The following is an 83,069-nucleotide window of genomic DNA, read 5'->3' on the forward strand; positions in this document are numbered from 1 at the left end:
GGGGGTGTGGGTGTTGGTGGGGGGGGGTTGGGGGGTGGTGGGGGGGGGTGTTTGTGGGGGCTTGTACGGTTTTGGGTTCGCATTCGCGCCCCCACCGCCTCACCTGACGGTTGATCCATCGGCCGTTGCTCATTGATGACAGTGGCAAGGAGCTCGCAGCGGGGAATTTTCCCGATATTTCCGACAGCCGTTGAGTCTGATCAGGCGATCGGCGCCGGGCCGCCCCGGCACGGCAACGGAGTCGCCGCGCGGATAGACCTCGCCGCTCGCCAAGCCGTCACTGGTGCTGCTCACCAAGACTCCACTGCCGCTCCGCACGCCGGGCGACTGCAAATCAGCACCCCGCGGTGCAGAAAGAGCACACAACCGCCACCACCTACCCGGCGACTCCGAGCCAGCACCCCGCGGTGCGGGGAAGAGCACACAACCGCCAGCGACTCCGCAGTGTGCGGGAAGGAGCAGGCGACCGCCGTGCGACCGAAAGCGGCGCGCCCGCGGCCGGCCACGGCGATCGCGCCCGAGCTGCTTCAGCGCTGGTCGAATGGTGCGGCGCGGCTGGTTAGGTGGCAAGGGCTGGCGTCGAAGCGGAGCCTCTTGACGGGCGGGTTGACATCGGCCGCGCGCGTCGGAGGCGGGGTTGACGTCGGCCCGCGGTCAATGTCGCGTCGGTAAGTACCGGCCGGGTGGTGGCAAGAGCTGGCACCTATGCGGCGATGCCGAAGGGCCGGTTGACCTCGCGGATCACGTTCGCCCTATTTTTCCGATATCGCCGTCCGCTGAGGTCGTTCGCCGGCTGCGCTCAAGATCCTTGCGGTTCTGGGGCCCTTATCGCGCCGGAATAAGGGCCCTCAGGATCGCAAGGATCTTCGATCCCGTCAGGTGGGCGGCGGATTCCGCGATGTAGGCACGTGGAGCGCGTGACCGATACGCCCGAGACGACCCGCGCCCGGAATTCCGCCCAAGACGAACAACACGTAACGCGCAGCAACAGCGGCGATGCCTCTGCCCTGTCACTAGTGGTCCGCGGTCGGATTGAGGATGCCGACAGGCGCCACTGACTTCCCGGTTCAGGTTCAGCCATTTCAGGGGCGTCTATATACCGAAATTTCGGGCGCGGCGCGCCCGACCCGCACCCATTCACTCACAGCCCAATAAATACTGAAATATCGGACACAGGACGGCGGACGGAGGACATAGCCCGCCGGGACCGGAAGGGCCGAGATCGACCGCGAGGTCTACACAGTTCCCGCTCCCGCACCCTCAGGGGATCACAAACCGGGCTTCGCCTGCGGGGCGGCCCGGAGCCGGTTCCGCACAGCGAAGGGGACATTCTCGAATTCATCAACGAGCCGGCTCGGCCCTCAGTAGCCCGCCGTCGCACGCAGGCGGCGGCGGGAGAGCCACTCAACGTGCCGGCTCGGCCCTCAGTAACCCCCCGTCGCACGCAGACGGCGGCGGGAGAGCCACTCGAGGAGGGCCGCGCCCGCGAGTGTGACGACGGTGCCGGCGCCGGCGGCAAGGATGGCGATGCGGCGGCGTGCGGAGCTGTCCTGTTCGACGAGGTCCGCGTCGGTGAGGGGAACGACGGTGATCTTCGCGCCCTCGGAGAGGCCGAGTGACTCCTGCCGGGCCACGACCTCTTCGGTGATCAGGCTGTCCATCACGTCGATGACGCGCCGCGCGTCCGCCTCGGAGTCGGCCAGCACCTCGATCGCGATGATCGCGGCGCCCGTGTTGATCACCGTGACGGTCCACTCGCCGCGGTATCCCTGGGTGAACAGGTCGTCCGCGAGCGCAGGGCTGCCGAGCCGGACCGAGATGACGTCTGCGAGCCGGACGGGACTCCACGGGTTGGTGGTGACGGTGTCGCCGATTCCGGGGCTGTACTGCTCGCGCTGGGGCAGCAGCGTCACGTGGCCTGTCACCTTGGCCTGCTCCGGCACGCCGAACATGGCCCAGATGACCGCCACTACGGTGAGCAACATCAGCGGCGCGGTGATCGGCCACCGCCGCAGGATGATCCGGCCAACATCAGCGAAGTCCATGATTTCCCCTCGTCACGGCGTTGACCCGCGCGCCGGACCGTACCGTGTCAGCCTGAGATCTTGTTGAGTGCCCCCACTCAGAGTGACATCATGGCCTGGCTGTCACGTGGCGGGGAGTACCGCGACCACCTCCCAGGCGTCGCCGGCCGGGCCGTAGGAGAGGCTTCCGCCGTACCCCCGGAGGTCTGTGGCAAGGCTCTGCAGTCCGAAGCCGGTGCCGGTCGTGGGCGCCGGTGCGCGACCACAGTCGCTGACGATGCGGATGGTCAGCCGGTCGCCGGTGCGCTGTGCGGAGACGGTCAGGCGGGCGCCGGGGCCGTCGTGGCGCAGTGCGTTCGTGGCGGTCTCGCCGATCAGCCGGTCGGCCAGGTCGTGGAGCGCGGGCGTGAGGTCCGTGGTCAGCGGGGACGGCAGCGTCTCGGGCAGCCGCAGGCCTGACGCGCGCAGCAGTTCGAGCCGTTCGCGCAGGGAGAAGGACGGCGAGTCGGCGAGCGCGGACCTCACCTCGGTCAGCGCGAAGCGGCCCGCGGCCAGCACCAGGTCGATGCGGCGCTGGTCGGCCGGCCCGAGCGGCGCGGTCGTGCGCAGCGCCTCGGTCTGCAGCAGCATCACGGTGACGGTGTTCGCGAGCGTGTCGTGGACGCGCCGGGCCAGCCGCTCCCGGTCCGCGGAGGCGGCCGCTTCCAGGCGCAGCCGCAGGTGCTCGTCGCGCTCGATGCCGGCCAGCCAGGCGACCACCACCATCACCACTGCCATCAGGAAGCCCTCGACCGGGCCGTGCCGGACCGCGCTCGCGGCGGCCACGGCCAGTCCGGCGAGCGGGCAGAGCACCCAGCGGGTAAGCGTGGTCCGGTGCGCGGCCGCCGTGAAGATCGCGACGGTGACCGGCAGGAATCCGATCGCGCGGGCCATCCCCTCGGTGGTGTGCACTGTGGTCGCGGCGGCCACCACGATCAGCACCGGGGCGGGATGCCGCCGCCGGACCAGCAGCGGCGCCACCTGCGCGACGGCAAGCGGCGCCGAGACCGCGGTGCCGGAGAGCGCGAACAGCAGCGCGGCCGCGCCGGTCAGGGCCACGTCGGCGAGCTGCTGCCCGTACCGTCGGATCGCGGTGAATAGCATGGGCACATGATCCGGGTTGTGGTCGTCGACGACCAGGCGCTGGTCCGTGAGGGCCTGGGCCTGGTGCTTGGCGCGCAGCCGGACCTGGAGGTGATCGCGGAGCTGCCGGACGGGCCCGCGCTCCTCGACTTCCTCGGCACGCACACGGCCGACGTGATCCTGCTCGACCTCTACCTCCCCGGCGAGGACGGCGTGCGGATCCTCGGACGGCTGCCCGCGCACGCTCCCCCGGTGCTGATGCTTACCACTGTCGGCCGGGCCGCGGACGTGCGGCGCGCGCTGACGGCGGGTGCGGCCGGGTTCGTGCTCAAGGACGCGGGCGGCGACGAGCTGGCCGCGGCCGTGCGCGGCGCGCATGCGGGGGTGACAGCGCTCAGCTCGTCCGCGGCCCGGCTGCTGTGGCCTCAGGAACACAATCCAGAGCCGCCGGGGGTACGCCTCACCGCGCGCGAACGGCAGGTGCTGGCCCTGGTCGGGCGCGGCCTGTCCAACCAGGAGATCGCCAGCTCACTGAAGGTCGCGGAGCGCACGGTCAAGGTGCACGTGAGCAGCCTGCTTGCGAAGCTGGCCGTGACCAGCCGCACCCAGGCCGCGCTGCTCGCCCGGGACCTGGCCTGAAGACCTAGTACCTTCGCTCATTCCGCGGGCACGGCCGCGCTGGGACCCTGCCCGGGTGAAACGAAAGCTCCTGATCGCCGTGGTCGTGCTCGTCCTCGCCCTGTTCACCGCGAACAGCTCCTGGCTGTGGGGCAGTGCGGAGGGGAACCCGCCGCTGCTGGCGCACCGCGGCATCGCGCAGACCTACCCGCTGGACGGCGTGCAGAACGACACCTGTACCGCTACCCGCATCCACCCGCCGGACCACGCGTACCTGGAGAACACGCTCGATTCGATGCGCGCGTCGTGGGCGGCCGGCGCGGACATGCTCGAGTTCGACGTGCAGGTGAGCGCGGACGGGCGGCTTGTGGTGTTCCACGACAACACGCTTGAGTGCCGGACGAACGGCAGCGGCCTGGTCAAGGACCACCCGTTCGACTACCTGCGCGGTCTCGACCTGGGCTACGGCTACACCGCGGACGGCGGCGCCACCTTTCCGCTGCGCGGCACCGGCGTGGGCCTGATGCCCACGGTGGAGGAGGTGGTGGCCGCGTTTCCCGGCCGTGAGCTGCTGCTTGACGTCAAGAACGACGCGGAGGGCGACGCGGTGGCCGCCTACCTCACCACCCTCCCGGCGGAGCGGCGCGCGACCATGGCCGCCTACGGCGGGGACACCGCGATGGAGGTGATCCGGGGCGAGGTGCCCGGCTTCCGCGTCGCCTCCCGGGCGATCATGAAGGACTGCATGGTCTCCTACCTGGCGACCGGCTGGACCGGCCTGGTGCCCGGCGCCTGCGAGCACATCGAGCTGCACCTGCCGGCCCGGTACGGCCGCTGGCTCTGGGGCTGGCCACACCTCTTCGTCGACCGGATGACGGCGGTGGACACGCGCGTGGTGCTTGTCGCGGGCGACGGCCCGTGGTCCGAGGGCTTCGACTCCGCGGACTCGCTCGACGGCGTACCGGAGGGGTGGTCGGGGTGGTTGTGGACGAACCGCACCGACGTGGTCGCGCCGCACGTGTGAGGGAGGGCAACCGTCCATTTTGTCCCACTCATAGGTGATGTCATAGGCTGCGCTGCGTGATCACCAGCTCCATGCACCGGATCGCCCTGGCCTGCGCGGCCACGATCGAGGCCACCTGGTTCCACCTGGCCGGTCTCGCGCTGATAACCGTGAACGCGGTAGTGCTCGGCCTGGAGACCTACGACCCGCTGGTCGCGGCCGCCGGGACGTTCCTGAGCGTGGTGGAGGCCGTCTGCCTGGCCGGCTTCATCGTGGAGCTGCTGATCCGGTTCGGCGCCCACCTGCGGGCGCCGGCCGGGTTCTTCCGCGACGGGTGGAACGTCTTCGACCTGCTCATCGTGGCCGCGCCGCTGCTGCCGGGCGTCCGGGAGAACGTGACGCTGCTTCGTCTGCTGCGCATCGCCCGGCTGGTCCGCACGTTCCGGCTCTTCCCGAGTCTGCGGGTCATCCTGATCGGCATCCAGCGCGCACTTCCCGGCCTGGGCAGCTTCCTCTCCGTCACAGTGCTTGTCATCTACGGGTACGCGATGCTCGGCTGGATGATGTTCGCCGACGCGCTCCCGGAGCAGTACGGCACGGTCGGCCAGGCCATGCTCACGCTCTTCCTGCTGCTGTCGCTCGACGGCATCACTGACATGCTGCAGACCGGCCGCGAGGTCACCGAGTGGGCCGTCCTCTACTACGTGTCCTACATGGTCGCCGCCTGCTATCTGCTTACGAACCTGCTTGTCGGCCTGGTGCTCACCGCGTTGCAGGAGGCGCACGAGGAGATGGCCGCGTCGAAGCGGCCGACAGCTGAGGAGACGCAGCGCCTGACCGAGGCGGCGGAGAACGCGGCCGGCGCGGCGAACCGGGCGGCGCTCGCGGCGGGCCAGGCGGCGGTGGCCGCGGCGAACAAGGCGGCCGGCACCCCGTCCGTCCACGATCAGCTCGCCCAGCTGCGGCGGATCCTCGACGACCTGGAGGAGCGTCTGCCCGAGCCGGAGGAGGCCCCGGTGCCGGCCCAGTCGGTGCGCGCAGGCACATGAATCGTTTTCATCCTCGCTTCAAGCCTGCCGATTGCCACTCTCGGCCGAAGGAGACACCTGAAGGTTGACGCTCCCCCGGCGCCCACCGACGCTTGTGATCACCGTGCGTTCCGGCTCACCGATTCGGGGGACACGATGATCGACAGGTACCTGCCAGGCCTCTTCTTCGGCGGCGTCACCGCCACGACGATCCACGGCGTCCCGTTACGCCCGCCCGCGCTCCGTCCCGGCGACGTGGTCCGGATCGTCTCGCCCGCCTACCCCGGCGACGACCGGCTCGACCGCGGGCAGGCGGTGCTCGAGCAGATGGGCCTGACCGTCGAGTACGGCGCGCACGTCTACACCTGCAACGGTTATCTGGCCGGCACGGACGAGCAGCGCCTCGAGGACCTGAACGCGGCGTTCCGTGACCCGGCCGTGCGCGCGGTGATCGCCTCCCGCGGCGGCTACGGCACCCAGCGGATCATCGACCGCGTGGACATCGACGCGATCCGCGCCGACCCGAAGATCTTCCTCGGCTACAGCGACCTGACCGTGCTGCACAGCCGCCTGTGGCGGGAGGCGCGACTGATCAGCTTCTACGGCCCGGTCGCCACCTGGACGGATGCCCGCACCGGCCCGGCCTCGGCCCAGTCGCTGCGGGACGCGTTGATGACCTCGGCCGACATCGTGCTCACCCGCGACCCTACCGAGCCGAGCGCTGTGGTCCGGGTGGACGGGATCGCGTCCGGACCGCTGATCGGCGGCAACCTCACCATGATCGCGTCCGACGTGGGGACCGGCAGCCTCCCCGACCTGGACGGCGCGATCCTGGTCTTCGAGGACGTCAACGAGGCGCCGTACCGCTACGACCGCATGCTCACCCAGCTGATCCGCTCCGGCGCGCTGAACGGCCTGGCCGGCGTCGCGATCGGCCAGCTGACGGACGTAGCAGGCGAGGCCGCGAGCGCCGCGGCGGTCATCGCGGAACGCCTGCACACGCTCGATGTGCCGGTCGTGGGCGGTCTCCGCATCGGCCACGGCAACGGTCATCTCACAGTGCCGATCGGCGCGCACGCCACGATCGACGCGGCCGCCGGCACCCTATCGGTCGAGGCCGGCGTCCGGACCTGAGACGGGCGCGCGCAGCAGGCCCACGATCGCGTCGACGATCGCGGAGGCCGTGTCGTCCCAGGTGCCGGCCTCCGCGCCGGAGGCGAGCGCCCGTTCCTGCTCCGCGCAGGTGTGCAGCACAAGCGTGCGCACCATGTCGAACCGGGACGCGCGGACGGCCGGCGGCAGGTCCGGCAGCATGCGGGTGATGCCGGCCGCGGTCGCGTGCAGCTCGGGCGCGGTGAGCGCGTCCTCGATCATCACGTCGCGGAGCAGCGGGTGGGCGACGATCTGGGCGACACAGCGGGCGTACCAGCCGGGGACGCCGAGCGCGCCGAGATGGTCGGTGAACGGCTTGACCATGCAGGTCACCCAGTCGCGCAGGTCGGCGCCGGCGCCAAGGTCCTCGAGCATCGCGCGGCGGATCTCCTCCACGCCGGACTGGTGCTCGCGGACAAGCGCGCGGACCAGGTCGGTCTTGGTCCCGAAGTGGTAGCCGACCGCGGTGTTGTTGCCCTGCCCCGCGGCCTCGCTGATCTGCCGGTTCGACACGGCCTCGACGCCGCGCTCGGCGAACAGGCGTTCCGCGGCGGCGAGAATGCTCTCCCGGGTCGCGAGCGCGCGCGCGTTGACCTTGAGAGGGGTGGACGTGTCGGTCATCGGGTCACTCCGTGAGGGCGGGTTCCCGCAATTGTGCCTGTGGCGGCGGCCCCGCTGCGAGGCCGCCTCCCGGGCCGCCCGCCCGCGTCACCAGCACGTCGTCGTAGCCGCCGGCCGAGTGCAACACCGACAGAACCGGAAACGAGGTACCCGCTCACGCGGTGGTCCGGCCCGCACGCTCCCGCGGGCCGGCGCTTCCGCAGTGGTCCGGTCAGGGGCGGGACGAGACGATCCGGTGCAGCCACTCGTCGAGGAGCGTGCGTTCGGCAGGGGTGAGGACCGTCGCCTCGGGGAGGGAGGCACGCAGCGCCACGGCCGCGTTCTCCAGGCCGCCGGCCGCGGGCGTGAAGCCGGGCAGCGCGGTGCCGGTGACCGTGGCCAGGACCGACTCACGGGCCATGATGGACAGGCTCATGTCGCGCTGATCGGCGGGCATCGCGATCAGCGTGAGCGTGACGCCCCGGCCCGCCGCGTGCACCAGCTGGGCCGCGCGCTCCTCGCTTACCCGCAGGCGGCCGGCCTTCGCGACGCGCTGCACCTTCTCCGCCAGGACCTCGCCGGCCAGCCGGGCCGCGGTGGGCTCGACGCCGGGACGCGGATCGCCGAAGATCAGCGTGTAGAACGCGGGCTGGGCCAGGCCGAACCCGACGTGCAGGTCCCAGCCGGCGCGCAGGTCGTCGACCGGGTCGTCGCCCGGGCTCATCGAGGACTTCTCCGCCAGGTACGACGCGAGCCCGTAACTACCGGCCGCGTCGAGCAGCCCGTGCATGTCACCGAACGCGCGGTAGATCGCCGGCGCCTGCACACCCGCGGCCGCGCTCACCGCACGGGTGGAGACGGCGTCGCGGCCACCCTGGCTGAGCAGGGCGGCCGCGGCCTCGACTATCCGGTCGCGCGTGCTCTTGGTCTGCGGCACGGGTCCTGGCATGGCGTCAGGGTACCCGCGCGCCGAACCGGTCAGAGCTTGGTGAGCGCCTCACCGAGCATGTCGGTGATCTTCGACGGCTCGGTGATGTCGTGGGCGTAGACGTAGGCGACAGTGAAGCCCGTGTCGCGCGCGTCAGTCGCGTTGCGGAGCACGTCCTCCGTAGTGCTGGTCGGGTCGACGGCGAACATGGCCGTCTTCTCGATCTCGGCGTAGTCGCGGCCGACGTCGTCGCAGTGCCGGCGCAGCACGTCGAGCTTGTGCGCCGCCTCCGGGCCGATGCCGAAGTTGCACGCGTCCGCGTACTTCGCGACGAGCTTGAGCGTCTTCTTCTCGCCCCCGCCGCCGATCAGCAGGTAGGGCCGCGGCGAGCGCACCGGCTGCGGCGAGTTGAGCGTCCGCTCCAGCTGGTAGTGCTTGCCCTGGTAGGCGTCCTCCGAGTCGGACCACATCTGAAGCGTGATCTGGATGGCCTCCTCCAGCCGCTCGAAGCGCTCCGCGGTCGGCGGGAACTGGAAGCCGAGCCCCTTCGACTCGTCCTCGTTCCACGCCGCGCCGATGCCCAGCCCGGCACGGCCGCCGGAGAGCACGTCGAGCGTGGTGACCGCCTTGGCGAGCAGCGCGGGCTCGCGGTAGGTGACGCCCGTGACGAGCGTGTGCAGCAGTGCGGTCTCGGTGGCCGCGGCGAGGAAGCCGAGCGCGGTGTACGCCTCGAGCATCTCGTGCTCGTACGGCCCGACGCCCCGGATCTGCCAGAAGTGGTCCATGACCGTGATCCGGGTGATCCCGGCCTGCTCCGCGTTGCGGGCGTGCCGGGCGAGTGCCGGGCCGAGCGCGGGGGCGCCGCTGTTCCAGGTGAAGTCGGCGATGTGCAGTCCAAGTTCCATGCAAGTGAGAGTAGCCTCCGGATCGCTTTTTCGCCTGCCCCCGGATGATCCCCGCGGCGGCCGTGTCGCGCCGCCGCGGGGTGTGCGGTCACCAGGTGAGGCCGAATCCGTACTGGTAGAGCGGATTTCCGTAGACCGGGGACACCTGCTGACCGGCGTCGATCCGGGCCCGGATCTCGGCGCGCTGCGCGTCTGTCGCGCCGAGGTCGAACGGCAGGTCCCACGCCTCACGCGCGTCCGCCTGCACGTCCTGGCCGCCCGGCCGCAGCACCTGGTCGAGCGTGCGCGGCAGTTGCCAGGGCAGCTTGCCCGTGGGTTTGTAGTCGCCGAAGAGCAGGCTCGCCAGCGCGGGCCCGACCTCCTCGCCGGCCCGGAAGTTGACCACCACCGCGTCCGCGACCTCGTTCCACTCGCTGATCACGTACGGGCGGGCCATGGTCAGCAGCACCACGACCGGTACGCCGCGCGCCTTCCAGCTGCGGATCAGCTCCAGTTGATCGGCGGGCAGGTAGGGCTGTTCCTTCACCCAGCTGGTCGCGTGCGTGTAGTAGGGCTCGCCCACCGAGACGATCGCCAGGCTTGGATTCGCGGCGTTGTCCCGGAAGACGTTCACCCCGGCGGCGGCACCCCTGGCGGCGATGGCGTCGTAGGTGGACTGTGACCCGTACTCCTGGTGGAAGTAGCTGGTCCAGATGCAGCACGAGCCGGTGTCCGCCGCGCGCGGCCCGGTCACCACCACGTTGCTTCCGGCCGGAAGCTTCAGCGGCAGCACGTTCGCGTTGTTGCGCAGCACGGTGAGCGAGCCGCGCGCGGCCTGGTTGGCGAGCGCGGTGTCGGCCGGCGTGTGCACCCGGTAGAGGCCGTTGACCGGGTCGCCGTACGGGTTCTCGAAGAGGCCGAGCTGGAACTTCAGCCGCAGCACGCGCCGCACCGCGTCGTCGATCCGGGCCGCCGGCACCTGCGCGATGAACGTGGCGATGGAGAAGCCGGCCGCGCCCGGGTCGGCGCCGCCCATCACGTCGGAGCCGGCCTTCGCCGCGCCGACCCACGAGCCGGACGGCAGCCAGTCCGTGGTGATCAGCCCGGTGAAGCCGAGGTTCTGCCGCAGGTAGGCCAGGATCGGCGCACTGTCGCCCGCACCGGGACCACCCGGGTCAAGGAACGAGCTGCCCGCGTACCCCGGCATGATGTTCACCGCGCCGGCCTCCATGGCGGCCCGGAACGGGATCATGTGGTACTTGATCGTGACGCCGTCGTAGACGATCAGCGCCTCGCCGCCCGCGCCCTCACCCGGCCAGTGCTTGACTGTGGCCAGCACTGACGACGGGTTCAGCTCCGGCCCGCCCTGCAGCCCGGCGACAAGTGCCCGGACCTGCGCGGCCGCGACATAGGCGTCCTCGCCGTTGCCCTCCTGGATGCGCGGGTAGAGCACCTTCGTGCCGACCTCGGCCAGCGGCCCGAGCACGCCGCGGGTGCCGAGCTCGACCTGCTCCCGCCGCTGCATGTCACCGAGCTTGTACTGCAGCGCGTAGTCGCGCCCGGCCGCGAGCGCGGACTGCGACGGGTAGGTGGTCTTGAAGCCATGGATGGTGTCGCCGGCCGAGACCAGCGGGATGCCGAGCCGGGTGCCTGTCGACGCGAGCAGGTCCCGGTGCAGATCCGGCGCCTCGGAAGGACCGAAATGCCAGCCCGATCGGGGGTACGCCTGCGCGTTGTAGAACATCTGGTAGGCCTTCTCCTCGGCCGTCATCCGCCCGAGCAGGTCGTTCACCCGCGCCTCGACAGGCCGCCGCCAGTCCTCGTAGGCGTCGATCGCGCCGCTGCGGTTCGCGTCCCGGGCGCCGTTGATCACCGGCACGCCGTCCGCGATCGGGGTCAGCGTGGGCACATAGACGCCGAAGGTGCGGATCTGCGAGGTGGTCGCGCCGGCCGTGACGTACCAGCGGTAGGTCCACCGGTCCGGCAGGTCCCAGGTCGGTGTGTAGCTGGTCCCGCTCACCTCCGCGACCCGGGTGTAGACGTCGAGCAGGTTCCCGGACGCGGTGAAGTCGTAGTCGGTGCGGCTGACGTTGATCCACAACTGGTAGCGGGTGGCGCCGGAGACCGCGGCCCAGGAGAACGCGGGCCGCCGGGTGTTGCTGATCAGCGTCGCGTCCGCCGGTGCGGTGAGCGCGAACTGACCGGTGGTCGCGGGCGGCCGGGTCGGGCCGGAGAGCAGCGGCGGCGCGCTTCCGGACGCGTCGACAGTGCCGAGCACCTGCAGCTCCCACAGCGAGTAGCCGTAGCCGGTGGCCCGCGCGGTGCCGACCCACCGCAGGTAGCGGCCGGTGCCGGAGACGGCGAGCGTCTCGATGCCGCCGCGCCCGCTCGTCGTGGTGTAGATCGTCCGCCAGGTGACAGCGTCGTCGGACACCTCGATGCGGTATCCGGTGGCGTACGCGGACTCCCAGTTGAGCACGACGCCGGTAATCGAGGCCGTGCCCCGCAGGTCCACCCGCAGCCACTGGTTGTCGGAGAACTCGCTCGACCAGCGCGTGGTGGTCCGGCCGTCGAGCGCGGCGCCGGGCGCGTTACCGCCCTCGTAGGAGGACGCGGCGACCGGCTTGAACGCGGAGATCGACGTGCCGCCCGGCGTACTGCCGAGCGTGCCGTAGACCTCGAACTCCCAGAGTGAGTAGCCGTAGCCGGTGGCCCGTGCGGTGCCGAGCATCCGCACGTACCGGCCGCTGCCGTTGATCGTGATCGTCTGGACGCCGCCGGTGCCGGTGGTGGTCGTCCAGGCGGTGGTCCAGGCGTTGCCGTCGGCCGAGGTCTGGATCTGGAAGGCGCTCGCGTAGGCGGCCTCCCAGGTGAGCACGACGCGGTCGAGCGTCGCGGTCGCGCCGAGGTCGACGCGCAGCCACTGCGGGTCGGAGAACGTGCTGGACCAGCGCGTTCCGGCGTCGCCGTCGACGGCGGCGGAGGCCGGGCTGCCCTCCCCCTCGGCGGACGACGCGAGCACCGGCTTGCCACGGGACAGGAGGACGGGGGCGGCTTCGGCGGGCGTGGCGACGAGCAGCCCGGCGAGCAGCAGGAGCGCTGCCAGGATTGGTCGCTTATAGGACATAGTCACTCCAGGACGGAGAGCGGTGGGCAGGACGGGAGAGCGCTCTCTCAGCAGAGCCTGATCGATGCACGTCAGTCCGTCAACCCCCCAGCTTCCGCCCCGGCCACCCACCCCCTGTCACGACCTTCAAGACCTTCTCATTGCTCTCCGTCGAACAAGAGAACGCTTCACGCATCGTGGTAGCGTGCCCATCCGTCGAGCCTCACCGCCTCGGAAGGGACCTCTTCTCGTGAACTCGCTGGTCGGCAGGTACGGCGTCAGGTCCGCGGCGGTTGCCATGCTGATGGCCGGGGTCGGCGGCGGCGTCTACCTCAGCCAGGACCGCGCGCACGCGGACGACTCCGCCGCCGCGCAGGCCGCCTGGGAGGCGAACCGCGCCGAGGAGCTGTACCTCAAGGACCGCCACCGGCAGTACGCCGAGCTGACCGCGAGCCTGCACGACTCCTCCCGGGACGCCGCCGCCCGTGCCGCGAAGACCGCGGAGGACGAGGCGAAGCGCGCCCGCACCGCGAACGACGCGGTCACCCGCAAGAAGAAGGCGCAGCAGGCCGAGGCCGCGGCCGCCGCCGAGGAGAAGGACAAGGCGAACGCGGCACTCAAGCCGTACGACGGCCCGGTCCCCAGCTCCTGCGCCTCCTACAGCGGCCACCGCAAGACCGGCTGCTCAGTGATGGTCGGCCAGGGCTTCGCGGTCTCCGAGTTCGGCTGCCTGGACAAGCTCTGGACGCGGGAGAGCGGCTGGAACCCCAAGGCGCAGAACCCCTCCACACCTGCCTACGGCATCCCGCAGGCGAACCCGGGCAGCAAGATGGCGTCGGTCGCGGACGACTGGCAGACCAACCCGGCGACGCAGGTCATCTGGGGCCTCGGCTACATCAAGGGCCGCTACAGCACGCCCTGCGCGGCCCTGACCCACTCCAACAACTCCGGCTGGTACTAACCCTCCAGCCTGCCGTGGAGCAGGTCGCGGGCCTGGTCGGCCGCGCGGGCGATGCTGTCCGAGACGACGTCGACGAAGCGCGCGATGTTCTCCAGGCGGTCGGCGGCCGGCGTGCCGGGGCCGAGCACCTCCGCACCCTGACGGGCGATCTCGCCGAGGTAGGCGGTGGAGCGGGCGCTGGCCATCGTGGACTGGTAGAGGACGTCGTCGTCGACCACATAGCGCTCCCGGCGGCGGTCGTCCCGCTCCCGGCGGACCAGGCCCTGACCCTCCAGGAACGCGATCGCCTTGGAGACCGAGGCCGGGCTGATTTTCAGGCGACCGGCCAGCTCCGCCGCGGTCAGACTGCCGGTGTCAGTGGTGTAGAGCGCGGTCAGCGTGCGCGCGGTCATCACGGGCAGGCCGGACTGCATGAACACGGCGGCGAACAACGCCTCGTACTCGCGCACGGCGTCGGCATCGCGCCCGTGGGGTTGCGGCGGCGCGCCGGGAAGCCTGACGGCCGACGTCCGGCGAGCGCGCGCGCGACGCTCGGTGGCGTGCTGGGCGAGGTCGCCACGGTAGGCGGTGGCGCCGCCGTTGCGCATGATCTCCCGGGTGACCGTCGAGGTGGGGCGCCCGAGGCGCCGGGCGATCTCCGCGTAGGCGAGCCCTTCGGCCAGGCCGAGCGTGATCTGCTGGCGTTCCTGCGGGGTGAGCCTGCCGCCCGGCATCGCGGCCTCCTTCGTGACGGTGGCCCCGACCGTAGCCTTTACATCCAATCTGTTGCAACGAACATACTCGCTTCGTTGCGTTAAATTTCAATTCATTGCAACACTTACACCGGATCTAGCTGGAAAAACAAAGATCTAGAGCAACTTCGCTGTTTCGTGGTACGTGAAAGCAACGTAGCGTTTCGCATGTCAGAAACGAACTGCCGAAGGAGCACCCGACATGAGCACCACGAGTGAGCGCCCGGAACTGCAGGCGGCCGCCGACGCGTTCGTTGACGCCGGATTCGCCGGCCTGCAGCTGCGCGTCAACGACGCCCAGGGCGAGTGGGTGGGCAGCGCGGGAGTGCGCGAGCTCGGCTCGGCCGAAAGACCCCCTGTCGACGGCAGCTTCTGGGGCGGCAGCGTCGCCAAGACCTTCACCTCCACAGTGGTCCTGCAACAGGTGGCCGACGGGCTGCTCGACCTGGACGCCCCGGTCGCGGACCACCTGCCGGAGCTCGGCCTCGACCACCGCATCACCGCCCGGATGCTGCTGCTGCACACAAGTGGCCTGTTCAACTACACAGGCGAGTACTACCCGGACGGCACGGTCGCCGCGGGCATCCCGGCCACCGGCAAGGAGTGGGTGGACACGCGGCTGGACACCTACCGGGCGGAGGACCTGGTGCGGCTCGCGCTGTCCAAGCCGGCGCGCTTCGAGCCCGGCGCCGACTGGAGCTACTCCAACACCAACTACACGCTCGCCACGCTGCTTGTCGCGCAGATCGCCGGCCGCTCCTACGGCGAGGAGGCACACCTGCGGATCCTGGAGCCGCTCGGCCTGCGCGACACACAGCTGGCCGGTGACACCACTGACCTGCCCGGCCCGCACGCCCACGGCTACTACCGCTACCAGGACGGCGAGGAGTGGGTGGTCACCGACGTCACCCGCCAGAACCTCTCGATGATGCCCGGCGCCGGCGCCGCCATCTCCACCACCCGTGACCTGCACACGTTCTTCTCCGCGCTGAACAGCGGACGGCTCCTCCCAGCCCCGCTGCTTGCCGAGATGCGCACCCCGAACGGCCCGATCGACTACGGCCTCGGCATTTTCGCGCAGGACCTGGGCGAGGCCGGCACCGTCTACCACCACAACGGTGGAGCGCCGGGCGGCTTCGGTGCGCTGATGTACAGCTCGCCGGACGGCGGCAGGACGCTTACCGCGGGCATCACCATGGGCGACGCCCCGATCAACCCGGCGGAGGTCTTCCCGGCGGCGCTTGACGCGCTGGTCCGGGCGGTCTTCACGGCGCGCTGAGGCCGGCGGACGCCGAGGGCTGGCGATCGCGGGGTACGGCCGGTCGGCCGCACCCCGCGTCGGCGTCAGATGATGCCGCCGCCGAGCGAGTACCAGTTGCCGAACGCGCTGTCCGGCGTGGACTGCGACTTCGCCCAGAGGCCGTTGTCGGTGCCGCGCCCGAAGACGCTCACCCGCCAGTCGCGCTCCCGGCCGGCCTCGATCTCGCTTGTCAGGACGCCGCCGAGCGAGTACCAGTCGTTCCAGCCGGTGCTGCCGCGGGACTTCTGGGTCCGGCTCCACAGCGCGTTGTCCGCGCCGCGCGCGAAGACGTGCAGCTGCCCGTCCTCGACGATGATCGCGGCCGGGTTACTCGTGATGACGCCGCCCAGGCTGGTCCAGCTGTCCCACGAGTCGCTGTTCGGGCCGGTCTGCCGGATCGTCCACAGCGCCTCGCCGCCCTTCGCGAAGACCTGGATCCGGTTCTCCGCGTCAAGCACCGGCTCGGCGTCGCTGCTGATCGTGCCGCCCAGGCTCTTCCAGGCGGTCCAGTCGTCGCTGTTGGCCTTCGACTGCCGGCGGGTCCACAGCGCGTTGTCGGTGCCGCGGGCGAAGAGGTTGATCCGCTCCGCCCGGTCCCGCACGAGCTGCGTCTCGCTGGTGATCACGCCGCCCAGCGAGGTCCAGCCGGTCCAGCCGTCGCCCGCGTTGTCCTGCTGGCGGGTCTTCCAGACCGCGCCGTCGGTGCCCTCGCCGAAGACCGTCAGCCGGGCGTCCTGGTCGGCGATGACCGACGGGTCGCTGTCGAGCACGCCGCCCAGGCTCTTCCACGCGGACCAGGCCGCGCTGTTCGGGTCGGTCTGACGCTTGGTCCAGATGGCCTTGTCGGTGCCGCGCGCGAAGAGCTGGATGCGGTTGTCCGCGTCGACAGCGACCCGCGGCGCACCTGTGACCACACCGCCGAGGCTTGTCCAGCCGGTCCACGATCCACTGCCCGCGCTGTTCTGGGTCTTCACCCAGATCGCGTTGTCGGTGCCGCGCGCGAAGGCCGAGAGCCGGCCGTTGCGGTTCAGCGCGGTGTCGATCGCGGCGGTGCCGGCCGGTGCGAGCCGGGCCGTGGCCTCATTGCCGGCCGCGGCCTGGGCCGGCGTGGCCGCGGTCAGCCCGCCACCGGCAAGCGCCAGCGCGGTGGCCGCGATGATGCCCCGGCGCACACGCCGGGTCGAGACTCCAGTCGCCATTGACTGTTTCCTTCCGTGTTGAGAGCCCGGTGAAAGAAATCTCCACCTGATCAACACGGAGCGTATGCATAGGGCTACGAGGACGCGTGGCACTTCACGACGCGTTCACTATTGAGAGGACGACGAGGCCCTCCGCCCGCACCGTGCGGAGGGAGGGCCCGCCGACAGCTCAGATGCGGAACCGGCCGACCACCGACTCCAGCTCGCTGACCACGCGGTTCAGGTCCGCGACCGTCTCGCCTGCCTCGGCAAGCGACTCGGTGGTGGCGCGGGCCGCGTTCGCCACGCCGTTGATGTTGTTGGCGATGTCCGACGTGCCGCCGGACGCGTCGCCGACGCTGCGGCTCATCTCACCTGTGGTGGCGGTCTGCTCCTCCACCGCCGACGCGATTGTCAGCTGGTAGTCGTTGATCCGCGCGATGATCCGGCTGATCTCGCCGATCGCCTCGACCGCGTTCTGCGTGTCCACCTGGATCGCCTCGACCCGGCGGGAGATGTCCTCGGTGGCCTTCGCGGTCTCCTGCGCCAGATCCTTGACCTCGCCGGCCACCACCGCGAAGCCCTTGCCCGCGTCGCCGGCCCGGGCCGCCTCGATCGTGGCGTTGAGCGCCAGCAGGTTGGTCTGCTCCGCGATCGAGGTGATCGTCTTGACCACGTTGCCGATCTCCGCGGACGACTCGCCGAGCTTCGAGATGGTCTCGTTCGTGCTGTTCGCGACGCCGACCGCTTCCGCCGCGACCTGGGCCGCGTCGTTCGCGTTCTGGCTGATCTCGCGGATCGACGCACCCATCTCCTCGGAGCCGGCCGCGACAGTTGTCACGTTCGCGGAGACCTCACCGGCCGCGTTCGACACCACGTCGGCCTGGCTGGCGGCCTCGGCCGCGCTCGACGCGATCCGCTCCGTGGACGCGGTGAGCCGGCGGGCGCCGTCCGCGAGCGTGCGGGAACTCTCGTGCAGCGCGCCGATCGTGGTACGCAGTCCCTCGCGGGCCTCGTTCGTGGCGACCGCCATCTCGCCGATCTCGTCGCGGCCCCGGACCTCCGCGGCAGTGGTCAGGTCACCGGCCGCCATCGCGCGCAGCGCGTCACCGACCGTCTTCACCTGCGTGGTGATCGCGCGGGCGACCATCAGGCCGACGCCGAGTCCGACGATCGCGCCAATCAGGACCGCGGCGATCAGCAGGTTACGGGCGGTCTTGTAGGTGGAGAGCGCAGCCTTGGCCGCGTCGTCGGCCTCGGCGGACTCGGTGGCCTGAAGGGTGTTGAGGCCGTCGGTCATCGCCTTCTCGGCCACGCCGTAAGCGCCCAGGGTGTCGGCCGGGAGCGTGTAACCGGCCGGCGCGGCCTCCTGGAAGAAGTTCACATTACGGAGCGCCTTGTAGTCGGTGAAGCCCTTGGTGAAGTCCTCGATCGCCGCGGTCCGCTCCGCGCTGGCGTTGCTGCCCGTGTTCAGCTTCGAGTACTCGGCGAGCGCGTCGTCGACCATCTGGTCGCCGGCCTTGGTCTCCTTGACGGCCTCGGCCGACGGTGAGATTGCGTTCCCGAGACTGAAGAGCAGCATGCCGCGGAACATCCCGCCGATGCCCTGGCGCATCGTGGCGAGATAACTCATGCCCTCGACCTGCTCGTTCTTCATGCTCTCGAGCTGGCCGCTGAGCGTGGACATCCGCTGGACGCAGAGCATCCCGACCAGCACGGTGATGACGATGACCACCACGGACGACGCGAGGATCTTGGTCCGCACGTTGACGTCAGCCACCAGGCGGGCGAAGACATTGCCCGTGCGGCGCTCCGCGTATTGACTCATCAGACAGGCCCCTCACCCGTGAACGACACAGCAAACGCCACATCGGCACGAATCAGGGCGGGGTTAAGTAAAAAGTCTCAATCGTCCGTCGCGGCCGCTCTATGGCGCATCGCGACCACGGCCGGGGCCAGCAGCGCGAGGATCGCCAGGATCCACAGCGTCACTGTCAGCGGTCCGGAGACCAGGATGCCCCAGTCGCCGTCGGAGAGCGCGAGGGCGCGCCGCAGCTGCTGTTCCGCGAGCGGCCCGAGGATCAGCCCCACCACGGCCGGCGCGGCGGGCACACCGGCCCGGCGCATGAGCAGGCCGATCAGGCCCAGTCCGACCAGAATGAGCAGGTCCGTGGTGGTGCCGCCGGCCGCGAACGTGCCGAGCGTGGCGAAGACCAGCACGCCGGCGTAGATACCGTACGCGGGGATGGAGAGCAGGCGCGCCCAGAGTCGTACCAGCGGGAGGTTGAGCACAAGGAGCATCACGTTGCCGATGTAGAGGCTCGCGATCAGCGCCCAGACCAGATCGCCTGATTCGGTGAACAGCTGCGGGCCGGGCTGCAGGCCGTAGGACTGGAACGCGGTGAGGATGACCGCCGCCGTCGCGGACGTGGGCAGCCCGATGGTCAGCAGCGGCACCAGCACGCCGGCCGCGGCCGCGTTGTTCGCCGCCTCCGGGCCGGCCACGCCCTCGATCGCGCCGTGCCCGAACTCGTGGCTGCGCTTCGAGAGCCGCTTCTCAAGCGCGTAACTGAGGAACGTGGGCACGTCCGCACCGCCGGCCGGCAGGCTGCCGATCGGGAAGCCGATCGCGGTGCCGCGCAGCCAGGCCGGCCAGGAGCGGCGCCAGTCCTCGCGGGAGAGCACCGCCTTGCCACGCACCGGCATGACGCGGCTGTCGCCGGTGCCCGCCAGCAGGTGGCCGAACGCCTCGCCGAGCGCGAACAGCGCCACCACCACGATCACCACGTCCACACCATCGAGCAGCGCGGGCAGGCCGAAGTCGAGACGCGGCTGCCCGGTGAGCGTGTCGATGCCGATCAGGCCGATCGCCACGCCGAGGACCAGGCCGGCCGCGCCCTTGATCAGGTTCGGCCCGAGCAGCGCGCTCACTGTCACGAACGCGACGGCCATCAGCGCCACGTACTCCGGCGGGCCGAACCCGACCGCGATGTCCGCGACAAGCGGCGCGGCCACGCTGAGCAGGATCGTGCCGATGGTGCCGGCCACGAAGCTGCCGATCGCGGCAGTGGCGAGCGCGGCCGCGCCCCGGCCGGCCCGCGCCATCCGGTTGCCCTCCAGCGCGGTGACCACCGACGCGCTCTCGCCAGGCGTGTTGAGCAGGATCGACGTGGTGGAGCCGCCGTACATGCCGCCGTAGTAGATGCCGGCGAAGAGGATCAGCGCGGCGGCCGGCTCCAGCCGGAACGTGACCGGCAGCAGCAGCGCGACGGTGAGCGCCGGGCCGATGCCGGGCAGCACGCCGACCGCGGTGCCGATGGTGACGCCGACGAGCGCCCACAGCAGGTTCATCGGGGTGAGCGCGTCCGCGAACCCGGTCAGCAGCTCGTCCACGTCAGAACCCCCACGGTCCGGCCGGAAGGATCAGCCCGATCAGGCCGTCGAAGATCAGGAACACGGTCCCGGCCAGCGCGAACCCGTAAGCGGCGGTCCGCACCGGATTCGGCGCGCCGAGCAGCAGCGCCGCGGCGGTGAAGAGCCCTGTCGCACAGAGCGTCCAGCCGGCGAACGGCAGCAGCACCGCGAACGCGATCAACGCGGCGATCAGCGCCGCCAGGCGACCCCATCTCGCCGGACGTTCCGTAAAAGCCGCCATGGTACGGAGTGCGCCGCGCGACTGGACGGCCAAGGCGATCCCGAGCGTGCCGAGCAGCACGCCGACAAGCGTCGGCGCCGCCGCGGGCCCGACCGGCGCGCTGCCACCCCGCAGGCCCGCGGCATCGACCAACACCACGATCGCGGCCACCACCATCACGCCACTGAGCAGCAGGGTGGCCCGCTCCTCCCCCGCATCGGTCGCCGCCGCGGCGTCATCGGCCTCGTCCGGCGTACCCGCGATTCTTGGTGGGCCTGCTGCTTCCGGGGCCGTCATCCGAGTCCCATCTTCGCCAGCACGTCAGCGACGCGCAGCTGCTCGTCCGCGACGAACTGCTTGAACTCCGGCCCGGCGAGCGTGGCATCGCCCCAGCCGCGGTCCGCGAGCGTCTGCTGCCACGCCTCGCTCGCGGTCATGTCCGTGATCAGGGTCCCGAGCGCGGCCTCGTCCTCCGCGCTGATCCCGGCCGGCGCCACCACGCCGCGCCAGTTGGACAGCTCCACGTCGACGCCCTGTTCGCGAAGCGTGGGCACGTCCGGCAGCGCGGGCAGCCGGGCGGCGCCGGAGACCGCTAGCGGCCGGATCGTGCCGGCCTTGATCTGGGAGATCATTTCGGAGACGCCGGAGACGCCCACCGTGGCGCGGCCGGAGAGCAGCGTGGCCATCGCCTCGCCGCCGCCGGAATGCGCCACAAAGTTGACCTTGCCAGGGTCCGCCCCGACGGCGCCCGCGACCAGCCCAGCCAGGATCTGCTCGGCGCCGCCCGCGGACCCGCCGCTGAACGAGACGGCCGGCAGGTCGGCCCGCATCCGCTCGGTCAGCTGGGCCAGCGTGGTGATCGGCGAGTCCGCCGGGACGACAAGGATCTCGTAGTCGGTGGTCAGCCGCGCGATCGGCGTGGTCCGGTCCAGCCGGACCGGCGCGTCGTCGCTCTCGATCGCGCCGACCATGACGAAGCCCATCACCATCAGCTGGGTCGGGTCGCCGTCGAACCGGACGAACTGGCTGAGCCCGATCGTGCCGCCCGCGCCTGCCACGTTGTAGACCTCCGTGCGGCCCGCGGTCCCGCGCAGCGCGGCCTGCATCTCGCGCGCGGTCTGGTCCCACCCGCCGCCGGGCGCGGCCGGCGCCATCAGCCGCAGCTGACGGCCCTGCAGGAAGCCCGCGTCCGCCTGCTCCCCACGACCGGCAAGCGTGGTCGTGACCAGCAGGACCGCGACGAGCGCGGCGGCCGCGTACGGCCCCGAACTGCGCCAGCGCATCGACCTCACCCGCTTTCCTCTGCCGTGGACTCATCGGCCGATCTCTGTATACGCCCGCAGAGATCGATCTTCAAGGCTCAATGTGCGGGGGCGCCGGATTACTCGACAAGCCCCGGCATATCCCCGCCCACGCCCTCGCCACCAGTCATGATCAGGTGGTGTCGAGGCAGATCCAGCATGCTGAACCGATGACCTACCAACCCCCGTCCGGCCTCAGCGCGCCGGAGGTGGCCGAGCGCCGGCGCCGGCGCGAGACGAACACGGCGGTGCGTGGCGGGTCGCGCGGCTACGCCGAGATCCTCCGGACGAACGTCTTCTCGTTCTTCAACCTGGTGCTGTTCGTCATCGGCGCGGCCCTGCTCGCGCTCGGCCGGTACAGCGACGCGCTGATCAGCGTCGGCCTCGGCCTGATCAACGCGGTGATCAGCGCCGCCCAGGAGATCCGCGCCAAACGCAAGCTCGACCAGCTGCAACTGCTTGACCGGGCCGAGGTCGTGGTGATCCGCGACGGCGTCGAACAGACGATCGGGCCGGAGCAGGTGGTCCGCGACGACGTGCTGCGCATCCGGCCCGGCGACCAGATCGTTGTGGACGGGCCGCTGCTGCCCGGTGGCCGGGTCGAGGCGGACGAGTCGCTTCTCACCGGCGAGTCCGACCCGGTGCCGAAGCAGCCCGGCGACGACCTGCTCTCCGGAAGTCTGTGCGTGGGCGGCGACGGTCACCAGCTCGCCCGGGACGTGGGCGCGCACAGCTACGCCGGCCGGCTCACCGCGGAGGCGCGCCACAGCACGACGGACCGGACGCCGTTGCAGCGGCGGATCGAGTTCGTGGTCCGGCTGGTCATGGTGCTCACCACGCTGATGAGCGCGGCGATCATCGCGCAGGCCGCGCTTGAGGGCTTCACGCTGCTGCGCGTCGTGCAGATCAGCGCGGTGCTGTCCGGCCTCATCCCGTACGGGCTGTTCTTCCTGATCGCGCTCGCCTACACCACAGGCGCGGTACGGATCGCCCGGCGCGGCGCACTGGTCCAGCAGGTCAACGCGGTCGAGTCGGTAAGCAACGTGGACGTGGTCTGCACTGACAAGACCGGCACGCTCACCACCGGGCGGCTGTCGCTCGCGGAGATCGTGCCGCTGGGCGGGTACTCCGCGCCGGCCGCCGCGGAGGCGCTCGGGCGCTTCGTGCACAGCGTCGGCGCGCCGAACCTGACCTCCGCCGCGCTCGCCGCGGCACTGCCGGGACCGGCCGTCGCGGTCCGGGACGAGGTGGCGTTCACGTCGTCGCTGCGCTGGTCCGGGCTCGTCACCGACGACGGCACCTGGGTGCTCGGCGCGCCCACCTCGCCGGATCCGGACGTCGCTGCCCGTACCGCCGCGGGTCTGCGTGTCTTGATCTTCTCCCGTGCGGCGGCCGGCCTGCGTGATCTCGACGGACGCCCGGTCCTGCCCGCCGATGCGGAGCCGGTCGCGCTTGTCGCGCTCGCCGATGAGCTGCGCGACGACGTGGCGGCGACAGTGGCCCGGTTCCGTGCGGACGGGGTCGCGCTCAAGGTGCTGTCCGGCGACGACCCGCGCACTGTCGCCGCGATCGCCGCGCGCGCCGGGATGGACCCGGGGGATCCGGTGCCCGGCGCGGACCTGGACGGCCTGGACGACGCCGCGCTTGATGCGGTCGTGGCCGGGACCACAGTGTTCGGCCGGGTCGCGCCGGAACACAAGGAGCGCATCGTCCGCTCGCTTCGCCGCCAGGGCCGCTACGTCGCCATGATCGGTGACGGCGTGAACGACGCCCGTGCGCTCAAGCAGGCCCAGGTCGGTGTGGCCATGCGCAGCGGCAGCACCGTCACCCGCGACGTGGCCGACATCGTGCTCACCGACGACTCGTTCGCCGTGCTGCCGCCCGCGCAGGAGGAGGGCCGCCGGATCATCAGCGGGATCAGCATCTCGCTCTACGTCTTCCTCGCCCGGGTCGCCAGCCAGGGCCTGGTCATCCTCGCTGTCACAATGCTTGGCCTCGGCTTCCCGTACACGCCGACGCAGGTGGGCCTGACGCTGTTCACAGTGGGCATCCCGACCGCGTTCCTGACGTTCTGGGCCGCGCCCGCACGGCCTGACCCGCACCTGCTTCGCAACCTGATCCGGTTCGTGATGCCGGCCGCGGTCGTCACCGCGGGCTTCGGCACGGCCGTCTACACCACGCTCTACCAGGCGATCAGCGGCGGATTCAGCACCGGGCGCACGCCGGACGAGGTGGTCGCCGAGTTCGAGAAGTACACGGGCCTGGTGTACGGCACCGACACCGACTTCGCGGACGCGGCCGCCACGATCGGCGCGCAGACCGGGTTGTCCACGTTCTTCTGCTGCGCCTCGTTCCTGCTCATCCTGTTCCTGGCGCCGCCGTCCCGCCTCTTCGCCGCCTGGACCCGCCCGACCGGCGACCGGCGACCGGCCCTGCTCGTGGTGGCGCTGTTCCTCGCGTTCGGCGCGGTGCTGCTGGTGCCGGCGCTCTGGTCCTACTTCGGCCTGACCGGACCGGCCGGGCCGGTGTTCCTCGTGGTGCTGCTGTCCCTGGTCCTCTGGTTCGCGGCGCTGACAGTGGCGTACCGCTTCCACGTCCTCGACCGGCTGCTGGGCCTCGACACGATCTCCTAGGCGGGCGGGAGGATCCGCCACTCGCGGAAGCGGCCGGGATCGGCCTGGGCATAGCCGACCACTGGCGGCTCGCCGACGCGCTGGGCACGCAGTGGGTAGCCGGTCACCCGCAGGATGAACGCGGAGTCCCGCCAGAGCGAGGTGGCGGTGAAGTGCTCCTCCGCCGTCCCCTTGCAGAGGCCCAGGTGGGCGGCGTTGACCGGCCGCGAACCGGAGTCCACCCGCACGCACCAGCCGTTGTGGCGGAGCATGATGTCGTCCCCGGCCGACTGGATCAGGAAGACCTGGCGGGGGCCGCCGTCGCAGGGCTCGACCGCGACAGCCGCGTCGCTTACCGCGGTCAGGCAGGCGTTCAGGCCGGCGTTGCGGAGCGTCGACGGGCCGGACGGGACGATCGGCGCCGCGTGCACGACCGCCGGCAGTGCGAGACCGGCCAGCGCCGCGGCTTTGATCATCATGCGCATAGCCAGATGATCCCACCGGCGGCCCGGTACGTCAGTCGTTCGGGCTGATCAGGCCGGTGCGGTAGGCGTACACGACCGCCTGGACCCGGTCGCGCAGGTGCAGCTTGGTGAGGATGCGGGAGACGTAGGTCTTGACGGTCTCCGCGCCGATCACCAGCTCGGCCGCGATCTCCGCGTTCGAGTGGCCGGCCGCGATCAGGCGCAGCACCTCCAACTCGCGCGGCGTGAGCGCGGACCCCGCGGTCACGGCCGGGTTGGCCGGGCGCAGGCGGGCCGCATAGCGCCCGATCAGCCGGCGGGTGACCTCGGGCGCGATCAGCGAGTCGCCGCGCGCGATCGTGCGCATGCCCGCGATCAGCTGCTGCGGGGACGCGTCCTTGAGCAGGAACCCGGCGGCGCCGGCCCGGAGCGCCTCGTAGACGTACTCGTCGAGGTTGAACGTGGTCACGACAAGCACCTTCATCGGCTCCTCGACGCCCGCGCCGGCCAGCCGCCGGGTGGCCTCGATGCCGTCCATCACCGGCATGCGCACGTCCATCACCACCACGTCCGGGCGCAGCCGCTGCGCGGTCTCCGTCGCGGACCTCCCGTCGCTCGCCTCCCCGACCACGGAGATGTCGTCCTGCGAGTCGAGGATCGTCACGAAGCCGGTACGGATCAGCGCCTGATCATCCGCAACCACCACTGTGATCACTGCACTTCTCCTACCGGGATGCGGGCGGTGAGCGTGAAACCCCCGTCGGGACGGGGTCCGGCGTGGAACGTGCCGCCGAACAGCTCGACGCGCTCGCGCAGCCCGGCCAGGCCGCGACCGGAACCGCCGACGCCGGCGCCCAGGAAGGTCGGCACGCCGAACGTGCTGACCTCGATGTCGACCGCGTCCGGGCGGTTGCCGAGCCGGACCACGGTACGGCTGCCGGCCGCGTACTTCAGCGCGTTCGTCAGCCCTTCCTGCACCACCCGGTACCCGGCCAGTTCGCGCCCGGCGCCGAGCTCCGGCTGCGCGCCCTCGGTCAGCAGCTCGACCGGCTGCCCCGCCGCACGGCACTGCTCCACCAGGCCGTCGACCTGGGCGAGCGTGGGCAGCCGGTCCATCGGGGCGCGGCGCTCCGGGTCGAGCACGCCGAGCAGGTCACGCAGCTCGCCGAGCGCGCGACGCCCGGTCTCGCCGATCGCGACCAGGTTCGCTGTCACCCGCTCCTCGGAGGACGCGACGAACTGGGCCGCACCGGCCTGGACGACCATGGCGGTGACGTGGTGGGTGACCACGTCGTGCAGCTCCCGGGCGATGCGCTCGCGTTCAGCCACGAGCGCGGTCTGAGCGGCGAGCCGGCGGCGCTCCACCTCGGAGGCGCGGTAGTCGCGTATCCAGGCGCCGACCAGCCAGGCGGAGGCGAGAGCCACGAAGAACAGGGGGTACGCGTCCGGCGTGGCGGGCGAGCCGGCCGCGACCAGCCCGGCCGCGAGCAGCAGGTAGACGAGCGTCGCCAGCGCCGCGACCGGCCACCGGAATCGCACCAGGTAGGCGCCCGCGCTGTAGAGCGCCACCAGCAGGCCGACGCTCGCGAACGTGGCGTACCCCCGCAGCTCCTGGACGGCGAAGCCGGCCCCGACCACCGCGAGCGTGAGGGCGGGCCGGCGTCGGCGCAGCACAAGCGGCACCGTCATCGCGAGCCCGGAAGTGATGCCGAGCGCGTCCAGCGGCCGGATCGGCAGCTCACCGAGCCGGGTGCCGATCTCGGCGAGCGGCGGCAGGAACCCGAGTGCGACGAGGAGCACCGCTACCGCCCCGTCGCGGACCGAGACGCCGAGGGACCGCCACCGGTCCCGGACCTTCGAGACCAGTGGCAGACGCAGCAGCACCCGGGCAGCGTAGCGAGGCGGAATCATCGACGCCACGACGGTCGAACGATGCGGCCGGCCTTCGCGGCGCGGCGCAGCAGGACCACGCTGACCGCGACGCCGGCGGTCACCGCGACGATGCTCGCCTCCGGGCCGAACGCGCCGCCGGAGATCGCGTCGTGGCCGGTCGCGAGGCCGCGCACCAGGCCGCCGTCCTTGAGCGACGAGCCGGACACCGTGGAGCCGAACAAGCCCAGCTCCGCGAAGTTCCAGCCCAGGTGCAGACCGATCGGCAGCCACAGCGAGCGGGTGGCGACGTAGGCGGCGCCGAGCATGATTCCGGCCTCGGCCGCGATCGCCAGCGCGCCCCAGATCGTGGCGCCGTCGTTGAACAGGTGCAGCGCGCCGAAGATCAGGCCGGAGACGGCGAGCGCGATCGCGGTGCCGGCCCACTGCTCCAGGATCCGGAAGACGATGCCGCGCAGCAGGATCTCCTCGACCACCGCGACGCCGCACATCAGCCCGAACGTGGCGACCATCGCGCCGAACGAACCCCAGCCGCCGATCCGGTAGCCGCCGAGGAGCGCGATGACCACGATGGTGAGCGTGAACAGCCCGATGCCGGCGAGCGTGCCGCGGCCGACGCCCGGCAGCAGCGTGGCCGGCTCCGCCTCGGTGACCGGGCGCTGCTCCAGCCAGCCGACGATCACCCGGTAGGCCAGCAGCGTCAGGCCGCCGGTGACCAGTCCGGTGACCACCGCGAGCGGCGGCAACCCCAGCGCGGCCGTGTTGATCGCGTTGATCACCGCCGAGATCAGCGTGAAGACCACGAACAGGAGCAGCAGCCGTACGCCGGCGATCCGCATCCAGGACGGCGGCGTGGTGATCCGGGACATGCGTGACGCTCCTCGCGACTCCGTGCGCGGCGGGGGTGCCGCGCTGACACCACAGACGCTATGGACGCGGAGGCGCCGAAAAATCCCCGTCAGGGGAACAGTCAGAGGTCCCCCGCGTGGGGGACGCCTAAGATCACTACATGGTGCGACGGGGATCGGCGGACGCGACGCGGGCGGAGATCCGGTCGTCGGCGACCCGGTTGTTCCGCGAGCGGGGTTACGCGCACACGTCGGTGCGGGACATCGCCGCGGACGCACAGGCCAACCCGGCGCTGGTGATCCGCCACTTCGGCACCAAGGAGCTGCTGTTCCTGGCGACCATGCACCTGAGCATCGACGACGAACCCCTCCTTGACGTACCGCTGACGGAGCTGGGCGAGCGCTTCATCACAGTCGTCCTCGGCTCGGAGGAACACATCAAAGGCGTCTACCTCGCGCTGGTACGGGGCAGCGGCGAGCCGTCGATCGAGGAGCGGCTGCGCCAGGTGCACGAGACGTCGTTCGTCGCCCCGCTGCGCGCCCGCCTCACCGGCCCGGACGCGGACCTGCGGGCGCGGATCGCGGGCGCGGTGGTGGGCGGGCTGACGTACTCGCTGTGGGTGGTCGGCGACACCGAACTCCTCGCCGCCGACCCCCGGGACCTGGCGGTCCGGTACGGCGCGCTGCTGCAGGCCGTCCTCTACTGAGCCGTCTCCGTTCGCGCTACTGCACCGACCAGCCGCCGTCCGACGGCAGCACGACACCGTTGAGATTGATGCCGTCGTCGCTGAGCAGGAACGTGATCGACGCGGCCAGGTGCGCGGCAAGCGCCACCGGCGGGATGAGCTGCAGGAACGGTCCGAGACGCGCGCGCCCGAAGTCGGAGGTGCCGGCCGCCATCCCGGTCGCGACGCCGCCGGGCGCGACCGCGTTGACCCGGATGCCGTGCGGGCCGTACATGAACGCGGTGTTCCGGGTGAGGCCGACAACCGCGTGCTTCGCCGCCGTGTAGGCCAGGCCGGCCGCGTTCCCGCGAAGCGAGGCCTCGGACGCCACGTTCACTATCGCGCCGCGCCCCGCGTCCATCATGGCCGGCAGCACCGCGCGGACCAGCTTGAACAGCCCGTCCACGTTGACCGCGAAGACCCGGTCCCAGACCGCGTCCGTGACCAGGTGCGCGGGCGCGAAGTCATCAGGGATGCCTGCCACGTTCGCCAGCCCGTCGATGCGCGTTCCCGCCGCGGCGACGATCCGGTCGACGCCGTCCTGCGCGGTGATGTCCGCGGCCACCGGAACGACGTCGCCACCGAGGCCGTCCAGCCGGTCCTCGGCCAGGTCGACCGCCACCACCCGCCCGCCCTCCCGCAGGATCCGGGACGCGGTGGCCCGGCCGATCCCGGACGCGGCCCCGGTCACGATCACGGTCCTGCCCTCGAAGCGCCCCGGCACGATGCGCTCGACCCACGCACTCTCATCGTCCTCAGGTATCCGCCCCCCGTTCACCGCCGCGACAAGTCCCTCCACAACCGCCCGCGGCACCCTGCCGTCACTGAGCTCCACGAGCGTGGCAAGCGGCACCCCCTTCACCGGCCCCAACATCGACTCGTCGAACCCCCCTTGCCCGAGCAGTCCCCGAAGCGCCGGCCCGCCCGTCTCATGCCCCAGCCAGTCCCCCACCGTGCTGTTCGCCGTCAGCACTTTCTCCCGTTTCTCCACCATTCCCCCTCCGCCACAACAAAGTAAACTTAGTTTACCCACCTCCACTCCAACGCCCCACAGCCCCGCCACCACCGCTTCCCAGCAGACTTGCGCGGCGGCCGAATCAGGACCGCCAGCCGCCCCGCCCGGCAGGGCAGCAGGACGACGCTCCGACGCGCCACGGGCCAACGCGCGGCAGGGCGGCGTGTGGCGAGGGCGCACGGCCGCTGGCGGGCGTGCGGGCGGGCGGCGGGCCGGCGGGCGACGGGGTGTGTGGTGGGGCGGTGGCCCGGCGTGCGGCGGGCCGGCGCGTGGCGGGCCGGCCCGTGGCGGGCCGGCCCGTGGCGGAGCGATGGGCCGGTGTGGTGGAGCTTTGGGCCGGCGTGGTGGGCCGGTGAACACCCACAAACCTCAGCCCACGACGCCCTTCATCTGCAGTTTCCCCCGACCCGCGCGCGTCTGTACCGCCCACGTGAGGCGCGTTCGACCAGAGCTGACGCGGCCACCGGCAGACACGCTCTTCGTCTGCCGGTGGCCGCGTCAGCGCCGGGAGTGGCGCCGAGCCCGGAGGAGCGAAGCGACGACCATAAAGCTAGCCGGGAGTGGCGCCGAGCCCGGAGGAGCGAAGCGACGACCAGAAACTCAAGCCTCGAAGCGGCGGGCCATCGTGGCCTGTTCTTCGAGGATCTCGTTGATGCGGGCCTGGACCACGTCCATCTGGCCGATGGTCTCGCTTGTGGTGTGGATGCCTGCGGAGACGGACTGGGCGCTGGACTGGATGCCGGCGATCTGGTCGGCGACCTTCTGGGTGGCTTCGGCGGTCTCCCGGGCCAGGTCTTTGACCTCGCCGGCCACTACCGCGAAGCCTTTGCCCGCTTCGCCGGCGCGTGCGGCTTCGATTGTGGCGTTCAGGGCGAGCAGGTTGGTCTGTTCCGCGATCGAGGAAATGATCTTGATGACGTCACCGATGGCGGCGGAGGCCTGGCCGAGCGCGGCCACCTCGCCGGTCATCGTGGTGGCGCGGCTGACCGCCTCCTCGGCGACGCGTGTGGCGTCGTCGCTCGCCGAGCGCAGGCGGGCGACAGTGTCAAGCAGCGCCCGTGCATTGTCGGCCGCGCGTTCGGAGTTGCGCAGCACGTCGAGGCGCTGGGAGACCAGCTGCTGCACGTTGCGCAGCGCGGCGGTGCGGGAGTCGGACAGGTCGATGTACTCGGTGGTGAAGAAGTCCATGGTGCCGACGATCCGGTCGCCGCTCATGATCGGGAAGCAGACGCCGGACCGGACGCCCGCGCGCTGGGCCGCGGGCGCACGCACGCAGTCGGTTAGTTCCGCGAGGTCGCGCACGAAGACCAGGTCGCGTGCCCGCCAGGCCCGCCCGGACAGCCCGACGCCCTCGGCGAACGTGGCGGCAAGCGTCACCTTCCGGAACTCGTCGCCCGCGGAGCCGGACTCGACCTGGAAGCGCAGCACGTTGTGCTCCGGGTCGACCTCCCAGTACGACCCGTACGCCCAGCCGAACGCGGTCCGTACCGTGTCGAGCGCCAGCCGCAGCGCGGTCTGGATGTCCTGGGCCTGTCCCATCTTCGCGACCACCTCGGTGACCGCCAGCCGGTCCGCCGCCACCTGTCGCAGCTCGGCCGCGGAGATCGCGCTGGTCCGGGCCTGCTCCGCGATGCGCGCGATCGACATCCACTTGTCGGTGCGCGGGCCGTCCAGGTCAAGCGGCGTGCGGGCGAAGTACTCGAAGACGGCAAGCACCTGGTTGTTCTTCATTACCGGCATGACGACGGCCGCGGCCATTCCCTCGCGTCCGGCCGCCTGGCAGCGCAGGCAGTCGTCGCAGTCGGAGAGGTCCCCGACGTACACCGGCCGCTTGGATTTGTAGGCGCGCCCGACCAGCCCTGCATCGGCCGGGACCGGGCGGCCCGCGATGACGGCGTTCATCTGCGGCACGATCCCGCCGGTTTCGAAGCGGACCTCGACGTTGCCGCGTCCGTCCGGCAGCCACACCGCGCCGTAGCCGAACTCGTAGGAGCGGACCATGCTCTCGACCGTGGCCCGCCAGGCGCTTGCCTCGTCCGTCACGCCCTCCAGCGCCAGGACCAGCGCCTCAAGCGACTCCACGTCACGTGGCACCGGCCGCGGCGCGCCGCTGACCATCGTCGACCGTGTCCGGAACAGCCCCATGCCTGACCTCCCGTGTTGACCCCCAGTAGACCAACATTTGAGGATTCCTCGGGTGACATTCCGGCCATAAGTGGTTTTACAGGGTTTTGTGGAAGACCAGGAAGTCGCAGGGGGTGGCGACGAGCGGGGCGAGACGCGGGTACGACTCCGCGAAGTCCGCCGTGTGGACGAGCCGGTAGCCGATCCGGGTGTACCAGCCGCGCAGGAACGCCTTGACCGGGTGCTCCCACTCCGTGGGGTAGAGCAGTTCCAGCTGCATGACGGCCAGGCCCTGTTCCCGGGCCCAGGACTCGGCGAACGCGACCAGTTCACGGCCGAGGCCGGCGCCGCGGTGCTGCGGGTGCGCGGTGAGCATGCCGAACTCGCCCTCCCCGCCGGGGAGCCGCTGCAGGCGGACCGTGCCGGCCGGCACGGTGCCGAGACGTGCGACCACCAGCTCGCCGGCCCGGATGAACGAGGCGATCTCGGCGGCGTCGGTGCGGGCGGTCTCGTCGCGCCAGATGCCCTTCTCGCCGTCCGCATAGACCTCGTTGACAAGCGCGGTGACCTCGGAGACGAACTCCGCGTCGTCCGCGGCGGAAACGGGGGCGAAGGATATCTCAAGCATGAGGCCGATTATCCCGGAAGCGGGAATCGAGAGCGCCGGCCACCCGAGCGCCGCGGACCGCTGCCACCGGGCGATCTCCGCACTCGTTGAAAAACCATAAATGACAACATATCCGGTACGGCGCTTCCTACGCTCCTCGCATGAGAACCTCCGTGTCCGACGCGTTCATGACGTTCACCGAGCCGATCGAGGGCCGCACTCCGCACCTCTACCTGGACAGCTGGGGCCTGGTCACGGTCGGCGCCGGGTGCAGGCTGGAGTCGTCGGACGAGGCCACGTCGCTGCCGTTCGTGCTGGCCGGGGACCCGGCGCTCGGCGCCACCTCGCGCCAGATCCGGGAGGACTACACGGCCGTCCAGACCCACCCGGAGCGGGCCGGGCGGCCGCACGAGTTCGCCGCGCTCACCTCGGCCCGGCTCACCGAGGACGGCGTGGACGAGCTGGCCGCCCGCCGGCTCGCGGCGCTTGAGGACCGGCTGATCCGCACGCCGGACTTCGCCGGTTTCCCGCGCTGGCCGGCAGATGCCCAGCTGGCGCTGCTGAGCCTCGGCTGGGCGCACGGCCCTGACTTCTCCGGCTGGCCTGACCTGCGCGCGGACTGCGCGGCCGGTGACTGGCGGGCCGCGGCCGACCACGGGCGCATCCAGGGCGCCACCCAGCGGAACGCGGGCGACCGCGCGCTGTTCCGCACTGCCGCGCTGGCCGCGGAGAACCACTGGGATCCGGACACGCTCTGGTACCGGCCGCTCGGGCATCGCGCGGAGCTGCGCGCGCGGGACAGCGGCGCCGAGGTGGTGCTGCTTCAGGAACGCCTGCTGGTGCTCGGCTACCTGCCGGACGTGACAGGCACGCTCGACCTCACCACCGAGCGGGCACTGCGCGAGTTCCAGCGCGCGCACGTGTTGCGCGAGGACGGGATCGTCGGCCCGGCGACCTGGGCGGCGCTCGGAACAGCCGTCCCCGCCACGGTTGCCGCATTGGCCTGAACGGCCGGTTCCGAGAACGATCGACCCTGGCCGATAGTTGGCCGGTGGAGGCCGACCAGCTGCTGCGCCAGCGGCTCAGGCGCGCCGTGCCGCAGCTCATCGGCGGCGGCGTCGCCTGGTCGGTATATCCGCGCGACCTGGACACGCCGATGAACGCTGTGCTGGACATCATCGCCGGGCAGCTCCACGCGGACCCGGCAGTGATCTGGGTGGACGACGGCACACCCGAGGTGCTGGCGCTGCCCGGGCTGCCGCAGCCGGTGGTCGCGTGGAGCCGGCGGTCGCTGCGGTCCGGGCTGCTGCTCCGCACGCTGCTGCTGGCCGACGGGCTTCCGTCCCGTACCCGCCGGATCCTCTGCCGTCAGGCGGTTCTTCACCTGCTCGCGGAGACCGCGCTGCGGCTCGGCAACCCGGATCTCGCCGCCCGGTGCGGCGCGGCCGCGTTCCTGGACCGGGACTGGGCAGCACCGCACGCGGACGCGCTTGAGGGCGCCGCGGACTCGGAGGCGCATCTGGCGCTCTGGTTCTTCGGGCTGGCCCACGAGTTCGGCCACTTCGCGGACTCGCGCGTGCACGCCCGCGGCCCACTCACCGACGCGTCAGTGCGGACCATGCTGCTGGCCGCGCAGCGCCGGGACGGGCACGACGCGGTCGATGACGTGCTGCGCCGGCGGCCGCTGCGCCCGTCTGACGTGCGCGCGGAGACCGTGGCCGACCTGTTCGCCGCGGACGTGCTTGTGGAGGCGTCCGCGCAGCTGCTGCCCGGTGGCGGCCACCCGGTCAGGGTGATCGGTGAGCTGCTGCTCTCGGCAGGTGTACTCGCGGCCGCGGAACGGGTTCGCGCGCTCGGCGTGCTTCTCGGCGGTGACGGGCGGCTCGATCACCTCACCTACCCGGCCGCGGCGACCGTGCGGTCCGCCGTGCTGCGCGCGCACCTGGCCGCCGCGATGGCCGGCAGGTACGCCCCAGGCCGCCCGTCGCCGGTGCCCGCGCTGCACCGCTGGGACCGGATCGTGGCCGGCGTCGCCGCACCGCTGGACCCGGCGCTGGCCCTGCTCGACGCCGCGGTGTCGGACGCGGTCCGGCATGCGCTCGACGACGAGGTGCCGATCGAACACCTGCTGGACCGGCTCCGCGTGCAGGCCGGGCCGGTGCTGCGCGCGGAGGCCCGCGACTTCGTCCACCTGGTCCAGGCCAGCGGCCGGCACGGTCAGTGGCTGGACGAGCTGGTGTTCATCCTGGGCTGAGTACCGGTGCTCAGGTCATCGGCGCCCGGACGCCATAGATTCGGCGACGAACCTGAGGGGGTACGACGATGGCCGTCTACATGCACCGCGAGCGCCGCAGCCGGACGCCGTGGATCGCCGGGGCGACGCTGGCCCTGGCAGTCGCCGCCGCAGCCGGTTACTGGTACCTGTTCGCCATCTGATCCGCGAGTCCGTCGACGCCGTGCGGTGCTGACGCACGTCAGCGCGCGTGGAGACACCCTTCCCGGCACCATCGGCGCCGGGAAGGGTGCAGGGATCACTTGACGGTGAACGTCTTCTCTACCGAGTTGTCGTCGTACTTGGCGTCCGGCAGCTGCTTGTTGCCCGCCGGGAACCCGGTGGGGTCGACGGCGGCACAGATCGAGACCGCGAACACCTTCTGGTCGCCGACCACGAAGTCCGCGGCCGGGCCGGTCACCTGGAACGTCTCGAGCGTGACGTCACCGCCGGTCGCGGTCGGGCCGAGCTCGCAGAAGTAGGCGAAGTCCCGGTCCTGCTCGTCCGGCCCGATGATCGCGCCGTCGTCACGCGCGCACCCCATCGGAACCGTCTTCAGCGTCGCGGGCCTGGGCAGGGAGAACGACACGAAGGCATTGGCCTTGAACGGCCCGGCGTTTCGCACAGTGATCTTCAGCGTGCCGGTGAACGTGTCTCCCGTCGTGCTGCCTTCCACGATCGCGGACACCACCCGCAGGTCGGTCACCAGCGGGTTGGGCGGAAACTCGCTCGGGCCGCCGATCTGCACGAACTCGCCGCCGGCGTACGAGAAGACGCGCCACTGCCACTGTCCGGCGTCCACACTCTGGCCACAGCACGTGTACCTGTCGCCGACCTCCACCGCGAGGCCGTTGCCCTGCGCCTCGAAGCCGCGGATGACCATCGGCAGGTTGCGGATGTCCGCGAAGTCCGCCTTGGTGAACAGCGCGGTGCCGAACGTGATGACGTTCCCGGCCGGGTCCCGGTCCAGGACCACTACCTGACTTTCGCCCATCTCGATGCCGGTGCAGGTGACCACCGCCGCGGTCTCCTCGGCTCCATCCGAGTCGATGTCCACATAGGTGACCTCGCCGATCTCTATATCCCCCCTCGGCACCGTGTTGCTGCTCGCGCCCGGCGACTTCCCGTCGGTGAACGTGATGTCCCCCGCCGCGCACCACCCCTTCGAGACGTACGGCCAGTTCGACAGCCTGAGCGTCCACTCCCCCTTCTTCAGGTCGATCCTCCCGTCCGGCGGGGCGGGCGACTCCTCGGAACTCTGCGGGCTCGGCGACGCGGTCGGACTCGGGGACGGGCTGGCGGTCGCGGACGGCGGCGGGGCGGGCGGCTGGGTGGCGGGGTCGGCCGGTGGTCCGTTCGTGCCGATCACGCCGGCCGCATAGGCGGCCACCGGGGCCGCGATGAGCAGTGCGGTCAGACCACCGGTGATGCCCGCGCGCAGCTGACGCCGGCGGCGCACAGTGGCGCGTGCGGCGGACGGGCCGAGCGGGGTGGGCAGGCTCCCGGAGCCGTCGCGGAAGGTGGCGAACGCGTCGTCGAGCGCGTGGAACTCTTCGTCCATCATGGTGATTGCTCCGTTTCAGGCGTCGGTGAGCTGGGCGGCGAGGGCGGTGCGGCCGCGATGCAGCCAGGACTTGACGGTCCCCTCAGCGACGTCCTCCTGCTCGGCGATCTGCGCTATCGACAGGTCCGCGAGGTGGTAGAGGATGACGGCGCGCCGCTGCCTCTCGGGCAGCGTGGCGAGCGCGCGGGCGAGCGCGACCCGGTCAGGGCCGGGCCCGTCGACGTGTTCCTCCCGCTGCCGCCGCGCGTGGGCCTGCTGCACGCGCAGCCGCCGGAACCTGCTTGTCGCCAGGTTCCACGCGACCTTGCGCAGCCAGGACAGCGGGTCGTCGTACCGGGAGACCTTCTCCCAGCGCGGCAGCGCCCGGCAGAACGCCTCCTGCACCACATCCTGCGCCTGCCCGAAGTCCCCCGTATAGGCGAAGAGCTGCAACGACAGCCGCTGAAAGTGTGCCGCGTAGAAGTCCTCGAACGTGGGTGGTCCGGTGTCGTCCGTCAGTGCCCTGGCCGCCTGGCTGACCATGGTCATCTGCCCCTCCCCGTGGTGTCGCGGCGTGCCCCGCCGTTCGCCACCAACACGCCACCCGGCCCCGCCCGGTTGCACTCGATCTACAACGCACACACCACACAGTCCACAGCGGATTTTCCCGCTTCCGCCGTGGTCGGGTGCCGCGTGCTCCCGCGGGCCGCCGGCCCCGTGGGTGGGCACGTCCCGGCAAACCCTGTCACCTCGGCGTGTGTGCGCCGTCGTGGAGCGGGAAGCGGGCAGCGATCGCGGTGATGGTGGCGAGCACGATCTCGCGGTCGAGCGGCGCGCGCTCCATCGCCTGGTGCATCGGCCAGCCCTCGATCAGCGCGTCCATCGCGCGGCAGGCCGGGTCCGCGAAGTGCAGCGCGAGGCTGGCATGGCTGCGGGCGAGCCAGGTCGCGGCGATCTCGGCGACGGCCGGGTGATGGCCGGCGTACGCGTTCATCTCGTAGATCAGCGTCAGCGCGCGGGGCGACGCGTACTCGCCGCCGCAGATCAGGTCCGTGACGGCCGCGCAGGCGGCAGCGGTGTCCGGCGCGTCGGCCAGGACCGTGCGGTAGTGCCGGGACATCGTGTCGGACAGGTGCTGGAACGCCTGCTCCAGGATGTCCTCGAGCCCGCCGAAGTGGTAGGTCAGCGAGCCGAGCGGCACGCCTGCGGCCTCGGCGATCCGGCGGTGGGTGGTGGCGTGGACGCCGCGCTCCTCGATCACGGTCAGCGCGGCGTCGAGGATGCGCTGTTTGCGGCGCGGGTCGTTGGCGACCCGCCGGGTCCCGGCCATTCGGCCAGTTTACCGCCGGACGGCAAGTGTGTACGTTTGTACATACCACCGCACAACCGGAAGGACCGTCGTGGACCTCGCCACGTCACGCCGCCGTACCGCCCTGTTCGCCCTGTTCCTGACCGTGGGACTGGGCCTCTCGTCGTGGGTCACCCGCACGCCTGACATCCGCGACCTGCTCGGCGCGTCGACCGCGGAGATGGGCCTCGTACTCTTCGGCCTCTCCGGCGGCTCCATGATCGGAATTCTCTCGTCCGGCCCGCTCGTCAGCAGGTTCGGCGCCCGCCCGATCGTCGCGATCGGTTCGCTGTCGATCGTGCTGGCCATGCCGGTGATCGGCCTCGGCGCCGCCCTTTCGCAGAGCCTGCTGGTCGCAGCCGGGCTGTTCCTGTTCGGCTTCGGCATGGGCGGCGGCGAGGTCGGCATGAACATCGAGGGCGCGGACGTGGAACGCGTGACAAGCCGCCCGGTCCTGCCCGTGCTGCACGGCTGCTTCAGCCTCGGCACCGTGCTCGGCGCCGCCGGCGGGATGGCGCTGACCGCCGCGTCGTTCCCTGTCGCGTGGCACCTGGCACTGCTGGGCGCGACCACGCTTCCGCTGGTCCTGTGGTCCCTCTTCCAGCTCCCCGCCGGCATCGGCATCACGCCCGCGTCCGTCGGCGTCAAGGGCCAGGCCGTCTGGCGCGACCGGCGCCTCGCGCTGATCGGCCTGATAGTGCTGGCCATGGCGCTGGCCGAGGGCGCGGCGAACGACTGGCTGCCACTGATGATGGTCGACGGCCACGGGATGGACCCGGCGCTCGGCTCCGGCGTCTACGTCGCGTTCGCGGCCGCCATGACGATCGGCCGCTTCACCGGCACGTTCTTCATCAACCGCTTCGGGCGGGTGGCAGTGCTGTGCGCGAGCGCGCTGATCGGCGGCGCCGGCCTCGCCCTCGTCATCTTCGTCGACAACGCGATCGTGGCCGCCACGGCCGTCCTGCTCTGGGGCCTCGGCGCCGCGCTCGGCTTCCCTGTCGTCCTCTCCGCCGCGGCCGACAGCGGCCCCAACCCGACCGCCCGCGTCTCGCTCGTCGCCACTGTCGGCTACGTCGCGTTCCTTGTCGGCCCGCCCGCGCTTGGCTGGCTCGGCGAGCACTACGGACTGCGCGGCGCGATGATCGTCGTCCTCGCGTTCCTGGCCCTGGCCGCCGTACTCGCACCCGCGCTTCGGCCCGGCGCATCGGTGGACGTGCCGGTCACGGAGCCCGCCCGGGTCTGAGCCTGCGTCTTCCCGCCCGGCGACCGGCACTGCGGCCCGGCCATCGCCCGGTGATAGGCCCCAACTGGGATGTATCGATGTTTGTGATTGTCATCCTAGGGTCGGCGCCATGCGTATCTCACGCCTCGTCACCGCCGTAGCGATCGTCGTCGCCGGCCTGCTCGCACCGTCCGCTGCCGTGGCCGCGCCCGCATCGGAGCCGGACGTCGGCATCCTTGTCGTCGGCGGTCGCCCCGCCACCGAGAACTATCCGTTCATGGTCTACGTGTCCGGGTGCACCGGCTCGCTGATCAAGAACAACTGGGCCGTCACGGCCGGACACTGCCCCACCCCGTCATCGGTACGCGTCGGAAGCGTCAACCGCACAAGCGGCGGCACTGTCGTCTCCGTGACGCGCGCGATCACCCACCCGCGGATCGACGTCAAGCTGCTGCAGCTCGGCTCCGCGGTCTCCTACGCGCCCGCACCCATCCCCACCGCGTCCGGTGCGACAGGCACCGCGACCCGCATCATCGGCTGGGGCCAGACCTGCCCCACCCGTGGCTGCGGCTCCACGCCCGCCGTCGCCAACGAGCTGGACACCTCGATCGTCGCGGACAGCAGATGCTCCGGCATCGACGCCGCGTACGAGATCTGCACGAACAACACGAACGGCAACGCCGGTGCCTGCTACGGCGACTCCGGTGGTCCCCAGGTCCGCAACGTCGGCGGCCGCTGGGAGCTGATCGGTGTCACCAGCCGGGCCGGCAACAACAGCTCCACCTGCGCCACCGCCCCGTCCATCTACGGCGACCTGCCCTCGATCCGCGCCTGGGTCAACACCCAGGTCGGCGGGCTCCCCTCCTGACCACCTCCGTTCCCGCAGGACCGGTGATCATCGCCGGTCCTGCGGGCATGATGGGGCCATGATCGGTTTCCCCGTCAGTCCCGTCAGCCTCGGCACGTCGTTCCTCGGCAATCCGGCCGCGCCGGACGGCTCGCCCGCGCCCGAGTCCGCCGCGCTCGCCCACGCGCTTGTCACCGGCCCGTCCCTGATGATCGACACCTCGAACAACTACGCGGACGGCCGCAGCGAGACCGCGCTCGGCCGCGTCGAACTGCCACCGGGCAAGACCATCGTGACCAAGGCCGACGCGGACCCGTCCACCGGCCGCTTCGACAGGGACCGGGTGTGGCGCTCGTTCGAGGAGAGCACCACGCGGCTCGGCGTCACCCGTCTGCCGCTGCTGCACCTGCACGACCCGTACACAATCACTGTCGAGGAGGCGTTCGCCCCCGGCGGCGCCGTGCAGGGCATGCGGGAACTCAAGGAGCAGGGCCTGGTCGACGCGATCGGCATCGCGGCCGGTGAGATCGCGCTGATGACCCGCTACGTGACAAGCGGCGCGTTCGACGTGCTGCTCACCCACAACAGGTACACGCTCGTCGACCGCCGCGCGGAGCCGCTGATCGCCGAGGCCGTCGCCCGCGGCATGGGCGTCTTCAACGCCGCGCCGTTCGGCGGTGGCCTGCTCGCCGGCCGCGACACCCGCTACGCCTACCGCGAGGCCCCGGCCGCCCTGCTCGGCTGGACCGAGCGTGCCCGCGCGGTCTGCGCCGAGTTCGGCATCACGCTTCCCACGGCCGCGCTTCACTTCTCACTCCGCAACGCGGACATCGACTCCACGATCGTCGGCGTCAACCGGGTCTCCCGGATCGCCGACCTCGACACCATGCGCACGACCGACATCCCGGACGCGCTCTGGCCCGCGCTTGACGCGCTCGGCACCCCGCCCTCCACGATCGAGGACTGACATCATGGTCGCCGCCGTCATCCGCTCCTGGAACGCCGACGAGGGCTGGGGCGTCATCGACTCCCCCGCCACGCCCGGCGGCTGCTGGGCCCACTTCAGCAGCGCAGCCGTACCCGGCGTCGCGTCCTTCACCCCGGGTCAAGCCGTGGAACTCGAATTCGAGTCGCCCGGCCAGGACGGCTATCCGTACCGTGCCGTCCGCCTCCAGCCCGCCGGTGCGACTCCGACCGGCCGCGCACCGGCCGTGGGCGGCGGCGCGTACTCAAGCACGCTCACGCTGTCCTTCGACGAACCGGCCACGCCGTAAGGCTAATTTGACGATAGTCTATGCGTTGTGGACGCGACAGTGATCATTCCGGCCCGCAACGCCGCGCACCTGCTGCCCGTGCAGCTGGCGGCCCTGGCCCGGCAGGACTTCCCCGGCGACTGGGAGGTCGTCGTCGTGGACAACGGCTCGGCCGACGACACCGCTGGCGTGGTCCGCGACTGGGCCGACCGGCTGCCCGCGCTGCGGGTTGTCCGGCACGAGACGCCCGGCATCAACGGCGCACGGAACGCCGGCGCACGACACGCAACCGGCGATCTGATCGCGTTCTGCGACGCCGACGACGCGGCCACCCCGGGCTGGCTCACCGCGCTCTGCGCCGCCGACGCGGACATCGCCGGCGGCTACCTCGATCCTGAGCCGCTGAACAGCGCGCGGACCCGCGACTCCCGCCCGGCCAACCCGCCGGACCGGCTGCCGCGCATCATGGGCTGGCTGCCCTACGCAACCGGCGCCAGCATGGCGGTCCGCGCCGGGGTCCTGCGCGCGCTCGGCGGATTCGACGAGAGCTGGACCGGCGGGGGCGGCGACGACGTCGAGCTGTGCCTGCGCGCCCAACTCGCCGGCCACAGCATCGCGTTCGCGCCGGGGGCGGTCGTGCACTACCGGCTCCGGCACGGCCTGCGGCCGCTCTTCACCCAGCAGATGGGGTACGGACGGGCCGACGCCCGCGTCTACCGGGACTTCCGCGCGCACGGCCTCACCGTCAACAGCACGCGGGAGGCGGCACGCGAGTGGCTGACGATCCTGGCCGGCGCGCACGCGCTCGCGGACCGGGACCGGGCCGGGCGCTGGGTTTGCGAGGCCGGCTGGCGGATCGGGCGACTGCGCGGCAGCGTGGCACATCGGGTGTGGTGCCCGTGAGGCACAGCACGTCGCCGGGCTCGTCACCCGGCCCGGCACCCGGTGCGTCTCCCGGTCCGGCGGCCGGCCCGGTGCTCGGCTCGTCGAGGCCGGTTCGCGCGTGCCTGTCCGGCGAGGATCTGGACTGGCTCGGCGGGCGGTCCGTCTGCCTGGCACTCGATCTGCCGACCCGGGTCTCTCCGCAGGTCACGACCGCGAAACAGCCTCGCTGGGCCGAAGAGATCTGGGCGTTCCTGCGCGAGCGCCGCGACGGTCTCCCCGATGCACCACCGCCGGTCGCGGTCACCGGGCGTGCTCCCGCCGCGAGCGGCCTCTCCTCGTCGACCGCGATGATCCTCGCGCTGTTCGACGCGTTCGCGCCCGACTCCGGCCGGGCCGAGCGGGTGCGCTGGGCCTACGAGTTCGAGTTCGCCTTCTGCAACGGCGGCGGCATGGACCAGCTGGCGATCGACAGGAGCGGCGCCACGTTCTTCGCCGGCCGCACGACCGGCCTGCCGGATCTGATCGGCCACACCGCATTCCCGGCGGGGTGGTCCGTCATCCTGGTCGACTCGCGCGACCCCAAGTCCACACCGGACCACATCCGCCAGGTCCGCGCGCAGCAGTCGGCCCGCGACCCCGCGCTCCTCGCCTATCAGCGTCGATGCGACGCGTCCTCGGCCGCGGTCTGGTCGGCCCTCACCGCCGGCGATCTGCCCGGTCTGCACGACGCGATGGCCGAGGCACACCGGGCCATGCGCAACCTCCAGCGGATGTCCACGCCCCGCCTGGAACGCCTGCGCGCGCTGGCCGCCGACGCCGCCGGCCTGCCCCTGAAGGTGAGTGGCGCCGGCGGTGGTGGCGCGCTCGTCGGCATCTGCCGCACGCCAGACCTCGATGCGGCCGCGGACGCGTTGCGCGCCGCCTACCGTGCGGACGGCTCCCCGGCCGCCGTACTCACCCCGTCCCCATGCCCACCCTCATAGGCCAGCCACTGCGCATGCTGATGCAGCCGGAACCGCAGATCCGCCTGCTCCACAACGATCTCGTCCGACAGGTCCGGGCTCGTCCGGCGGTCCTCGACCGGCACCGGCCGCACCACCTGCGACACGATCAGGGCAAAGGCCATCAGTGGGTACGCCGTGCGCGCCGCCACCGGACCGCCGTCCACGATCGCGGCGGCGAGTTCCCGCACGTGGACCGGCAGGACGAACGACGGCGACCCGTCGGTGAGCACGATCGGGCGCGACTGCAGCGCCGCCCACACCATCGCTCCGATCGCGTCCCCGGCATCGGCGCCAGGCCCGTACAGGTGACCGGCCGTTCCGCGCCCGCCCGCGGACGCGAGAAGTGACCGCGGATCGGCGCCCCCGTCCGCGATCGTGACCGTCGCACCCAACTCGGCCAGGCGGGCGGCGACGTGCGCGGTCAGCGCGCCCCCACCCGGCCGCAGCGCGATGCGGCGCAGCGGCACGACCGGCCTCAGCACGGCAGCACGACCGGCGTCGACCGCCCGGCAGGCGAGGTCCGCCATCCGCATCAGGTTCCGCTCCGACGCTTGTTCCCCGGGCAGCTGGCTCGCACCGCCAGGCCCGATCGTCCGCAACGCCTCCACGACGGCGGCTGGATTCACCGCGGCGGGAAGGCGGGTTCGCGCGGGCTCGCCCGGACTCGCATTCCGCGCCGCCCGGACACGGCGCGGCGCAGGAGCGGTCACCACACCGTGGGTGTTCGCCACACCGTGGGTGTTCGCCACAGCGCTGCTGGTCTCGACCACAGCACCACGCGTCTCCGCCACGGCACCACGCGTCTCCGCCACAGCACCACGCGTCTCCGCCACAGCACCACGCGTCTCCATCACAGCACCGCGAGCCACTGTCTCCGGGCCGTGGGCCGCGGACCCGGTCTCGCGGGTTGCCGCGTCGGTCTCGCTGGGCGGGCTCGTATCGAGAGTCGAAGGCGACTGACCACGTGACGCATGTGCGACAGCGCGGGCTCCGGGGCCGGCATCACGGCTCGCGTGCCCGGCAGCAGCGTCCCGGAACTCGGGACTGCGGACCGCCGGTTCGATGGGATCGGGTGGGCCGGACTGTGGCGCTGCACGGCGTACCGTGGCGGGATTTGGGGCTTGATCTGGGTTTTCGCGGTTCAGGAGGCCGAGCGCGACGCCGGTGAGCCAGACGCCGCGCGCGGTGGCCGGGGCGAGGCCGGGGACGGGCGGTGGGGACAGGGCGTCCTCGGGGACGCCGCGGAGGCGGAGGCGGGCCTCGGTGTCGAGGTGCAGCCAACCGCCGCCGGGGGTGCGCTCGACGCACTGGGCCACACCGTTCTTGAAGAACGGGATAAGGGCGGGTGGCGTGTCGGCGATCCGCGGTGGAGTGGCCGGCGCGGACGGGAGGAAGCAGGCGGACCGGCGCGGACCGCGCCAGGCGTTTCCGGCGATGCTGGGGCCGTCCAGGTGCTCGGCCAGGTTCGGGGCGGCGATCAGGCAGCGGACGCCGGACGCGCGCAGGTGGCGCTGCATCAGGATGTCGTCGGGCCAGCCGCCGGGGCCGTGCCGGCGCACCCAGGCCGCGAAGCCGAGCGCGACCTGACGTGGCAGGACGAGCGCGGCGCACGGCGTGTACTCACCGGCCGCCCGGACCCAGGTGTCGCCGCGCAGAACGCCGGCGCGCACGGCGGCGCCGTTGCGGGAGTCCCAGATCGCGAAGAGCGCGAGCGCGGCGTCCGGCGCGGCCTCGATCGCGTCCAGCACGCGGTCGAGCGCGTGGCCGGCGAGCAGCATGTCGTCCTGGAGCACGAGGTGGTGGGTGCTTGTCACCGGGACCGAACCCCAGGCGGCGAGCGCGGTCCGGAGCGCTGTCGGCGGGCCGCCCGGTTCCGGGTCGGTGACCACGCGCAGCAGGCCGGGCGGCGCCTGCGCGGCCACCCGGAGCGCCGCGTCGCCTCGTGCCGGGTGGGTCAGCACGGAGCCGCTCAGCCGGAACGGGCCGCGCGCGAGCGGGCGTGTCATGCGAGCCCGGCCCAGCGGGCCCAGGCCGCGACCGAGGCCATGCCCTCGTCAAGCGTCAGGTGCGGGCGGAAGCCGGCGTCGGCGAGCCGGGTGGCGTCGACGCGGACGCGGCGGCCGTGGAACTCGCGTTCGCGGTCCGGCCAGCTCGCGCTGTCGGGCAGGTGCAGGCGGGGCAGGTGGAGGAGGTCGCGGTACCTGTCGTAATAGTCGCCCCAGGTGGCCGGCTCGGGGCCGGTGAGCAGGAAACGGGCGTTGGCCGGTACGTCCGCGGTGGTGAGGAACGCGATCGCGCGGGCCACATCGTGGACGTGCACGACATCGCAGACGCCGCCACCACCTCCGGGCAGGGCGGCGTTGTCCTCCCGGAGGCGACGCAGCGGCTTGACCGTCCAGTTCGGACCGGCCGGGCCGTAGACCGCGGACGGCTGCAGGAACACGACCTCGGGCTGTGTGCCGAAGCGGTCCCGCAGCAGGCGGTCGGCGGCGGCTTTCTGGGCTGCGTAGGAGTGATCGCCGGGCACCGGGTCGAGGAGCGGCGCGGTCTCGTCGAGCAGTGAGTGGGCGCCGGTGCGGTAGACGGCCATGCTGCTCAGGTGCACCAGGCGGCGGAGACCGGCCTTCGTGGCAGCGGTCAGCACGGCGGCGGTGCCGTCGACGGTGACGGCGTAGCGGTCCGGGTACTCGCCACGGCTGCCGTAGGCCGCGTGGACCACGACGTCGCAGCCGTCGAACGCGTCGCGGAGCGCGGGCTCGTCGCGCACGTCAGCGGTGATCAGGCGGAGGCGGCCGGGGGCACGGTGGGCGAGCCGGGCGCGACCGGCGTGGGTGCGGACGATCGCGGTGACCTCGCGGGCGCCCGCGTCCAGCAGGTGTTCGGTGACCTGGGCGCCGATGAAGCCGTTCGCGCCGGTGACGGCGATCCGGAGGCCGTCGAGGCCGCCGGAGGGCCGGGGCGCGGCAGGTGGAAGCGCGGCAGGCCGCCAGGGGCGGATTAGGGCGTGGGTGGCCCGCTCCCGGCACTGCGCGAGCAGCGCGACCACAGAGACGGCATCGGCGAGCGTCGCCATGCGCGAGGACGCGAGCTGAACTGCAGCGCCGTCATGGAGAACCGCGCCGTCATGGACCGCAGAGTCTCCGCGGACCGCAGAGTCTCCGCGGACCGCAGAGTCTCCGCGGACCGCTGTGGCGAAGCGGGAGAGCTGGTGGTGGAAGAGGCCCGCGCGGGTCAGCAGGGCCGGGTCGTGGGACGGGATCGGGCCGGACTCGAGGAGCGTGCCGTCCGCCGCGTGCAGCGTGTAGGCCGCCGCCCGCACCGTGCCGACAGTCAGCGTGGCCGCCGTCCCCTCGATACTGACCTGGTCATCGAGCGTCCGCAGCCGGCTCAGCGTCACCTCCGCGGAGACGTCGCCGTACCGGAGGCTGAGCACCGCCTCGGAGTCGGCACCGCCCTGCGCGTTGTCCACACAGGACACCAACTCGCCCGCGGACCCGAGCCAGACCGAGAGCAGATCGAGGACGTGCGGTCCCAGGTCGGCGAGCACTCCCCCGCCGGGACCGGGCGCGAAGGTGAACGGCGTGGCGAGCGGCCACGCGTACGGCCCGCCCTCCCGCCACCGGACCCGGCGCACCCGCCCCAGCCGCCCGGACGCCAGCACGCGCGCGACCCACGGCGTGGCTGGGTAGTAGCGGCGGACCAGCGCCGGGACCACGAGCGTGCGGCCGGCCGCGGCGGAAAGCGAGGTGCACTCCCCGGGCGTGGTCGCGACCGGCTTCTCCAGCAACACCGGGATCCCGGCCGAGGCCAGCTGGGACGCGATTGCCGCGTGCGAGCCGGGCCCGGTCGCGATCAGCACGGCGTCCAGTTCACCGGGGTCCAGCGCGGACACGTCCGGCACAGCGCGCGCACCCGGGAAGTGCGCGGCGAGCAGGCCCAGCCGGTCCGGATCGCGGTCGGCAAGCGCGGTCACCGTGAACAGGCCGGGCGCGGAGAGCAGCGCCGGCAGGTGGCACTGCTCGACGACCGCGCCGCAGCCGACAATGCCCAGCCGTGGCGCGCTCACGCCGGCACCTCGTGGACGACCCAGATGTTCGGCTCCCAGTACGTGCCGCGGTCGCTCTCGCGGTCGATGTGCACGGTGGCCTGGCCGTACGGGAACACGTAGTCGCCGGTCTCGGGGAAGCTCATCTCGGTCCAGGTCTCCCAGTCTCGTACCGTGCCGGTAATCAGGGACGAGCGCGGCGCCGGCGCGGAGAGCCGCCCGCCGCAGGTGAGGTGCGTGCGGATCCACGGGTCGAAGGGTTCGCCGGCCGGGGTGGTCCAGGCCGCGTACCTGTGGATGGGGGTGAGAGGGTAGCGGTCCTTCCAGGTCGGGCGGACCGGGACGACGACGTGCCGGAAGCCTGCTGCGCGGGCGGTGTCGCGAAGCGCGGACAGCATGACCGTGGCGAGTCCGCGGCGCCGGTACCGGGGCGCGACCTCGATGCCGAGGGCGCAGAGCGCGTCCGGGGTGCCACCGTTCTCCCAGCAGACGAAGCCGGCCTGGATCGCGGCGTCGAGGCCGGTGCCGAGTCCGGCCGGGGTGCCGTCCCACGGGATCGGGAGGGCGCGCGCGGTGGCGAGCACGTCGTCGTCCGGCCCGGTCAACGCGAGTTGATAGCGCCCGAACACGTGGTGCAGGCGTTTCCAGTAGCCGGCCATCAGGTCGCCGTGCAGGTTGTACTCGGGCCAGACGCCGGCGAACAGCGTGGGGATCCGCTCCCACAGTTCGGGCCGGTCCGCATGGGTGACCACGCTCATCCGGTGTGCTCGATCGTGAACGCGTCGCCGTCACAGCCGGTGACCGTGATCGGCGGGTGCAGGCCGAGCGCTGCTACCGCGTCCCGGATCCGCGGCTCGTCCGCGAGCAGGTCGCCACGGGGACGGGACCGGATGCGCATGCGGCCGTGGTGGTCACCGGAGAAGACGTTGCGGCCGTGGTACGTGTACACGTACAGCTGCGGCTGCCCGGCCAGGTGGTGTACGGGAACCTGCCGATGCAGCTCGATCAGCATCGCCCAGTCCTCTCCGAGGTGCGCGTAGCGGCCGTGCTCCGGGTAGCGGAACGCCGGATCGCGGGTGGTGAGCATGGTGGCGGGCAGCAGCGGGTAGGCGGCTTCGGGCGGCCGGTGCCAGTCGATCCAGTGCAGTTCGCCGCTGTCGGCGAAGAGCTGCAGGTGCTCGCTGAGGAACGAGGTGTGGCAGCGGCGCTCGTGCAGGCCGGCGATCTGCGCGGTCAGCCGGTCGGGGTGGCTGAGGTCGTCGTCGTCCCAGATGCAGAGCAGGTCGCCGGCGGCCGCGTCCACCGACAGGTTGCGCAGCTCGCCGAGGCGCAGGTCCGGGTCCGCGGTGACAAGCACCGCGTCGTGGACGCCGTGCGCCTGAAGCGACGCGCGCAGCCGGGCCACGTATTCGCGGCCGCCCTGGGACACGATGACGAGTTCGCGGGCCGGGTGGGTCTGGGCCGCGAAGCACCTGATGGCGCGGTCGGCGAGCAGGGGCCGGTCGCGGGTCACCATCAGGCAGCTCACCGATGGCGTCACCGCGGGGCCAGGGACCAGATGATCGCGGACGGTGTGCCCTGCCAGGCCGCGCGCGCGGCGTCCGGGATGCGCTCCTCGTACCCGCCGGGCGGGAACGGCCCGGCGAACAGCGGCTCCTGGCAGGACAACACCTCGAGCCCGTGTGCGCGGAACGCGGCCAGGTAGTCGCCGGTCCAGTGCACGTGGTTGCGGACGAACGCGAGCCCGCCGGACGGGTGCTTGAACATGGCCTGCCCGTGCAGCAGTGCGATCACCGGGTGGATGTCCGTGATGATCAGCCGGCCGCCGGGGGCGAGCACGCGGCGCAGCTCGCTGACCGCGGGACCGAGCGACGGCAGGTGGCTGAGCGCGAGCGCGCACACGACCAGGTCGAATGCGGCGTCCGGCAGCGGCAGTTTCTCAAGCACGCCGGTCTCGAAGTGGGCGCCGGGGACCTTGCCGGCCGCGCGCTCGAGCATCTCCGGCGACTGGTCGATGCCTGTGACGTCGTGGCCGAGCGCGGCGAGGTGCACGGCGTGCCGGCCGGTGCCGCAGGCGGCGTCCAGCGCACGGCCGGGCGGCAGTGCGGCGGTCAGCGCGAAGACGGCCGGTTCCTCGACCGCGATGATGAAGTTCGGAAGCGAGTCGTAGCGGCCGGCCCAGGCCGCGTAGCCGTCTGACGCATCGAGTTCGGTGAGTTCCTTGCCGCCGGGCAGGCCGCGGGTGTCCGGGTCGGCGAGGCGGCGCATCTCGGCGACCCGGGCGTCCACGAACGCGTCGTCGGCGTCGATCGCGGTTCGCAGCAGCGCCAGGCCTTCGATTCCCATCATCAGTTCGCGCATCCGCGCTCGGTGCGGCATGGACGGTCTCCTTCCGGTGGTATGAGTTGGTGATGGGCATCGATGGATACTTCGGCCGGGAGAGCGTGGTCGCGGGCGGCGACGTGACGCTTCACGTGTCGACTGAGGCGCCGCGTTTCCGCGCGGACTTCTTCCGGATCGGGCGGACCGTGCGGTACGCGGGCAGCACTCCCTGGTTCCCGGGCGGGGTCGCGCCCCGGCCGCCGCACCCGGACGGCCTGCCCGGGCGGTCGGACCCGTCGGTGGACTGGAACTGGCCGGGTCACGCGTTCACGCTGCCGGACACCTGGGAGCCGGGCATCTATGTCGCGTTCTTCGTGACGTCCACGGACGGCTCGTTCTACGACCCGCGGCGGCTCAAAGGGCCGGGGCGGGAGTACCTGGTGGTCCGGCCGCGTGAGCCCGGCGCGCGGATCCTCTACAAGAAGTCGAGCTTCACCCGGCACGCCTACCACCGCACGGACGGCGCCAGCCTCTACGAGGATCCGGTCTACGTGCCGGGGCAGGGGCACCGGGTGAGTTTCCGGCGGCCGGGCGGGATCGACGACCTCTCGTGGTGGGACGCGCCGTTCCTGGCCTGGCTGGAGCGCAACGGCTACCGGGTCGACTGCTGCACGGATCTGGACCTGGACGAGGATCCGGGGCTGCTGACGGCGTACCGGTTGCTGCTGAGCGTCGGGCACGACGAGTACTGGAGCGCGCGGATGCGTACCCACGTGGAGTCTTTTGTGGACGGCGGTGGCAGTGTCGCGTTCCTCAGCGCGAACACCTGCTGGTGGCGGGTGCGGGTGGTGGACGGCGGCACCGCGTTCGTCGCCGACACGGACCACCGGGCCGGCGACGACTATCCCCATCTGCCCGCCACCGACCTGTGGTGGGAGATCGCGCCGGAGAACGCGCTGACCGGCGTCAGCTTCCGCAACGGCGGTATGTGGCCGGGTGCCTGGCCCGGCGATCGGCCGCGCGACGGCTTCACTGTGCAGCACGCGGACCACTGGATCTTCACCGGCACCGGCCTGCGTGACGGCGATCGGCTGGGGGCCGGAACACCGCTCATCGGGTACGAGTGCGACGGCGCCGCGTTCGTCCGCGACGGGCACGGCATCGCGCGCCCGACCGGCGCGGACGGCACTCCGGTCACCTTCGCCATCCTGGGCATCGCGGAACTGTCCCCGGTCCACAACGACTTCCACCACCTCCGCGCCGGTCATTGGAACTGCACCGGCCGGGAGACTGACGGGCCGCGCGCCGCCACCATGGGCGTGCACACGCGCGGCAACGGCACCGTGTTCACGGCAGCGACGACGGACTGGCCGGTGGTGACAGCGAGCGGCGCCGACCCGGCCGTGGAGCAGGTCACGCGAAACGTGCTTGACCGGCTCAGCACCTGAGTTCCTCCGCGAGCGGGACGACCTCACCGAGCCCGCCGATCCGCCAGATCCCCGGGGCAAGCGATTCCCGGGGAGCGGTGGACCTGTGGAGATGGGCCGCGCGCATGCCGATTGCGCGCGGCCCCGCCACGTCCGGCATCCACATGTCGCCGACGAACAGCGTCTCCTCCGGTGCGAGTCCGCAGGCGGCGAGCGTGATCCGGTAGATGCGCGGGTCGGGCTTGCGCATGCCGGCCCGCGCGGACGTGACAGTGACCGCGAAGGCGCCGGTGTCCAGGCCCGACCGGGTCAGCGCGGCGTCCAGATCCCAGTACCAGTTGGAGCACACCGCGAGCCGCAGGCCGAGCTTCCCCAGCGCGGCGATGGTGGGGCCCGCGTCGTCGTACCCACGCATGGTTATCGCCTTCGTCTCCCGGTCCAGGTCGGCGGCGAGCGCGTCCGCGCGGTCCGCGGGCACGCCGAGGCGCATCGCGCGGGCGCGCAGACGATCAACTTCCCAGCGGTGGTACGCCCCGGCCGTGCGCGATGCGGTCTCGTGCCGCTCGCCGTCCGTGGGCGCGTGATCCCAGGCCTCGCCCCAGAGCCGGCCCAGGTGTGCCAGTCCGTGCGCGGTGAACACGTCGCGGTGCGGGCGGCCGGTGGCGACCAGCTCAGCAAGCGTGCCGTTGAAGTCGAAGACCACGCCGCGCAGCATCAGAACCGGCCGCAGCGGCGCGGGAAATAGTCCTCCAGCACCCCGTCGCGGTGGATGTCGACAGTGGCGCAGTGCAGGCCGCCGCCGAACGGGCCGACCGCGCGGAACGGCACCGGCACCACCTCGAAGCCGAGCCCGACGAGCTGGTCAGCCAGGCGTTTCTCCTCGGCCTCGACGCAGAGCGTGTTCCGGTCGAGGTTGAGGATGTTGACGGCCAGCCACGGGCTGCAGAACGACAGCCGGGGCACGTGCCGCCAGCTGGCCGGCTGCACCGCCTCGATCACCTGCCAGTCGTTGACCTCGAAGTACTTCACCAGTTCCGGCTCGGCGAGCTGCTGGCCGGCATGCATCACCAGGCCGGGGCGCAGCGGCACCCAGGTCGCGTCGATGTGCAGCGGGTACGTGTTGGTGAACGTGACCGCGTGCACCCGATGGTCCGGGAAGTGCCGGCGCAGCCAGTCCGCCCCCTTGCGGTTGGTGACCAGGGACAGCTGCACGAACAGGTCCTTGCCGAAGCGGGCGATGTCGGCCGCGTCGAACAGCGGCTCCTCCTCGGTGAGCACCAGGTCGTTGACGGCGACGCGGGCCAGCCGCTCCGGGTTGGTGATCATGCCGTACTCGTCCCAGAACCCGGGCGTGAAGCTCGCGTCGGTGAGCCGGGGCTTGGGCGCGGCCTCCCAGCGCATGTCCGGGTCGTTGTCGTACAGCTCCTGCAGCACCGGGCGGTAGGCGAGATATTCGAACCAGCGGCTGCGGTACGACATGGTCGCCTCGAGGATCTCCGTGCCGACCGTGATCAGCACGTCGCGTGGCGGCATGCAGCCGAACATGGTCGGGTGCTCCCAGTCCGGCGTGGTCACGGTCTGCGCGAAGTCGATAGGGGTGGGCCGGGAGACGCGGATGCCGCGTTTTTCAAGCATCCCGGCGAACGCGTCCAGCTCCTCGTTCGCCGCTGCGGTCATGTCCGCGGGCATCGGGCCGTAGGTGCCGAGCGGGTAGCCGTCCTCCGGGAAGTCGCGCCGCACGGCCGGCTCCGGTGCCTGGACCATGGTGCCGTCCGCGCGCCCGACCAGCACGTGCCGGAGCGGGTCCCAGCCGTTCCAGGAGTTGACCTTCATGCTGTCTCCGTTCTCAGAGAAAGAGGTCGTGGTCTTCCGGGAGGACCGCGCGGCCCCGGCCTGCCGCAATCTCGCCCAGCTCCAGGTTGGAGCCGTGCCGGGCGCAGTGGAATGCGCAGTCCCGGGACGGGTCGACGATGCCGCGATCGGAGCGGCGCCAGATCTCCGGCAGCGGCTCGGTGACCGCGTCGCCGAGCCGTGCGGCCGGGTTGCCTCGGTGGTACGGACAGACGTAGACGCCGGACGGCGTGACAAGCGTGCGCAACTCCGTGATGCCACAGCGGTGGTACGACTTCGGCTGCACGGGCCCGTCGTGGCGCCGCACCGAGTCCATCGTGGACGAGTTGACCACGTCGATCACGGCCCGCGCCTTCTCGATCTGCTCGCTCACGCTGCCCAGCACCTCATCGCCGAGGCCGACGATGTGGTGGCCCTCGTCGAAGAGCGCCTTCACCTCGAAGTAGTCACAGCCGATGTCCCGGGCCAGCCGCGCGGCCTCGAACACCTCGCGGTGGTTGCCCTCGATCGTGCCGTCCGCCGCCCGCCGCGCCACGACCAGGAATGAGTAGCCGAGCGCGCCGGTCTTCACCCGCGCCAGGCCCCGCATGTTCGCGATGACGCGGTCGAAGGCGCTGCCGCCCTTGCGGTCGGGGCGGACCGACCGGAACGTCTCGGGGGTGGCCGCGTCGACCGAGACGCGCACCCAGGACGCGTACGCCGCAAGCGCGTCCAGATTGTGGTCGATCATCGTGCCGTTGGTGACCACGCCGATTCGCACGCCGGCCGCGCCGAGCGTCTCGATCACGTGGCGGGTGCCGCGGTGGGCCAGCGGTTCGCCCCCACCGATCAGAATGACCGCGCGGACGCCCATCTCCACCAATTCACCGGCAAGTTCGGAGAGTCTTTCCGGCGTGAATCTGCCCTGATTAAGCAATTTTCCACTTATGCATTCCGGGCAGGCGAGATCACAGAAAGTCGTCGGGTCGAGGTCGACGACGAGCGGGTTGTCAGACCTGTTTCCGCTGGCCACGTGCACCACCGATGAGTAGAGACCGGGTTGGTAGAGCTTCCCGGTCAGGTCCATCCGATCAATGGTCACGATGAACCCACCCCTCGCCGACGTAGGGCTCACTATATAAGCGCATCGGGGCTATTCGATAGGTTGACTTTCCCTGACGATAGCTGTATCGACGGTAAATTGCGTGCAATTAAGCAGCGCGGGAATCCCGCATCGATAACTTCTATTCGAATGTGTCGAGCAGATATTCGAGGTGGCGTTCCAGCGCGTCCCGCAACACGGCGGGCGTGCGGTCGGTACGCCCGAGCGCCCGCCAGGGTCCGCCGGCGTTCGCGGCGTCGGGGGCCAGGGCGAGCGCGCTCAGCAGGCGCCAGTAGAGGTGATGCTCGGTTCTTTCGAACGCATCCACGAAGGACTCGGCGAGCGCGTCGTCGTAGAGCAGGGCCAGCATCGCGGCGCAGTGGCCGATGTCCAGCTCGGCCGGGCCCCAGGAGGAGTCGGTCCAGTCGATGACGCCCTCGATCCGGCCGGACGATCCGAAGAGGACGTTGCCGAGGTGGAAGTCGCGGTGCAGAAACGTGCCGGTGAACGCCGGCGGGTCCCGGGTGATCAGGTGTTCGGCGTGCTGCCACATCGCGCGCCGGGTCGTACCCCCGGGGTAGTTGATCTGACCTGGCCAGGCCCATTGCGTATAGAGCGGCGGCCGCAGCGCGACCCGGTGGATCGCCGCGAGCTGCGTCGCCATCGCGGTCACTCGCGCCGCAGCGCCCTCCACGTCCACACAGACTTGTCCTGAAATTTCCGACATAAGGAGAGAAGGGTAGGTGCAGTGGGTGGCCAGTGGGTCGACGCCCAGCAGCCGCGGGACCGGGATGTCCGACCGGGCCAGCGCGCGCAGCATGTCCGCCTCGCGACGCAGCATGTCCGCGGCCCGATCGGCCAGCTCCGGGCGCCGCACCGACCGCAGCACAAGCCCCGTGCCGTCGTCCAGCACAAGCCGCCGCACCAGCGACGACCAGCCGCCGGCGAGCGTCTCCACCCGCGCGACTGCCACTCCGTCCGGAAGTAACGTGCGCACCCAGGCCTCGTCAGCGCCCATCCCCGAAGAGTACGGATAAGCTGTGTGGATGGCTGACGACGGCGCGCCTGTCCGGATCAGCGCGACCGCACCAGCCGAGCAGGCCGCCGCGCTCGTCCAGGAGATCCTCTCCGGCATGCCCGCCGGCTGCTCCTGGCTGCTGCCGATCACCGACCCGGACGGGACCGTCACCGACTTCCGGATCGCGGCCGCCGGAGACCGGGTGCCCGACATCTACCACCGCGGCGCCGCCCGCCGGGACGGTACCGTCTCCGAGCTCTACCCCGGCGTCGTCGGCGGCCCGCTCTGGGAGCTCTACCTGCACGTGCTGCGGACCGGCGAGCCCGGCGAGCTACCGCAGTTCGACTACGAGGAGAAGCGGGCCGGCGTCGTCGCCCACTCGATCTTCGCGGTCAGCGTCCGGCCCGTGCTCGGTGGCCTGCTGGTGATCTGGCGGCGCGAGGACGAGCACCTGCGCCGGCTCGCCCACACCGAGCTGCTCGGCAGTCTCGGCTGGACCGAGTACGACCTGCACACCGGCCGTACCTCCTGGTCACCCGGCATGTACCCGGTCTTCGGGCGGGACCCGGCGGACGAGCCGCTCACCCGCTTCGAGCAGGCCGCGCTGATGCTTGCCGAGGACCGCGGGCTGGCCGAGACCGCGTGGCAGACGCTTGACAGCGGCGCCACCTCCGACGTGACCGTCCGGTTCCGGATCGGCGACGACATCAAGCACCTGCGCATCATCTCGGACACCGCGCGCGACGCCGAGGGCAAGCCGGTGAAGATCTACGCGGTGGTGCAGGACGTGACCGCGCGGGTCGGCACGCGAAGCGAGATCGAGCGGCTCGGCGACCAGCTCCGCACCAGGGAGATCACCGCGCTGGCCGAGCACCGCCTCGCCGGCCAACTGCAGAACATGATCCAGCCGGTGCCGCGCGAACCGTTCCCGCTGGCTGGCCTGGAGGCGATGGTCAGCTATCTGCCCGCCGTGCGCGCCCAACTCGTCGGCGGCGACTGGTACCACGCCCAGACGCTCCCGGACGGCCTGGTCGTGCTCGCGGTCGGCGACGTCGCCGGCCACGGGCTGGACGCGGCCAGCGGCATGGCCCACCTGCGGTTCTCGCTTGTCGCGTGGCTCTCGATCGGCCTGCGCGACCCGGGCCTGCTGCTCTCCCACATGAACCGGCTGTGCCTGCAGCTGGGCATCACCGGCACCGCGATCATCTCGATCTACGACCCGGCCACCCGCACGCTGCGCTGGGCCCGTGCCGGACACCCGGCTCCGCTGCTGTGCCGGGCCGGCGTCGCGGACGAGCTGGACCGGCCGGTCGGCCTGCTTCTCGGCGCGGCCGCCGACGCGCCGTACGAGGTGTTCGCGCCGTCTCTTGAGCCGGACGACGTAGTCCTGTTCTACACCGACGGCCTTGTGGAACGCCGCGCCGGCGACCCCGCTGCCCAGTTCCTCCGGGTCCGCGACGCGCTCGCCGCCACCGCGCCGGACGTCGCCCGCGTGCACGCGGCCCTCAACGAACCCAGCACCTTCGACGACACCTGCACGCTCGCGGTCCGCGTCCTCGCCTGCGCATCAGAGGTTCAGGTGGATGCGGACCCGGGTGCTGCCACCGACGACTGAGGTCTCCACCTCGTCGCAGATGCTCTCGACGATGGCGAGGCCGCGGCCGCGGAGCGCGTCGGCAGGCGGCATGACCCGGCCGAGCGCCACGGTGGAGCGGTGGTCGCGCAGGCCGTCGACGACGTCGCACACCAGCCGGCCCCGGTCGGAACGCAGCGTGACCTCGCCGCCGGCGCCGGTGTGCTGGAGCGTGTTGGTGGCGAGCTCGCTGACCGCGAGGACCAGCAGCTCCGCGCGTTCCTCGGGCAGACCAAGCGCGAGCGCGCGGGCCGAGACGAAGGCACGCAGCGCGGAGAGGTCGGTGGCGACCGCGTAGACCATGTGCCGCTCGTCAGACACCTGAGCCACCGTCCTCGGCACCGGGTTCGGCGAGCAGCCCTCCGACGCCGGTCAGGTCGAGCACTGTGGCGACCGGTCCGGCCGCGTTCCGCACGTGCAGGCGACCGCCGGCGGCGAGCGCCGCGTGGTGCGCGGTGACCAGGCCGTGCACGCCTGTCGAGTCGATGAACGTGACGGCTGCCAGATCGACGATCACGACGCGCGCGTTCGCCACGGCGGCCAACAATGCGGCGGTCAGCTCCTCGCGTACCGCGAGGTCGCACTCGCCGTCGAGCGCCACCACCACCCGGGCGGCACCGCCGGACGTCCGTGCCCCGAACCCCATTGCCCCTCCCCTGTCGTCGCCGCCCATCATGGCACCGCGGACGGCTCCGGCAAGCGGGGGCCCGGCACCTCGATCGGGTGTCCGGCACGTCGGCCTTCCAGGCCCGGCGCGGGTAGATTCGCCCGCCCACTGGTCCTCATCGCCATGATTCGGTACGGTCTGGACTGCTTAAGGATCTCCTAAGGAGTGCTGGTGACGGAGCGGTCAGCCCTGGTGGCATCGGCACAGACGGGCGACCGGCAGGCGCTCGGTGAGCTGGTCTCCGCCTGCCTCCCCCTCGTCTACAACGCGATCGGCCGCACGGTCGGCGCGCACGCCGACATCGACGACGCGGTCCGGGAGACCATCCGCCGCGTCGCCCGCGAGCTTCCTGACCTGCGCGATCCCGCCACCTTCCGATCCTGGCTGCTGCTCGTGTCGATGCGCCAGGCCGCACGCGTGCGCCGCGGCGCCCCGCGCGTGGCGATGCCCGAGGACGGCGACGCGCCGGACCCGGGTGCGGACTTCACCGGGCTGAGCATCATCCGGCTGGGCCTCTCCGGCCAGCGCCGGCGGCTCGCCGAGGCGGTCCGCTGGCTTGACACCGAACACACGCCCGCGCTGTCGCTGTGGTGGCTGGAGGCAGCAGGCGCGATCAGCAGGTCCGAGTCCGCGGCCGCGCTGCGACTGTCCGTGACGGACGCGAGCCTCCGCGTCGACCGGATGTACGAGCAGCTGACCGTGGCGCGGGTGCTCGTCGGCGCGCTGCGGACGCGCCCGGCCTGCCCCGGCCTGCGGATGGTCACGCACGGCTGGGACCACCGTCCCGGCCCGGCCTGGCGCCGGCGGATCACCAGGCATGTGGAGAACTGCCCGGTCTGCGCCGCGGCCACCGCGCACCTGATCCCGGCCGAGCGGCTGATCAGCGGGCTGGCCCTGGTGCCGGTGCCGAACACGCTGCTCGCCGCGCTGCACTCGGACGGGTTGCTGGCCGAGCCGGTCCCGGCGGTGGTGGTGCACTCGCGCGGCACCGTCTACGAGCCGCTCGAACTGCTGATGTCCGCGCCGGTGGTGCACGAGCGCCCGGCCCGGCGGCCGTCCGCGGCCCTGGTGCTGACCGCTGTCACCGCGCTGCTGGTGCTGGCGGCCGGCGGCGCGATCGCGATGACCGGCGGGGAGGACGCGGTGACGCCGGTGCCGGTCGCGGCCGCTGACCTGCCACGCCACACCACCCCGTCCGCGTCCACATCGGAGCCGTCGGCGAGCCCGCCGGCGTCGGCAAGCCCGTCGCCGAGCCCGTCCGCGAGCCCGTCGCCCGCACCCGCGATCGCCGAGGTGGTCGCGCCGCCGCCGGCCACAAGCGCCGTGCCGCCGCCCGCGACAAGCAAGGCGCCCGCACCCGGGAAGCCGGCCTCCCCCGCCGCCCCGCACGAGGAGTCGGCGGACGTGGTGCGCTCGCTTGGCGCGGCCAACGCCCCCGGCTGGTACGTGCGGGAGCGCAACGGCTACGCCATGCTCGACGCCGAGTCCCGCGCCGTCGAGTTCACAGTCGTCCCCGGCCTGGCCGATGCGGGCTGCCTGTCGCTGCGCCTGCCGGACGGCCGCTACCTGCGCCACTACGACTTCCGGCTGCGCGCCTCCCGCGACGACGGCAGCGCGCTGTTCCGCGCGGACGCCACGTTCTGCGCCCAGTCCGGCACGTCCGGCGGCATCGTGCTGCGCTCCTTCAACTACCCGAACCACGTGGTCCGCCACCGCGACAACGCGCTCTACATCGACCGCCCGGACGGCTCCCGCGGCTTCAACCGCGACGCCGCGTGGGTGCTGGGCTAGGCCCCTGCTCCGGATGACCCGGCCGGCCGGGGGCAGCACCCGGCGCCGGCTCACACCGGACCGCGCGGCGCTCGTGGCGGAGCTGGACGACACCTTCGGCGGGTGAAGCGCAAACTGGTCCCCCCGATGTCGCACCGGACCGGTATCTTGTGCGCCTCAGGACCATGGGGGAGTCATCCGTGAGCAACACCTTCCAGGTGGATCTGCGGGGCATCGTCGACCTGCTCAGCCACCATCTGTACGGCAGTCCGCAGGTCTACGTCCGCGAGCTGCTGCAAAACGCGGTCGACGCGATCACCGCGGTGCGGCACGGCGATCCGGAGGCGGCCGGCACTGTCGCGATCGAGTCGGCAGACGCGACAGGCGACGGCACGCTTCGCATCACCGACAACGGCATCGGCCTGACCGAGGCGCAGGTGCACGAGTTGCTTGCCACGATCGGCCGCAGCTCCAAGCGCGACGATCTGGGTTTCGCCAGGCACGAGTTCCTCGGCCAGTTCGGCATCGGCCTGCTCTCCTGTTTCCTGGTGGCGGACGAGATCCGCGTGCACACCCGCCGGGGCGACGCCGCGCCGGTGATCTGGACCGGCTTCGCCGACGGGCGTTACGAGGTGACGCCCGGCCCGGAGCGCGCGCCCGGCACCTCGGTCACGCTGATCCCACGCCGCGGCGCCGAGCAGTGGCTTACCGGGCCGGAGGTGACGCGGCTGGCCGCGCTCTACGGCTCGATGCTGCCGATCGAGGTCACTGTCGACGGTGAGCGCACCACGATCGGCACGCCGCCGTGGGAGTCGACGAGCGACAGGCACAAGACCCTGCGGCGGTACGCGGAGAGCACGCTCGGCTTCACCCCGTTCGACGTGATCGAGCTGAACGTGCCGGAGGCGGGCCTGTCCGGCGCCGCGTTCGTGCTGCCGACGCCGATCAACCCGGCCGTGCGCGGCGGCCACCGCGTCTACCTGAAGCGCATGCTGCTGGCCGAGGCCGTCGAGGGCCTGCTCCCGGAGTGGGCGTTCTTCGCGCGCTGCGTGGTCGACTCCACCGAGCTGCGCCCGACCGCGAGCCGCGAGGCGCTCTACGAGGACGGACTGCTGGAGTCCGCCCGCGAGGCGATCGCGGACCAGCTGCGCGGCTGGCTGGTCCGGCTCTCCACGACCGATCCGCGCCGGCTGGCCGAGTTCCTCTCCATCCACCACCTCGGCGTGAAGGCGCTGGCGCTCCACGACGCGGAGATGCTGCGCCTGGTCGAGCAGTGGTGGCCGATGGAGACGAACATGGGGCGGTCCACGCTCGCCGAGTTCCGCGCCCGGCACGGCGTGATCCGCTACGCGGCCACGCTTGACGAGTTCCGGCAGCTCGCGGCGGTGGCGGCGGCGCAGGACGTGGGCGTGGTCAACGGCGGTTACACCTACGACGCGGACATCATCGAGCGGCTGCCCGCGCTCGATCCTGAGGTGCGGGTCGAGCGGCTGGAGCCAACCGACCTGACCACCTCGTTCGACGCGGTGGACCGGGAGACGGAGCTGCGGCTACGCCCGTTCCTGACCATCGCGCAGCGCCGGCTCGACCGGCTCGGCTGCGAGGTGGTGGTGCGCGCGTTCGAGCCCGCGTCGCTGCCGTCGCTGTACCTGGTCAGCCGCGCCGCCGCATTCCACGGCGAGTTCACCGCGACCCGGGAGAAGGCGGACGACCTGTGGGGCGGCGTGCTTGACGCGCTGGCCGGGTCCGCGCCGCCGGACCGCCCGCAGCTGGTGCTCAACCACCGCAACCCGCTGGTCCGCCGGATCACCGCGCTTGCCGATCCGGAGCTGACCGCGCTCGCGGTCGAGTCGCTGTACGGCCAGGCGCTGCTGCTCGGGTACCACCCGATCCGGCCGGCCGACGCCGCGCTGCTCAACACGTCCTTCCTCGGCCTGCTCGGCCGGGCCGTCCCGGGATCGGGGGATCCGGCATGACCACCGCGCAGGAGCTCTGGGGTCTGCTCGCGCAGGCCGACGACATGCCGTACGGCGCCGCCAGGATCGCGCTGACCGAGCAGGTCATCCGGCACGCGGACACGGCCGGCGACGTGGAGCTGAGCTTCGTCGCCCGCATGCACGGCACCAAGGCGTACATCTACGGCGGCGAGCCGGCCAAGGCGTTCGTCACGTTCTCCTGGTGCCTCGGCGAGTTCGACAGGAACCCGGCGCCGTTCCACGGGCGCTGGGATCACACGCTGCTCTGGTACTTCAAGAACATGGTCAGCCAGATGACCTCGTTCCCGGAGATCCCGGCCGAGCGGATCCGCGCCGTGCTCGACGACATGGAGCGCCGGTACCGCGAGGGCGGGCACAGCCTCCAGACCGTCTACAAGTACCGGTACGTGCTGGCCCGGCACGTCGGCGACGAGGACGCGATCGCCACCTGGTACGAGCGGTGGCAGACCGGCACCCGCGACGAGCTGTCCGACTGCGAGGGCTGCGACCCGACCGGCAAGGCCCGGCACCTGGTCGACGCGCGGCGCGACTCCGACGCGATCGCGGTCGCGGAACCGGTGCTGGCCGGGCGCCTGACCTGCACCGAGCAGCCGCAGAACATTCTTTCCACGATCATGGACTCATACGTGCGGGTCGGCCGCCCGGACGAGGCGGTGGACGCGCACCGCCGGGCGTACCGGCTGGTCCGGGCCAGTCTCGCCGACCTGGGCGACATCGGCGAGCACATCGCGTTCTGCGCGCGGACCGGCAACGAGCACCGCGGCCTGGAGATCCTGCAGCGGCACATCGACTGGCTGGACCGCGCGCCGTCCCCGGCCGCCGCCATGCAGTTCGCGTCCAGCTCCGTGGTGCTGCTGCGCCGCGCCGCCGGGCTCGGCCACGGCGACACGGTCGTGCACCGCACCGAGCGTGGCGACACCACAGTGTCCGCGCTCGCGGACGAGTTGGCCGCGGAGGCGCGTGCGCTTGCGGCCCGGTTCGACGCCCGGAACGGTACCGACCGCCAGTCCCGGCGCGTCGAGGAGACGATAGGTGCGGAGCCGTTCGGCGTGGTGCTGGCGCTCTCCCCCAGCTCTCGCGCGGCCGCACCGGTGCCGCCGGTCCCGTCCCGGCCGGCGCCGCCGCAGCCGGAGGTCCCGTCCGGCGCGACCGCGGAGCAGCTCATCGCGCTCGCCGAGGACGAGGAGGAGGCCGACAGGTCCGCGGACGCGATCCTTGCCGCGTTCGACGCGCGTTTCCCGGAGCCGGCCGGTTCACTTGCGGCCCGGCGCGAGGCGCTGCGCGGCGGCCAGCACTGGCAGGCCCGCAACGGTGGAGAGGCGATCGCGGCCTGGGAGCGGTCAGCCGCGCTCTGGGCCGAGGCGGGCGATCCGGGCAAGGCCGCGTCGCTGGCCGGCCGGGTGGGCGCCACCAGGCTGATGTTCGGCGATCTGGACGGCGTGGAGGCGGTCGAGCGCGAGGTCGCGTACCGCGAGGAGCACGGCGGTGTGCCGAAGGAGATGGCCGCCGCGTACTCCCGGCTGGCGATGCGGCACCTGGCGACCGAGGACCCGGCGGCGGCGCTTGCCGCGCAGGAGCGGGCGGACACGTTCCTGGCCGAGATCGACGAGCCCCGGTGGCACGCGCAGTACGCGCTGCGCCGGGCCAGGATCCTGTCGGCCGGGCACCGGCACGAGGAGTCCGCGGAGGCGATCGGCCGGGCGCTGATCTTCTTCCGCGAGCACGGCCCGGACGGCATCCTGGCCGGCGCGCTGCTGATGGCGGGTCAGCACGCGCCGGACCCGGAGGTCGCGCTGGCCCGCTTCGACGAGGCGCTGGCGCTCGGCGACCCGGACACCGCGATGAACGCGCGGCTCGGCCGGGCGAACGCGTTGCTCCGCCTGGACCGGCCGGCCGAGGCGGTGCCGGAGTTCATCGAGGTGGTGGCGCTCTGCACGGAGCAGGACCTGCTGCCGGCCGCGGCCATGGTGCGGCGGGACCTCGCGGAGGCGTACCAGCGGGCGGGCAGGCTCACCGAGGCGGCCGAGGTCGCGGAGGAAGCGCTGTCCGAGCTGCGCCGGCTGGGCGAGGACAGCGCGGCGGACGACGCGGAGCTGCTGCTTGCGAACACGTACCGCCAGCTCGGCCAGGAGAAGACCGCGCTGGTCCACTACGACGCGTTGATCGCGCGGATGACCCAGGAGGAGAACCCGGCCGGCCGCGGTCAGATCCGGGAGTACGCGGCCGAGGTGCTCTACGGCGCGGACCGGGACGACGAGGCCGCCGAGCGGTTCGCCGAGGCGGCCGAGGATCTGCACGACGCCGGCAACCTGGTCGGCGAGCTGCGGGTGCTGCGCCGCCGGGTCGCGGCGCTTCACTTCGCGGACGAGCCGGAGGAGGCGGTGGAGACCGTCGCGCTTGCCCGTGCGCGCGACGCGGACCTGCCTGCGGACATGGCCGGGCATCCGCAGGTGATCTGGGAGCGGCACATGCTCGGCTGGGAGGCCGGCCGGGTGCTGATGTCCCGGGGCCGGTACGCGGACGCGGTCCCGTACCTGGTCGACGGCGGTGCCGCGCTGCGTGAGATCGGCGCGCTCCAGGAGGCCGAGAACCTGGCCGGCATGCACGCGGAGGCGCTGTTCCGGGCCGGCGACCCGGCCGCGGCCGAGCCGGTGCTGCGCGAGCTGCTTGCGGCCGGCCCGCAGGAGGCGCAGCTCCCGGCCGCGCTGCTGGCCGAGGTGCTTGACGCGCTGGACCGTAAGGAGGAGGCCGCCGCGCTCCGCACCGAGCACGGCATCACCGGCCGCGACTGAGCCGGCCCCCGACCGCGCCGGCCCCGACCGAGCCCGCCGCGACTGAGCCGGCCCCAACCGAGCCCGCCGCGACTGAGCCGGGCCCGACCGCACCCGCCCGGACCGAGCCGGCCACGGCTGACGGCACCCCGCCCGGGGATCACCTCGACGGTGCGTCCACGGGCGGGTGCCAGTCCTCCTCGCAGGGGGCGGGCTTGACCTCGGTCGCGACCAGCGGGATCGATCCGGTCTCCGGCGGCCGTCCCTCGGTCTCCGGCTTGTACCTGAGGTAGACGCAGTCGCCGACCTCGTAGCCGCGGAACAGTTCGGCGCCGTGCCCCGGCGTGAAGCACTGCCCGCTCGCCTCCTCCGCCGCGACGCAGACGGACGGCGTCAGTTGCGAGATCTGCCCGTGCAGCATGTCGGTCCGGGCGCACCCGCCGAGCGCCAGCACGATCACCACGAACGGCAGCCGGCGCATGTGACCTCCCGAAACGACGAAGCGCTGCCCGGACCCTATGCGGGCCCGGGCAGCGCTGTCGCGTGCCTTGCGGAGTTCTAGCGGGTGACGCGGATCCGGAGGACGTCGAGGGCCGGGGTCTGGTTGGCCCGCTCCATCATCGGGATCCGGTGCGAGCCGTCGCCGGCCCAGACCGCGCACTGGGCGGTGCCGGACGCGGGCATCCCGGTGACGTTGATGGTGACCGTGTCCGGCCGGGCGCCGCCCGCACCGTCCTCGGTCGCGACGAAGAACGCCGGGGCCGGTGCCGGGTCCGGTGCCTCGTTCTCGTTGGCAAGCATCCGGCACGCGGTGTGGAAGTGACCGCGGACCAGGCCCTGGTTCGTCAGGAACGAGCTCTCCAGGTAGTAGCCGCCGGCGGCCGCGCCGAGGAACCGGTCCCGCACCAGGTTCCGCGTGCTGACCTGCAGCTGGAACGGCTGGCCGACCCGGACCCGCTCCGGGCCCTTGGTGATCAGCAGCGACGGGTTGTTCGCGGCCGCGCCGACCTCACCAAACTCGGTGTCGACACAGCGGTTGCCCTCCTGGAAGCCTGTGTGCTTCTGCAGCTTGGACGCGTCGCACGAGTCGCCGAGGATCTGCAGCCCGTTGGTGCCGTTCCCGGCGTTGCCGTTGCCGTTGTTGTTGCCGTTCCCGTTGTTCCCGGTCGCGGCCGGCGTCGGCGTGATGCCTGTGGTGACGAGCGTGCAGTCGGCCAGCGCCTCGAGCCCGGCCGGCTTCTGTGCGACCCGGCCGATCGCGATCGCGATCCGGTCGAGCGTGGCGATGCGCTTGCTCTTCAGCGGGCCGAGGATCGCGTTGTTGACGAAGTTCGCCCCGCCCTGGCCCTGCGTGTCGATCAGGCGCTTGTTGGCCTCGTCGATCTGGGCCTGCAGCAGTGCGAGGTTGCGGTCGACCTCCGCCTTGGCCTGTGCCGGGACGTTCCCCAGCTTGTCCGCCACGGACGGGCAGCTGATCGTGTTCTTCGATCCGGCAGCCGGCTGCGACGGGCAGGCCGGGACCTGGCCGTCACCCCAGTGGTTGCGGACAGTGCGGCCGTTCTGCTGGGTCGTGGTGGTGTCCGCACCACCGGGAGCGCGCCCGCCCGGCGCCTCCTTGCCGCAGTTCTGCGACACCGGCCGCGGGTTCTTCCGCGGGTTCCAGGTACCCGCGTTCGCGAACTGCGTCACTGCCAGTCCGCCGCCGAATACGGCGACGACGGCCACGGCTGCGACGATCCATTTCCGGCGCCTCAACGCAACGCCTATGCCTGCCCCGCGCCCCGACCTGCGCATTGTGCACCGTCTCCCAAACCCGTCGCTGACCTGCAGATCCTGCAGGCGTCAAGCGAAGCTCAAAGAATCCTGAGTGCAAGTTAGAAGTCGAATCCGGGCAGCGTCAAGCAGTTGTGGTGCACAAGGAAAAACAAATGGAAATCCACAGTCGATCTTTAGAAAGACTTATATTTTCGACCACATCCCGAGGGGTTAACCCATTCGGGGGATCAGGCGCGGTTCAACGTACCGGCGAAATTTTTTATGAATTTTCCGGCCGCGAGGCGACTCTGCGAGGCTACCCGGTGACCATCGATGAATGACAGCCGATTCATCCCATCGGTGACATTTCAGTAGACCTGCTCGCCGCCCACATAGGTGCGCCGGACCTGGGTCAGCGCGATCTCGCCGGCCGGCCGGGCGAACGGGTTGCGGTCAAGCACGGCCAGGTCGGCAAGCATCCCCGGCGCGATCCGGCCGGTGTCGTGCTCCAGGTGGTTCACGAACGCGCTGCCCTCGGTGTAGGCGGTGAGGAACGCGCCGAGCGTCAGCGCCTGCGCGGGCAGGAACGGCCGGTCGAGCGGCTCACCCGGCGCGGTCCGGTTCACCGCCACGTGCGCCGCGAGTATCGGGTGAGGGCTGCTCACCATCCAGTCGCTGCCCGCGGCCAGCCGGGCACCGGCCCGCGCGAGGTCCGCGAACGGGTACTGCCGCGCGGCCAGCAGCGGGTCCAGGAACGGCAACGTCAGCTCGTCCATCTGCGGCTCATGGCAGGCCCAGAGCGCCTGCACGTTCGCGGTCACGTCGAGCGCGGCGAAACGATCAAGATCCTCCGGGTGTACGCCCTGGAGGTGCGCCAGGTGGTGCCGGTTCCCGCGCGGGCCGTTCGCCGTGCGCGCGGCCTCGACCGCGTCAAGCGCCTCGCGGACCGCCCGGTCGCCGAGCGCGTGCACGTGCACCTGAAAGTCCGCCGCGTCCAGCCGGGTCACCGCCTCCCTGAGCAACGCGGGATCGAGGAAACTGAGCCCGGTCCCGCACCCGTTCCGGTAGGGCTCGATCATCGCCGCGGTGAAGTTCTCCGCCACGCCGTCCTGCATGATCTTCACGGTCCGGGCCGTGAACCTGCCGCGTGCCGTCCGGCGTTCCCGCAGCTCGGCGAGCTGTTCCAGACCCCGGTCCCGCTCCCACCAGAGCGCGCCGCTCACCCGGGCCTTCAGCGCGCCGGTCGCGGCGGCCCGCAGATAGACCGGAAGCAGGTCGCCGTGGCCGTGCAGGCCGGGGCCGACCCAGGCGTCCTGCCAACCGGTCACGCCGGCCGCGAAGAGCAGCTCCTGACCGGCCCGCAGACCCGCGTCCAGCTCCGCGTCGGTGGTCGGCGGCACCCGGCGGCCGACCAGGTCCGCCGCGCCCTCGTGAAGCATGCCGGACGGGTGGCCGCCCGGTTCGCGCTCGATCCGGCCGTCCGCCGGGTCCGGCGTACCCGCGCCGATCCCGGCCAGCTCAAGCGCGCGGGTGTTGACCCAGGCGCCGTGCGAGTCACTGTTCGGCAGGAAGACCGGGCGGTCCGGCACGACGGCGTCAAGCAGCTGCCGGGTCGGCGTGCCGCCGGGGAACACCGCAGGCGCCCAGCCGCCGCCGATGATCCAGCCCAGGTCCGGGTGCGCCGCGGCGTACCGTGCGATCGCGTCGAGGTATTCGCCTGCCGTCGAGAGTTCCTGCAGGTCACAGCGGAGCAGCTGCACGCCGCCCGCGATCGGGTGCACGTGCGCGTCTTGGAAGCCGGGCGTCAGCAGACCACCGTCAAGGTCGACGACGTCCCCGCCGCGCAGTCCGGCGCCGACCTCGGTGATCCGCTCACCCTCGATCGCCACGTCCACGCGCGCGGCCGCGCCGCCGAGGAAAGCGTACCCGCCGGTGAAGATCGTCCGCTCTGCCACCGCCCGATTCTCACACCCGGAAGGTCGACACCAGTCCCTGCAGCTCCCCGGACATGCGCGCCAGCTCCTCGGAGGCACGCTGCGCCTCGGCCACGCTCTCCGACGTCATCCGCGCGGCGCTGGCCAGCGCCTCCACGCCGGTGGTGATCTCGCTGATCCCGCCGGCCGCCTCGGACACGCCCCGGTTCATCTCGCTCGTCGTCGCGGTCTGTTCCTCCACCGCGGACGCGATAGTGGTCTGGTAGTCGCTGATCCGCGCGATGACCTCGCTGATCTCCCCGATCGCGGTGATCACGATCTCGGTGTCGGCCTGGGTGGCCGCCACCCGCGACACGATGCTCTCGGTGGCCCTCGCGGTCTCCTGCGCCAGATCCTTGACCTCGCTCGCCACCACCGCGAAGCCCTTGCCCGCCTCCCCCGCGCGCGCCGCCTCGATCGTGGCGTTGAGCGCAAGCAGGTTCGTCTGCTCCGCGATCGCGGTGATCAGCTTGACCACGTTGCCGATCTCCGCACTCGACTCGCCGAGCTTCACCACGGTCCGGTTCGTATCCTGCGCCTGGGTGACAGCGGTGCCGGCCACCTGCGCCGCCTGGTTCGCGTTCTGCGAGATCTCCCGGATCGACGCGCCCATCTCCTCCGAACCCGCGGAGATGGTCTGCACGTTGCGGGTCACCTCGCTCGCCGCGGACGACACCACCTCCGCCTGCGCGCTCGTCTGCTCCGCGCTGCCGGCGATCTGCGAGCTGGTGGTGGAGAGCTGCTCGGCCGCGGCGGCAAGCGAGTGCGAGGCCCCGCCAAGCGACTCCACGGTACGGCGCATGCCTGCCACCGCCCGGTTCAGCGCGCCGGCCATCACGCCCACCTCGTCCCGGGTCCGCAGCGCCACCTCGCCGGTCAGATCGCCGTCGGCCATCCGCTCCAGCACGCCTGACACCTCGCCGAGCGGGCCGGTGATCCGCCGCACCACGTACAGGCCGAGCAGCACGGCCAGGCCGGTGCCCACCGCCCAGCAGATCAGCATCGTGTTCCGGCTGATCTCATAGCTCGCGGTGCTCTGCGCGGCCTCCCCCGCGCCACTCGCCGCCTCGAACGCGGCAAGCTCGTCGAACGCGGCGTTCACCGCGTCGACGCCCGGTTCCACCGCCGCGAACGCCGCCTCGAACGCGGCATTGTCGCTGCTGGCCGCGGCCCGGAGCAGCTGGTCGTCGCGCGCCTTGTCGAAAGCGGCCAGCCCGTCCTGGATCGCCGTGAAAGGCGTTTGCTGCTCCGGTGCCAGACCGAGCCTTTCGTACTCCGCCAAGCCCGCCGTCAGCGCGTCCACGGCCGCCGTCATCTCCGTGCGCCGCTGCGCCGTCATCGCGTCCGTGCCGGCGATGTTCATCAGCGTCAGTGAGAACAGCTCGTCGTCGAACGCGCCCTGCGCCGCTGCCAGCATCTGCGACGGCTGCAGATTCTCCTCGTAGATGCCGAGCGCGTTCTGGTTCGCGGACCGCAGCCCGGCCATCCCCGTCACCGCCACAAGCGCACCGGCGAACAGCGCCACCGCAAGCGCCACACCGAACTTCACACTGATCCGCAGATCGCCCAGCCAAGACGCCATGCCGACACCGCTCCCTTGCGGTTCGTCTCCCCAGGCGGACCCGACGGTGTCCTATCGGCCGCGAGATACGGAACATGAGACGAGCGCCCCGGCGCGAACACGCTCCGTTTGTGAAAGCATGTGCCGCGTGTCGCACGCACCACTCTCCGCCGCCGTCAGCCGCGCCCGCGCCGTCCAGGCCGGGGGCGACCTCACACACGGCCGTGAGCTGCTGGAAGACGCCATCGAGGACGCGCGTCGCGCACTCGGCAAGTCCCACGACGAGGTGCTCGACGCGGCGCTCGCGCTCGGCGCGCTGCACACCCAGGCGGACGACCCGGCGGCGGCACGGCGGGTCCTGGAGGACGCCTACGGCGCCGGGCAGCTGAGGCTCGGCGACGAGGCGCCGCGCATGCTCGCACTCTCGGTCGCGATCGGCGAGGCCGCGGAGGAGCTGGGCAACCGGCACGAGGCGAAACGCGCGTTCACCCGGGTCGCACGATTCGGCCCGGCGGCCCTCGGCCCGGGCCACCCGATGGTGGCGCGCGCCCGGGCCTACCTCGGCGACGCCGCACCGCCGATGAACCAGAACCAGGCCTCGGGGGTACGGGTGGAGCCCGCACCCCAGCCGTCTCCCATGGCGCAGCAGCCGTTCGTGCCGCAGCAGCCGTTCTCGGCCCAGCAGCCGTTCGTGGCCCAGCAGCCGTTCGTGCCGCAGGCCGACCCGGCGCCGCCGACGATGCCGTTCCAGCCGGTGCCGCCGCAGCAGGTGGCACCGGAGGAGCCGCCGACCATGCCGATCCACCGCGCGCAGCCACCGGTCCAGCAGCAGCCCGTGCGGCCGGTGCAGCCCGGTCCACCGCCGCTTCCGGAGCCGCCTACCGCGCCGATGCACCAGGCGCCGCAGATGGTGCAGCGACAGTTCTCCGCGCCGCCCGTCCAGCAGCATTCAGCGCCGCCGGTGCAGCAGTCCTCCGCCCCGCCTGCGCAGCAGCACAGCGCACCCCCGGTGCAACAGTTTTCAGGTCCGCCGGTGCAGCAGCACTCCGCGCCGCCGGTGCAGCAGTACAGTGCGCCGCCGGTGCAGCAGTACAGCGCGCCGCCGGTGCAGCAGCATCCCTATGCGGTGCAGCAGCACTCCGCGCCGCCGCACGAGCAGATCGGGCACTTCCCATCCGTACCCCCGCTGCATTTCGGGTCTGAGGCGCAGCCTCGGCGGGGGCGTGGGGCGACGGTCGGGGTCGTGATCGCGGCGGTGACGGCCGTGGTGGCGGCGGTGGTGTCGGTCGGGGTGCTGGTCATGACCAGGGGCGATGACGAGACGAACGGTGGCGGGCCGGCGCCGGAGCAGAGCGCGGCCTCGACCGCGGAGGCCACGCCCGGCACACCCAGGGTGGCAGGCGATCCGCCCAGCGGCGTGAAGCTTGTGGACCGCGGCGAGGCGATACGGCTGACCTGGAAGGATCCGACGAACGGCACGGTGTCGTTCATCGTGGCCGGCAACCGGGCCGGCGAGGAGCTCAAGGCGATGGCGAACCTGCCGCCCACCTCGGTCGCCTACGAGGTCAACGGCCTGAACCCGGCGCTCGACTACTGCTTCATGATAGTGGCGGTCTACGGTGCGGACGCGGACGAGGTGGCGCCGTCCGAGCAGCGGTGCACCGCGCGGAACACGCCGGGCGGCCCGACCGGCTGACCCGGATCGTGACCGATGCGCCACTGCGGGGCAGCTTTTGCCGGGAGCACCCCATAAGATGACTCGCGTCTCTCCCCCGGCACCATTGATCAGCCGACCAGGCCAGCTCGACACCGTCCCAGCTCAAACGGGCGATGCACGATGCGTTCCAGCGTCGTTACCCGGGGTGAGGCCGAGACAATGGACGATGCGTAACGGGGAGAGCTGTGGTCAGCACCGACGCGACACCGGGCGGCAGCGGGCCGCCGGCGACACCTGGCACCATCGAGTCGCCACCGGGGCGTAAGCGCAGGCTGCGCACGCCGGGCGGGCTGGTCACGATCGGCACGGTGGCCGTGCTTGTGGCAGGCATGGCCGCGACCGTCTTCGGTCTCGGCGCGGCGGACCAGGCGGTGGCCAGCTTCGACGCGGCCTCCTGGCTGTGGAGCAGGTCGAAGGGGGAGCTTGCGCGCGCCAACGGCGTAACGGGCCGGGTCGACACCCGGTTCGCGGTCGCCGGCGCGGCCGGGCACCCGATGCAGGTCACCCAGACCGACCGTTTCCTGATCCTCCGCGATCTGAACACCGGCCTGGTCAGCTCGCTGGACCTGACCTCGCTGCAGACTGTCGCCACCCGGCAGACCACCGCCGGTGTCGGCGTCACTGTCGCGCTCAACGACGACGCCGCGTTCATCATCGACTCCGTGCAGGGTGAGGTCCGCCAGCTCGACCCGCAGTCGCTGGAGCCGGTCGGCGAGCCGGTGCGTTACCCGCCGGGCATCGCGGGCGGCACGTTCGACGGTGAGAGCCGGCTGTGGATCGCGGTGCCGTCCGAGGGCACCGTCTCCGCGATCACGCCCGCCGTGCTGTCGACCGGGAAGCCCAAGGACGGCGAGGCGGCCGAGGGCGGCCAGGGCGCAGCCGGGCCGAAACTGATCCGCACGCACGGCGTCGCGGCGCCGAGCCACGACCTGACGCTCACCGCGCTGGACAACGGCGTCGGCGTGCTTGACCGCACCACGAACACGTTGACCATGGTCCGTGGCGAGGCCGCGCCGGTGCCGGTCACGCTCACGCTGACCGGCGTCGCGTCGCTGCCGGAGCGCACCACAGGCGCGCAGATCCCGGTGACCGTCGCGGACGTGCGGAAGGTCTACGTGGTCTCCGAGACCGGCGTGGTCACCGAGTTGGCGGTGCCCGGCGACGGCGCACCGCTGCGCCCGGCGATGGCCTGGGCGGGCCGGTTCTACGTGCCCGAGCAGGGCACCGGCGTGGTGCACGTGCTCGACGTCGCCGGCCAGCAGACCAGCACGTTCACGGTCGCTGGGGCGAACGGCGAGTTGGAGCTGGAGGTGCGGGAGAACCACCTCTTCGTCAACGCGCCCAATTCGTCGAACGCGCAGGTCGTGGACGACAAGCACGAGGTCCGCAGCGTCGACAAATATGCGAACGACGTGCTCGGCGGCGACCCGCCGAAGGAGGCGCCCGCTCCTCCGCCGCCGCCCGCGAAGCCGCAGATCGCCAAGCCCGGCGCGCCGAAGCAGGTGACCGCCGCGGCAGGCAACGCGCAGATCCGCCTCAGCTGGAAGCCCGCCGCGGCGAACGGCGCCGCCATCACGAAGTACGTGGTGGAGGGCGCGGACAAGACCTGGCAGGTCGGCGCGGATCAGCGTGCGCTGCAGGTGGACGGCCTGACCAACGGCGAGACCTACACCTTCACCGTGTACGCGGTGAACAGCGAGGGCGAGGGCCCCAAGGCGAAGTCCAACCCGGCCGTCCCCACCTCCGAGGTGCCGGACGCGCCGACCGAGGTCACCGCGGCCGCCCAGCCGGACGGCACTGTGAAGATCACCTGGCCCGCGGCGAACGGCCAGGGCCTGAAGATCAAGTCCTATGCCGTGAACGCGATCTCGGCAGGCGCCACCGCGCTTGTCGGCCAGGCGGACGGCACCGAGCTTGTGGTCGCGGCCGGCGAGCTGGAGTACGGCACGCAGTACGCGTTCACTGTCACCTCGACCAACGAGCGCGGCGGCTCGTCCGCGGCGTCGCCGGTGAGCGGCACCGTGGTGCCGTTCGCGGTGCCGGACGCGCCGAAGGGCCTGGACGCGGCCACTGTCGCAGGCGAGCGCGGCACTGTCACAGTCACCTGGACCGCCCCGGCGGAGAACGGCCGGCCCATCACGAAGTACCTGGTGAACGCCGGCGACAAGACCGCTGAGGTCGCGGCCGGCGGCACGAAGACCAAGCTCACCGGCTTCGGCGACGGGCAGAACGTGTCCGTCAAGGTCCGGGCCGTGAACGAGGCCGGCGAGGGCCCGCAGGCCACCGCGACCGCACGCACGGTGGCGGCGCCGAAGGTCACGGTGACCGGTTCGTCGGTCACGCAGACCGCGCTCACCGTGAAGGCGACGGTTGACGCGGGCGGCGGCACCGCCACCTGCAAGCTTGTCGCGAGCGGCAAGTCCGTCTCCGGCGCCTGCGCCTCGCTCACCCTGTCCGGTCTGTCGCCGAGCACGAAGTACGACTTCACGCTCACCGCGACGAACGCGGCCGGCAACGCGTCGGCGACCGGAAGCAACACGACGAGCGCGGTCTACGGGCTTGCGGTCTGCTACAACAACACAAGCGCCAACGACGAGGCGCAGCACACCTGGTGCAATGACAAAGATAACGGCCGCCAGGTCTGGGCGACGCCCAAGGACAAGGGCACGCTGATCGGGCGGGCGAGCCAGGAGCAGCGGCTCTCCGCGATCTGTAAAGAGAACGGTCAGAGCATCAGCCAGTACGTCTACAACAAGGGCAAGGCGGACCCCACCAGCATCTGGATCAAGGTGAACTACGGCGGCACAACCGGCTACATCTCGTTCGCCTGGTTCAACCTTGAGGGGTACGGCATCAACTCGACCGGACCGCTGCCAGACTGCTGATTCGCCCGCTTTGATGGAACGAGACCGAGATGAGCCCGCCCGCATGACCTCCGCACTACCGCACACCAACGGCTACACCGGCAACGGGTACGACGACGGCTACGAGCCGGGCCGCTACGGCGCCGCCTCGGGGTACCCGGCGTCCTCGGAGGCGCAGACCGGCCTGCTCCCCGCCGTTTCGCCTGCTGGTGGCGGTAGCGCGGGGCAGCAGCCGGCCGCGCAGCACGGCGGCGGGCAGTACGACAAGTACGACCGCGTCTCCTATGACGCCGGCCAGTACGACGCCGGGCAGTACGACGCCGGCCAGTACGACAGCGGTCAGGGCGGGCAGTACGGCGGCGGGCAGTACGGGCAGCAGCAGCCGGGTCCGGGCGACTACGGCACCGCGCCGCAGAGCTACGGCTCACCGCAGTCCTCCCAGGCCACCACGCTGCCCCCGCCCCCGGCGCCGCCGGTGGCACCACCGTCGCCGCCCACGATGAACCCGCCCGGCATGAGCCCACTCGGCATGAACCCGCCCGGTATGAGCCCGCTCGGCACGGCCCCGCCCGCCATCCCGCCGCACGCTCCGGTCAGCGCGCCCGCGATGGGCGCACCCACCGAGGGCCCGCTCACCCAGCAGCAGGTGCAGGGCTTCTCAAGCATCGCGAACCAGCTCGCGGCAAGCATCGGCACCGTCGTGCTCGGCAAGCCGGAGCTGATCCGGCTGGCGCTCACCGCGTTCTTCGCGCAGGGCCACGTGCTGCTTGAGGACGTGCCAGGCGTCGGCAAGACCACGCTGGCCCGGGCGATCGCGGCGTCGGTCGACGGCCAGTGGCGGCGCATCCAGTTCACGCCTGACCTGCTGCCCGCGGACGTCTCCGGCGTCACGATCTTCAACCAGGCCACCCGCGGATTCGAGTTCCACCCGGGTCCGGTCTTCGCGAACATCGTGATCGCCGACGAGATCAACCGGGCGTCGCCGAAGACGCAGTCCGCGCTGCTCGAGGTGATGGAGGAGCGCACGGTCACCGTCGACGGTGTGCCGCACCCGGTGCCGCGCCCGTTCCTTGTCGTCGCCACGCAGAACCCGGTGGAGATGGACGGGACGTACCGGCTGCCCGAGGCCCAGCTCGACCGCTTCCTGGTCAAACTGAGCGTCGGCTACCCGGACGAGGCGGTGGAGATCGAGGTGCTCCGCGGGGCGAACGTGCGCTCGCCGGAGAGCCTGCCGCCGATCGCTGACACGAACATCGTGGCCGAGATGATCCGGATGGCGCAGCGCGTGCACATCGCGGACCCGCTGTACGCGTACGCCGTGCGCCTCGCGGCCGCGACCCGTACGGACCCCCGGGTCAGGATCGGCGTCAGCCCGCGTGGCGTGATCGCGCTGACCCGGGCCGCCTGCGCGTACGCGCTGCTGGAGGGCCGGGCCTGGATCCTGCCCGAGGATCTGAAGGCGCTGATCGGCCCGGTCTTCGCGCACCGCGTGCTTCTCAACCCGGACGCGGCGCTGCGTGGCGCCACCGCGGACGACGTGGTGGCCGACGCGCTGCGCTCCGTCCCGGTGCCGCTTCCCGGCGGCGCGCACGCCTGATGCGCCCGACCTCGCGCGGCATAGGACTGGCCGCCGGCGCCCTGGTGCTGCTGGCGGCCGGTCTCCGGTTCGGCTACGTGGAGCTGGCGGTGCTCGGCGCCGCCGGCCTGCTCGCGGCGGTCTGGGCCGTGCTGTTCGTGGCGTGGCGGCCGACGCTTGCGCTGACCCGGGTCGCGGACCCGGACCGGGTGCCGCGCGGTGAGCCGTCCACGATGATCCTCACGTTGCGCAATGCGGCCCGCCGCCGGTCGGCCACGCTCGCCGCGTCCGACTCCTGCGGTGGCCGCCCGGTCACGGTGCCGCCGCTACGGCTGCGCGCGGGCCGGGACACCACTGTGACGTACCCGGTGCCGACGCACCGGCGGGGCAGGATCGCGGTCGGCCCGCTGCGCGTGACGCGCGCTGACCCGCTTGGCCTGGTCCGGTTCGCGCAGGCGCACGGCGACCCGGTCACGGTCTGGGTGCATCCGCGGATCCTGCCGCTGAGCGCGATCCCGGCAGGTGTCACCCGCAGCATGGACGGCCGGTCGGACACGGTGCCGCAGGGCTCGATCACGTTCGACACACTGCGGGAGTACGTGATCGGCGACGATCTGCGGCGCGTGCACTGGCGTTCCACCGCACGGATGGGCGAGCTGATGGTCCGCGAGCAGCTGGACACCAGCCTGCCGCGGCTGGTGGTGCTGCTCGACGACCGGGCCGCGTCGCACACGCCGCTCACGGACGGCATGTCGGCAAGCTTCGAGGCCGCGTGCGAGGCCGCCGCATCAGTGGTGGCGGCCGCGGCCCGTGAGGATCTGCCGGTCACGTTGCACCTGGTCAGCGGCGTTTCGGAGGAGGGTTTCAGTCCTCTGGACGCACTTACCGCAGCGGAGCCGCAGGCGGCGTCCGAGGAGACGTTCCGGACGGCGACCACCCGGCTGCGGCAGCAGAAGCTCGGCGACACGCTGATCTTCCTGACCGGGCCGGGCGGGCGCGCGGACCTGGGTCAGCTGGCAACCGTGCGGACGGCGTACCCGCTGCAGGTCTCGGTGGTGCTCGGCGGGACCGGTCGTGCGCACCCGTCCGGCTGGAGCGGCGGCATGCTTGTCCTGAACGCGGAGGACGGCGACACGTTCGCCGCGGAGTGGAACGGCGCGGCCGGATGATGGTGAGGGTGGTGCGCGCGGCCGGGCTCCCGATCGCGCTGGCCGGCATGATCGCGCTCTGCGGCGTGTTGCTCGGCCGTGTCTATTCAGGCCCGCTGCTCATGCAGCTCGTCGCGGGCGCCGCCGTGCTCAGCGTGGGTCTCGGCACCGCGGTCCGGCGGCTGCCGTCCTGGACCGTCGCGCCGCTGTCCGTGCTGCTGCTCGCCGGGTACACCGGGTTCGCGCTCCGGCTGGCCGCGCAGCGCGCCGGGCTGGACACGCCGCTGGCCCAGGTGCTCGTGGACGCGGCCCGCAACGGCATCCCGCGCATGCTCACCGCGATGATCCCGGTCGAGCCGACGCCGGACACGATCGTGGTGCCGCTTGTCGCGGCGTGGCTGGCAGGCCTGGCCGCGACAGAGGTCTCCGGCCGCGCCGGCTGGGTACTGCTCGGCTACACCGCGCCGATCGGCCTGCTTGCCGGCACGCTCTACGTGATCGGGCCGAACGCGGATGCCGCGCTGCCGCCGACGCTCGCCTTCGTGGCGCTTGCCGCGCTGGGTCTGGCCACCGCGCCGGGCCGGGTGCCGCCGCGGTCCCGGGCGCTGACCACCGCGACCGCGCAGGGTGCGGAGTCGGCCGGCCGCCTGCGCCGCCTGGCCGGCCCGGTGGTGGCGCTCGCGGTGCTGCTGGCGCTGACGTTCGCGGGCGCGCCGCAGGTCGCGGGCCTGGTGACCGCCGCCCCGGTCGACCCCCGTCAGTACGTGGAGCCGCCGCAGGTCGACAGCCTCGACGAGAGCCCGCTGAACCGGATCTCCGGCTGGGCGCTCAACCCGGACCAGCACCTGTTCGACGTGGAGCCGCTCAACGGCACAGACCTTCCGCTGGTACGACTCGCGGTGCTCAACGACTACGACGGCGTGACCTGGAAGGTCGGCGCCACCTACCGGGCCGCGGGCCGGGTGCTGCCGACCGCGCCGCCCGCGCCCGGCTCGACAGTGGAGCAGGTCGACCAGCGGCTGACAATCGCGGAGCTCAGCGGCCGGCTGCTTCCCGCAGTGCCCACGCCGTCAGGTGTCGAGGGCACGCGGGTGGCGTTCGACGCGGCGTCCGGCACGCTGATCCGGCCCGAGGGTCTGACGGCCGGGCTCCGCTACACGGTGTCGTCCGCGCGGGAGAAGCTTGACCTGAGCGGCCTGCCGGTCGCGGACGTGCCGGGCGGGCCGGACGTGGCACGCCTGCTCACCGTCTCGGACGGCGTGCCGGAGCCGGTGCAGCAGCTCGCCGAGCAGCTGGGCGAGGAGAACGGCGCGCCGTACGACCGGGCGGTGGCGATCGAGCAGTTCCTGGCCACGCACTACCGGGTCACGGCGGACGCGGCGAGCGGGCACGCGTACCCCAATCTGGGCTTCTTTCTCTTCGGCCCGCGCAACGCGGGCGGCCAGGAGGGCACGTCCGAGCAGTTCGCGGCCTCGTTCGCGGTACTGGCCCGGCTGCTCGGCCTGCCGTCCCGGGTGGTCGTCGGCTTCTCTCCGCCGGCCACGGGCGCGGGCGGGCCGGTCCCGATCCGCGGTGCGAACGCGTTCGCCTGGCCCGAGGTGCTGTTCGACGGCGTCGGCTGGGTGTCGTTCAACCCGATGCCGCAGGCGGACGCGCAGCCGCGCCCGGTCGAGGAGGACTTCCGCCCCGAGCCGGACAAGTCCGACGAGCCGCCCACGGACGCCCCCACCCCGTCGATCGAGCCGTCCGCCGACGCGTCCGCCGGTACGGCTCTGGCCGACGGCGGGCCCGGTGCCGCGCGGACCCGGGCCGTGGTCGCGGGCGGCATCTCCGGCACGCTGCTCCTGGTCCTCGGCGGGCTGGTCATCGCCCTCCTGATCATGCGCCGCAGCCTGTCCCGCCGCCGGTTGCGCGCGATCGACCCTCGCGAGCGGGTGACCGGCGCCTGGCTGGAGGTCGGCGACGCGCTCCGCCTGGCCGGCCGTCCCGCCTCCCCGGATCTGACCGCCACCGAGTTCGCCGGCCACGCCACCGAGACGGTCGCGCAGGCATCCGCGCAGGTCAAACGGCCGGAGCTGCGAGCCGCGGTGCCGCCGCTCGACGAACTGGCCGAGCTGATGAACCAGGACACGTTCGCGCCACGTGCGGTCGACGACCTCCAGGCGAGCCGCGCCGGCACCACCGCCGCAGCCTATGTGGCAGCCCTACGCGCCCGTCGCCCGTGGTGGCGGCGCGTCCTCTGGTCGCTGCACCCGGGCCCGCTGCGGTGGGCCCGCAACCGGTCAGGCCCGCCGAAGGCCTAGCCCGTCGAAGGCCTAGGTGCGCCGGAGCCGCAGGAGGACGCCGCTCGAGTTGCTCGCGACCACTGTGTACCGGTCTTTGACGCTGTTCAGCTCGGCTTCGATCACCTCGGCCGACGCCATGCTGACGTCAAGCGGTGTGCCGTAGACGACCCATTCGGGATCGGTCCCGTCACCCGGATGGTCCGGGAAGAAATAGACGGTGCACCGGGAGGTCAGCTGGGCCGCGAAGTGGTTGTCCGCCGCCACGGTCGCGCCGGACGGTATCTTCTCCAGCAGCTCCTTCGCGGCCTTCACCTCGGCGCTGAGACGCCAGTTGTTACCGTCGAGCAGGCTGTTGAGCGCCCACGGCGAGGCGTACGTGTAGACCACAGTGAGCGCCGCCGCTGCGATCGAGACGGCCAGCTTGCGCCGCGCATCACGCGTGAAGAACGTGAGCGTGGACATCGACTCCACAAAGGCGACGAAGACGATCGGCATGAGTATCGCGTTGTACTGGAACCCCATCTCCCAGTAGAGCGGATTCGTCGACCAGAACCGCCAGAGCAACGTGGGCACCGCCACCAGGAAAAGCGACGAGATCGGCGCCAGGAAAGCGGTGGGCAGCACGATCCAGAAGAGCGTCCGCCACTTGGCGACAGGCGTGAACATCCGCGCCAGCGGGCCCTGGTCTGTCGGATACTTGTTGACCGAGTAGGCGTAGACGTGCTGAGGATTGAAAGCCGGGATGATGAACGCCACGATCGCCACTCCGGCGGCCACGGCGAATCCGATCAGCGCGATCCCGGTGCGGCGCTGCCCACGAAGCGCGATGACCAGGCCGATCGCCGCCACGGTCGCCGGCAGGTCCTCCTTCACCAGGACCAGCGGAAGCGCCCACAGCACCGCGCTCCGCCAGCGCTTCTCGACGATCGCGACCAGACTGAAGGCGACAAGCGGCACCGCGAAGGCGACCTCGTGGAAATCGAAGTCGACCGCCGACTGGAAGCCCCAGGAAAGGCCGTAGGCGACGCCGATGCCCATCCCGCCCGCGACACCGGCGGTCGCTATGGCGAGCCTGGCGACCGGAATCACCGAGACGGCGATCAACGCTGCCTGGAAGAGGAGAATCGTCAGCGGGCTGGGAAACACGCGGTAGAACGGCGCGATGACGATGAGGATCGGATGGAAGTGATCCCCCAGCAGGTTGAAGCCCGGTCCCTTGAGCGCCGCGATCGGCGGGCCCAGGTGCGCGTACCCCCTGATCGCCTGTTCGAAGATCCCTAGGTCGTAGCCGCCCGTCTGAAACCGCGCGTGCCGGCCGATCGCCAGCGTGCCGAAGGCGATGAAGACCAGGAGAGCCAGGGGGTACGGGGCCCAGCGCCCGGAACGACCGGGTCCGGCCCCGTCCTCGGAACTCCGGGGGATCGTGACAGCGCCATGAGGGGTGATCGACACGGCCGGAAGCCTAGGCCCCACGTGTCGCACGCCGTCAGCGCGGGCGACCGTCTGTGTGGTAGCCCGCCGAGCCGGGCCGCCGCGTCACTGGAGCACCGCCAGCGCGGGCGAGATCTCGTCGAGGAGTTCGCGGGCGAGGAAGCCGATCCGGCCGTGGCCGGGGACCAGCCGCTGACCGGCGGTGGCGTGGGCCCAGGCAGCCCAGCAGGCGGCCTGCTCCGGGGTGGCGCCGCGGGAGATGAGGCCGGCGAGGATTCCGGCGCGGACGTCACCGCTGCCGGAGGTGCCGAGACCGGTGTCGGCCGTCTCCTCACGCCAGCGGCGCACGACACCACCCGAGGACGGGCGGGACGCGATGTGGCCGTAGAGCGAGACCACCGCGTCGTACTTCACGGCGATCTCGGCCGCGGCGTCGTCCAGGTCGTCGTCGAGATCGTGGCCGAGCAGGAAACGGGCCTCGGTGAGGTTCGGGGTGAGCACGGCGGTGCGGCCGTGGTCGCGGAGCAGGTCCGGCTCGCGGCTGAGCGCGCCCAGCGCGTAGGCGTCCAGGACGAAGACGGTTTCCGGTCCGGCGGCGGCGAGCAGGCCCTTGAGCAGGCCGCTCGTCTCCTCCACATCGTCCAGCCCGGGACCGGCGGCGATCACTCCGGCCTCTGCGGCCAGTTCGGCCAGCCGGTCCGCACGCGGGCGGTCCGCGGCACCCTCGGAGCCCTTCCCGCCGCCGGCGGCCTTGTCCGTCGAAGCAGCGGTGATCGCGGTCGCCGCGACCGAGCCGCCGGGCGTCTCCGGCAGGCCGGCGACGAGCGCCTCCGGCACGGCGATGCTCAGCGCGGCGGCTGTCGACTCCGCGACCGCCAGCTGCAGCACGCCCGCGCCGGCCCGCAACGCGGCCACACCGGCCAGCAGCACCGCGCCCGGGGTGAAGCGGGAGCCGCCCACCACCAGGACCGTGCCACGGGCGTCCTTGCCGCCGACCGGGACCGGCAGCGCCCAGTCGCGCAGCAGGCGGGGGGTGATGACTGCCACGGGCTCAGACCGGTTCGGCATCGACGCCCTCCTCGCTTGTCGGGGTGGCGCCCTGGCGGTGCAGGTGGTGGATCACGGCGAAGTCCTCGAGCACGAGCCGGTCGTGCTCGCCGGGCACCCAGCTGGTGATCGAGCAGTTGCCGACCTCGCCGTCCCGGGCGAGCGTCACCAGGTCCGGCTCGGAGATCTCCTCCAGCAGGTAGCGCAGCAGGTAGACGATCGCCTCGTGGGCGAAGAGGATGACGCGCTCACCGGCGTGGTCGCGGCGCAGGTCACCGAGGAGGCTTCGCAACCGCAGCGTGACGTCCGCCCAGGACTCGCCGCCCGGCGGCCGGTAGTAGAACTTGCCGAGGCGGTCACGGCGTTCCGCCTCCTCGGGGAACCGTGCGCGGACGCCCTTGCCGGTGAGCAGATCAAGGACGCCGAGTTCGCGGTCGCGCAGCCGTTCGTCCACCCAGGTGCGTGCCTCGATCGGGGCCAGCGCGCGTTCCGCGGTCTCCCGGGCCCGGCGGTAGGGCGAGATCACAGCGACGGCGGGGCGCTTGTCGCCGGGCAGTTCGCCGAGCCAGGCACCGACCGCCTCGGCCTGCTCCTGACCGGTCGTGGAGAGCGGCACGTCGGCGTCCCGTTCCGGAATGTCGATGACCTCCTCGCCGGCCTGTTCCGCGCGGGAGGCCGCGACGTTGCCGGTGCTCTCCCCGTGCCGTACGACGGCCAGCCAGCTCAGTTCATCCACGGACGCTGCCTTACCCGGACCGGCGCTCCGAAAACCGGCCGGGGCTCGAACGTCCTCCGGTCACCTCAGGTACGACGCCCCGTTCAGGTCAAGCACCGCACCCGACGACCACGCCCCCTCCGGCGAGGCCAGGTGCAGCACCGCGGCCGCGACCTCCTCCGGCGTACCGACCCGGCCGAACGGGCTCTGCGCGCGCACCTCCGCGCCCGGCTCGCCTGTCAGTTTCGCCGCCTGCCGGGCCGTCGCCACGAAACCGGGCGCGACCGACGCGACCGCGATCCCGTGCGGGGCCAGCGCCACCGCCATCGACTGCCCGAACGCGTGAAGTGCCGCCTTGCTCGCGCCGTACGCGGGGAACTCCGGCTCACCGCGGTACGCGCCGCGCGAGCCCACGTTCACGATCGCGCCCGGCACGCCGCGGTCGATCAGCTGCCGGGCCACGCACCAGGTCAGGTTCGCGGCGGCAAGCAGGTTCACATCGACCGTGTCCCGCCAGATTCGCTGCCAGTCCGCATAGGAGACATCGGCCGGCGAGTGCCGGTTCTCCGGCTGCGGCGCCACGGCCGCGTTGTTGACAAGCACGTCGACGCCGCCGAGCGCGTCCGCCGCGTCCTCGGCCACGCGCGCCGCACCGGCCGGGTCGCGCAGATCACCGCCGGTCAGCACGTGCCCGTCGCCGGCGAGCAACCGCAGCGTGCCTTCCGCCCCGGCCCGGTTGGTCCCGTAATGCACAGCGATCCGGTCGCCCCGCGCCGCGAACGCCTCCGCGATCGCCCGCCCGATGCCGCCCGACGCCCCGCTGACCAGAATGCCCCGATTCATCGCGCCAGCTTGCCGCGATCTTTGTCCGAATGTCAACATTGTTGAATGAGCCAGCTCCCGCGTACGCCGGCGCGGCGTCACCCTCGGCACATCCTCAGAACTGGGCGGAGGCCCCGATACGTCCTCGGCACCGGGCGGAGTCACCGTCGCATCCTCGGCACCGGGCGGAGCGTGGCATGACCTCGCCCCATCTCGGCCGGGCCAGCCGTCGCGGTCTCGCCGACGAGTCCGCTGATCGGATCCGCGACGCCATCCTCGCCGGTGAGGTGCCGCCCGGTGGCCCGCTCCGCGAGGTCGAGCTGGCCACCGCGCTCGGCGTCAGCCGCGGCTCGGTGCGCGAGGGCCTGTGGATCCTGGAACGCGAGGGCCTGGTTCGCAGCGCCTGGCACCGGGGCACCTCGGTCATCGACATCACGCCGGAGGACGTCCGCGAGGTCTACGCGGTCCGCGCCGCGCTCGACCGCCTGGCCGCGATCACCGCGCGCGAGACCGCCACCGAGACCCACCTCGCGGAGCTTGACGCGCTTGTCGGCGCGATGGCCACGGAGATCGCCGGCACCCCGGCCGGACCGCGCCTGGTTGCGCTTGACATCGCCTTCCACGACGGCGTCTACGCGGCCGCCGGCAACCGGCGGCTGACCGAGGCGTGGCACGCGGTCCGCTCTCAGGTCCACCTGTTCCAGCTGCGCCGTGTGGCACTCGGCTTCGCCCACTACCGCGCCCGCGTCGTCGACGAACACCGCGAACTCGCCACCCTGCTCCGCTCCGGGGACCGCGACACCCTCGCCCGCATCGCCGAGGAACACGTCAACAGCGCCCACCGCGGCCTCCTGGCCCACCTGCCCTGAAGCTAGATACTCCTGCTGGGCGATGGTCCGAGCCCGCATGCTCCCGGCTCTGCTGCCCACGCGAGGGGCGGGCGCTACTCACCCGTAATTCATGATCTACAGGCCTTCTGCGGTCAGGGTGAGCGCGCGTCGGAGGCTTGTATATAGCGAAATTTCGGGCGCGGAGTGGCCGACACGACCCTCAGCGGGCCTGGTCCGGTATCGGGTGCTGCTCGAGGCCTTGGTATGTGCCGGCCGGTGGCGGTGCGCGCTCTTCGGCACGACGAAACGCATCTCGTCGACGGCTGCCTGCCCGGACATTTCTGTCTGTTCGGTGAGGTGGGGTGGGTTGGCTGCGGTTCTTTTGCCTCCGGCGGCCCTCCGGGAGGAGCACTCCGGCTCCGGGGCAACCGAAAGGGCTTTGCGGCTTCGCCTTCCGACCCGGGGTGGCTGGGTTTCGTGTGGCCTGTCTGCCCCGTCTGCCATCGACCCGGGCAGAGCCGAGCAGATCATCGG

The 83,069-nt window shown here is 71.9% G+C and carries 68 protein-coding genes; 27 read left to right on the forward strand and 41 right to left on the reverse strand.

Annotated elements, in window-relative coordinates:
• Positions 1–1,424 precede the first annotated feature (1,424 nt).
• Entirely contained in the window at positions 1,425–2,045 is a 621-nt protein-coding gene (locus tag ACIA8K_RS36110) for a hypothetical protein (protein ID WP_396067714.1), read from the reverse strand.
• A 102-nt stretch (positions 2,046–2,147) separates the two neighbouring features.
• Positions 2,148–3,167, reverse strand: a complete 1,020-nt coding sequence (locus ACIA8K_RS36115; RefSeq protein ID WP_396067716.1) for a sensor histidine kinase — start codon at positions 3,165–3,167, stop codon at positions 2,148–2,150.
• Between the two features lie 6 nt (positions 3,168–3,173).
• On the opposite strand from ACIA8K_RS36115, the gene ACIA8K_RS36120 reads away from it, so the two are divergent.
• The 4 genes from ACIA8K_RS36120 to ACIA8K_RS36135 all read left to right on the forward strand — a co-directional run bounded on the left by ACIA8K_RS36120 (position 3,174) and on the right by ACIA8K_RS36135 (position 6,929).
• Positions 3,174–3,785, forward strand: a complete 612-nt coding sequence (locus ACIA8K_RS36120) for a response regulator (RefSeq protein ID WP_396067718.1) — start codon at positions 3,174–3,176, stop codon at positions 3,783–3,785.
• Positions 3,786–3,840: 55 nt separating this feature from the next.
• A complete protein-coding gene (locus tag ACIA8K_RS36125) occupies positions 3,841–4,788 on the forward strand; it encodes a glycerophosphodiester phosphodiesterase family protein (protein ID WP_396067720.1) in 948 nt (315 codons plus the stop codon).
• Between the two features lie 56 nt (positions 4,789–4,844).
• Entirely contained in the window at positions 4,845–5,816 is a 972-nt protein-coding gene (locus tag ACIA8K_RS36130; RefSeq protein WP_396067722.1) for an ion transporter, read from the forward strand.
• 135 nt (positions 5,817–5,951) lie between these two features.
• Positions 5,952–6,929 carry an LD-carboxypeptidase gene (locus ACIA8K_RS36135; RefSeq protein WP_396067724.1) on the forward strand — a complete coding sequence of 326 codons (978 nt, stop codon included), beginning with the start codon at positions 5,952–5,954 and terminating at the stop codon, positions 6,927–6,929.
• Here ACIA8K_RS36135 and ACIA8K_RS36140 read toward each other — a convergent pair.
• From ACIA8K_RS36140 to ACIA8K_RS36155, 4 genes are all read right to left on the reverse strand, one after another.
• Entirely contained in the window at positions 6,900–7,568 is a 669-nt protein-coding gene (locus tag ACIA8K_RS36140; RefSeq protein ID WP_396067726.1) for a TetR/AcrR family transcriptional regulator, read from the reverse strand. The genes ACIA8K_RS36135 and ACIA8K_RS36140 overlap by 30 nt on opposite strands.
• 211 nt (positions 7,569–7,779) lie before the next feature.
• Positions 7,780–8,496, reverse strand: a complete 717-nt coding sequence (locus ACIA8K_RS36145) for a TetR/AcrR family transcriptional regulator (protein ID WP_396067728.1) — start codon at positions 8,494–8,496, stop codon at positions 7,780–7,782.
• A gap of 29 nt (positions 8,497–8,525) precedes the next feature.
• Positions 8,526–9,380 carry an LLM class F420-dependent oxidoreductase gene (locus ACIA8K_RS36150; RefSeq protein ID WP_396067730.1) on the reverse strand — a complete coding sequence of 285 codons (855 nt, stop codon included), beginning with the start codon at positions 9,378–9,380 and terminating at the stop codon, positions 8,526–8,528.
• 88 nt (positions 9,381–9,468) lie between these two features.
• A complete protein-coding gene (locus ACIA8K_RS36155; protein ID WP_396067732.1) occupies positions 9,469–12,486 on the reverse strand; it encodes a discoidin domain-containing protein in 3,018 nt (1,005 codons plus the stop codon).
• Positions 12,487–12,715: 229 nt separating this feature from the next.
• On the opposite strand from ACIA8K_RS36155, the gene ACIA8K_RS36160 reads away from it, so the two are divergent.
• Positions 12,716–13,426: a lytic transglycosylase domain-containing protein gene (locus ACIA8K_RS36160; protein ID WP_396067734.1), complete on the forward strand. Its 711-nt coding sequence runs from the start codon at positions 12,716–12,718 to the stop codon at positions 13,424–13,426.
• On the opposite strand, the gene ACIA8K_RS36165 is transcribed toward ACIA8K_RS36160, so the two are convergent.
• Entirely contained in the window at positions 13,423–14,139 is a 717-nt protein-coding gene (locus ACIA8K_RS36165) for a helix-turn-helix domain-containing protein (protein ID WP_396067736.1), read from the reverse strand. The two genes, ACIA8K_RS36160 and ACIA8K_RS36165, sit on opposite strands and share 4 nt — an antisense overlap.
• A 220-nt stretch (positions 14,140–14,359) precedes the next feature.
• On the opposite strand from ACIA8K_RS36165, the gene ACIA8K_RS36170 reads away from it, so the two are divergent.
• Positions 14,360–15,436 carry a serine hydrolase domain-containing protein gene (locus ACIA8K_RS36170; protein ID WP_396067738.1) on the forward strand — a complete coding sequence of 359 codons (1,077 nt, stop codon included), beginning with the start codon at positions 14,360–14,362 and terminating at the stop codon, positions 15,434–15,436.
• 65 nt (positions 15,437–15,501) lie between these two features.
• Here the strand turns inward: ACIA8K_RS36170 and ACIA8K_RS36175 are convergent, their stop codons facing one another.
• The 5 genes from ACIA8K_RS36175 to ACIA8K_RS36195 all read right to left on the reverse strand — a co-directional run bounded on the left by ACIA8K_RS36175 (position 15,502) and on the right by ACIA8K_RS36195 (position 21,552).
• Positions 15,502–16,656 (reverse strand): hypothetical protein, encoded by a 1,155-nt coding sequence (locus ACIA8K_RS36175; RefSeq protein WP_396067740.1) that lies wholly within the window; start codon positions 16,654–16,656, stop codon positions 15,502–15,504.
• Positions 16,657–16,825: 169 nt separating this feature from the next.
• Positions 16,826–18,463, reverse strand: a complete 1,638-nt coding sequence (locus ACIA8K_RS36180; protein ID WP_396067742.1) for a methyl-accepting chemotaxis protein — start codon at positions 18,461–18,463, stop codon at positions 16,826–16,828.
• Between the two features lie 77 nt (positions 18,464–18,540).
• On the reverse strand, positions 18,541–20,028 hold the full coding sequence (locus ACIA8K_RS36185) for a tripartite tricarboxylate transporter permease (RefSeq protein ID WP_396067744.1): 1,488 nt from the start codon (positions 20,026–20,028) through the stop codon (positions 18,541–18,543).
• Position 20,029: 1 nt separating this feature from the next.
• Positions 20,030–20,566, reverse strand: a complete 537-nt coding sequence (locus ACIA8K_RS36190; protein ID WP_396067746.1) for a tripartite tricarboxylate transporter TctB family protein — start codon at positions 20,564–20,566, stop codon at positions 20,030–20,032.
• Entirely contained in the window at positions 20,563–21,552 is a 990-nt protein-coding gene (locus tag ACIA8K_RS36195; RefSeq protein ID WP_396067748.1) for a Bug family tripartite tricarboxylate transporter substrate binding protein, read from the reverse strand. The genes ACIA8K_RS36190 and ACIA8K_RS36195 overlap by 4 nt, the downstream gene beginning before the upstream one ends.
• A gap of 188 nt (positions 21,553–21,740) precedes the next feature.
• On the opposite strand from ACIA8K_RS36195, the gene ACIA8K_RS36200 reads away from it, so the two are divergent.
• Positions 21,741–24,203, forward strand: coding sequence for an HAD-IC family P-type ATPase (locus ACIA8K_RS36200; protein ID WP_396067750.1), 2,463 nt, complete (start codon positions 21,741–21,743; stop codon positions 24,201–24,203).
• On the opposite strand, the gene ACIA8K_RS36205 is transcribed toward ACIA8K_RS36200, so the two are convergent.
• From ACIA8K_RS36205 to ACIA8K_RS36220, 4 genes are read right to left on the reverse strand one after another with little or no spacing between them, the layout of a single operon-like run.
• Positions 24,200–24,667, reverse strand: a complete 468-nt coding sequence (locus ACIA8K_RS36205; protein ID WP_396067752.1) for a hypothetical protein — start codon at positions 24,665–24,667, stop codon at positions 24,200–24,202. The genes ACIA8K_RS36200 and ACIA8K_RS36205 overlap by 4 nt on opposite strands.
• Positions 24,668–24,698: 31 nt before the next feature.
• Entirely contained in the window at positions 24,699–25,361 is a 663-nt protein-coding gene (locus ACIA8K_RS36210) for a response regulator (RefSeq protein WP_396067754.1), read from the reverse strand.
• Entirely contained in the window at positions 25,358–26,530 is a 1,173-nt protein-coding gene (locus tag ACIA8K_RS36215) for a sensor histidine kinase (RefSeq protein WP_396067756.1), read from the reverse strand. The genes ACIA8K_RS36210 and ACIA8K_RS36215 overlap by 4 nt, the downstream gene beginning before the upstream one ends.
• Before the next feature lie 23 nt (positions 26,531–26,553).
• Positions 26,554–27,405 carry a lysostaphin resistance A-like protein gene (locus tag ACIA8K_RS36220; protein WP_396067758.1) on the reverse strand — a complete coding sequence of 284 codons (852 nt, stop codon included), beginning with the start codon at positions 27,403–27,405 and terminating at the stop codon, positions 26,554–26,556.
• Between the two features lie 140 nt (positions 27,406–27,545).
• Between ACIA8K_RS36220 and ACIA8K_RS36225 the strand changes: the two genes are divergently transcribed.
• Positions 27,546–28,091, forward strand: coding sequence for a TetR family transcriptional regulator (locus ACIA8K_RS36225; RefSeq protein ID WP_396067760.1), 546 nt, complete (start codon positions 27,546–27,548; stop codon positions 28,089–28,091).
• 16 nt (positions 28,092–28,107) lie between these two features.
• Here the strand turns inward: ACIA8K_RS36225 and ACIA8K_RS36230 are convergent, their stop codons facing one another.
• The 3 genes from ACIA8K_RS36230 to ACIA8K_RS36240 all read right to left on the reverse strand — a co-directional run bounded on the left by ACIA8K_RS36230 (position 28,108) and on the right by ACIA8K_RS36240 (position 31,876).
• Positions 28,108–29,103 carry an SDR family NAD(P)-dependent oxidoreductase gene (locus ACIA8K_RS36230; RefSeq protein ID WP_396067762.1) on the reverse strand — a complete coding sequence of 332 codons (996 nt, stop codon included), beginning with the start codon at positions 29,101–29,103 and terminating at the stop codon, positions 28,108–28,110.
• 621 nt (positions 29,104–29,724) lie between these two features.
• Positions 29,725–31,269 carry a GAF domain-containing protein gene (locus ACIA8K_RS36235; RefSeq protein ID WP_396067764.1) on the reverse strand — a complete coding sequence of 515 codons (1,545 nt, stop codon included), beginning with the start codon at positions 31,267–31,269 and terminating at the stop codon, positions 29,725–29,727.
• A gap of 76 nt (positions 31,270–31,345) precedes the next feature.
• A complete protein-coding gene (locus ACIA8K_RS36240; protein ID WP_396067766.1) occupies positions 31,346–31,876 on the reverse strand; it encodes a GNAT family N-acetyltransferase in 531 nt (176 codons plus the stop codon).
• 140 nt (positions 31,877–32,016) lie between these two features.
• On the opposite strand from ACIA8K_RS36240, the gene ACIA8K_RS36245 reads away from it, so the two are divergent.
• Entirely contained in the window at positions 32,017–32,862 is an 846-nt protein-coding gene (locus tag ACIA8K_RS36245) for a peptidoglycan-binding protein (protein ID WP_396067768.1), read from the forward strand.
• A 44-nt stretch (positions 32,863–32,906) separates the two neighbouring features.
• On the forward strand, positions 32,907–34,109 hold the full coding sequence (locus tag ACIA8K_RS36250; RefSeq protein WP_396067770.1) for a hypothetical protein: 1,203 nt from the start codon (positions 32,907–32,909) through the stop codon (positions 34,107–34,109).
• Positions 34,110–34,386: 277 nt separating this feature from the next.
• Here ACIA8K_RS36250 and ACIA8K_RS36255 read toward each other — a convergent pair whose 3' ends face one another.
• The 3 genes from ACIA8K_RS36255 to ACIA8K_RS36265 form a co-directional block, all read right to left on the reverse strand.
• A complete protein-coding gene (locus tag ACIA8K_RS36255) occupies positions 34,387–35,691 on the reverse strand; it encodes a hypothetical protein (protein WP_396067772.1) in 1,305 nt (434 codons plus the stop codon).
• Positions 35,692–35,706: 15 nt separating this feature from the next.
• Positions 35,707–36,213, reverse strand: coding sequence for a SigE family RNA polymerase sigma factor (locus ACIA8K_RS36260; RefSeq protein ID WP_396067842.1), 507 nt, complete (start codon positions 36,211–36,213; stop codon positions 35,707–35,709).
• A 202-nt stretch (positions 36,214–36,415) separates the two neighbouring features.
• On the reverse strand, positions 36,416–37,000 hold the full coding sequence (locus tag ACIA8K_RS36265; RefSeq protein ID WP_396067774.1) for a TetR/AcrR family transcriptional regulator: 585 nt from the start codon (positions 36,998–37,000) through the stop codon (positions 36,416–36,418).
• Between the two features lie 70 nt (positions 37,001–37,070).
• On the opposite strand from ACIA8K_RS36265, the gene ACIA8K_RS36270 reads away from it, so the two are divergent.
• The 6 genes from ACIA8K_RS36270 to ACIA8K_RS36295 all read left to right on the forward strand — a co-directional run bounded on the left by ACIA8K_RS36270 (position 37,071) and on the right by ACIA8K_RS36295 (position 42,208).
• Entirely contained in the window at positions 37,071–38,261 is a 1,191-nt protein-coding gene (locus ACIA8K_RS36270) for an MFS transporter (protein WP_396067776.1), read from the forward strand.
• 109 nt (positions 38,262–38,370) lie between these two features.
• Positions 38,371–39,108, forward strand: coding sequence for a S1 family peptidase (locus tag ACIA8K_RS36275; protein WP_396067778.1), 738 nt, complete (start codon positions 38,371–38,373; stop codon positions 39,106–39,108).
• Positions 39,109–39,166: 58 nt separating this feature from the next.
• On the forward strand, positions 39,167–40,054 hold the full coding sequence (locus ACIA8K_RS36280) for an aldo/keto reductase (RefSeq protein WP_396067780.1): 888 nt from the start codon (positions 39,167–39,169) through the stop codon (positions 40,052–40,054).
• A 4-nt stretch (positions 40,055–40,058) separates the two neighbouring features.
• On the forward strand, positions 40,059–40,361 hold the full coding sequence (locus ACIA8K_RS36285) for a cold-shock protein (RefSeq protein WP_396067782.1): 303 nt from the start codon (positions 40,059–40,061) through the stop codon (positions 40,359–40,361).
• Between the two features lie 27 nt (positions 40,362–40,388).
• Complete coding sequence (locus ACIA8K_RS36290) at positions 40,389–41,243, forward strand: glycosyltransferase (RefSeq protein ID WP_396067784.1); 855 nt, start codon at positions 40,389–40,391, stop codon at positions 41,241–41,243.
• The gene (locus ACIA8K_RS36295) at positions 41,240–42,208 is read left to right on the forward strand and encodes a hypothetical protein (RefSeq protein WP_396067786.1); all 969 of its coding nucleotides are present in this window, start codon (positions 41,240–41,242) and stop codon (positions 42,206–42,208) included. Before ACIA8K_RS36290 ends, ACIA8K_RS36295 begins: the two co-directional genes overlap by 4 nt.
• On the opposite strand, the gene ACIA8K_RS36300 is transcribed toward ACIA8K_RS36295, so the two are convergent.
• Genes ACIA8K_RS36300 through ACIA8K_RS36320 form a run of 5 tightly spaced genes read right to left on the reverse strand, consistent with a single transcriptional unit; the run spans position 42,148 to position 48,653 of the window.
• Entirely contained in the window at positions 42,148–44,235 is a 2,088-nt protein-coding gene (locus ACIA8K_RS36300; RefSeq protein WP_396067788.1) for a hypothetical protein, read from the reverse strand. The genes ACIA8K_RS36295 and ACIA8K_RS36300 overlap by 61 nt on opposite strands.
• Complete coding sequence (locus ACIA8K_RS36305; protein ID WP_396067790.1) at positions 44,232–46,295, reverse strand: NAD-dependent epimerase/dehydratase family protein; 2,064 nt, start codon at positions 46,293–46,295, stop codon at positions 44,232–44,234. The genes ACIA8K_RS36300 and ACIA8K_RS36305 overlap by 4 nt, the downstream gene beginning before the upstream one ends.
• Positions 46,292–47,032 (reverse strand): GNAT family N-acetyltransferase, encoded by a 741-nt coding sequence (locus ACIA8K_RS36310; protein WP_396067792.1) that lies wholly within the window; start codon positions 47,030–47,032, stop codon positions 46,292–46,294. The genes ACIA8K_RS36305 and ACIA8K_RS36310 overlap by 4 nt, the downstream gene beginning before the upstream one ends.
• A complete protein-coding gene (locus ACIA8K_RS36315) occupies positions 47,029–47,790 on the reverse strand; it encodes a glycosyltransferase family A protein (protein WP_396067794.1) in 762 nt (253 codons plus the stop codon). Before ACIA8K_RS36315 ends, ACIA8K_RS36310 begins: the two co-directional genes overlap by 4 nt.
• A gap of 20 nt (positions 47,791–47,810) precedes the next feature.
• Entirely contained in the window at positions 47,811–48,653 is an 843-nt protein-coding gene (locus tag ACIA8K_RS36320) for a class I SAM-dependent methyltransferase (protein WP_396067796.1), read from the reverse strand.
• Between the two features lie 32 nt (positions 48,654–48,685).
• Here ACIA8K_RS36320 and ACIA8K_RS36325 point away from each other — a divergent pair, with 32 nt between their 5' ends.
• Positions 48,686–50,044 carry a N,N-dimethylformamidase beta subunit family domain-containing protein gene (locus ACIA8K_RS36325; protein WP_396067798.1) on the forward strand — a complete coding sequence of 453 codons (1,359 nt, stop codon included), beginning with the start codon at positions 48,686–48,688 and terminating at the stop codon, positions 50,042–50,044.
• On the opposite strand, the gene ACIA8K_RS36330 is transcribed toward ACIA8K_RS36325, so the two are convergent.
• The 4 genes from ACIA8K_RS36330 to ACIA8K_RS36345 form a co-directional block, all read right to left on the reverse strand.
• On the reverse strand, positions 50,034–50,726 hold the full coding sequence (locus ACIA8K_RS36330; RefSeq protein ID WP_396067800.1) for an HAD family hydrolase: 693 nt from the start codon (positions 50,724–50,726) through the stop codon (positions 50,034–50,036). The genes ACIA8K_RS36325 and ACIA8K_RS36330 overlap by 11 nt on opposite strands.
• A gap of 11 nt (positions 50,727–50,737) precedes the next feature.
• A complete protein-coding gene (locus tag ACIA8K_RS36335) occupies positions 50,738–51,856 on the reverse strand; it encodes a serine/threonine protein kinase (protein WP_396067802.1) in 1,119 nt (372 codons plus the stop codon).
• 13 nt (positions 51,857–51,869) lie between these two features.
• A complete protein-coding gene (locus tag ACIA8K_RS36340; protein WP_396067804.1) occupies positions 51,870–52,955 on the reverse strand; it encodes a radical SAM protein in 1,086 nt (361 codons plus the stop codon).
• Positions 52,956–53,097: 142 nt separating this feature from the next.
• Positions 53,098–53,973, reverse strand: a complete 876-nt coding sequence (locus ACIA8K_RS36345; protein ID WP_396067806.1) for a phosphotransferase family protein — start codon at positions 53,971–53,973, stop codon at positions 53,098–53,100.
• A 28-nt stretch (positions 53,974–54,001) separates the two neighbouring features.
• Between ACIA8K_RS36345 and ACIA8K_RS36350 the strand changes: the two genes are divergently transcribed.
• Positions 54,002–55,588: a PP2C family protein-serine/threonine phosphatase gene (locus ACIA8K_RS36350; RefSeq protein WP_396067808.1), complete on the forward strand. Its 1,587-nt coding sequence runs from the start codon at positions 54,002–54,004 to the stop codon at positions 55,586–55,588.
• Here the strand turns inward: ACIA8K_RS36350 and ACIA8K_RS36355 are convergent.
• Both ACIA8K_RS36355 and ACIA8K_RS36360 read right to left on the reverse strand, forming a co-directional pair.
• The gene (locus ACIA8K_RS36355; protein WP_396067810.1) at positions 55,541–55,927 is read right to left on the reverse strand and encodes an ATP-binding protein; all 387 of its coding nucleotides are present in this window, start codon (positions 55,925–55,927) and stop codon (positions 55,541–55,543) included. The genes ACIA8K_RS36350 and ACIA8K_RS36355 overlap by 48 nt on opposite strands.
• Entirely contained in the window at positions 55,920–56,252 is a 333-nt protein-coding gene (locus ACIA8K_RS36360; protein WP_396067812.1) for an STAS domain-containing protein, read from the reverse strand. The genes ACIA8K_RS36355 and ACIA8K_RS36360 overlap by 8 nt, the downstream gene beginning before the upstream one ends.
• A 192-nt stretch (positions 56,253–56,444) precedes the next feature.
• Here ACIA8K_RS36360 and ACIA8K_RS36365 point away from each other — a divergent pair, with 192 nt between their 5' ends.
• The 3 genes from ACIA8K_RS36365 (at position 56,445) to ACIA8K_RS36375 (ending at position 62,832) form a co-directional block, all read left to right on the forward strand.
• Positions 56,445–58,064 (forward strand): AbfB domain-containing protein, encoded by a 1,620-nt coding sequence (locus ACIA8K_RS36365; protein ID WP_396067814.1) that lies wholly within the window; start codon positions 56,445–56,447, stop codon positions 58,062–58,064.
• Between the two features lie 179 nt (positions 58,065–58,243).
• Positions 58,244–60,019: an HSP90 family protein gene (locus tag ACIA8K_RS36370; protein ID WP_396067816.1), complete on the forward strand. Its 1,776-nt coding sequence runs from the start codon at positions 58,244–58,246 to the stop codon at positions 60,017–60,019.
• Entirely contained in the window at positions 60,016–62,832 is a 2,817-nt protein-coding gene (locus ACIA8K_RS36375) for a tetratricopeptide repeat protein (protein ID WP_396067818.1), read from the forward strand. The genes ACIA8K_RS36370 and ACIA8K_RS36375 overlap by 4 nt, the downstream gene beginning before the upstream one ends.
• Positions 62,833–62,971: 139 nt before the next feature.
• Here ACIA8K_RS36375 and ACIA8K_RS36380 read toward each other — a convergent pair whose 3' ends face one another.
• The 4 genes from ACIA8K_RS36380 to ACIA8K_RS36395 form a co-directional block, all read right to left on the reverse strand.
• Entirely contained in the window at positions 62,972–63,292 is a 321-nt protein-coding gene (locus tag ACIA8K_RS36380; RefSeq protein ID WP_396067820.1) for a hypothetical protein, read from the reverse strand.
• 77 nt (positions 63,293–63,369) lie between these two features.
• Positions 63,370–64,536: a hypothetical protein gene (locus tag ACIA8K_RS36385; protein WP_396067822.1), complete on the reverse strand. Its 1,167-nt coding sequence runs from the start codon at positions 64,534–64,536 to the stop codon at positions 63,370–63,372.
• Positions 64,537–64,934: 398 nt separating this feature from the next.
• Positions 64,935–66,521, reverse strand: a complete 1,587-nt coding sequence (locus ACIA8K_RS36390) for an amidohydrolase (RefSeq protein ID WP_396067824.1) — start codon at positions 66,519–66,521, stop codon at positions 64,935–64,937.
• A 10-nt stretch (positions 66,522–66,531) separates the two neighbouring features.
• Complete coding sequence (locus ACIA8K_RS36395) at positions 66,532–68,121, reverse strand: methyl-accepting chemotaxis protein (protein WP_396067826.1); 1,590 nt, start codon at positions 68,119–68,121, stop codon at positions 66,532–66,534.
• Positions 68,122–68,248: 127 nt separating this feature from the next.
• On the opposite strand from ACIA8K_RS36395, the gene ACIA8K_RS36400 reads away from it, so the two are divergent.
• The 5 genes from ACIA8K_RS36400 (at position 68,249) to ACIA8K_RS36420 (ending at position 77,708) form a co-directional block, all read left to right on the forward strand.
• Positions 68,249–69,796: a hypothetical protein gene (locus ACIA8K_RS36400; protein ID WP_396067828.1), complete on the forward strand. Its 1,548-nt coding sequence runs from the start codon at positions 68,249–68,251 to the stop codon at positions 69,794–69,796.
• A 263-nt stretch (positions 69,797–70,059) separates the two neighbouring features.
• A complete protein-coding gene (locus ACIA8K_RS36405; protein WP_396067844.1) occupies positions 70,060–72,702 on the forward strand; it encodes a fibronectin type III domain-containing protein in 2,643 nt (880 codons plus the stop codon).
• Positions 72,703–73,288: 586 nt separating this feature from the next.
• A complete protein-coding gene (locus tag ACIA8K_RS36410) occupies positions 73,289–74,278 on the forward strand; it encodes an AAA family ATPase (protein ID WP_396067846.1) in 990 nt (329 codons plus the stop codon).
• Positions 74,278–75,426: a DUF58 domain-containing protein gene (locus tag ACIA8K_RS36415; protein WP_396067830.1), complete on the forward strand. Its 1,149-nt coding sequence runs from the start codon at positions 74,278–74,280 to the stop codon at positions 75,424–75,426. The genes ACIA8K_RS36410 and ACIA8K_RS36415 overlap by 1 nt, the downstream gene beginning before the upstream one ends.
• On the forward strand, positions 75,426–77,708 hold the full coding sequence (locus tag ACIA8K_RS36420) for a transglutaminaseTgpA domain-containing protein (protein ID WP_396067848.1): 2,283 nt from the start codon (positions 75,426–75,428) through the stop codon (positions 77,706–77,708). Before ACIA8K_RS36415 ends, ACIA8K_RS36420 begins: the two co-directional genes overlap by 1 nt.
• A 12-nt stretch (positions 77,709–77,720) precedes the next feature.
• On the opposite strand, the gene ACIA8K_RS36425 is transcribed toward ACIA8K_RS36420, so the two are convergent.
• The 4 genes from ACIA8K_RS36425 to ACIA8K_RS36440 form a co-directional block, all read right to left on the reverse strand.
• Positions 77,721–79,142, reverse strand: coding sequence for a DUF2079 domain-containing protein (locus ACIA8K_RS36425; RefSeq protein WP_396067832.1), 1,422 nt, complete (start codon positions 79,140–79,142; stop codon positions 77,721–77,723).
• Between the two features lie 84 nt (positions 79,143–79,226).
• Complete coding sequence (locus ACIA8K_RS36430; protein WP_396067834.1) at positions 79,227–80,189, reverse strand: NAD(P)H-hydrate dehydratase; 963 nt, start codon at positions 80,187–80,189, stop codon at positions 79,227–79,229.
• A complete protein-coding gene (locus tag ACIA8K_RS36435) occupies positions 80,173–80,904 on the reverse strand; it encodes a histidine phosphatase family protein (RefSeq protein ID WP_396067836.1) in 732 nt (243 codons plus the stop codon). The genes ACIA8K_RS36430 and ACIA8K_RS36435 overlap by 17 nt, the downstream gene beginning before the upstream one ends.
• 60 nt (positions 80,905–80,964) lie before the next feature.
• On the reverse strand, positions 80,965–81,726 hold the full coding sequence (locus ACIA8K_RS36440; RefSeq protein ID WP_396067838.1) for an SDR family NAD(P)-dependent oxidoreductase: 762 nt from the start codon (positions 81,724–81,726) through the stop codon (positions 80,965–80,967).
• A 176-nt stretch (positions 81,727–81,902) separates the two neighbouring features.
• Between ACIA8K_RS36440 and ACIA8K_RS36445 the strand changes: the two genes are divergently transcribed.
• A complete protein-coding gene (locus tag ACIA8K_RS36445; RefSeq protein WP_396067840.1) occupies positions 81,903–82,574 on the forward strand; it encodes a GntR family transcriptional regulator in 672 nt (223 codons plus the stop codon).
• Positions 82,575–83,069 lie beyond the last annotated feature (495 nt).

The organism is Catenuloplanes sp. NPDC051500 (assembly GCF_044454585.1).
GTDB lineage: Bacteria > Actinomycetota > Actinomycetes > Mycobacteriales > Micromonosporaceae > Catenuloplanes.

Bases quoted from the DNA above. Each gene is read 5' to 3' on its own strand.
- ACIA8K_RS36380 (WP_396067820.1), bottom strand. From the start codon at position 63,292: ATGCGCCGGCTGCCGTTCGTGGTGATCGTGCTGGCGCTCGGCGGGTGC.
- ACIA8K_RS36440 (WP_396067838.1), bottom strand. From the start codon at position 81,726: ATGAATCGGGGCATTCTGGTCAGCGGGGCGTCGGGCGGCATCGGGCGG.
- ACIA8K_RS36395 (WP_396067826.1), bottom strand. From the start codon at position 68,121: ATGGCGTCTTGGCTGGGCGATCTGCGGATCAGTGTGAAGTTCGGTGTG.
- ACIA8K_RS36445 (WP_396067840.1), top strand. From the start codon at position 81,903: ATGACCTCGCCCCATCTCGGCCGGGCCAGCCGTCGCGGTCTCGCCGAC.
- ACIA8K_RS36175 (WP_396067740.1), bottom strand. From the start codon at position 16,656: ATGGCGACTGGAGTCTCGACCCGGCGTGTGCGCCGGGGCATCATCGCG.
- ACIA8K_RS36205 (WP_396067752.1), bottom strand. From the start codon at position 24,667: ATGCGCATGATGATCAAAGCCGCGGCGCTGGCCGGTCTCGCACTGCCG.
- ACIA8K_RS36375 (WP_396067818.1), top strand. From the start codon at position 60,016: ATGACCACCGCGCAGGAGCTCTGGGGTCTGCTCGCGCAGGCCGACGAC.
- ACIA8K_RS36240 (WP_396067766.1), bottom strand. From the start codon at position 31,876: ATGCTTGAGATATCCTTCGCCCCCGTTTCCGCCGCGGACGACGCGGAG.
- ACIA8K_RS36410 (WP_396067846.1), top strand. From the start codon at position 73,289: ATGGGCGCACCCACCGAGGGCCCGCTCACCCAGCAGCAGGTGCAGGGC.
- ACIA8K_RS36415 (WP_396067830.1), top strand. From the start codon at position 74,278: ATGCGCCCGACCTCGCGCGGCATAGGACTGGCCGCCGGCGCCCTGGTG.
- ACIA8K_RS36335 (WP_396067802.1), bottom strand. From the start codon at position 51,856: ATGAAGGTCAACTCCTGGAACGGCTGGGACCCGCTCCGGCACGTGCTG.
- ACIA8K_RS36360 (WP_396067812.1), bottom strand. From the start codon at position 56,252: ATGGGGTTCGGGGCACGGACGTCCGGCGGTGCCGCCCGGGTGGTGGTG.
- ACIA8K_RS36155 (WP_396067732.1), bottom strand. From the start codon at position 12,486: ATGTCCTATAAGCGACCAATCCTGGCAGCGCTCCTGCTGCTCGCCGGG.
- ACIA8K_RS36140 (WP_396067726.1), bottom strand. From the start codon at position 7,568: ATGACCGACACGTCCACCCCTCTCAAGGTCAACGCGCGCGCGCTCGCG.
- ACIA8K_RS36165 (WP_396067736.1), bottom strand. From the start codon at position 14,139: ATGCCGGGCGGCAGGCTCACCCCGCAGGAACGCCAGCAGATCACGCTC.
- ACIA8K_RS36115 (WP_396067716.1), bottom strand. From the start codon at position 3,167: ATGCTATTCACCGCGATCCGACGGTACGGGCAGCAGCTCGCCGACGTG.
- ACIA8K_RS36310 (WP_396067792.1), bottom strand. From the start codon at position 47,032: ATGAGCGTGGTCACCCATGCGGACCGGCCCGAACTGTGGGAGCGGATC.
- ACIA8K_RS36230 (WP_396067762.1), bottom strand. From the start codon at position 29,103: ATGGTGGAGAAACGGGAGAAAGTGCTGACGGCGAACAGCACGGTGGGG.
- ACIA8K_RS36225 (WP_396067760.1), top strand. From the start codon at position 27,546: ATGGTGCGACGGGGATCGGCGGACGCGACGCGGGCGGAGATCCGGTCG.
- ACIA8K_RS36280 (WP_396067780.1), top strand. From the start codon at position 39,167: ATGATCGGTTTCCCCGTCAGTCCCGTCAGCCTCGGCACGTCGTTCCTC.
- ACIA8K_RS36135 (WP_396067724.1), top strand. From the start codon at position 5,952: ATGATCGACAGGTACCTGCCAGGCCTCTTCTTCGGCGGCGTCACCGCC.
- ACIA8K_RS36420 (WP_396067848.1), top strand. From the start codon at position 75,426: ATGGTGAGGGTGGTGCGCGCGGCCGGGCTCCCGATCGCGCTGGCCGGC.
- ACIA8K_RS36220 (WP_396067758.1), bottom strand. From the start codon at position 27,405: ATGTCCCGGATCACCACGCCGCCGTCCTGGATGCGGATCGCCGGCGTA.
- ACIA8K_RS36350 (WP_396067808.1), top strand. From the start codon at position 54,002: ATGGCTGACGACGGCGCGCCTGTCCGGATCAGCGCGACCGCACCAGCC.
- ACIA8K_RS36325 (WP_396067798.1), top strand. From the start codon at position 48,686: ATGGGCATCGATGGATACTTCGGCCGGGAGAGCGTGGTCGCGGGCGGC.
- ACIA8K_RS36120 (WP_396067718.1), top strand. From the start codon at position 3,174: ATGATCCGGGTTGTGGTCGTCGACGACCAGGCGCTGGTCCGTGAGGGC.
- ACIA8K_RS36200 (WP_396067750.1), top strand. From the start codon at position 21,741: ATGACCTACCAACCCCCGTCCGGCCTCAGCGCGCCGGAGGTGGCCGAG.
- ACIA8K_RS36255 (WP_396067772.1), bottom strand. From the start codon at position 35,691: ATGATGGACGAAGAGTTCCACGCGCTCGACGACGCGTTCGCCACCTTC.
- ACIA8K_RS36145 (WP_396067728.1), bottom strand. From the start codon at position 8,496: ATGCCAGGACCCGTGCCGCAGACCAAGAGCACGCGCGACCGGATAGTC.
- ACIA8K_RS36260 (WP_396067842.1), bottom strand. From the start codon at position 36,213: ATGGTCAGCCAGGCGGCCAGGGCACTGACGGACGACACCGGACCACCC.
- ACIA8K_RS36320 (WP_396067796.1), bottom strand. From the start codon at position 48,653: ATGCCGCACCGAGCGCGGATGCGCGAACTGATGATGGGAATCGAAGGC.
- ACIA8K_RS36150 (WP_396067730.1), bottom strand. From the start codon at position 9,380: ATGGAACTTGGACTGCACATCGCCGACTTCACCTGGAACAGCGGCGCC.
- ACIA8K_RS36300 (WP_396067788.1), bottom strand. From the start codon at position 44,235: ATGACACGCCCGCTCGCGCGCGGCCCGTTCCGGCTGAGCGGCTCCGTG.
- ACIA8K_RS36180 (WP_396067742.1), bottom strand. From the start codon at position 18,463: ATGAGTCAATACGCGGAGCGCCGCACGGGCAATGTCTTCGCCCGCCTG.
- ACIA8K_RS36110 (WP_396067714.1), bottom strand. From the start codon at position 2,045: ATGGACTTCGCTGATGTTGGCCGGATCATCCTGCGGCGGTGGCCGATC.
- ACIA8K_RS36190 (WP_396067746.1), bottom strand. From the start codon at position 20,566: ATGACGGCCCCGGAAGCAGCAGGCCCACCAAGAATCGCGGGTACGCCG.
- ACIA8K_RS36275 (WP_396067778.1), top strand. From the start codon at position 38,371: ATGCGTATCTCACGCCTCGTCACCGCCGTAGCGATCGTCGTCGCCGGC.
- ACIA8K_RS36345 (WP_396067806.1), bottom strand. From the start codon at position 53,973: ATGGGCGCTGACGAGGCCTGGGTGCGCACGTTACTTCCGGACGGAGTG.
- ACIA8K_RS36245 (WP_396067768.1), top strand. From the start codon at position 32,017: ATGAGAACCTCCGTGTCCGACGCGTTCATGACGTTCACCGAGCCGATC.
- ACIA8K_RS36285 (WP_396067782.1), top strand. From the start codon at position 40,059: ATGGTCGCCGCCGTCATCCGCTCCTGGAACGCCGACGAGGGCTGGGGC.
- ACIA8K_RS36430 (WP_396067834.1), bottom strand. From the start codon at position 80,189: ATGCCGAACCGGTCTGAGCCCGTGGCAGTCATCACCCCCCGCCTGCTG.
- ACIA8K_RS36265 (WP_396067774.1), bottom strand. From the start codon at position 37,000: ATGGCCGGGACCCGGCGGGTCGCCAACGACCCGCGCCGCAAACAGCGC.
- ACIA8K_RS36235 (WP_396067764.1), bottom strand. From the start codon at position 31,269: ATGGGGCTGTTCCGGACACGGTCGACGATGGTCAGCGGCGCGCCGCGG.
- ACIA8K_RS36195 (WP_396067748.1), bottom strand. From the start codon at position 21,552: ATGCGCTGGCGCAGTTCGGGGCCGTACGCGGCCGCCGCGCTCGTCGCG.
- ACIA8K_RS36315 (WP_396067794.1), bottom strand. From the start codon at position 47,790: ATGGTGACCCGCGACCGGCCCCTGCTCGCCGACCGCGCCATCAGGTGC.
- ACIA8K_RS36170 (WP_396067738.1), top strand. From the start codon at position 14,360: ATGAGCACCACGAGTGAGCGCCCGGAACTGCAGGCGGCCGCCGACGCG.